General features: G+C 62.1%; 94 protein-coding genes, 1 tRNA gene and 1 pseudogene (2 of these 96 running past the window's edge). 44 read left to right on the top strand and 52 right to left on the bottom strand.

The window, feature by feature from the left end; all coding sequences use genetic code 11:
- The 8 genes from ACSQ3Z_RS02985 to rpsP all read left to right on the top strand — a co-directional run.
- On the top strand, nt 1-252 hold the 3' end of the coding sequence (locus ACSQ3Z_RS02985; RefSeq protein ID WP_436169892.1) for a flavin monoamine oxidase family protein. The gene continues 996 nt to the left of window position 1, outside the view; the window shows 252 of its 1,248 coding nt (coding positions 997-1,248); its start codon lies off the left edge, out of view; the stop codon is at nt 250-252.
- Nucleotides 253-339: 87 nt separating this feature from the next.
- Nucleotides 340-1,431: a zinc-binding metallopeptidase family protein gene (locus tag ACSQ3Z_RS02990; protein ID WP_436169893.1), complete on the top strand. Its 1,092-nt coding sequence runs from the start codon at nt 340-342 to the stop codon at nt 1,429-1,431.
- A 230-nt stretch (nt 1,432-1,661) separates the two neighbouring features.
- A complete protein-coding gene (locus tag ACSQ3Z_RS02995; protein ID WP_436169894.1) occupies nt 1,662-2,264 on the top strand; it encodes a DUF1236 domain-containing protein in 603 nt (200 codons plus the stop codon).
- A 232-nt stretch (nt 2,265-2,496) separates the two neighbouring features.
- Nucleotides 2,497-3,441, top strand: coding sequence for a CPBP family intramembrane glutamic endopeptidase (locus ACSQ3Z_RS03000; RefSeq protein WP_436169895.1), 945 nt, complete (start codon nt 2,497-2,499; stop codon nt 3,439-3,441).
- Nucleotides 3,441-4,382, top strand: coding sequence for a glycosyltransferase (locus tag ACSQ3Z_RS03005; RefSeq protein WP_436169896.1), 942 nt, complete (start codon nt 3,441-3,443; stop codon nt 4,380-4,382). The genes ACSQ3Z_RS03000 and ACSQ3Z_RS03005 overlap by 1 nt, the downstream gene beginning before the upstream one ends.
- A 398-nt stretch (nt 4,383-4,780) precedes the next feature.
- Complete coding sequence (gene ffh, locus ACSQ3Z_RS03010; RefSeq protein ID WP_436169897.1) at nt 4,781-6,391, top strand: signal recognition particle protein; 1,611 nt, start codon at nt 4,781-4,783, stop codon at nt 6,389-6,391.
- A 7-nt stretch (nt 6,392-6,398) separates the two neighbouring features.
- Nucleotides 6,399-6,725 carry a chorismate mutase gene (locus tag ACSQ3Z_RS03015; protein WP_120014507.1) on the top strand — a complete coding sequence of 109 codons (327 nt, stop codon included), beginning with the start codon at nt 6,399-6,401 and terminating at the stop codon, nt 6,723-6,725.
- Nucleotides 6,726-6,773: 48 nt separating this feature from the next.
- The gene (gene rpsP / locus ACSQ3Z_RS03020) at nt 6,774-7,175 is read left to right on the top strand and encodes a 30S ribosomal protein S16 (RefSeq protein WP_006202710.1); all 402 of its coding nucleotides are present in this window, start codon (nt 6,774-6,776) and stop codon (nt 7,173-7,175) included.
- 89 nt (nt 7,176-7,264) lie between these two features.
- On the opposite strand, the gene ACSQ3Z_RS03025 is transcribed toward rpsP, so the two are convergent.
- The 4 genes from ACSQ3Z_RS03025 to ACSQ3Z_RS03040 form a co-directional block, all read right to left on the bottom strand.
- Complete coding sequence (locus tag ACSQ3Z_RS03025) at nt 7,265-7,528, bottom strand: glycine zipper domain-containing protein (protein ID WP_436169898.1); 264 nt, start codon at nt 7,526-7,528, stop codon at nt 7,265-7,267.
- A 202-nt stretch (nt 7,529-7,730) separates the two neighbouring features.
- Nucleotides 7,731-8,258: an SRPBCC family protein gene (locus tag ACSQ3Z_RS03030; RefSeq protein WP_436169899.1), complete on the bottom strand. Its 528-nt coding sequence runs from the start codon at nt 8,256-8,258 to the stop codon at nt 7,731-7,733.
- 20 nt (nt 8,259-8,278) lie between these two features.
- Entirely contained in the window at nt 8,279-8,689 is a 411-nt protein-coding gene (locus tag ACSQ3Z_RS03035; RefSeq protein ID WP_436169900.1) for a DoxX family protein, read from the bottom strand.
- Nucleotides 8,690-8,927: 238 nt separating this feature from the next.
- The gene (locus ACSQ3Z_RS03040) at nt 8,928-9,833 is read right to left on the bottom strand and encodes a bestrophin family protein (RefSeq protein WP_436169901.1); all 906 of its coding nucleotides are present in this window, start codon (nt 9,831-9,833) and stop codon (nt 8,928-8,930) included.
- A 199-nt stretch (nt 9,834-10,032) separates the two neighbouring features.
- On the opposite strand from ACSQ3Z_RS03040, the gene ACSQ3Z_RS03045 reads away from it, so the two are divergent.
- Complete coding sequence (locus tag ACSQ3Z_RS03045; protein ID WP_436169902.1) at nt 10,033-10,440, top strand: ACT domain-containing protein; 408 nt, start codon at nt 10,033-10,035, stop codon at nt 10,438-10,440.
- Nucleotides 10,441-10,664: 224 nt separating this feature from the next.
- On the opposite strand, the gene ACSQ3Z_RS03050 is transcribed toward ACSQ3Z_RS03045, so the two are convergent.
- Nucleotides 10,665-11,699: an aspartate-semialdehyde dehydrogenase gene (locus tag ACSQ3Z_RS03050; protein WP_436169903.1), complete on the bottom strand. Its 1,035-nt coding sequence runs from the start codon at nt 11,697-11,699 to the stop codon at nt 10,665-10,667.
- A gap of 439 nt (nt 11,700-12,138) precedes the next feature.
- On the opposite strand from ACSQ3Z_RS03050, the gene ACSQ3Z_RS03055 reads away from it, so the two are divergent.
- From ACSQ3Z_RS03055 to ACSQ3Z_RS03065, 3 genes are all read left to right on the top strand, one after another.
- On the top strand, nt 12,139-13,998 hold the full coding sequence (locus tag ACSQ3Z_RS03055; RefSeq protein ID WP_436169904.1) for a DEAD/DEAH box helicase: 1,860 nt from the start codon (nt 12,139-12,141) through the stop codon (nt 13,996-13,998).
- 101 nt (nt 13,999-14,099) lie between these two features.
- A complete protein-coding gene (locus ACSQ3Z_RS03060; RefSeq protein ID WP_436169905.1) occupies nt 14,100-14,813 on the top strand; it encodes a DUF805 domain-containing protein in 714 nt (237 codons plus the stop codon).
- A 72-nt stretch (nt 14,814-14,885) separates the two neighbouring features.
- Entirely contained in the window at nt 14,886-15,533 is a 648-nt protein-coding gene (locus ACSQ3Z_RS03065; protein WP_436169906.1) for a DUF805 domain-containing protein, read from the top strand.
- Nucleotides 15,534-15,582: 49 nt separating this feature from the next.
- On the opposite strand, the gene ACSQ3Z_RS03070 is transcribed toward ACSQ3Z_RS03065, so the two are convergent.
- The 6 genes from ACSQ3Z_RS03070 to leuD form a co-directional block, all read right to left on the bottom strand.
- Complete coding sequence (locus ACSQ3Z_RS03070; protein WP_436169907.1) at nt 15,583-15,912, bottom strand: hypothetical protein; 330 nt, start codon at nt 15,910-15,912, stop codon at nt 15,583-15,585.
- Between the two features lie 28 nt (nt 15,913-15,940).
- On the bottom strand, nt 15,941-17,044 hold the full coding sequence (gene leuB, locus ACSQ3Z_RS03075; protein ID WP_436169908.1) for a 3-isopropylmalate dehydrogenase: 1,104 nt from the start codon (nt 17,042-17,044) through the stop codon (nt 15,941-15,943).
- An 87-nt stretch (nt 17,045-17,131) separates the two neighbouring features.
- Nucleotides 17,132-17,482: a VOC family protein gene (locus tag ACSQ3Z_RS03080; protein ID WP_436169909.1), complete on the bottom strand. Its 351-nt coding sequence runs from the start codon at nt 17,480-17,482 to the stop codon at nt 17,132-17,134.
- Between the two features lie 13 nt (nt 17,483-17,495).
- A complete protein-coding gene (locus ACSQ3Z_RS03085; RefSeq protein WP_436169910.1) occupies nt 17,496-17,879 on the bottom strand; it encodes a RidA family protein in 384 nt (127 codons plus the stop codon).
- Nucleotides 17,880-17,982: 103 nt separating this feature from the next.
- Nucleotides 17,983-18,939, bottom strand: coding sequence for a hypothetical protein (locus ACSQ3Z_RS03090; protein ID WP_436169911.1), 957 nt, complete (start codon nt 18,937-18,939; stop codon nt 17,983-17,985).
- A 67-nt stretch (nt 18,940-19,006) separates the two neighbouring features.
- On the bottom strand, nt 19,007-19,612 hold the full coding sequence (gene leuD / locus ACSQ3Z_RS03095; RefSeq protein ID WP_120014521.1) for a 3-isopropylmalate dehydratase small subunit: 606 nt from the start codon (nt 19,610-19,612) through the stop codon (nt 19,007-19,009).
- 263 nt (nt 19,613-19,875) lie between these two features.
- Here leuD and ACSQ3Z_RS03100 point away from each other — a divergent pair, with 263 nt between their 5' ends.
- The 4 genes from ACSQ3Z_RS03100 to ACSQ3Z_RS03115 all read left to right on the top strand — a co-directional run bounded on the left by ACSQ3Z_RS03100 (nt 19,876) and on the right by ACSQ3Z_RS03115 (nt 21,694).
- Nucleotides 19,876-20,301, top strand: a complete 426-nt coding sequence (locus tag ACSQ3Z_RS03100; protein ID WP_436169912.1) for a GNAT family N-acetyltransferase — start codon at nt 19,876-19,878, stop codon at nt 20,299-20,301.
- Nucleotides 20,302-20,393: 92 nt separating this feature from the next.
- Entirely contained in the window at nt 20,394-20,708 is a 315-nt protein-coding gene (locus tag ACSQ3Z_RS03105; protein ID WP_436171822.1) for an ArsR/SmtB family transcription factor, read from the top strand.
- On the top strand, nt 20,705-21,157 hold the full coding sequence (locus ACSQ3Z_RS03110; protein ID WP_436169913.1) for an SRPBCC family protein: 453 nt from the start codon (nt 20,705-20,707) through the stop codon (nt 21,155-21,157). Before ACSQ3Z_RS03105 ends, ACSQ3Z_RS03110 begins: the two co-directional genes overlap by 4 nt.
- A gap of 42 nt (nt 21,158-21,199) precedes the next feature.
- Nucleotides 21,200-21,694 (top strand): SRPBCC family protein, encoded by a 495-nt coding sequence (locus ACSQ3Z_RS03115; RefSeq protein WP_436169914.1) that lies wholly within the window; start codon nt 21,200-21,202, stop codon nt 21,692-21,694.
- A 228-nt stretch (nt 21,695-21,922) separates the two neighbouring features.
- On the opposite strand, the gene ACSQ3Z_RS03120 is transcribed toward ACSQ3Z_RS03115, so the two are convergent.
- From ACSQ3Z_RS03120 to ACSQ3Z_RS03135, 4 genes are read right to left on the bottom strand one after another with little or no spacing between them, the layout of a single operon-like run.
- The gene (locus tag ACSQ3Z_RS03120) at nt 21,923-23,089 is read right to left on the bottom strand and encodes an NAD(P)/FAD-dependent oxidoreductase (RefSeq protein WP_436169915.1); all 1,167 of its coding nucleotides are present in this window, start codon (nt 23,087-23,089) and stop codon (nt 21,923-21,925) included.
- A gap of 29 nt (nt 23,090-23,118) precedes the next feature.
- Nucleotides 23,119-24,636 carry an ATP-binding protein gene (locus ACSQ3Z_RS03125; protein WP_436171823.1) on the bottom strand — a complete coding sequence of 506 codons (1,518 nt, stop codon included), beginning with the start codon at nt 24,634-24,636 and terminating at the stop codon, nt 23,119-23,121.
- A 59-nt stretch (nt 24,637-24,695) separates the two neighbouring features.
- Entirely contained in the window at nt 24,696-25,388 is a 693-nt protein-coding gene (locus tag ACSQ3Z_RS03130; protein ID WP_436169916.1) for a response regulator, read from the bottom strand.
- A 3-nt stretch (nt 25,389-25,391) separates the two neighbouring features.
- Complete coding sequence (locus ACSQ3Z_RS03135) at nt 25,392-26,924, bottom strand: DUF4153 domain-containing protein (protein ID WP_436169917.1); 1,533 nt, start codon at nt 26,922-26,924, stop codon at nt 25,392-25,394.
- A gap of 299 nt (nt 26,925-27,223) precedes the next feature.
- Between ACSQ3Z_RS03135 and ACSQ3Z_RS03140 the strand changes: the two genes are divergently transcribed.
- Both ACSQ3Z_RS03140 and ACSQ3Z_RS03145 read left to right on the top strand, forming a co-directional pair.
- Nucleotides 27,224-28,102 (top strand): HpcH/HpaI aldolase/citrate lyase family protein, encoded by an 879-nt coding sequence (locus ACSQ3Z_RS03140; protein ID WP_436169918.1) that lies wholly within the window; start codon nt 27,224-27,226, stop codon nt 28,100-28,102.
- A gap of 43 nt (nt 28,103-28,145) precedes the next feature.
- Nucleotides 28,146-28,352 (top strand): DUF1737 domain-containing protein, encoded by a 207-nt coding sequence (locus ACSQ3Z_RS03145; RefSeq protein ID WP_436169919.1) that lies wholly within the window; start codon nt 28,146-28,148, stop codon nt 28,350-28,352.
- Between the two features lie 8 nt (nt 28,353-28,360).
- Here the strand turns inward: ACSQ3Z_RS03145 and ACSQ3Z_RS03150 are convergent, their stop codons facing one another.
- Nucleotides 28,361-28,786, bottom strand: coding sequence for a hypothetical protein (locus ACSQ3Z_RS03150; RefSeq protein ID WP_436169920.1), 426 nt, complete (start codon nt 28,784-28,786; stop codon nt 28,361-28,363).
- A 7-nt stretch (nt 28,787-28,793) separates the two neighbouring features.
- Entirely contained in the window at nt 28,794-29,216 is a 423-nt protein-coding gene (locus ACSQ3Z_RS03155) for a metallopeptidase family protein (RefSeq protein ID WP_404283819.1), read from the bottom strand.
- A gap of 125 nt (nt 29,217-29,341) precedes the next feature.
- On the opposite strand from ACSQ3Z_RS03155, the gene ACSQ3Z_RS03160 reads away from it, so the two are divergent.
- The 4 genes from ACSQ3Z_RS03160 to ACSQ3Z_RS03175 all read left to right on the top strand — a co-directional run bounded on the left by ACSQ3Z_RS03160 (nt 29,342) and on the right by ACSQ3Z_RS03175 (nt 35,879).
- Complete coding sequence (locus tag ACSQ3Z_RS03160) at nt 29,342-29,974, top strand: LysE family translocator (RefSeq protein WP_436169921.1); 633 nt, start codon at nt 29,342-29,344, stop codon at nt 29,972-29,974.
- Nucleotides 29,975-30,083: 109 nt separating this feature from the next.
- On the top strand, nt 30,084-31,118 hold the full coding sequence (locus ACSQ3Z_RS03165; protein ID WP_436169922.1) for an ImuA family protein: 1,035 nt from the start codon (nt 30,084-30,086) through the stop codon (nt 31,116-31,118).
- Entirely contained in the window at nt 31,060-32,529 is a 1,470-nt protein-coding gene (locus ACSQ3Z_RS03170; RefSeq protein WP_436171824.1) for a DUF6504 family protein, read from the top strand. The genes ACSQ3Z_RS03165 and ACSQ3Z_RS03170 overlap by 59 nt, the downstream gene beginning before the upstream one ends.
- The gene (locus tag ACSQ3Z_RS03175; protein WP_436169923.1) at nt 32,526-35,879 is read left to right on the top strand and encodes an error-prone DNA polymerase; all 3,354 of its coding nucleotides are present in this window, start codon (nt 32,526-32,528) and stop codon (nt 35,877-35,879) included. The genes ACSQ3Z_RS03170 and ACSQ3Z_RS03175 overlap by 4 nt, the downstream gene beginning before the upstream one ends.
- A gap of 167 nt (nt 35,880-36,046) precedes the next feature.
- Here the strand turns inward: ACSQ3Z_RS03175 and ACSQ3Z_RS03180 are convergent, their stop codons facing one another.
- The 4 genes from ACSQ3Z_RS03180 to ACSQ3Z_RS03195 all read right to left on the bottom strand — a co-directional run bounded on the left by ACSQ3Z_RS03180 (nt 36,047) and on the right by ACSQ3Z_RS03195 (nt 38,751).
- Nucleotides 36,047-36,292, bottom strand: a complete 246-nt coding sequence (locus ACSQ3Z_RS03180; protein WP_436169924.1) for a Trm112 family protein — start codon at nt 36,290-36,292, stop codon at nt 36,047-36,049.
- A 30-nt stretch (nt 36,293-36,322) separates the two neighbouring features.
- Entirely contained in the window at nt 36,323-36,994 is a 672-nt protein-coding gene (locus ACSQ3Z_RS03185) for an LON peptidase substrate-binding domain-containing protein (protein ID WP_436169925.1), read from the bottom strand.
- A gap of 181 nt (nt 36,995-37,175) precedes the next feature.
- The gene (gene trxA, locus ACSQ3Z_RS03190) at nt 37,176-38,168 is read right to left on the bottom strand and encodes a thioredoxin (protein WP_436169926.1); all 993 of its coding nucleotides are present in this window, start codon (nt 38,166-38,168) and stop codon (nt 37,176-37,178) included.
- An 85-nt stretch (nt 38,169-38,253) separates the two neighbouring features.
- The gene (locus ACSQ3Z_RS03195; protein WP_436169927.1) at nt 38,254-38,751 is read right to left on the bottom strand and encodes a prolyl-tRNA synthetase associated domain-containing protein; all 498 of its coding nucleotides are present in this window, start codon (nt 38,749-38,751) and stop codon (nt 38,254-38,256) included.
- A 213-nt stretch (nt 38,752-38,964) separates the two neighbouring features.
- On the opposite strand from ACSQ3Z_RS03195, the gene ACSQ3Z_RS03200 reads away from it, so the two are divergent.
- From ACSQ3Z_RS03200 to ACSQ3Z_RS03225, 6 genes are all read left to right on the top strand, one after another.
- A tRNA-Gly gene (locus tag ACSQ3Z_RS03200) sits at nt 38,965-39,039 on the top strand.
- 384 nt (nt 39,040-39,423) lie between these two features.
- Nucleotides 39,424-41,022, top strand: a complete 1,599-nt coding sequence (locus tag ACSQ3Z_RS03205; protein ID WP_436169928.1) for an ATP-binding protein — start codon at nt 39,424-39,426, stop codon at nt 41,020-41,022.
- Between the two features lie 69 nt (nt 41,023-41,091).
- Nucleotides 41,092-43,110 (top strand): Druantia anti-phage system protein DruA, encoded by a 2,019-nt coding sequence (locus tag ACSQ3Z_RS03210; RefSeq protein ID WP_436169929.1) that lies wholly within the window; start codon nt 41,092-41,094, stop codon nt 43,108-43,110.
- A gap of 252 nt (nt 43,111-43,362) precedes the next feature.
- The gene (locus ACSQ3Z_RS03215; RefSeq protein ID WP_436169930.1) at nt 43,363-49,524 is read left to right on the top strand and encodes a DEAD/DEAH box helicase; all 6,162 of its coding nucleotides are present in this window, start codon (nt 43,363-43,365) and stop codon (nt 49,522-49,524) included.
- A complete protein-coding gene (locus ACSQ3Z_RS03220) occupies nt 49,524-51,245 on the top strand; it encodes an NERD domain-containing protein (RefSeq protein WP_436169931.1) in 1,722 nt (573 codons plus the stop codon). Before ACSQ3Z_RS03215 ends, ACSQ3Z_RS03220 begins: the two co-directional genes overlap by 1 nt.
- Nucleotides 51,242-52,207 (top strand): hypothetical protein, encoded by a 966-nt coding sequence (locus ACSQ3Z_RS03225; RefSeq protein ID WP_436169932.1) that lies wholly within the window; start codon nt 51,242-51,244, stop codon nt 52,205-52,207. Before ACSQ3Z_RS03220 ends, ACSQ3Z_RS03225 begins: the two co-directional genes overlap by 4 nt.
- Here the strand turns inward: ACSQ3Z_RS03225 and ACSQ3Z_RS03230 are convergent.
- Together ACSQ3Z_RS03230 and ACSQ3Z_RS03235 are read right to left on the bottom strand one after the other, a co-directional pair.
- Nucleotides 52,188-55,049 (bottom strand): helicase-related protein, encoded by a 2,862-nt coding sequence (locus ACSQ3Z_RS03230; RefSeq protein ID WP_436169933.1) that lies wholly within the window; start codon nt 55,047-55,049, stop codon nt 52,188-52,190. The two genes, ACSQ3Z_RS03225 and ACSQ3Z_RS03230, sit on opposite strands and share 20 nt — an antisense overlap.
- Nucleotides 55,049-57,955 carry a hypothetical protein gene (locus ACSQ3Z_RS03235; protein ID WP_436169934.1) on the bottom strand — a complete coding sequence of 969 codons (2,907 nt, stop codon included), beginning with the start codon at nt 57,953-57,955 and terminating at the stop codon, nt 55,049-55,051. The genes ACSQ3Z_RS03230 and ACSQ3Z_RS03235 overlap by 1 nt, the downstream gene beginning before the upstream one ends.
- Nucleotides 57,956-58,474: 519 nt before the next feature.
- Here ACSQ3Z_RS03235 and ACSQ3Z_RS03240 point away from each other — a divergent pair.
- Nucleotides 58,475-59,695 (top strand): hypothetical protein, encoded by a 1,221-nt coding sequence (locus ACSQ3Z_RS03240; RefSeq protein ID WP_436169935.1) that lies wholly within the window; start codon nt 58,475-58,477, stop codon nt 59,693-59,695.
- 256 nt (nt 59,696-59,951) lie between these two features.
- Here ACSQ3Z_RS03240 and ACSQ3Z_RS03245 read toward each other — a convergent pair whose 3' ends face one another.
- The 4 genes from ACSQ3Z_RS03245 to ACSQ3Z_RS03260 all read right to left on the bottom strand — a co-directional run bounded on the left by ACSQ3Z_RS03245 (nt 59,952) and on the right by ACSQ3Z_RS03260 (nt 67,061).
- Nucleotides 59,952-60,914 (bottom strand): DUF4917 family protein, encoded by a 963-nt coding sequence (locus ACSQ3Z_RS03245; protein WP_436169936.1) that lies wholly within the window; start codon nt 60,912-60,914, stop codon nt 59,952-59,954.
- 628 nt (nt 60,915-61,542) lie between these two features.
- A complete protein-coding gene (locus ACSQ3Z_RS03250; protein ID WP_436169937.1) occupies nt 61,543-62,916 on the bottom strand; it encodes a hypothetical protein in 1,374 nt (457 codons plus the stop codon).
- A 166-nt stretch (nt 62,917-63,082) separates the two neighbouring features.
- Nucleotides 63,083-66,553, bottom strand: coding sequence for a DNA/RNA non-specific endonuclease (locus tag ACSQ3Z_RS03255; RefSeq protein ID WP_436169938.1), 3,471 nt, complete (start codon nt 66,551-66,553; stop codon nt 63,083-63,085).
- A gap of 10 nt (nt 66,554-66,563) precedes the next feature.
- Nucleotides 66,564-67,061 (bottom strand): hypothetical protein, encoded by a 498-nt coding sequence (locus tag ACSQ3Z_RS03260; protein WP_436169939.1) that lies wholly within the window; start codon nt 67,059-67,061, stop codon nt 66,564-66,566.
- A 463-nt stretch (nt 67,062-67,524) separates the two neighbouring features.
- Here ACSQ3Z_RS03260 and ACSQ3Z_RS03265 point away from each other — a divergent pair, with 463 nt between their 5' ends.
- The 3 genes from ACSQ3Z_RS03265 to ACSQ3Z_RS03275 are packed head-to-tail and all read left to right on the top strand — an operon-like array spanning nt 67,525 to nt 72,467.
- On the top strand, nt 67,525-68,667 hold the full coding sequence (locus ACSQ3Z_RS03265; RefSeq protein ID WP_436169940.1) for a trypsin-like serine peptidase: 1,143 nt from the start codon (nt 67,525-67,527) through the stop codon (nt 68,665-68,667).
- 19 nt (nt 68,668-68,686) lie between these two features.
- On the top strand, nt 68,687-69,991 hold the full coding sequence (locus ACSQ3Z_RS03270; RefSeq protein WP_436169941.1) for a hypothetical protein: 1,305 nt from the start codon (nt 68,687-68,689) through the stop codon (nt 69,989-69,991).
- Nucleotides 69,984-72,467 carry a DNA/RNA non-specific endonuclease gene (locus ACSQ3Z_RS03275; protein WP_436169942.1) on the top strand — a complete coding sequence of 828 codons (2,484 nt, stop codon included), beginning with the start codon at nt 69,984-69,986 and terminating at the stop codon, nt 72,465-72,467. The genes ACSQ3Z_RS03270 and ACSQ3Z_RS03275 overlap by 8 nt, the downstream gene beginning before the upstream one ends.
- 332 nt (nt 72,468-72,799) lie before the next feature.
- On the opposite strand, the gene ACSQ3Z_RS03280 is transcribed toward ACSQ3Z_RS03275, so the two are convergent.
- Complete coding sequence (locus tag ACSQ3Z_RS03280) at nt 72,800-75,376, bottom strand: trypsin-like peptidase domain-containing protein (RefSeq protein WP_436169943.1); 2,577 nt, start codon at nt 75,374-75,376, stop codon at nt 72,800-72,802.
- Complete coding sequence (locus ACSQ3Z_RS03285) at nt 75,364-76,629, bottom strand: toll/interleukin-1 receptor domain-containing protein (RefSeq protein WP_436169944.1); 1,266 nt, start codon at nt 76,627-76,629, stop codon at nt 75,364-75,366. Before ACSQ3Z_RS03285 ends, ACSQ3Z_RS03280 begins: the two co-directional genes overlap by 13 nt.
- 517 nt (nt 76,630-77,146) lie before the next feature.
- Between ACSQ3Z_RS03285 and ACSQ3Z_RS03290 the strand changes: the two genes are divergently transcribed.
- Nucleotides 77,147-77,563 (top strand): hypothetical protein, encoded by a 417-nt coding sequence (locus tag ACSQ3Z_RS03290; RefSeq protein ID WP_436169945.1) that lies wholly within the window; start codon nt 77,147-77,149, stop codon nt 77,561-77,563.
- Between the two features lie 68 nt (nt 77,564-77,631).
- Here ACSQ3Z_RS03290 and ACSQ3Z_RS03295 read toward each other — a convergent pair whose 3' ends face one another.
- The 8 genes and pseudogenes from ACSQ3Z_RS03295 to ACSQ3Z_RS03330 all read right to left on the bottom strand — a co-directional run.
- Nucleotides 77,632-78,075 (bottom strand): hypothetical protein, encoded by a 444-nt coding sequence (locus ACSQ3Z_RS03295; protein ID WP_436169946.1) that lies wholly within the window; start codon nt 78,073-78,075, stop codon nt 77,632-77,634.
- A gap of 11 nt (nt 78,076-78,086) precedes the next feature.
- Nucleotides 78,087-78,587 carry a hypothetical protein gene (locus ACSQ3Z_RS03300; protein WP_436169947.1) on the bottom strand — a complete coding sequence of 167 codons (501 nt, stop codon included), beginning with the start codon at nt 78,585-78,587 and terminating at the stop codon, nt 78,087-78,089.
- An 851-nt stretch (nt 78,588-79,438) separates the two neighbouring features.
- Nucleotides 79,439-81,088, bottom strand: coding sequence for a primase-helicase family protein (locus ACSQ3Z_RS03305; RefSeq protein ID WP_436169948.1), 1,650 nt, complete (start codon nt 81,086-81,088; stop codon nt 79,439-79,441).
- On the bottom strand, nt 81,085-81,336 hold the full coding sequence (locus tag ACSQ3Z_RS03310; protein WP_436169949.1) for a helix-turn-helix transcriptional regulator: 252 nt from the start codon (nt 81,334-81,336) through the stop codon (nt 81,085-81,087). Before ACSQ3Z_RS03310 ends, ACSQ3Z_RS03305 begins: the two co-directional genes overlap by 4 nt.
- 191 nt (nt 81,337-81,527) lie before the next feature.
- Nucleotides 81,528-82,025, bottom strand: a complete 498-nt coding sequence (locus ACSQ3Z_RS03315; RefSeq protein WP_436169950.1) for a hypothetical protein — start codon at nt 82,023-82,025, stop codon at nt 81,528-81,530.
- Between the two features lie 262 nt (nt 82,026-82,287).
- A complete protein-coding gene (locus ACSQ3Z_RS03320; protein ID WP_436169951.1) occupies nt 82,288-82,914 on the bottom strand; it encodes a hypothetical protein in 627 nt (208 codons plus the stop codon).
- 189 nt (nt 82,915-83,103) lie between these two features.
- The gene (locus ACSQ3Z_RS03325; RefSeq protein ID WP_436169952.1) at nt 83,104-84,168 is read right to left on the bottom strand and encodes a tyrosine-type recombinase/integrase; all 1,065 of its coding nucleotides are present in this window, start codon (nt 84,166-84,168) and stop codon (nt 83,104-83,106) included.
- Nucleotides 84,093-84,518 (bottom strand): annotated as a pseudogene (locus ACSQ3Z_RS03330) (Arm DNA-binding domain-containing protein); the annotation flags it as partial. The pseudogene ACSQ3Z_RS03330 and the gene ACSQ3Z_RS03325, both read right to left, overlap by 76 nt.
- A gap of 306 nt (nt 84,519-84,824) precedes the next feature.
- Between ACSQ3Z_RS03330 and ACSQ3Z_RS03335 the strand changes: the two are divergent.
- Nucleotides 84,825-85,079 carry a DUF982 domain-containing protein gene (locus ACSQ3Z_RS03335; RefSeq protein WP_436169953.1) on the top strand — a complete coding sequence of 85 codons (255 nt, stop codon included), beginning with the start codon at nt 84,825-84,827 and terminating at the stop codon, nt 85,077-85,079.
- A 321-nt stretch (nt 85,080-85,400) separates the two neighbouring features.
- On the opposite strand, the gene ACSQ3Z_RS03340 is transcribed toward ACSQ3Z_RS03335, so the two are convergent.
- Nucleotides 85,401-87,362 carry an acyltransferase family protein gene (locus tag ACSQ3Z_RS03340; RefSeq protein ID WP_436169954.1) on the bottom strand — a complete coding sequence of 654 codons (1,962 nt, stop codon included), beginning with the start codon at nt 87,360-87,362 and terminating at the stop codon, nt 85,401-85,403.
- Nucleotides 87,363-87,641: 279 nt separating this feature from the next.
- On the opposite strand from ACSQ3Z_RS03340, the gene ACSQ3Z_RS03345 reads away from it, so the two are divergent.
- On the top strand, nt 87,642-88,397 hold the full coding sequence (locus tag ACSQ3Z_RS03345) for a COG4280 domain-containing protein (RefSeq protein WP_436169955.1): 756 nt from the start codon (nt 87,642-87,644) through the stop codon (nt 88,395-88,397).
- On the top strand, nt 88,394-88,621 hold the full coding sequence (locus ACSQ3Z_RS03350; RefSeq protein WP_436169956.1) for a hypothetical protein: 228 nt from the start codon (nt 88,394-88,396) through the stop codon (nt 88,619-88,621). Before ACSQ3Z_RS03345 ends, ACSQ3Z_RS03350 begins: the two co-directional genes overlap by 4 nt.
- On the opposite strand, the gene ACSQ3Z_RS03355 is transcribed toward ACSQ3Z_RS03350, so the two are convergent.
- From ACSQ3Z_RS03355 to ACSQ3Z_RS03365, 3 genes are all read right to left on the bottom strand, one after another.
- Complete coding sequence (locus ACSQ3Z_RS03355) at nt 88,615-89,247, bottom strand: methyltransferase family protein (protein WP_436169957.1); 633 nt, start codon at nt 89,245-89,247, stop codon at nt 88,615-88,617. The genes ACSQ3Z_RS03350 and ACSQ3Z_RS03355 overlap by 7 nt on opposite strands.
- Before the next feature lie 152 nt (nt 89,248-89,399).
- Nucleotides 89,400-90,314, bottom strand: a complete 915-nt coding sequence (locus tag ACSQ3Z_RS03360; protein ID WP_436169958.1) for a phytanoyl-CoA dioxygenase family protein — start codon at nt 90,312-90,314, stop codon at nt 89,400-89,402.
- Nucleotides 90,315-91,199, bottom strand: a complete 885-nt coding sequence (locus ACSQ3Z_RS03365; RefSeq protein ID WP_436169959.1) for a helix-turn-helix domain-containing protein — start codon at nt 91,197-91,199, stop codon at nt 90,315-90,317.
- Nucleotides 91,200-91,306: 107 nt separating this feature from the next.
- Between ACSQ3Z_RS03365 and ACSQ3Z_RS03370 the strand changes: the two genes are divergently transcribed.
- From ACSQ3Z_RS03370 to ACSQ3Z_RS03390, 5 genes are all read left to right on the top strand, one after another.
- Nucleotides 91,307-92,575 carry an ABC transporter substrate-binding protein gene (locus ACSQ3Z_RS03370; RefSeq protein WP_436169960.1) on the top strand — a complete coding sequence of 423 codons (1,269 nt, stop codon included), beginning with the start codon at nt 91,307-91,309 and terminating at the stop codon, nt 92,573-92,575.
- A 164-nt stretch (nt 92,576-92,739) separates the two neighbouring features.
- Nucleotides 92,740-93,600 carry a carbohydrate ABC transporter permease gene (locus ACSQ3Z_RS03375; protein WP_436169961.1) on the top strand — a complete coding sequence of 287 codons (861 nt, stop codon included), beginning with the start codon at nt 92,740-92,742 and terminating at the stop codon, nt 93,598-93,600.
- Nucleotides 93,597-94,433: a carbohydrate ABC transporter permease gene (locus ACSQ3Z_RS03380; protein ID WP_436169962.1), complete on the top strand. Its 837-nt coding sequence runs from the start codon at nt 93,597-93,599 to the stop codon at nt 94,431-94,433. Before ACSQ3Z_RS03375 ends, ACSQ3Z_RS03380 begins: the two co-directional genes overlap by 4 nt.
- An 11-nt stretch (nt 94,434-94,444) precedes the next feature.
- Nucleotides 94,445-95,533 (top strand): ABC transporter ATP-binding protein, encoded by a 1,089-nt coding sequence (locus tag ACSQ3Z_RS03385; RefSeq protein WP_436169963.1) that lies wholly within the window; start codon nt 94,445-94,447, stop codon nt 95,531-95,533.
- Between the two features lie 58 nt (nt 95,534-95,591).
- Nucleotides 95,592-97,637, top strand: a complete 2,046-nt coding sequence (locus tag ACSQ3Z_RS03390) for an aldo/keto reductase (RefSeq protein WP_436169964.1) — start codon at nt 95,592-95,594, stop codon at nt 97,635-97,637.
- Nucleotides 97,638-97,727: 90 nt separating this feature from the next.
- On the opposite strand, the gene ACSQ3Z_RS03395 is transcribed toward ACSQ3Z_RS03390, so the two are convergent.
- Complete coding sequence (locus ACSQ3Z_RS03395; protein ID WP_436169965.1) at nt 97,728-98,156, bottom strand: Lrp/AsnC family transcriptional regulator; 429 nt, start codon at nt 98,154-98,156, stop codon at nt 97,728-97,730.
- A gap of 126 nt (nt 98,157-98,282) precedes the next feature.
- On the opposite strand from ACSQ3Z_RS03395, the gene ACSQ3Z_RS03400 reads away from it, so the two are divergent.
- Nucleotides 98,283-99,386, top strand: a complete 1,104-nt coding sequence (locus tag ACSQ3Z_RS03400; RefSeq protein WP_436169966.1) for a saccharopine dehydrogenase C-terminal domain-containing protein — start codon at nt 98,283-98,285, stop codon at nt 99,384-99,386.
- Nucleotides 99,387-99,500: 114 nt separating this feature from the next.
- Here ACSQ3Z_RS03400 and ACSQ3Z_RS03405 read toward each other — a convergent pair whose 3' ends face one another.
- The 5 genes from ACSQ3Z_RS03405 to ACSQ3Z_RS03425 all read right to left on the bottom strand — a co-directional run bounded on the left by ACSQ3Z_RS03405 (nt 99,501) and on the right by ACSQ3Z_RS03425 (nt 105,887).
- Nucleotides 99,501-100,349, bottom strand: a complete 849-nt coding sequence (locus ACSQ3Z_RS03405) for a glycosyltransferase (RefSeq protein WP_436169967.1) — start codon at nt 100,347-100,349, stop codon at nt 99,501-99,503.
- A gap of 207 nt (nt 100,350-100,556) precedes the next feature.
- On the bottom strand, nt 100,557-101,954 hold the full coding sequence (gene lpdA / locus ACSQ3Z_RS03410) for a dihydrolipoyl dehydrogenase (protein WP_436169968.1): 1,398 nt from the start codon (nt 101,952-101,954) through the stop codon (nt 100,557-100,559).
- Between the two features lie 342 nt (nt 101,955-102,296).
- Nucleotides 102,297-103,625, bottom strand: a complete 1,329-nt coding sequence (locus ACSQ3Z_RS03415) for a dihydrolipoamide acetyltransferase family protein (RefSeq protein WP_436169969.1) — start codon at nt 103,623-103,625, stop codon at nt 102,297-102,299.
- A gap of 13 nt (nt 103,626-103,638) precedes the next feature.
- Nucleotides 103,639-104,652 carry an alpha-ketoacid dehydrogenase subunit beta gene (locus ACSQ3Z_RS03420; RefSeq protein WP_120016779.1) on the bottom strand — a complete coding sequence of 338 codons (1,014 nt, stop codon included), beginning with the start codon at nt 104,650-104,652 and terminating at the stop codon, nt 103,639-103,641.
- A 2-nt stretch (nt 104,653-104,654) separates the two neighbouring features.
- A complete protein-coding gene (locus tag ACSQ3Z_RS03425; RefSeq protein ID WP_436169970.1) occupies nt 104,655-105,887 on the bottom strand; it encodes a 3-methyl-2-oxobutanoate dehydrogenase (2-methylpropanoyl-transferring) subunit alpha in 1,233 nt (410 codons plus the stop codon).
- A 498-nt stretch (nt 105,888-106,385) separates the two neighbouring features.
- On the opposite strand from ACSQ3Z_RS03425, the gene holA reads away from it, so the two are divergent.
- Complete coding sequence (gene holA, locus ACSQ3Z_RS03430; RefSeq protein ID WP_436169971.1) at nt 106,386-107,429, top strand: DNA polymerase III subunit delta; 1,044 nt, start codon at nt 106,386-106,388, stop codon at nt 107,427-107,429.
- A 319-nt stretch (nt 107,430-107,748) separates the two neighbouring features.
- Here the strand turns inward: holA and ACSQ3Z_RS03435 are convergent, their stop codons facing one another.
- The 5 genes from ACSQ3Z_RS03435 to mnmE form a co-directional block, all read right to left on the bottom strand.
- Nucleotides 107,749-108,636, bottom strand: coding sequence for a ParB/RepB/Spo0J family partition protein (locus ACSQ3Z_RS03435; RefSeq protein WP_436169972.1), 888 nt, complete (start codon nt 108,634-108,636; stop codon nt 107,749-107,751).
- Between the two features lie 51 nt (nt 108,637-108,687).
- A complete protein-coding gene (locus ACSQ3Z_RS03440; RefSeq protein WP_436169973.1) occupies nt 108,688-109,485 on the bottom strand; it encodes a ParA family protein in 798 nt (265 codons plus the stop codon).
- Nucleotides 109,486-109,489: 4 nt separating this feature from the next.
- Complete coding sequence (rsmG, locus tag ACSQ3Z_RS03445; RefSeq protein ID WP_436169974.1) at nt 109,490-110,143, bottom strand: 16S rRNA (guanine(527)-N(7))-methyltransferase RsmG; 654 nt, start codon at nt 110,141-110,143, stop codon at nt 109,490-109,492.
- On the bottom strand, nt 110,140-112,014 hold the full coding sequence (gene mnmG / locus ACSQ3Z_RS03450) for a tRNA uridine-5-carboxymethylaminomethyl(34) synthesis enzyme MnmG (RefSeq protein ID WP_436169975.1): 1,875 nt from the start codon (nt 112,012-112,014) through the stop codon (nt 110,140-110,142). The genes rsmG and mnmG overlap by 4 nt, the downstream gene beginning before the upstream one ends.
- Nucleotides 112,015-112,178: 164 nt before the next feature.
- On the bottom strand, nt 112,179-113,504 hold the full coding sequence (mnmE, locus tag ACSQ3Z_RS03455; RefSeq protein ID WP_436169976.1) for a tRNA uridine-5-carboxymethylaminomethyl(34) synthesis GTPase MnmE: 1,326 nt from the start codon (nt 113,502-113,504) through the stop codon (nt 112,179-112,181).
- Between the two features lie 70 nt (nt 113,505-113,574).
- Here mnmE and ACSQ3Z_RS03460 point away from each other — a divergent pair, with 70 nt between their 5' ends.
- A protein-coding gene (locus tag ACSQ3Z_RS03460) for a thioredoxin domain-containing protein (protein WP_436169977.1) crosses the window boundary here: on the top strand, nt 113,575-115,343 show its 5' portion. Its footprint extends 250 nt past the window's final position; 1,769 of the gene's 2,019 nt are visible here — the first part of the coding sequence; its start codon is at nt 113,575-113,577; its stop codon lies off the right edge, out of view.

Genomic DNA, 115,343 nt, shown 5'->3' on the forward strand with positions numbered 1-115,343 from the left:
GCGGACACCCGCAAGCATGTCGCACGCGCCATGATGACCAATTGGGGCGGCGAACGCTTCGTGCGCGGTGCCTATGCGGCGGCCCGCCCGGGACGTTCCGAGGCGCGCGCGACGCTGATGCAGCCGGTGGCGGAAAAGATCTTCTTCGCCGGCGAGCACCTGGCCGGTCCGCTCATCCAGACCTGCGGCGGCGCGCGCCTGTCGGGAGAGAGCGTGGCACGGCAGGTGGCTGCCTTGCTTGCAGCGGGATAGCGCCAGCTTCGATGTTGGACGACGGCCGGCATTTGGGCGGCCGGCGGTCCCACCCTATATGCTGGCTCTGATGGTTTTGAGAGCAAGATGAAGCTGTTCGACTGCCCGCATTGCGGCCACCGCCTCTATTTCGAGAACGCCCAGTGCCTGAGCTGCGCCAACCTCGTGCTCTATGATCCCGAGCAGGCACGCTTTACCTTGTCTGGCATCGACGGCGTCTTCCAATGCACCAATGCCGATGAATGCGCCTGCAACTGGCGGGCGGAGCCGGGCCAGGCCTTCTGCCGCGCCTGCGCGCTGAACCAGCTGATCCCGGACCTCTCGGTCGACGGCAACCGCCGGCGCTGGATCCGCGTCGAGGCGGCCAAGAAGCGCGCCATCTATTCGCTGCTCGCCTTCGGCCTGCCGACCGCGCCAAAGCACAACCCCGGCGACGAAGCCGGCCTTGCCTTCGACTTCCTTGCCGATCCGATCGGCGGCGGTCCCGGCGGCGAGCGTATCCTGACCGGTCACGACAATGGCCTGATCACGCTCAACGTCGCCGAGGCGGATTCGGCCGAACGCGAGAGGCGGCGCGTCGAAATGGGCGAGAACTACCGCACGCTGCTCGGCCATTTCCGCCACGAGCTCGGCCACTATTACTGGGACCGCCTGATCCGCGACGATCCGCAAAGGCTGGCAGCCTTCCGCGCTTTGTTCGGCGACGACCGCCCCGACTATGAGCAGGCGCTGCAGACCTACTATGCCAATGGTGCCGCGCCCGACTGGCAGCAGGGCCACATCTCTGCCTATGCGACGTCGCACCCCTGGGAAGACTGGGCCGAGACCTTCGCGCACTATCTGCACATCACCGACACGCTGGAAATGGTGCATGCGCTGAATTTTCCGCTTGGCCGGCTGGAGACGGTTGACGCCGAGGCCCTGCCGCGCGGCGATACCGGCGGCGAACTGCAGGCTGCGCCTTCCGAGCCCGCCACCGTGCCCGAGCCCTTCGACAGGATCCTCGCCCGCTGGCTGGTGCTGTCGGAGGCGTCCAACTCGATCAACCGCTGCATGGGCCTGCCCGATCTCTATCCCTTCGTCATTTCCGACGTGACGGCGCGCAAACTGGACTTCGTCCACGCACTTTTGACCGGTTTGCCGAAAGAAACCGGAATAATTCGTGAGCTCGTGTCGTGATTTCGAAGTTCGCTTGATTTCGATATCGGGCGCGGAGCGAACTCCGAAACCAAAACGACACTAGAATCAATAGGTTGCTGGTGTCCCCGATTCTGAAATCCGCACCTGCCCTTGATATCGAACACAAGCGAATTTCAGAATCGAGACACTAGTGCAGGCATTTTAGCCGGAACGCATAGAGCCTTGTTTCGTTTCCGTTCGCGAGGGAGCTCGAAGAACGGAGAGAAATCATGAAAGCCATACTGTTTCCGGCCATCGCCGGAGCGCTCGTCGCCATGTCGGGCGCGGCCCTGGCTGAAACCGCCGTTTCGGCTGTCACCGATCTCAACGTGCGCGCTGGCCCCGGCCCGCAATATCCTGTGATCGGCGTGCTGGCCGCCGGCCAGTCGGCGACGCTCCAAGGCTGCATCGCAAACAGCAAATGGTGCACCATCGCCGAGGCCAATGGCCAGGGCTGGGTCTATTCGGATTATGTGACGTCAGACTTCGGCGGCAATCAAATGGTGCTGACGCGCCGGCCGGTTGACGCTGATATCGCGGTTGTGACGCCGCCGAGTGACGATATCTATACCGATAGCTATACCAGCGCCATCGTCGCGGCCGAACCGATCGACCCGATCGCCAGGCCGCCGGCCGAAGTTGGCACCTACGTCACCACGCACCGGCTCGATCCTGTGTATCTCGACGGCGAGGTGGTGACGGGCGCGACCTTGCCCGACACGGTCGAGCTGCGCGAAATCCCCGATTACGACTACCGCTACGTCTATGTGAACAACCAGCCGGCGCTGGTCGACCCCGGCACGCGGCGCGTCGTCTACGTCATGCGTGACTAGAACAATTCCAGGATTTCCGTCAGGAATTGCGTAAAAACAAAGAGTTGGAGCGGTTCGACGATCGATAGAATCGCCGAACCGCTCCAAGGGTCAGTGAAACGCGCGGCCGCCAGCGCTGGCGGCCGCTGCTCCTTTCGAGCTCAGCACATGCGCGGCCCGACGAGGATGATTGCGCGCGGAGCCCCGATCCCATAGATCATGCGTCGCGAATGCGTTCGGGCAGGGGAACCGCGTGATCATCGACAATGCCGCCTTCGAGCGTTTCCGGCGCTCGCCGAACGACAAGACGACCTTGCCGCGCCTGTTGCTCGGAAGCGCCATCGTCGTGCTGTTCTGGGTCGCGGCGACCTTGGCGGTGCTGCTCGGCGGCACCTATGTCTTCGTCGTCTCCCAGGCCCGGATGGGCGTCAGCCCGCCAGCCGCCGGGCCAGTGCAGGCTTTCCTGGTATCACCCGAAGGGATCCTTACCGCGTTGCTCTCCTTCGCCGGCATCTGGATCGGTCTGTGGGTTGCCATGCGCTGGGTGCACGGCGAGCCGCTGTCGGCGCTCGTCGGAGCCAGCCGCCGTATTTCGCGCCAGGGATTCCTCAAGGGCCTGGCGGCGGTGCTGATCACCTCGCTGCTCTCCGAGGTCATGCTCTATTGGCTGCAGCCCGAGATCGCGCGCGGCGCGATCAGCCTGTCGTCCTGGCTGCTGTTCCTCGTCCCGATCGTCGTGCTGGCCTTTCTGCAGACATCCTCCGAGGAGGCGCTGTTTCGCGCCTATCTGCTGCGCGGCCTGGCAAACCGGTTTCGCAACCCTCTCGTCTGGGTGTTGCTGCCGGTATTGCTGTTCACCGCGCTGCATTGGAGCGCGGCCTCGTCGCTCGCCATCAATGCCTGCGTGCTGGTCTCGATCGCCACCTTCGCGCTGGTCCTGACGCTTCTGGTCTATGCGACCGGCAATCTCGGGGCTGCCTTCGGCGCCCATCTCGGCAACAATCTGACCGGCTTCCTGCTGATCTCGCACCAGGCAGGCTATAATTCCTTTGCCCTGTTCAACGCCAAACCGCTGGAAGGCCCCGGCTGGACGACGTGGGACGCGGTCCTGATCGCCACGATCGGCATCGTCAGCAGCCTGTTGACGGTATTGCTTCTGTTGCATCCGCGCTCGCCGCTGAAGCTCGGGCCGGACTGATGCGCATCACATTGGTGGTCAGGGGCGCCATCCCCTGCAAGGGCTATGGCGGCACCCAGCGCCAGGTCGAATGGCTGGCGAGCGAACTCGCCCGCCTCGGCCATCGGGTCGTGCTGATCGCCGATCCCGGCTCCAGCCATCCGCTGTGCGAAGTGCGGCAGGCGTCGTCGGCCGAGCAATGCCGGGCCGCCATCCCCGCCGACACCGATATTGTCCATTTCAACAGCTGGTTTATCGAGGTTCCCTTTCCGACCCTCAACACCGAGCACGGCTATATTCCAAACGAGCCCAGACGGCAGAAGAACTGGAGTTTCGTCAGCGCCAGCCATGCCCGCAACCACGGTCGCGAGACCTTCGTCCACAACGGCTTTCCGACCGAGACCTATCGGTTGGCCGAAACCAGGACCGATCGTCTGATGTTCCTTGCCGGCATCGCGCGCGCCGGCAAGAACCTGAGCCGCGCCGTCGATCTGGCGAAAGAATTCGATTTTCCGCTCGACATCGCCGGTGGCTCGCGCTGGAAACTGCTCACGCGCAGCCAGGTGCGGCGTGAGGGCGTCTTCTTCAAGAGCCTCGGCAGCCGCTATCGCTTCCATGGCATCGTCGATGGCGACGAAAAGCTGCGCCTGCTGGGCGAAGCAAAGGCCTTTCTCAATCCGATCGCCTGGGAAGAGCCGTTCGGCATGGCTTCGGTCGAGGCGATGCTGTGCGGAACGCCGGTGCTGACGACGCCGCGCGGCGCGCTGCCCGAGATCGTCGACGCCGACACCGGGCGCTTCTTCGACACGGACTCGGCGTTTGGCGAAGCACTGGCCGCCGTTGCCGACCTGTCCCCGCAGCGCTGCCGAGACTCGGCCGCCGCCCGGTTTCCGATCGCCCGGACCGCAAAGGGTTATCTCGACCTCTACGCGCGCATCCTCGACGGAGAGGTGCTGCCTTGAACCAGTCGTGAGGCCGGCGTTTGGACGCTCATCTCGGCCCAGACCTTGACTCCACGGCCGATTTCCTGTCTACACGCCGCGAATTCCGCGACGAGTATCCCTCCGAGCAAGCCGACCAGGACGCCGAAGCCTCTTTGAGGCGAGTGCCATAAATCGATCCTGGAGGCCAACACCCGGCAGCGCTGTGCGCCCCCGGGTGCTTTTTGGCTTTGCGCTCGCACGAGCTTTTGTTTGGACACTTGGCGCGAACGCACTACCTCTCGGGCACCATCCGGCTGCCTGAGAAAAAGGAAAAAGAATGTTTGATTCGCTTCAGGAGCGCACAAGAGGCGTGGAGGGCCATCGGCCCGACAGGGATCGCTATGAATCCAAGACGCTGTCGCGCGGCGGGTTGACCGATGTTTGAGTCCCTACAAGAGCGCCTTGGCTCCATCCTGAACGGCCTGACTGGCCGCGGTGCCCTGTCGGAGGCGGATGTCTCGGCAGCGCTGCGCGAGGTGCGCCGCGCGCTGCTCGAGGCCGACGTGGCGCTGGAAGTGGTGCGCTCCTTCACCGACAAGGTGCGCGAGAAGGCGGTCGGCGCCGCCGTCGTGAAGTCGATCAAGCCCGGCCAGATGGTCGTCAAGATCGTCCATGACGAGCTGGTCGAGATGCTGGGCGCCGAGGGCGTTGCCGTCGACCTCAACGCGCCCGCGCCCGTCGTGGTCATGATGGTCGGCCTGCAGGGCTCCGGCAAGACGACGACATCGGCCAAGATCGCCAAGCGGCTGACCGAGCGGCAGAACAAGAAGGTCCTGATGGCCTCGCTCGACACGCGGCGCCCCGCCGCGCAGGAGCAGCTGCGCCAGCTCGGCGAGCAGGTGAAGGTGGCGACGCTGCCGATCATCGCCGGTCAGAACCCGGTCGACATTGCGCGTCGTGCCGTGCAGGCGGCCAAGCTCGGCGGCCATGACGTCGTCATCCTCGACACCGCCGGCCGCACCCATATCGACGAGCCGCTGATGGTCGAGATGGCCGACATCAAGAAGGTGTCGAGCCCGCACGAGATCCTGCTGGTCGCCGACTCGCTGACCGGCCAGGACGCCGTCAATCTGGCCAAGAGTTTCGACGAGCGCGTCGGCATCACCGGCCTCGTGCTGACCCGCATGGACGGCGACGGCCGCGGCGGTGCGGCCCTTTCCATGCGCGCCGTCACCGGCAAGCCGATCAAGCTGATCGGCACCGGCGAAAAGATGGACGGCCTGGAGGAATTCCACCCCAAGCGCATCGCCGACCGCATCCTCGGCATGGGCGACATCGTCAGCCTTGTCGAAAAGGCCGCCGAAAACATCGACGCCGAGCAAGCGGCGGCGATGGCCAAAAAGATGCAGTCGGGCAAGTTCGACCTGAACGACCTCGCCGGCCAGCTTCAGCAGATGTCGAAGATGGGTGGCATGGGCGGCATCATGGGCATGATGCCGGGCATGGGTAAGATGAAGGACCAGATGGCCGCGGCCGGCCTCGACGACAAAATGTTCGGCCGTCAGCTCGCCATCATCTCCTCGATGACCAAGGCCGAGCGCGCCAACCCTGATATCCTCAAGCACTCGCGCAAGAAGCGCATCGCCGCCGGTTCCGGCACCGACGCGGCCGAGATCAACAAGCTGCTCAAAATGCATCGCGGCATGGCCGACATGATGAAGGCGATGGGCGGCAAGGGCAAAGGCGGCGGCCTCATGCGCGGCATGATGGGCGGCCTTGCCTCGAAGATGGGCCTCGGCGGCATGATGCCGGGCGGCCCCGGGGGCATGATGGGCGGCGGCATGCCGGATCTGTCGAAGATGGACCCCAAGCAGCTCGAAGCCCTGCAGAAGCAGGCGCAGGCGGCCGGTCTCGGCGGCATGAAGGGTCTTCCCGGCGGCCTCCCCGGTGGTGGCGGTGGCCTGCCAGGACTGCCCGGCGGCATGAAGCTGCCCGGCCTTCCCGGCCTGGGCGGCGGCGGCCTGCCCGGACTTGGGAAGAAGAAGTGAGGGCGTCATGAACGAGGACAAGGACATGGCCGACGCACGCACGATTCTCGCCGGCTACCGCGCTTCGATCGACAACATCGACGCTGCCCTCATCCATATGCTGGCCGAACGCTTCCGCTGCACCAAGGCGGTCGGCGTGCTGAAGGCAGAGCATGGCCTGCCGCCGGCCGATCCGGCGCGCGAGCAACAGCAGATCGCCCGCCTTCGCCAACTGGCCAAGGATGCGCATCTCGACCCCGATTTCGCGGAAAAATTCCTCAACTTCGTCGTCCGCGAAGTGATCCGTCACCACGAACAGATCGCCGCTGCCAACGGCGTGACGAAAACCGGCTGAGAACCAGCCTTAACCCAATCATGAATCAGAGCTTTTAGGAGAAAAGAAATGGCACTGAAGATCAGACTGGCCCGTGCGGGCTCGAAGAAGCGTCCCTACTACCACGTCGTCGTCGCCGACGCCCGTTCGCCGCGCGACGGCCGTTTCATCGAGTCGCTCGGCTCGTGGAACCCGTTGCTGCCCAAGGACGGCGAGCGCGTCAAGGTTGACGCCGACCGCGTCAAGCATTGGCTCTCGCACGGCGCCCAGCCGACCGACCGCGTGCTGCGCTTCCTCGACGAGGCCGGCCTCGCCAAGCGCGACGCCCGCTCCAACCCGAAGAAGGCCGAGCCCGGCAAGAAGGCGCAGGAACGCGCCGCTTTGCTGAAGAAGGCGCAGGACGATGCCGCCGCCGCTGTTGCCGCCGCGGCCGCAGCGCCTGCCGAGGCGGAAGCCGCCACCGCCGAGTAATCCAGTTCCCTGTCGCTTATAGGAACGGCGGGCCTTGGCCCGCCGTTCTCTTTTTCAGCGCATGCTCAGTCGCAGAAGGTCACGTGGGTTCAATAGCCCTCCGGGCAACGGGCGATGTAGGTGCGCCCATAGCGGTCCCGGTAGCGGCAGCGGTCCGGTTCGTTGGCCCGGCCGATCAGTGCACCGGCAACGGCACCGACGGCGCCACCGACGACTGCGCCTTCCACCGGATCATTTGCCACGGCAGCACCTATAGCAGCGCCACCCAGGCCGCCGACCGCGGCACCCTTTTCCGTTTGCGAGCAGGCCACCAGCGGGACCAGCAGCGCCAGCAAAAGCAAGGTTTTTTTCATCGTCGTTCCTCTCCACGGGGAGACCAACTTCACCCACCCTTGGGTCGATAACGCACCGAAGCGTGATTTGATCCGCCTGGAGCAATTCCAGGAAAAGTGCGCAGCGGTTTTCCGTCCGGAATTGCGTCAAAACAAAGAGATAGAGCGGTTCTGCGTTTCCGTGAAACGATGAGCCGCTCTCGGGAGCGACGCACCAATCGCCTTACTTTTCAACGGCTCGCTTCAGGTTGGCGAGTCCGGCCTCGAAATCCTTGCCGATCAGCGTGTCGAAATTCATGAACAGGCCCATCAGCTTGGCGATGAACGGCCGGCCGCCGCGCATCGCCCAGGTGACGGTCGTGTTCTCGCCCGACGGCGTCAGGGTGAAGTCGACGGTGTTGTTGGCCCTGAACGGCTTTTCGAAATCGAGCTTCAGCGCCACCAGCGACGACGGAACCGAATTGGTGATTTCCATGCGGCCGACCCCGGCCTTGCTGTTGCCTTGCCAGGCATAGGCCGCGCCCTTGCCGCTTTCGGCGCCGGAGAGCGTGCGCTTCATCTCCGGGTCGAGTTTTTCGTAAGGCGACCAGGTGGGCCAGCGCCTGAAATCGTTGATCAGTGGAAAGATCGCCTCGGCGGGCGCCTCGATGCCGGCCGAGCGGCTGACGACGAAATCGTTCGCCCGCGTCGCGGCATAGACGAGCACCGCGGCGATGATGGCGAGCAGAATGATGAGGATGGTGGCAAGCATTGTCCTATCCCTTCAATGGCTTAGCTGGCGAACGGGAGAAGCGCGCGCACCCTGGGGTCGCGCAGGAACAGGCCGCCCCACAGGATGACGCCCAGATAGACGCCGAACAGAACATGCGAAAACAGCGGGCTGCCGATGCGCACATGGGTGGCGACGGCGCCGCCCATATAGGCGGTGAGCAGGATGGCGCCGAGCACCGAGGTGCGCGGCAACGCATAGAGCGCCGTCGAAACCAGCCCGATGATGCCGAGCAGGCGCGCGGCATTGGCATCGGCCGGCCAGCCAAGCTGCGTCATGGTCTGGGTGACGATATCCAGCGGTGGCAGCTTGATGACGCCGTCGAAGATCATGAACAGCACGATGATCGTGCTGAGAACGCGGCCGGTCCACAGAGTACCGGATGAGATGGGCGCGGTTTGCGATACGGACATTGATGTTCCCTCCTGATGTTTCGAGCCCCTTTTCACGAGGGTCGAGCCAAGGACGCGGCAGAGGGCGGCAATCCGACACGGGCCGGATTCTTTTTGGCGTCCGGCAGCGGTGGCGCTCGGTAAGCCATGACCAAAGCTAGAGCAATTCCAGGAAAAGTGTGCAACGGTTTTCCGTCCGGAATTGCGTAAAAACAAAGAGTTAGAGCGGATCAGCGATTCTATCAATCGCTGATCCGCTCTAGGAAAAATAGAACCTTTCGGCCGCAATCATCTTCGGCGGCGTCTCGCCGAGCGCCTCGAACACCGAGATCTCGCAGACGCGGCAGAGGCCGTCCAGCGCAAGGTCGTTGGGCTGGGTGCCGAACGGATCCTCGAGCTCCTCCGAAAGCGCGTCGAGGCCGAAGAACGTGTAGGCGATCAGCGCCGTGAACAGCGGCGTCGCCCAACCGGCGGCGGAGGCCAGCCCGAACGGCAAAAGCAGGCAGAAGATGTAGGCGGTGCGCTGCAGGAGCAGCGTATAGGCAAAAGGCAGCGGCGTTCCGGCGATGCGCTCGCAGCCGGCTTGCGCGGCGGCGATCTCCGACAGCCGTTCATCGAGGATGCGATAACCGATCGTGTCGATGGCGCCGGCCTTGCGGAGCGCTGCGATACGTCCGCCCATCCGCCGCACCATGGCGTCCGGTGCATTGGCGGCCTTGGCGGCGCTTTCAACCTCGTCGCCGATGAAGGTGCGAGCTTCCGCCGTGGCATCGACCCGTCTGAGCAGACCGCGCAGAAAGTGGCAGAAGGCGGTCGCTTCCATCAACAGGCCGCGCAGTTCGGTCCTGTCCTCGATCAGCCCGGTCGAGGCACGCGCCAAATTGCGGATGTCGAAGACAAGCTGGCCCCACAGCTTGCGTGCCTCCCACCAACGGTCATAGGCGGCATTGTTGCGAAAACCGAGATAGATCGACAGCGCGACGCCAAGCAGGGCGAAGGGTGCTGTGCCGGCATTGCCGAAGTCGAGCTTCAGCGCCCGGACGATCACCACCACCAGCGCGCCATAGGCTGCGAAACCAAGGATCTGCGGCAGGATGCGCGGCACCACCGATCCGCGCATGATGAAGAACAGGTGCAGCAACCCCGGACGCGGGCGAACGATCATGAAAACCCCTTTCACCGGACCGGCGCCGGCCCTGAGCCCGTCTATTGTGTGACAGCGCCCATGCGCAAGCTCAGCCGTCAACGACATCGCCATGTCGCCTTGCGAGGGCAGGGTGGTGCGCGCTATCGAAGTCAGCGAAACTTGACGAAACGGCGCAGGCGCTCAACGGCCGCCTGCTGCACAAGATCCGGAAGCACCGATGCCTGGCGAGACCGACCTGAAAAAACTCCTGGCGACGATGACGCCCGAACTGCTTGCCGGCGTCCATGTCTTCGTCACTTTGCCGCCCGGTATGCCGGTTCCCGGCGCGCTCGAACCGGTAATGCTGTTTCGCGAGCGCGAGGGCACGACGCTGATCGTGCTGGAAGACGAAACCAGGGCAGCCGGCCTCGACGCCGTATTCCCGTGCCGCATGATCACGCTGAACATCCATTCGTCGCTGGAGGCGGTCGGCTTCCTCGCCGCCATCACCGCGCGGCTGGCCAGAGCCGGCATGGGTGTCAATCCGGTCTCGGCCTGTTATCACGATCACCTGTTCGTACCGGCCGACCGGGCGGAAGAAGCGATGGCGCTGTTGCGCCAGCTGGCTGAGGACAGCCGGCTGTGACGCCGGAACCCCACTGCTACTTGAGACGCCTGTGCTGCCCCTCATCCCCCTGCCGGGACCTTCTCCCCGTGAACGGGGAGAAGGGAGCTGTACGGCCAAAGGCCGAGCCCGCGACCGCGGGCCGCCGGTCGTCCGGCGCCCCCGCGGAGGGCCCGCCGCGGCAGCGGCGATACGGCCCGTGAGCGAAACCTGAATCGGCCGAAGGCCGATCCCCGTGAGCGAGATTAAGCCGCCTTCTTCTTCGGCTGGATCAGTCCGCGCTCGACCAGCAGCTCGGCGATCTGCACCGCGTTCAGCGCCGCACCCTTGCGCAGATTGTCGGAGACGATCCACATCGACAGGCCGTTGTCGATGGTCGAATCCTCGCGGATGCGCGAGATGAAGGTGGCGTCCTCGCCGGCCGATTCGAGCGGCGTGATGTAGCCGCCGTCCTCGCGCTTGTCCAAGACCTGGCAGCCCGGCGCCTCGCGCAGGATATCGCGCGCCTCGTCGGCGGTGATCGGCTTTTCGAACTCGATGTTGACCGCTTCCGAATGGCCGATGAACACCGGCACGCGCACGCAGGTCGCCGTCAGTTTGATCTTGGGGTCGAGCATCTTCTTGGTCTCGGCCACCATCTTCCACTCTTCCTTGGTGAAGCCGTCGTCGAGGAAGACGTCGATATGCGGGATGACGTTGAAGGCGATGCGCTTGGTGAACTTCTTGACGTCGACCTGGTCGGCGACGAACACGGCGCGCGTCTGCGTGAACAACTCGTCCATGCCTTCCTTGCCGGCGCCCGACACCGACTGGTAGGTGGCGACGACGACGCGCTTGATGGTCGCGAAATCGTGCAGCGGCTTCAGCGCCACCACCAGCTGCGCCGTCGAGCAGTTCGGGTTGGCGATGATGTTCTTGCGCGTAAACAGCGAAATCGCATCCGGGTTCACTTCCGGCACGATCAGCGGCACGTCCTGGTCGTAGCGGAAGGCCGACGAATTATCGATGACGACGCAGCCCTGCTTGCCGATCTTCGGCGACCATTCCTTGGAGACGTTGCCGCCGGCCGACATGATGCAGATATCGGTATCGGAAAAATCATACTGGTCGAGCGCCTTGACCTTCAGCGTGCGGTCGCCGAACGACACTTCCGTGCCTTGGCTGCGCCGCGAGGCCAGTGCCACAACTTCGCTCACCGGAAAGCCGCGCTCTTCCAGTATGTTCAGCATTTCCCGGCCCACATTGCCCGTGGCGCCTACGATCGCAACCTTGAAACTCATAAAGATCTCCTGTCCCTCTCCGCTCGGTTTTCTGGAGAAAACCCGCCGGCCGATGCGGGTTCCGTCCCCCGGGCCGGACCCGGGAGAGGGTGGTTAGGCCAAGGGAATCACACCGTTTTGGTGGTGGTTTTGGCCATGGTTTTGCTGGAACGAGGGGACGCGCCGACGCGCCCGGCCCAATGGTTCGCATTGTGGCCAGGGAAGTCGAATGCAAGAAGAGCCATCAAAAGGCCGCGCATCGAATGACGATCCCGTTCGATGCGGGCTTTTACGCGGTTTGCATAAAGAGTCAATTGGTGGCGCGACGCATGGTCGTCACGCCACCCTGTACAAGAGCGGCGGCACGAAGTACGAACGGCCAAGATTGTTTGGCTGGCGCGGCGCCGGCCCCGGCATGTGCTCCATGACGAGCGCAGACCCTGAATTCCGAAAGAGATAGATGTCCAGTTTCCAAGGTATTGTTCCTGCGCTTGCACAGGCGCTGGAAAAACGCGGCTATGCCGAGCTGACCCCGGTGCAGAAGGCGGTACTCGCTCCTGAGCTCGGCCAGGCCGACGCGCTGGTTTCGGCGCAGACCGGTTCCGGCAAGACCGTCGCCTTCGGCCTTGCGCTGGCGCCGACGCTTCTTGGCGGCGCGGCGCGCTTTGACCAGGCCGCGGCACCGCTGGCGCTGGCCGTGGCGCCGACGCGCGAACTCGCTTTGCAGGTGACGCGCGAATTGCAATGGCTCTACGAGCTGACCGGCGCCACGGTGGCGTCCTGCGTCGGCGGCATGGACATGCGCACGGAGCGGCGCGCGCTGGAGCGCGGCGCCCACATCGTCGTCGGCACGCCCGGCCGGCTGCGCGACCACATCACTCGGCACGCGCTCGACATGTCGGCGCTCAAGGCCGTGGTGCTCGACGAAGCCGACGAGATGCTCGATCTCGGTTTTCGTGAGGACCTGGAATTCATCCTCGATGCCGCCCCCGCCGAGCGCCGCACGCTGATGTTCTCGGCCACCGTGCCGCGCTCCATCGCCACTCTGGCCCAGGGCTACCAGCGCGATGCCGTGCGCATCTCGGCCGCCGGCGAGGAAAAGCAGCATCTCGACATCGAATACCGGGCGCTGAACGTCGCGCAGGCCGACCGGGAAAACGCCATCATCAACGTGCTTCGCTATTACGAGGCCAAGAACGCGCTGGTGTTCTGCAACACCCGCGCCGCCGTCAACCATCTGACCGCGCGCTTCAACAACCGCAATTTCTCCGTCGTGGCGCTGTCCGGCGAGCTCAGCCAGAACGAGCGCAGCCATGCCTTGCAGGCGATGCGCGACGGCCGCGCCAAGGTGTGCATCGCCACCGACGTTGCGGCACGCGGCATCGACCTGCCCAACCTCGAACTGGTTGTTCATGCCGACCTGCCGACCAACCCGGAAACGCTGCTGCACCGGAGTGGACGAACCGGGCGCGCCGGGCGCAAAGGCGTCAGCGCGCTTATCGTTCCGAACAGTGCCCGCAAGCGCACCGAACGGCTGCTGCAGAACGCCGGGCTCAAGGCGACATGGGCCAGCCCGCCGTCGGCCGACGATGTGATCCAGCGCGACGACGAGCGCATTCTTGCCGACCCGGCTTTCGACGAGCCCGTGAAGGATGACGAGCGCGCTTTCATCGACGCGCTTCTCGCCCAGCATGGCGCCGAACAGGTGGCGGCCGCCTTCGTACGCCAATGTCGCGCCAGCCGCTCGGCGCCCGAAGATCTCATGGACGTCGCACCCTTCACGCCGTCGGGCGAAAAGTTTGCCCGCCGCGACGAGACGCCCAGCCGCCGCGACGATTTCGGCGCCAGCGTCTGGTTCTCGCTGTCGGTCGGCCGCCGGCAGAATGCCGAGCCGCGCTGGCTGATCCCGATGCTGTGCCGCACCGGCAACATCTCCAAGCGCGAGATCGGCGCCATCAAGATGCAGCCGGAAGAGACCTTCGTTCAAATCGCCGCCGACTGGGCCGACCAGTTCCTGGCGGCGATCGGCCCCGACCGCAAATTGCAGAACAACATCGTGGTGAAGCGGCTGGACGGCACGCCCGATCTGTCCCGAGCTGGCTATCAGCCGCCGCAGCCTGACAAGAAGCCGCATCGCGGCAAGCGGGCATTCGACCAGAATGCGCCGCAAAGTGCCCACAAGCCGAAATTCGACAAGCGCGCTGCGCCATCGGAGCGCCCTCCGTTCGAGGCAAAGCCCTGGGCCGGGAAAGCAGCCAAGCCGAAATTCGACAAAGCCGGACCGGCAAAGCACAAGAAATCGAAGAAGCGGCCGGGTTGATCGCCCGGCTTGCCATAGCGGCCGCCCGTTTCACGCATGCCCCTTGCGGTTCGCCGCAACTTTGAACAGTCTGGGCATGCGCGGCAATGGGGGACACGGCAATGCGCGGCGAAGTTCTTCACTATGACGAAGACCAGGGCTTCGGTTTCATCGCTGGAGCCGACGGCAACCGCTACAGCTTCGCGCGCGAGGACATGCGCCGCGACGCCTCGGTGGCCAAGGGCGCGCTTGTCGAATTCCAGCCGGGCGGCGGCCAGGCGCGCAATGTCTATTCGATCCGCGCCCAGATGTCGGCGGCTCCAGCAGGCGCCGCCGCCACATCACCTCAGGCCGGCAGCAAGCCGGCGGCGGCCGCGCCGCAACCGCAGCATTTCGGCCGTCTCGCCGAGAACGAGACCGGCGGCTCCACCGGATTGTGGAGCTATTTCTGGCGGGCGGTGACGGAAAACTATTTCAACTTCGCCGGCCGCGCCCGCCGCAAGGAATTCTGGGCCTTCTGCCTGTTCTGGATGATCTGCTTGATCGCGATCTTCGGTATCGGCGCCGGCGCCGACGCGGCCATGGGCAATCTGGACGCCGGCACCGACCTGCCCGCGATGACGATGGGGCTTTCCATCACGTTCATCCTGGCAACGTTCGTGCCGTGGATCGGACTGATCGTGCGCCGCTTGCACGATATCGGCCTGACCGGCTGGCTTGCCGTGCTGTTTTTCATTCCGACCGTCGGCGGCCTGGCCACGCTGGTCTTCGGGCTGATCCCGACGCAGGGACAAGAAAACCGGTGGGGGCCGGTGCCGGCCGGTGTCAGGATCTAACCGGAACGTGCATATTGCCATTGCAAGCAACTTTAGGTAGTACTGAGACGACGCAATGCAGGGGGGCAGGCGATGCGCGGCACGGTGTATCATTACGACGAAGAGCAGGACTACGGCTACGTCAACGGAGTGGACGGCAAGCGCTATATCTTCGCGCGCGGGGACCTGAGGCAGGACGTGTCGCTTGCCAGGGGCACACTTGTCGAGTTCAGGGCGGACGATAGGACAGCGCACGATATCGTCGCCGCAGCCACGCCAGAACGCGATCCGTCGAAACGTCCTGTTCACTCTGCCGAACGTCGGCTGGCCCAATCCATCGGCTTATGGGCCTATTTCCGGCGCGCGATGATCGCGGACTACGGCAATTTCAACGGACGCGCCCGCCGCAAGGAGTTCTGGGCGTTCTATATCTGCTCGATCGTCGTGCTCGTCGCGCTGTCCGGTTTCGGCATTCTTCTAAACCTCGCGATCAGCGGTTTTGGAAATGGTCCGAGGACCTCGATCGGCTACGTTCCTGCTCTGCTTTTCGTACTGGCAATGATTCTGCCGTTGATCGCGCTTATCGTGCGCCGTCTGCACGACATTGGTCTAACCGGATGGCTTGCCTTGGTTTGCTTCACGCCAGCCTTGGGTAGCGTGGCGTTTCTTTTCATTGGGCTTGTTCCATCTCAATTTGGCGAAAATCGCTGGGGTCCGATGCCGGCAGGCGTCAGGGTTTAGCCGGTGCCGGCTGGAGCGAGACCGATTAGTCCGAACCTGAGTCAGGCTGCTAAGACTGCTCGCCCAAGGCGAAGCGCTCGACGATATGGAAGTCTTTCAAAGCCCGACCCCGAAGGACTCTCTTGTGGACCTGAATCGCGCGCGTCTCGACAATTTCAAACGTCGATCCGTCATGGGAAATTTCGCAGTCAACGACCTTATCCGGCCAAAGCCAGAGCGAGAGACACACCTCGTGTTGATCGGGAATGACCTTTAGCAGATAGAAATCGCTCTTTTCGACCTGATATCGTTCGTGGATGAACTGCAGCATTGGCGCGAGGTGTTGATCGCCGCGAAAGTCAGCCTGGCGTTCGTGCTCGGCAAGAAGCTCTCTTTCCATGGCGCGCTGCACTTCGCCCGTGCAACTGTCACCCCAGGAACTTGGCGATGATCGCGTCGCCCATCTCGACGGTGCCGACCTCGGTCATGCCCTCGGACAGGATGTCCTTGGTGCGCAAGCCCTGGTCGAGCACGGCGGCGATAGCGCCTTCGAGCTTGTCGGCCTCGGCCACCATGCCGAAGGAATAGCGCAGGCACATGGCGAAGGAGGCGATCATGGCGATCGGGTTGGCGATGCCCTGGCCGGCGATGTCGGGCGCCGAGCCATGCACCGGCTCGTAGAGCGCCTTGCGCTTCTTGGTCTTCACATCCGGCGCGCCGAGTGAGGCCGACGGCAGCATGCCGATCGAGCCGGTCAGCATGGCGGCGATGTCGGACAGCATGTCGCCGAACAGATTGTCGGTGACGATGACATCGAACTGTTTCGGCCAGCGCACCAGCTGCATGCCGCCGGCATCGGCCAGCATGTGGTCGAGCTTGACGTCGGCATAGCGCGCCTTGTGCGTCTGGGTGACGACCTCGTTCCACAGCACGCCCGACTTCATCACGTTGCGCTTTTCCATCGAGGTGACGTGGTTCTTGCGCGTCCGCGCCAGCTCGAAAGCGACGCCGGAGATGCGCTCGATCTCGAACGTGTCGTAGACCTGCGTGTCGATGCCGCGCTTCTGGCCGTTGCCGAGATCGACGATCTGTTTCGGCTCGCCGAAATAGACGCCGCCGGTAAGCTCGCGCACGATGAGGATATCGAGACCCTCGACGACCTCCTGCTTGAGCGAGGAGGATGCGGCCAGCGCCGGATAGCAGATGGCCGGGCGCAGATTGGCAAACAGCTCCATGTCCTTGCGCAGGCGCAGCAGGCCGGCTTCAGGACGCACCTCGTAAGGCACCTTGTCCCATTTCGGCCCGCCGACGGCGCCGAACAGCACCGCATCCGCCGCCATCGCCTTTTCCATATCGGCATCGGAGATCGCCGCGCCATGCGCATCATAGGCGCAGCCGCCGACCAGGCCTTCGTCGGTGGCAAAACCACTGCCCAGCTTTGCGTTCATGGCCGCGATCAGCTTCTTCACCTCGGCCATCGCCTCGGGGCCGATGCCGTCGCCGGCGAGCAGGAGAAGATTTTTCGAAGCCATGGAGAACCGTCCCGGAAAGAAAGTTGAAATCGCGGCCTTGCTAAACGCCAAGCGGCCGGTGCGCAAGCCTGCGCGTGGGAAGCGTGGTCACCGGTGCGAGAGGATATTGACCAGCTTGCCGAACGGGTCGCGCACGTAAAAGCGCCGCACGCCCCAGGGTTCGTCGGCCGGCCCGTATTCGATGGCGAAGCCGGCGGCCTTCATGGCGTCGAGCGCGGCATCGACATCGTCGACCTCGATCGAGAGGTCCGGCACCGGCGTGCCGGAGCCGCCTTGGGCCATGAAGCTGACCTGCACGGTCATCGTGTCTTGCGAGCCGTAGGTGGCGATCCAGCCTAGATCCATGAGCACATCGAGGCCGAGCACATCATGGTAGAAGTGCTTTGCCGCAGCCAAGTCCGGCGTCTCGATATTGGCGACGATGCGCCGGACCGTCATGGCTTTGGTCTCCTCATGCCGTCCGCCGCAGCGCCGTGACCTCAATCTCGATCTTCATTTCCGGCTTGTTGAGCTGGCACACGATCATCGTCGCCGCCGGCCTGATCTCGCCGAAGGCTTCGCCAAGGATCGGGAAGACGACATCCACGAAAGCCTGGTCGGTGATGTAGTAATGCGCCCGCACCACATCCGCCATCTCGAAGCCGCCGTCCTGCAACGCCTTGGCAATCGTCGCCAGGCAATTGCGCGTCTGCGCCTCGACCGTCTCCGGCATCGTCATGGCCGCGTAGTCGTAACCGGTGGTTCCGGACACGAAGCACCAGTCGCCCTGTACGACAGCGCGTGAGTAGCCGGCGGCTTTTTCGAAGGGCGAACCGGTGGAAATGAGTTTGCGCATGAGGCCTCGCGAAATCGTTGCGAGCATTTTGCGCGGAAAGGGCGGGGCTGACCATGGGCCAAGCGGTTGATGTCGGCGGGACAGCACCCCCTCGCATAAAAGCCTAATTCCCCGAGCCCAGCGCCTTGTCCAGCGCTTCCTTCACATCGGCCGGCCACGTCGTCACCGGCGGCCAGGCGTCCGGCTCGGGCTTGTCGCCCTGGCGGGCGAAGTAGAGCGTGTGCTTGGCCGGGTCGACGGCCATGAAGCCGTCATTGCCGCCGCAATCATGCGGCACGCAGCCGCTGGCGTAGAAGGCGCCCGACGCCGTTTTTTCCGTGCCGCCGCCAACCAAAAGGCTGGTCGCCATGTCGGGCATTTCCTTGCCGAGCAGCGTCTCGGCCGCCTTGTAGACAGCCTCGTTGTGGAAGGCATCGATGATGTTCTGGTATTTGGCCGGATCGACATCTTTCCAGTCGGTGCCGGGTTCCGGCACATAGCTGAGATTGCCAGAGGTCGTCAGCCCTTCGGTGGGCGACCATTGCAGCGCCGGCCTCGATTCCCCCGGCAGGAGATAGGGCACGAAATAGATGGCGTTGTCCGACACCGCCGCCGGCGGCGCGCCGCATTCGTCCTGCTCAACCGTTGTGGTCTGGATGGAGCCGCCTTCCGGCTTCCACACGATCACCTTGGCCGGGCCGCACTGATTGCCGCCGTCGCCGACATCAACCAGCGCCACATTGACGCCGCCGACCTTGACGACCTTGTCGAAGTAGACGTCGTAATTGCTCGCCAGCAGCTTGCCGTCATAGGCCAGCACCTTTTCACCGTCCTGCTCCGGCTGCGTGATGGTCAGTTGGCCGCCCTCGAACGGGATCGGCGCCTGCTTGTCGTCGTCGGTGGGCGCCGCATCGGTGGTGCTCGACGATCCCTGATCGGCCGCGCCCTGGTCGGTTGCCGGCTGGTCGCCCGCTGCCGGGGTCTGTTGCGCGGCGGGCGTCTGCGTCTGGGCATAGGTGCTCGTCGCGGGCAGTACCATCAACGCCAGTACTGAGGCGCCGGCCAGAAGCGAGCGTGTCATGACCGTCCTCCGTTCAACGCCATGCCGGCCATCGGCGCCGCTTCGCTAGCCGCTCAGATCCGGCCGTTCAGGCCCAGGGGCGCTGCTCGGCGTTCTTCTTCTCGAACGAGTCGATGGCGCCGGCCTTCTCCATGGTCAGGCCAATATCGTCGAGGCCATTGAGCAGGCAGTGGCGCTTGAAGTCGTCGAGGTCGAAGGTGACCACGCCGCCATCCGGGCCGCGGATCTCCTTGGCCTCGAGATCGACCGACACCGTTGCGTTGGAACCGCGCGAGGCGTCGTCCATCAGCTTCTCCAGATCTTCCGGGCTGACGGTGATCGGCAAAATGCCGTTCTTGAAGCAATTGTTGTAGAAGATGTCGGCGAACGAGGTCGAGATGACGCAGCGAATGCCGAAATCGAGCAGCGCCCACGGCGCGTGCTCGCGGCTCGACCCGCAGCCGAAATTATCGCCGGCGACCAGAATCTGCGCCTTGCGATAGGCCGGCTTGTTGAGCACGAAGTCCGGGTTTTCCGAGCCGTCGTCCTTGTAGCGCATTTCGGCGAACAGGCCGCTGCCGAGCCCGGTGCGCTTGATCGTCTTGAGATAATCCTTGGGGATGATCATGTCGGTGTCGACATTGACGATCGGCATCGGAGCGGCAACACCGGTGAGCTTGGTGAATTTTTCCATGGGTCTGCCCGTCTTCTTTTCGTTGCGGGGGATTTGCTGGCGCCCGGTTTACACAAAGCCGCGGGCAAATAAAAGGCAGCTGTTTGCGCATGACGTTTTGGTGGCGGACCCGCCCCGTCTCGACCGGGGGCCTCCAGCATGCAGCTGGCGCTCTTCCCCTGAGCTACGGGCCGCCGCGATGGCTGTATCATGCCACACGTCAAAACTGAAACCCTGGAAAAAACGGCTTCGAAATCGCGTAGCCTTGGTGCAGTCTGGCGATCATGACTGGACGATCCCGCATTCTTTACGCCAGCGAGCCGACGCTCGACATCGCCGAGTTCCGCCGCGTGCTGGTGGAATCCGGCCTCGGCGAAACGCGCCCCGTCGATGACGGGGCCCGGCTGGAGAAAATGCTTTCGGGCGCCAATTTGGTGCTGACGGCGCGTCTCGACGCCGAGGGCAAGCCACTGCTCGGCGTTGCCCGCGCCATGACCGACTTTGCCTGGGTCTGCTACATTTCCGAACTCGCCGTCTCCAAATCGGCGCAAGGGCTCGGCATCGGCAAGGGCCTGATGGACGAGGCGCGCCGGCAGCTCGGGCCTTCCGTCGCCATCAGCCTGATTTCCATGCCCGACGCCGTCGGCTTCTACCAACGGGTCGGCATGAAGCGCATGCCCGACGCGTTCTGGTTCGGCCGCAAGGGCTGAATCCCGGCCACCATCTCACGAAGCAGTGATCCTCCACCTGAATGCGGCGCCTTGACATGCAACCAAATGGTTGCATATTAAAGCGCATGAGCATGGATGCAGTCTTTCGCGCACTGGCCGACCCGACCCGCCGGCAATTGCTGGACAGCCTCCATGCCAAGAACGGACAGACGCTGAACGCGCTGTCCGGCGAAATCGACATGACGCGCCAGGCGGTGACGAAGCATCTGGCGATCCTGGAGGAGGCGAACCTCGTCACCGCCATCCGCAACGGGCGCGAGAAGGAGCACTACCTCAACCCCGTTCCTATCAACGAGATCGCCGAACGCTGGATCGGCAAGTTCGAACGGGGGCGACTGAACGCCCTCAGTAATTTGAAGAAACGACTTGAAAGGGAAGAGCCGTGAGCGACAACACCTTCGTTTATGTCACCTACATCCGCACCACGCCTGAAAAGCTCTGGGAAGCGCTGACCGAGCCGGAATTCAACCGGCAATTCTTTCTCTGCTCCTATCAGGAGAGCGACTGGAAAGTGGGGTCCGACTGGAAGCTGATCTTCCCGGACGGCCGCGTCGCCGACAGCGGCGAGATCCTCGAAATCGACCCGCCCAGGCGCCTGGTGATCAAATGGCGCAACGAATGGATGCCCGAGGTGAAGGCCGACGGCTACACGCGCTGCACCTTCACCATCGAGCAGGACGGCGAGATGACGAAACTCGCCGTCACCCACGAGGCCGACGGTCCGCACAAACTGATCGCGAACGTCGCAAAGGGCTGGCCGCTCGTGCTGTCGAGCCTGAAGAGTTTGCTCGAAACTGGCAAGGGCTTTGAGCGCCCACCGTCAAAGGCGGCCTGAAGCTCGTTTCGATTCCGAAACAGTCCTTTGTGGAGGTGGAAAATGCTGCTCCAACATTCCTCGCCGCAGGCCATGGCGAATGGCGAGACGGTCATGGCATCGGCCGAAATTCCCGCCACTCCCGAACTGGTGCTTGCGGCGCTTGTCACCGACGAGGTCGAGCGCTGGTGGGGCTCCGCGGACACCTACCGTATGACCGGCTGGACGGCCGACCTCCGCGTCGGCGGGTATTGGAGCGTCACCGTGCGCACGGCCGGCGGCATGCGCCTGCCCGCCAGCGGCCGGTTTCTGGAGGTCGAAACGCCGCGCCGGGTCGTGCAGACACGAATATACAACTGGGATCACCCGACGCTTGGCCGGCATGAAACGACGGTCGCCTATCTGCTGGAGCCGGTCGGCGGCGGCACGCGGCTCACAATCTGCCATGGTGGGTTTGCCGGGTTTGCGGACGCGGCGGCCGAGCATGCAGATGGCTGGGCGCGCGTGCTGGGCTGGCTGCAGGGGTATCTTGATGCGGGCAGGCGGGTTGCGGCTTAGCCCAGTAGCGAATTGGGTGACGTCGGCGCTGCCCCTCATTGCCCTGCCGGGCATTTCTCCCCGTAAACGGGGAGAAAGAGGCTGGTCGCAACCTGGCGGCCTTCCTGCAACGCTCGGTGATTGGCGAAATCGCCGGGAACATGGCCCCCCAGCCCGGTTTACGGGGAGAGGATGCCGGCAGGCAGGTGAGGGGCAGCGCCAACGTCCGAAAGCGAGAGTCCCTAACCCTCAAATCACATTCAATTCTCGAAACGCCCGACCTTCCGCCACCCTGCCATACCCAAACGCCGAGCAATCCACCGTCCTGTACCCGCCATGCACGATCAGCTCGGCCAGCGCCTTGCCGACCGCCGGCGCCTGCTGCAGGCCGTGACCTGAAAAGCCGTTGGCGAACAGGAAATTCCCAACCTCGGGATGCGGGCCGATTACCGCGTTCTGGTCGAGCGTGTTGTAGTCGTAGTGTCCGGCCCAGGCGCGTGTCGGCTTGATCGCCTCGAAGGCCGGGATGCGGGTCGCCAGCACCGGCCAGATCACCTCTTCGAACAGCGGCCAGTCCGGATCGAAATCCTTGGGATCGGCCGGGCCGTCGCCCTCCTCCGGCTCGGCGCCGCCGGTGATGTAGACCGAACCTTCCGGCCGCACATAGATGCCGGAGGGATCGACCAGCAGCGGCATGTCGGGATACTTTTCACGTGCCTCGAAGACGAAGACGTTGCGCTTGCGCGGCTCGACCGGCAACGCCAGCCCGGCCATGGCAGCCACCTTGCCGGCATTCGGCCCGGCGGCGTTGACGACGATGCCGGCCTCCAGCCTGTCGCCATTGACCAGGGTCACGCTCACAACACGATCGCCCTGCCGCTCGATGCCGGTGACGTCGGCGGTGATGAAATCGATCTTTTTCTCGCGCAGCGCCTTGCGGAACAACATCAGCATCGCATGCGCGTCGAACCAGCCCTCGCCGGTTCGGCCATAGGCGCCGGCGGTGATGCCCTCGGCAGACAGCCACGGGAAGCGTCGCACCAGCGCATCCGCATCTTCGAGCACGATGTCGGCGCCCTCGGCCATCTGCGCCTCATGGTTGGCCTTCAGGATAGGCAGCCCGTTCTCGCCGGCCAGGATGAGATAGCCGCCTTCGCGAAAGCCGATATCGGCATCCGGCCCAAAGGTCTCCGTCAGCCGCCGGAACAGCTTTAGCGTGAACTGCGACAGGCGGATGTTTTCCGGGATCGAGAATTGCTGGCGGATGGAAGCGCAGGACAATGTCGTTGCCGCATGGGCGAATTGCGGGTCGCGCTCGATAAGCGCGATCGAGCCCGAGAACCCCTCCTCGCGCAGGTAGTAGGCGACCGAGGAGCCGACGATGGCTCCACCGATGATGACGATGTCGTAGCGCACTCTTTTCTCCGATCCGCCGCGCGCATCCTTCATGCAGCAGGCAAAGTGATCTCGAAGCGCGTGCCGCGTTCGGAGTCAACCAGCCTGATCGTGCCATCATGCGCTTTCAGGAGGGCCAGCACGATGCCAAGCCCCATGCCGGTGCCGCCGGACTCGCGGCGCGTGGTGAAGAACGGCTCGAAGACCTTGGCACGGTTGCTCGGCGAAATGCCGGCGCCGTCGTCGCTGATATGGACGGTCGCCTTGCCGTCCGCGCTGGTCGCCGAGAGCGAAACTGCCGTGGCGCCGTGCCGCGCCGAATTGTCGATCAGGTTGGCAAGCACGATGGCCGCGTTTTCGCCGGAGATGCGCAAGGCGATGTCGCCGCCCGCCTCAACCTGCACAGCCAGCCTGTTTTCGACCGGCAGCAGCGCCAGCGCCGCACCGATCGAGGTGGTATCGCCGCTCGGGGCAAGGTTTTCGGCCCGCGCCAGGTCGAGCAGGCGGCGCACCAGAAGATTGAGCCGTCCGGCATCGGTGACGATGTTGTTGGAGAACCGCCGCCGCTCGGCCTCGTCCATCGCCGAACCGGAATCGCGCAAAAGCTCCGCCGCGCCCTGGATCGCCGTCAGCGGCGATTTCAGCTCATGCGAGACATGGGTGGCAAAAGTCTGGATGCTGTCGGAGCGCGCCTGCAGCTTTTCAGCCATGTCGAGAAAGGCCGTGGAAAGCGCGGCCATCTCGCGCGTGCCGTGGTGATCGAGCGGTCGCATCGCCGCGCGGTCGCCGGCGGCGATGCGCCTGGTCCGTTCGATCAGCCCGTAGATCGGCCGGCTGACGGTGCGCAGGAAGACCAGCCCGATCAGCAGCGTGCCGCCGAGAATGGCGATCGCCGCCAGGGTCACCTTGCCGCGCTCGCCATAGAGATGCTTGACGATGTTGTTCGGCGTCCGCGACAGATAGACCACGCCGGCGACCTTGCCGTCGACAGCGACCGGCATGGCGACGAAGACGCGCACCTTGGTGCCGCGGCTGACCGAATAGAGCGGCGGCGCCGGCTCCTCGGGGATCCGCAGCCTGAGCGCGCTGGCGTAGCGGCCGGCGAGCGCCTCACGCACCTCTTGAACCGCGCCGAGCGACTGGCCGACCTCTTCGCGCCCGGCAATGACGACGCCCCTGGGGTCGAGCAGCCGGAAGCCGGCCAGTGTGGTTTTCTGCGTTTCCGTGAGGAGGCCTGACCGGCGCGAGCCGATTGCCGCGAAGTCTGGATCGACGATGGCGATTGTAGCCGCCGGCCGGGTCGGCAGGACTGTGTCCGAAGCGAGATCGAGACGCGGTTCGATCGGCCGGTAGGGCGAGCTTGAATTGTCGGTCCGGCTCTCGGCATCGCTTCCCGGTGCCGGCATCGGCACACCGAGTTTCCCAGAAGGGATGCCGGCCTCGCGCACGTCCTGCGCATAAACAGCGGCAAGCACGGCGCCTTGCGCGATCAGCTCAGCCTCGGTCTGGCGGATCAGCTGGTTCTCATAGAGCCGGAAGAAGAACAGGCCGACCAGCGGCAGCGCCATCACCACGACCAGGATGGCGATGACGACCGTGGCAAGGCGCGGACGCCATTTGTCGGGGGTCACGCGCCGCACCGGCCGAGCCGGAAACCGACGCCATGCACGGTCTCGATTGCGTCGGCGCAGCCGGCGGCCGCCAGCTTGGCGCGAATGTTGCGGATATGGCTGTCGACGGTGCGATCGGCGACATGGATGTTGGCGGCATAGGCGTTGGCCATCACCGCCTCGCGGGCAAGAACATGCGAGGGGCGCGCGAGGAAGCCTTTGAGGATCGCGAACTCGATTCCCGTCAGCGCCAACTCCTTGCCGTCGAAGCTGGCGCCATGGCTGGCCGGCACCAGCACCAGCCTGCCATGCGAAAATTGCCGCTCGTCGCTCTCGGCCGGCGCCTGGCGGGCGCGGCGCAGGATGACGTTGACCCGCGCCACCAGTTCACGCGGGCTGAACGGCTTGGTGACATAGTCGTCGCCGCCCATTTCCAGCCCGAGGATGCGGTCGATCTCTTCATCCCGCGCCGACAGGAACAGCACCGGCACGTCGGATCGCTGCCTGAGCCGCCGGCAGACCTCCAGCCCGTCCATCTCCGGCATGCCGATGTCGAGCACGACGAGATCGGGCGCACGGCGTTCGATGGCCTGCAATGCGGCGGCGCCGTCGGATACCGAAACCGTCCTCATCCCCGCCTTTTCCAGCGCGAAGCAGATGATCTCGCGGATGTGCGGATCGTCGTCGGCGACGAGGATGTTATGCGGCATCGATCAGCGGCCCGGCACGTAAGGTTCGGAAACGGCAGGATTCACGAGCGCGCCGTTGCTGTCGAGATAGCGCAGAAGCCGCCAGTCGCGAAAGCTCCACGCGCGCCAGTTTCTCTGCTTGGTGCGATAGCGGGCTTCGGTCATCGCGTCGACCCCGTCGCGTTTATCAGCAAGGAATACTTTCTTTTGGTGGTCGAAAAAGCGATCGAGGGCCGGCAAGGCACTGGGGCCGAGCGAGCGGACATACTGGAGATCGAGGTGGGTGCCCGGGCCGTTCATTTCGTAGGAGCGGTCGACATTGTAGTTGGCGATCAGCACGGCAAAGTTGATGAAGCAGCAGACATAGAGCGTCGCCGATAACGTCAGAAGATTGGCGGACAGCAGCCATTCGCTGGATTTTCTCAGCGCGATGCGGGCGATGATCAGCGCCAGGCCCGCCGCCACCAGCCCCATCCAGACAAAGGCGGCGATGCGCAGATAGGTCAGCGCATAGATGCCGACATAGAGGTCGAGCCGCAGGATCGAAGAAATGACCAGCACGATGTTCTGCGCCACCCAGGCATAGACCAGCCGGCGGATCAGCGGATCCCCCGACGTTTCGCTGCCCGGCCGCAGCGCTGCCAGCACGAAGCCGGCGGCGAGCAGCGCAGTGACGATCAGCGGATAGGCGCCGCGATGTGCGTAGGCGGCGTAGGTCAGCCCGTCGGGGAGGGCGACGCCGCCCCAGAGATAGGTGGCGTCGAGCCCGGTCTGCAGCGCAAACAGGACGTTGAACACGACCAGCGCGCGCAGGATCGCGGCCTTGCCGAAGACGATGTCCTCGATCGTGGTGACGGCTTTTGTCACCGGCTGTGCATCGGCGGGCACGGTCGGCGCCAAACGCGGCAAGCGACGAAGAAGGCGCGGCAGGCGGGGACGCAGGAAGGCCCAGACGCCGGCAAGCACCAGCAGCCAGAAGATCAGCCGCGCCAGCTGGATAAGATCGAGCAGCGCGAACAGGTCGATCAGCCTGAACCAGTATTCGATGACCGGATTGGCGGCGCCGAACAGGGCCAGGAACACCGCGCCGAGCGCCAGCGGCATCGCCCAGACGGCGATGGCCGCCAGCCGGATGCGCCGCCGGCCAAGCCGCCGCGCCGCCTTGCGCCAGCGGAAGAAGTCGCGAATGAGCCGGAACGGCGCGGCGAGCAGGAAGAGTGAAAGCTGGCCGGCGACGCGGGCAAGGCTGGAACGCAGCCGTCCGGCGAGCGAAAGCGCAAACATCGCCAGCGCCACCAGCGCGATCACAACCGACAAAGGGCTGACGTTTTCGACCAGCGGCAGCAGCGCGACGAGCAGGGCGGCGGGCTTGAGCCAGAGCCTGGCGTCGCTGAAGGCCGAAGGATGCACGGCCACGACCGCGCCGGCGATCAGGATGGCGAACAGCAAGAAATTGATGCCGGCCGGCTGGCCGTAGAAGAGAAAATCCGCCAGCGCGACCAGCAGCACGGCGATGCCGAAGCGGCTGCAATAGCTCGGGGTAAGCAACGCCGTCATGAGCGAATTTTCCTCGCTTCTGCCGCGCGGCCGGCATAGCGCGGCGGCGATCTCGGGATGAAGGGCAGCAGGCTCGCCGTCGGGCGGACCTTCGGCGGATCGACCAGCCACCAGCCTTCGCAGCGCAGCCGATACGGCAGGGACCAACGGAGGTTTGTTCGCTCTTGCATGCCGCCTGTCTCGCAGGCTGGCAGGGAACAGACAGGGCGGTTTGGAGGAGGTTTCCTGCAATTGTGTGCAGTTTTCGTGCAGGGCGAAGAGTGCTTGCCTCTCCCAGTCTCTGGCGGCATAGATCGGGCATGACTGAAACCTACCGCCCGCGCCGCTCGGTGCTCTACATCCCCGGCTCGAACGACAGAGCGCTGGCCAAGGTCGCTTCGCTTGCCTGCGACGCCATCATCATCGACCTCGAAGATGCCGTCGCACCGGCCGACAAGATTGCGGCGCGTGAAAAGCTGGCGGGTATTTTTGCCGGCCGCCCGAACCGGCGCTGCGAAATGATCGTGCGGGTCAATGCGCTGTCCAGCGAATGGGGCGCCGACGATGTGCTGGCGGCGGCGAAGGTCGAGGCCGACGGCATCCTCTTGCCCAAGGTCGTCACGCCGCGCGACATCCTGGAGGCCGGCGATGTGCTCGACGACAATTTCGCCCCGGACACGGTCAAGATCTGGGCGATGATCGAGACGCCCAAGGCCCTGCTCAACATCGGCGCCATTGCCGAACTGGGTCGCGACCCGGCCTCGCGGCTCGCTTGTTTCGTTGCCGGAACGAATGATCTGATCAAGGAGACCCGTATCCTGGCCACGCCGGACCGACGCTATCTCATGCCCTGGCTGATGCAGATGGTGCTGGCCGCGCGCGCCGGCGGGCTCGATATTCTCGACGGCGTCTCCAACGATTTTCGCGATTTGGATGCCCTGGCGCGCGAATGCGCGGAAGCCGCCGCCATGGGGTTCGACGGCAAGTCGCTCATCCACCCGGCCCAGATCGAAGGGGCGAACCGCGCCTTTGCGCCGTCCGCAGAGGCAGTGGCCGCGGCACGCGCGGTGAAGGACGCCTTCGCGCTTGCCGAAAATGCCGGCAAGGGCGTGATCGCGCTGGATGGCAAAATGGTCGAGCGGCTGCATCTGGCGCAGGCCGAAAAACTGCTGGCGAAGGCGGCGGCCATCGGCGCATGATAAAGCCCTTGTGGGTTATGGGTACTTACGACAGGACTTGAAAATGAAACTCTACCGCTTTCTGTCCGCTCCGGACGATTCCAGCTTCTGCCACATGGTGACCGCGGCGCTGAACAAGGGCTGGCACCTGTTCGGCTCGCCGACCTACGCCTACGACAAGAAGACCAAGACCATGCGTTGCGGCCAGGCGGTGGTGAAGGACGTCGAGGGCCAGGAATACGGGCCCGACACCAAGCTCAGCGACTGGTAGGACACCCTTTACGCCAGCTTTTCCCAAGCGGCTCTGATTTCGTTGAACCGCGCATGTGCGAGGTCGTCGACGTCGTCGCAGCTGAAGTAGAGTATCGATAGCGCTGCAAGGAGGCCGGGATAGCCGGAGACGTAATCCATCTTCGCAAGTATCACGGGGACCGACAGTTGCTTGCGTTCAATTATGGAGATCGCGCATTCCGCTGTCATAGGCGCTGCTGGGTGGTCGAATTCGGATAGCCAAAAATCGACCAGAGCTAAGAGAGTGGCGGGTTCGGCGGCAGCACTTGCGGGCAGATGGCAGAGTTCACTGAGTGCAACAAAAGCAGCATTCGGCGAAATACCCACAGCGGTTGCGATCAGTGCCCGGCTTTGTGGAATGTCGTGATATGGCCAATTGCAATCGACCAGGTCCGCAAATTCTGCTTCCGTCATCTGGGTACTATTCCGCCGCCTCTTCGATCCGCTCCATATCATCGTCCGACAGGCCGAAATGGTGGCCGATCTCGTGGATCAGCACATGGGTGACGATGTCGCCCAGCGTCTCCTCGTTCTCGGCCCAGTAGTCGAGGATGGCGCGGCGGTAGAGCGTGATGCGGTTCGGGCCCTCGCCGGTCTGCGGGTTCCAGCGCTCGGCGATGCCGCGCCCCTCGAACAGGCCGAGCAGGTCGAACGGCGTTTCCAGCGACAAATCGTCCATGATCTCGTCGGTCGGGAAGTCGGCGATCTGGATGACGATCTCGCCGGTCAGCTTGCGAAATTCCTCCGGCAGATGGGCGTAGGCCTCCAGCGCCAGGAACTCCATTTCCTCCATCGACGGCGAAAGCTGGTCGTGCCAGGTGCGGGTCTTGTAGATGCGGGCCATGCTTTGTCCTTTGATCCCGGCATATAGGCTTTCACGCCGAAATCGGCAAATGACGCAGCAATTCCTGTTTCATGCTGTCGGGGAATCGCGTACGGGTCAGTTCCGGCCATGGATCAGGAGCTCTCATGCCGGACCTTTCCACCCTTGGACTTTTCGCGATTGCTTGCCTCGCTTTGACGGCGACGCCGGGGCCGGACATGCTTTTGATCGCATCCCGCAGCGCCAGCCAGGGGCGCGCGGCGGGCCTGGCGACCTATGCCGGCATCGCCGCCGGCACTTATTGCCATGCGCTGGCCGCCGCCTTCGGCTTGTCGCAGCTGTTCCTCGCCGCTCCCATCGCTTACGATATCGTCCGTTATGCAGGCGCGGCCTATCTCGCCTATCTCGCCTGGAAAGCGTTCCGTGCCGACGGCACGGCGCTGGCGCCGGTCGCCGGCCTGCCGCGCTATTCGCAAACCCGCATCTTCCGGCAGGGATTGCTGACCAACCTGCTCAACCCGAAGATGGCGCTGTTCGTGCTGGCGCTTTTCCCGCAGTTCGTGCAGCCGCAGGCCGGTTCCGTGGCGGCGCAGATCCTGGTGCTGGCGACCGTCCTCAATTTGATCGGGCTGATGGTCAATGGCCTGGTCATCCTGACCGCGAGCCGGATCGGTGCGGCACTGTCGAGGCGCGCGCGGTTTCAGCGGGCGCCCCAGCTTTTGCTGGGAACTGTATTTGCAGCGCTTGCGGCTCGGCTGGCCTTCGGTGGTCAACGCTAAGCACGTAACAACAGAGGAATAAATTCCCCATGAGTCTGCTTGACTCTTGGGGCGCCCTCTGGAATCTATAGGAACATAACAGGAACAATGCTGCTGAAAGTTGACCGTCATGGCGATGACCGCCGTGGCGCGGGAGACCGTTTTTGCCCTGCGCCGCCAGATCGCGAAGATCGAGGGAACGCTGCCCGAGCGCCTGGCGGCCGGCGCGCGGCCTGACGCGCGCGCTGACATCGATGTCCGCCCCGGGATCGCGCCTAAGATCACGCCCGAGATCACGATTCTCCGGCGCGGCATCGCCGTGGCCGCGCCGGATGCGTTTTTGCGCACCGGTGTCGAGCGTCTCGATACAGCGCTCAGCGGCGGCCTGCCGAAGGCGGCACTGAGCGAGATCCATGGCGCGGAAACCCGCGACGCTGGGGCCGTTGCCGGCTTTGCGCTCTCGCTCACCAGCCTGATCCTCAGGCAAGAGCCGCATTTGCCGGTTCTCTGGATCGGCACATCGGAGATTTTTCGCGAGGCCGGCTTTCCCTATGCCAGGGGGCTGCATGGCCTGTTCGGCATCGAACCGGAGCAGCTTCTGTTTTCCGAGGCGCCAAAACTCGTCGATGCGCTGTGGATCGCCGAGGAGGCCGCCCGCATGACGGCGCTCGCCGCCGTCATCCTCGAAATCCGCGGCAGCCCGCAGCGGCTCGACCTCACTGCGACGCGACGGCTGCACGCACGGGCGCAAAACGCCGGCCGGCCGGTCCTGCTTTTGCGCCAGGCCGGCGAGGCAGAACCCACCGCCGCACCCGTGCGTCTCATCGTGTCGGCCGCACCCTCGGCCAGCCGCGACACCATCGCCGGGCCGCTCGCCGGCTCGATCGGCCGCCCCGCCTTCACCGTCAGCATCGGCAAGAGCCGCACCGCTCTGCCCGGACAATTCACACTGGAGTGGAACCCCGATGAACACACTTTTGAGGAAAGACGGCAAGAACGGACAACGAATCCTGTCGCTGTGGTTCCCGCATCTGGCCGCCGAACGCATCCTGCGCCAGCGTCTGGGGCGGTCCTGGCGTTCCCGGCCGTCGGATCACCTGCCGCTGGTGATCAGCCATCGCGACCGCAACGCCCAGCGCATATCAGCCCTCGACGAGCGGGCTGAGGCGTTGCGCCTGAAGCGCGGCATGGGCATCGCCGATGCGCGCGCCATGCATCCGTCGATCGACATCGTCGAGGCCGATCCGGAGGCCGACCGCCGCCTGCTCGAAGGCCTCGCCGACTGGTGCGACCGCTACACGCCGCTGGTGGCGATCGACGGCACCGACGGCCTGTTTCTCGACGTCACCGGCTGCACCCATCTGTTCGGCGGCGAACGCGCAATGCTGGACGAGATTCTGTCGCGCTTCTTCCATCAGGGTTTTGACGTCCGCGCCGGGCTGGCCGCGACGCCGGGCGCAGCCTGGGCGGCGGCGCGCTTTTGCGGCGACCGCATCGTCGCCGGCGGCGAAGAGGAAGCGCTCCTCGCGCCCTTGCCGCTGGCCGCGCTGCGCATCGCGCCGGAAATCCGCGCCAGCCTAGAAAGCGTCGGCCTGCGCACGGCAGGCGCGGTGATGGCGGCTCCGCGCGCGCCGCTTGCCCGCCGCTTCGGCGCCACCTTGCTGTTGCGCCTCGACCAGGCGCTCGGCCGCCTCGACGAGGCGGTGTTGCCGCGGCTGCCGGTGGCGCCGCTGTCGGTCGAACGCCACCTCTCCGAACCCGTCATGCTGACCGCCGACATAGAGCGGCTGGTGAGCCTTTTGGCAAAGGCGCTGAAGAGCGATCTCGAACGCCGTGGCGAAGGCGCCAGGATGCTGGCGCTGCTGCTCTTTCGCGTCGACGGCGCTGTCAGCCGCATCGCTGTCGGCACCTCGCGCCCGTTGCGCGAGCCCGTGCTGATCCAAAAACTGTTCCACGAAAGGCTTGCCGCGCTGGAGCAGGATATCGATGCCGGTTATGGCTTCGACCTGGTGCGCCTCTCGGTGTTGTCGGCCGCCGCCTTCGACATGCAGCAGGCGGACCTTGCCGGCGAGGCGGAGGACAACGACGCCGACATCGCGTTGTTCGCCGACCGCATCCGCGCCCGCCTCGGCGAAGCCGCGGTGCTGAGGCCGGTCGCGATCGAGAGCCATCTGCCGGAGCGCGCCGTCACGACTGTCCCCTTCTCCGAGGCGCCGCAAAGGCGCGCGCCACCGAGGCAAATTAACGCCCCGCCAGCGACCGTCTTTCCGCCGGAACGGCCGATCCGGCTGTTCCGCTCGCCCGAGCCGATCGAGGTGCCGGCCACCGAAATGCCGGAGGGACCGCCGATGAATTTCCGCTGGCGGCGCGCGCTCTACCGCGTGGCGCGTGCCGAAGGTCCCGAGCGCATCGCACCGGAATGGTGGCGCCAGCAACCGGGCGAGGAAGAGGCGCCGACCCGCGACTATTTCCGCATCGAGGACAGCGACGGCCGCCGCTACTGGCTCTATCGCCAGGGCCTCTACGGCGCGTCCGAAGTGCCGCCGCGCTGGTTCATGCATGGGGTTTTCGCATGAACGCGCTGCCCGCCATTCCCTATGCCGAGTTCGGCATCCAGTCGAATTTCTCCTTCCTGCGCGGCGCCTCGAAGCCGGAGGAACTGGTGGTCGCGGCAAAGTTCCTCGGCTTCTCCGCGATCGGCCTTGCCGACCGCAACACGGTGGCCGGCGTCGTGCGCGCCTGGCAGCAGGCCAAGGTGGAGAAGCTTGCCTATCATCCCGGCTGCCGCCTGGTCTTTGGCGACGGCACGCCCGACATCCTCGCCTATCCGCAGGACCGCAAGGGCTGGGGGCATCTCTGCCGCATGCTCACGCAAGCCAATCTGCGCGACGAAAACGAAAAGGGCGCGACGCTGCTCAGGTTTTCCGACCTTCTCGAGTGGGGCGATCTGCTGTCGCTGGCGATCCTGCCCGACTTGCAGGCGGGCGCCGAAGACAGTTTTGATTTAATTAGCCGGCTTAAAGATAGGTTCGGCAAAGCGCTTCGGTTGACTGTCTCGCCGGATTATCGCGGCAATGACCGTTTTCGGATCGAGCAGGCGGCGGCGATGGCTGACATGACCGGCGTGCCGTTGATGGCGACCAACGACGTTCTCTACCATAGCGCCGGGCGGCGCTCGCTGCAGGACGTGCTGACCGCGATCCGCCTAAATACCCCCGTTGCCGAGGTGGGGCTGGAACTGACGGCCAATGCCGAGCGCCATCTGAAGCCGCCGCTCGAGATGGCTCGGCTTTTCCGCAGGCATCCGCAGGCGCTGGCGGAGACGCTGCGCTTTGCTGAAGAGCTGAGCTTCTCGCTGAGTGATCTCCAGTACAATTACCCCGACGAGCCGACGGAATCGGGTCTTGGGCCGCAGGCCGAGCTCGAACGATTGGCCAGGGAGGGGGCCGCCACGCGCTACCCGGCGGGCGTCCCTGCTTCCGTGACGCAGCGCATCGAGGAAGAGCTCGCTCTGATCGAGCGCCTGAACTACGCGCGCTACTTTTTGACCGTCTACGACATCGTCAAATTCGCCCGCAACCAGGACATCCTCTGCCAGGGGCGCGGCTCGGCCGCCAATTCCATCGTCTGCTTCTGCATCGGCATCACCGAAGTGGGGCCGGACCGCATCGACACGCTGTTCGAGCGCTTCATTTCCGAGGAGCGCAACGAGCCGCCCGACATCGACGTCGATTTCGAGCATGAGAAGCGCGAAATCGTGATCCAGTACATCTACGAAAAATACAGCGCCAAGCGCACCGCTTTAGCCGCCGCCGTCATCAGCTATCGCGGCCGCTCGGCGCTGCGCGAGGTGGCCAAGGCCATGGGCCTGTCCGAGGATGTCCGCAGCGCATTGTCCAGCTCGATCTGGGGCTGGTCGACCTCGGAGCTCGGCGAAAAGGAGGCGAGCGCCGGCGGCATCGACCGCAGCGATCCGCTGGCCAGGCAAGTGATCGAGCATGCCAACGAGATCATGGGCTTCCCCCGCCATCTCTCCCAGCATGTCGGCGGCTTCGTCATCACCCGCGACCGGCTGGACGAGATCGTTCCCATCGTCAAGACGGCGATGGAGGAGCGCAAGATGGTCGAGTGGGACAAGGACGATCTCGACGCGGTGAAGATCCTCAAGGTCGACGTGCTGGCACTCGGCATGCTGACCTGCCTGAAGCGTGCCTTCACCTTGCTCACGGATCATTATCCGGATGCGCGGGACCGGTATGGCCAACCCTATGTGCTGGCCACCCTTCCGCCCGAGCACATGGATGTCTACGACATGATCTGCCGTGCCGACACGCTCGGCGTCTTCCAGATCGAATCGCGCGCCCAGATGTCGATGCTGCCGCGCCTTCGGCCGCGCGAATTCTACGACCTCGTCATCGAAGTGGCGATCGTGCGGCCCGGCCCGATCCAGGGCGACATGGTTCATCCCTATCTGCGCCGCCGGCAGGGCAAGGAAAAGCCCGAATATCCGAAGCCTGAACTGGAGAAGATCCTCGGCAAGACGCTGGGCGTGCCGCTGTTCCAGGAGCAGGCGATGAAGATCGCCATCGAGGCGGGAGGCTTCCGGCCGGGCGAAGCCGACGAGCTGCGCCGCGCCATGGCCACCTTCAAGCGCACCGGCACGATCGGCAATTACCGCCAGCGCATGATCGACGGCATGGTCGGCAGGGGCTACGAGAAGGATTTCGCCGAGCACTGCTTCAAGCAGATCGAGGGTTTTGGCGAATATGGCTTCCCCGAAAGCCATGCCGCCTCCTTCGCCCTGCTGGTCTACGCCTCCTGCTGGTTCAAGACCTTCTATCCCGACGTGTTCTGCGCCGCGATCCTGAACGCGCAGCCGATGGGATTTTACCAGCCGGCCCAGCTTGTCCGCGACGCAAGTGACCATGGCGTCGACTTCCGCGACGTCGACGTCAATTTCTCCGTCTGGGACTGTACTCTGGAGGACTCCTCTTTCGATCCGAACCGCATGCTTGCGCGCCATGCCGAAATGCGCGGCGTCATCCGCACCAGCCATGCCGTGCGGCTCGGCTTCCGCCAGATCAAGGGCTTGTCGGAGGAACGCATGAAGCTTTTCGTCAATCGGCGCGGTTCCGGCTACGAGACCGTCAGGGATGTCTGGCTGCGCTCCGGCCTCGATGTCGACGAGATCGAGAAATTGGCGCAGGCCGACGCCTTCCGCTCGATCGGCCTCGATCGACGCGCGGCACTGTGGGCGGTGCGGGCGCTGGACGGCAAGAGCGCCGCCGAAAAACTGCCGCTGTTCGACCAGAAGGACATCCGCCTGCGCGATCTCGAGCCCGAGACGAGGCTGCCGAAAATGCCGCTCGGCGAGCATGTCATCCACGACTATCGCTCGCTCGGCCTGTCGCTGAAGGCGCATCCGGTGGCCTTCCTGCGCGAGCGGCTGGACCGCGCCGGCGTCACGCCGAATGCGCGTCTCCCGTCCGTCCGGGATGGCAGGCGGGTATCCGTCGCCGGCCTCGTCCTGGTGCGCCAGCGCCCCGGCAAGGGCAACGCCATTTTCCTGACGCTGGAGGACGAGCATTCCGTCGCCAATATCATCTTCTGGGAAAGGACCTTCACCCGCTTCCGGCCCATCGTCATGGGCGCGCGCTTCGTTCGCGTCACCGGCAAGCTGCAGTCGGAATCAGGTGTCATCCATATCGTCGCCGAGAAAGTCGAGGATCTGACGCCCTGGCTGTCGGCGTTGCTGGAGGAGGCCGCTGGCCAGCCAGGGTCCGGTCCGAAGAACGACCCGACGAGACCGATTAATCCGGATCGCTCCAGCCCGCCCACTACGCGCAACATGCCGGCAGGAAAGGACATCGCGACGCTGTCGGGCAAGGCCGAAAGCGTCATGCCCAAGGGGCGGAACTTTCAGTAGGGCCTTGGCGAGACGCCTTGGAAGCGTTGCTACGGTGCAAACTTCGATGCCGGCGGGACAGAGGGGGCGCGAAGGATCGCTGCAGAACGGCTTCTCTGCGTCACCGCCATTCCTCTGCCGATCCTATCGTCTTCGCAACGCCGCCTCGCGGCTATCTCGCCCTGTCCTCAGGACGGTCCGCTCAGCCGCGGTGGCGGCGGCGGCAGCACGTCATCGGCGGAAATCGTCCGTGCCTCCGAGGGCAGCATGATCGGAATGCCGTCGCGCACCGGATAGGCAAGCTTTGCCACCCGCGAGATCAGCTCACCGCGCTCCGGGTCCCAGGCCAGCGGCCCCTTGGTCAACGGGCAGGCAAGCAATTCCAGCAGTTTAGGGTCGACATTGGCCTTCCGCACGTCACGCCCGTCCGCCATCGTGTCCTCTTCCCAGCCTTGGATGTGTCTTTACTGCAGGCTCGAGCCAAAATCCTCATTCTCGCGCGCCAGCGCCATTTCGGTGATGGCGATCAGCGTTTCGGCGCGCGTCTTCAGGTCCGCCGCCTCGAGCAGCGCCTGCTTTTCGGCCGGTCCATAGGGCGCCATCATCGACAGCGCGTTGACCAGCATGGCGTTTTCGGCGCGGCTGACGCTTTCCCAGTCGGCTTCCAGGTCATTGGCCTGCAGATAGGCGCGAAACGCCTTGAGCAGCGACGGCCTGTCGACCTCGGACCCGACCTGGTCTTCGTCGAGATCGGTGAGAAAGGGGGCGATCCGGCATTGGCGAAACGGCGTCTTGACGGTGGCTTCATGCGCGATGCGGAAACGGCACACGCCCTGCAGCGAGATCAGGTAGCGGCCGTCGCCGCTCTCGGCCAGCGAGATGATGCGCCCGGCGCAGCCGACATTGCACAGCTCCGGCTCGCCGTCGTCGCGCAAGGCGCCATTGAGGCTGGGCTGGATGATGCCGATGAGCCGCGATCCGGCGATCGCCTCGTCCACCATCTGCAGATAGCGCGGTTCGAAGATGTTGAGCGGCATGCGGCCGCCGGGCAGAAGCAGCGCACCGGCAAGCGGAAACACCGGGATCGACGACGGCAGATCCGCGCCACGCCGGTAGTGCGCATTTCCCACCTGCACGTCAGTCCTCCCTTCGCCTCGCCAGCCCTGGAGCGGTTCACCGTTTCACGGAAATGCAGAACCGCTCTATCCACGCAATTCCGGACGGAAAACCGCTACGCACTTTTCCTGGAATTGCTCTAATCTGGCGCGCCAGCCGCCGGCCGCAAGCCCACCAGGCAAAAACAGCCGGCAAAACGCCTCAGGAAAACAGCAGCGACGACAGTTTGCGCCGCGCCGCGAGCGTCGCCTCGTCGGTCATGCCCCAGGCTTCGAAGAATTTCAGCAGCTGCGCCTTGGCGCCGTCGTCGTTCCAGGTCCGGTCGGCCTTGATGATCGCCAGGAGATTGTCGGCGGCCTGCGTGCGCTCGCCCTTGGCGTTCTGGATCATGGCGAGGTCGAACCGCGCCTGATGGTCGTCCGGATTGGCGGCCAGGCGCCGCTCGAACTCGGCCGGATTGCCGAGCGAGGCCGCCTGCGCGGCCAGCGCCATTTTGGTGCGCAGCGCGGCAAGTGCGGGCGCATCCTTCTTGGCTTCCGGCGCCCTGGCCAAAGTGGCTTCCGCGCCTTCCGCATCGCCGGCCTCGAACAGCAGCTCGCCCAGCCCGGCGATCGCCTCGATCGTCTCCGGCGCCTGCTCCAGCACCGCGTCATAGATGTCGGCCGCGGTCTGGATGTCGCCGGCCTCGCGCGCCTCCGCGGCCGCCGCAAGCGCCTCGGCCACTTGCGGGGCGCCGCCAGTCTTGCCGCCGATCTTCTTGATGAACTCGCCGATCTGGCTCTCGGGAATGGCGCCCATGAAGCCGTCCACCGGCTGGCCGTCCTTGAAGGCGATGACCGCCGGTATCGACTGGATGCCGAGCTGGCCGGCGATCGAGGGGTGCTCGTCGATGTTCATCTTGACCAGCTTGACCGCGCCGCCGGCGGCCTTGACCGCCTTTTCCAGCAACGGCGTCAGCTGCTTGCAGGGGCCGCACCAGGGCGCCCAGAAATCGACCAGAACCGGCTGCCGGCGCGATTCCTGGACGACATCGGCGGCAAAGCCGGCCGTCGTCGTATCCTTGATGACGTCCACCGGCACCTGGCCAAGCGCGGCCTTCGCACGCTCTGCGTCGGTGCCGCCATATTGCACTGTCGTGGCATACTGGCCGGCATTGCTGCCGAATTGGCCGCCGAACGGATTGTTATCGCTCATGTCGTCGCCCTTCCGGTCGCGCCGCCCACCAGCGGAGGGGCGCAACGTCCTTCCTAGAGATCAGTTTTCGCCATCCATGTGGCGATCATGCCGAGACTTTCAAGATAACAGCATCGTGTCCGGTTGCCTCGACGAATTTGACGAGATCGGCGGCAGTGATCGAGGTCGTCGCCTCATTGATCAGCGGATGGGCATTGATGACGTCATGCCCCATCAACTCCTGGTCGAGAACCACCTTGACCCGCCACTCGGTGTCGTTGATCAGGCCGAAAACCGTGACCGCGCCCGGCGTGACGCCGAGAAGCTCCATCAGCATCTCGGGCTTGCCGAAGGAGACGCGGCTGGCGGCGCCGATCAGATTGTGGATCTGCTTAAGGTCGACCACGGCCTCCTCGCCGACGCTGACCAGGAAGAAATTGTCCTTCTTGTCCTTGAGGAACAGGTTCTTGGTGTGGCCGCCGGGGATTTCGCCGCGCAGCGCCTGCGAATCGGCCACCGTATAGAGCGGCGGGTGCCGCCGCGTCGACACGGCGATGCCGAGGTCGGCGAGAAAGGCGAAAAGCTCGGCTTCGGTCTTCGGCATCGGTCTTCTCTTCATCTTCAACAGGGCCATGCCGTTTACGGCCAATGGTACCCTCCCGGCAAGGCCGTCCTGGAACGGACCGGCGAATCCTCGGTACCTCAAAACGGAGTCGGTCGCACTTGAGAGCTAGGCCAAAAAGCTCGTCATTTCCCTGTTGCAATCGCCGCGCTCTTCAGCCATATAGGCGCGGCTTGCGGCCCAAAAGCCGCGCGAGCGGGTGTAGCTCAGGGGTAGAGCACAACCTTGCCAAGGTTGGGGTCGAGCGTTCGAATCGCTTCACCCGCTCCAAATCTTCTTAGATTTGAAAAGCTTAAAGGGCCCGGGTATCCGGGCCTTTTTGCTATCTGGCGCCGGGGAGCGCCCCGGGAAGAGACGGTTAAAGCCGACGGCAAGCGGGAACGCACGGGTTGCCCCAGGCGACCTAGGAAGGCTCGCCAATCGAAGCCGCTACGTGCCGAATTGCCGTCGACTGGTTCTGCCCACCCAACCAGACAGCGCGGGACACAAGTCTAGCTGGATGATCTGCACGTGCTTTTCGTTCCCGGCGATAGTGATTCGGACCGTGAGGGGCACATCCAGGTTCATGTTGGCCTAAACTGCCGATAGGCAAACAATACCGTATAAGACTAATTAGATGCGATCGCAGTCGATGGTCCGCGGGAGGGACTGCCAATGGCGAGAGTTGAAGGCATTAGCGGTGTCGAAACGGTTCTGCGGGCGCAGCGCAAATACGCAGACCTGAAGCACTGGGAAAGTCAAATAGGTCTGACAATACCAGAGGCCTTTGTTCGCGGCATCCGACATATCGGCTATCGTCGCAATGTCGACGCTATCGCTGAACTGATCGACAATTCCATCCAGGCCTACTCACAGCGCGTCGACCTCGTTTTCGGCTACGATGAAGGCGTCTCGCTCAAAAAGCCTACGCAGATAGCGGTCATCGACGATGGCCACGGAATGGCGTCAGAGATGCTTAAGCTTGCGATGATGTGGGGCGGGACCCACCGCGAGGATGATCGCACTGGTCTCGGCCGCTACGGCTTTGGTTTGCCAAGTTCAGCGGTCAGCATCGGACGACGTTTCACCATCGTCTCCAAGGTGCTGGGGGGGCCACTCTTTGCCGCTACGTTGGATCTGGATGCCTTAGTCGCTGGAAAATATCGCAATTCCGCAGGAGATGTCGCGCTTCCATCTCCTCTACGAGCCAGACTCCCGGCTTTCATCAACGAGCACCTCGGACGCACTTTCCCGCAGGGATGGCATTCTGGAACAATTGTCCTCATCGAGAAACTTGACCGGCTTGATTGGGCCACCACGCTGGGGATGCGAACCAACCTTGTCCGGCATTTCGGAGTGACTTACCACAAGTTGCTCAACCAGACTGCGATCCATGTTGATGGTCGTCGCGTTCCACCAATTGATCCTCTATTCCTGACCCCCGAATGCGAGTTCTACTCACTAGACGAAGATCGCGCAAAGCCGCTCGACCGGATTGATATCAAGGTCCGCAATCTTGCCGCCGCCGACCGGGAAGGCCAGGTATCCCTCCGTTATGCGTGGCTTCCGCCGACGTTCGGCGCGATCGACAAGGCACGCGACGCGGTGGGGCTCAACGCTAACGCCCGCTTTCCGATCCTCAAGGACTATCACGGGTTAATCTTTAGTCGGAACGGGCGGATCATCGACGTTCAGTCGCGCGCACCCTGGACGTTGTTCATTAATAACGACCGTTATATCCGTGTCGAGGTGGAGTTCTCCGCTTCGCTCGATGAGATGTTCGGTGTCACCACGTCCAAGCAGCAGGTTTCCGTATCCTCGGCTGTTTGGGATGCCCTACGCCAGGCAGGCTTGCCAAAGGCGATCGAGCAACTCCGTGGGAAAGTTCGTTCGGCAAAACTGGAAGGGCGTAGTGTGAACGGTCTGCGGGCGAGCCCGACGGGCCTGGAAGAGTCATCCAAGGCGTTGGGTCTACGGGGGCACCGTCGACCTGAGCGGGCGGTTGCGCTGCTTATCCGAGATACGACCAGCCTCATCCTCAGTCCCAGCGAAAGGCATCCACTTTTCAACGGGACGGCTTCAACACTCGAGACCGCTCGAGCGCTTCGCGCACTCGTGGGCCACATCATCAATCGCGCCGGTTTGGCAGGAGGCCGTCGCCGGTCCGACTATGAGTTCCTGCTTGAAGATTGGTCAGACGAACTCGCACTCACTCTCGTCAATGAGGCGCCTCAAATCCCGGGCCGCACAGATGATATGTGCCCGGCGGACTAGCGCACGGTGCGCATTTTTGGCATGAGCGTAGGAAGCGAAGTGAGACAAGGCAAAGGGGATTCGGACCGAATGTCGGAGCGCGAGGTTAATTTTGCTCCGGGCCGCTCTCGCTCCTTCTCCCCCTTCCTAGCGCCCCATGAGCGAAAGGAACTTCATTCGCTCCTCAAGTTCGGTGAAGGCCCTCCGCCAAGCTTTGCCGATGCACTTCGAATACTTGCTCGCCGCTATGTCGACGATGGGGCTAGCGCGAAGCTCCGGGCGATTTGTCTCTTAGTAGCGGATTTGTTCGAGCAGGGATGGCGAGTTGCCTTCGATGAAGACCAAATCTTATTCGAGCCACCCGGCATTGCACGGGCTGACGGGCAGACCGTCGAAGACGTCAAGGCGCGAGTCCGAGCAGCGTTGCAAAGCGCTCGACAGCGGCAACTCCGCGAGCCAGCAGTCACTAGATTCCTTCGACGCATGGAACGGCGAACGGCGCGGCCACCCGGCATTAGAAGCTCGGTCCTCGATCTGATAGACAATGGCGCCGATCTGGCCAAGGAGTTGCGGCGCGTATCGGAACTGCCTGAAGCCGAGCGAAACTCAGCACTTGCCAATGTGGTCGATCCCGTCGTCGAAATTTGTCAGTCTAGAGCCAAGTGCAGCTATACCGGTCTATCGCTGATCGATATCTGGCGGTATTTTCGCCATACGTGGGCGCACGAGTATCGCCCCATCCCCGGTCGGCAACTCCTCATCCTCATCCGCAACGCTGCACGTCGAAATCGGCCTGTCATCGGCATCGCGATGCTGGCGAGCCCAGTTATGCGAGTGACCGTTCGGGACAAGTGGATAGGGTGGCTGCGAGACGAGGCCGCGGCTCGGCTTCGTAATGGAACCTGGGAACCGCCTATGTTCGCCGCGGCATTGCTTGCCCGTCTCGAGGAGTCGATCGCTGCCGTTCGATGGGACGATCTCGCGACCGCCGCTGAGATGACCGAGCCTACCGAGAGCACGGTTCTTCGACTGGAGCAGAAGGCGTCGGGCGCTGCCTTTGCGCGTGAGCTTGAGCTTCGCGCTCATTACGAGATACAGCGCGACGCGGGCGATAAGATCAGACCGATGCGTGGCGCATTGAAGCACGCTTCTCATGAAGCTGACTGGTTGGAGGCATCCGAAGACCTTCTATTCGTTCGCAAGCGCGCCGAGGTGCTGTCGCAACTTCTCTTCGCGAAACAGATGTTCCGCGCGGCGGGACTCACAAGCAACCCATCCGCCGCGCTCGAACAGTTGCTAACTGCACGCAGTGGGCAGCGCGCCATAGACATCGTGCTCACCGAATTCCGGAAAGCCGGCCTCTCAAGCCGCGTTGCCGATGTCAGCATTTGCGGCGCCATCCATCCTTACAATGAGATCCTCTGCGGAAAGCTTGTGGCGTTGCTCCTCGCGTCGCGCGAGGTGCATGAGGCGTATTCCGATCGCTATAGCTCGCAGGTTAGCGTGATCGCATCACAGATGGCAGGCCGACCAATCTTGAAGCCTGCAGACCTTCGCATCCTCACAACGACGAGCCTTTATGGGATCGGGTCGAGCCAATACAATCGGTTGTCGCTCAAGGCGGCGCATCACCCCGGGCTTGGTACCGACTTGTGTTGGAATGCGATCGGCAAAAGCCTTACCGGCGGTTTCGGCACGCTCCATCTTGGGAGTGAAACTGCGCAGGCGCTTCGGATAATGGCGGAGACCCGACACGTATCCCGGCGCGTGAACAATCGGTTTGGCGAAGGCACGAGCCCGCGCCTACGGCAAATCCGCGAGGGCCTCGATGCGCTGGGCCTGGAAAGCGACACTATTCTTCATCACGCAACGCCCCGCCTGTTCTACGCATGTGAACTCGGGAACAACTCTCGCGAAGCGCTCTTCGGGATGGAGGCCGCGGACTTCCGACCTGAGACATCGGCGGCGATTGGCGAAGCCTGGCGGCAGCGCTGGCTCGCCGGTCGATCGCAACGAGAAAAGACGCTGGAAGCCATGGCTGATCTCGGTCCGGCCAGTGTGCAAGCCAGTCTCCGCCCGGCGAAAATCGACCTGTTGGAGCAAGGTTGATTTTAGCAGAGGAGCGTGTGAACTCGACTACGTTTGTTGCCGGTCGGCGCCTGCAATCTACCGGTTCCATGCAGTTACTTGCTCGGCTCCCCGTCAAACCTGCCAAGTGGAAAGCAAAAGGGAAATACGACACCTCCGCATGTGAGTGAGGAAAGTCGGCAGGATAGTAGTCACGACTTTGCAGCAGTGTTAACGTGTCCAGAAGCTCTGCTGTCGCTGGAGCGGAAATCAAAAAGAATATTGGGGGGTTGAATGCGGACCGAGATTGCTAACATGCGCGAGGCGCTTGCCTCCTACATTGAAGCGACATACCACCTGTCGCACCCGAAAGTCATCAATCTGCGGCGCCGCCTCTTGATGGAAGGCGGTATTGCGCAAACTCCTTACATCGAAAGCACACCCGCATACGTGGGGGATCGTACGTTCGCCACGCTCGATCTACCCGCAACTGTTCGGGACTTCCTGACCAACCTTGCATCAAAAGCCTCGGGGCAACTCCTTTTCGATCCCCCTTACGAGCACCAATCGCAGGCGCTCGAGGCGACAATGCGTGACGGTTCCGGTGGGACCGGCATTGTAGTGACCACGGGCACCGGATCGGGAAAGACAGAAAGTTTCCTTCTGCCAGTGCTGGCCCGGCTCTCAGACGAGGCATTGCACCGGCCCGATCATTTCTCGACGCGAGCGGTTCGTTCCCTGCTGCTCTATCCTATGAACGCCTTGGTCAATGATCAACTCGGCCGCCTCCGAACCCTGTTCGGTTCCTCGGCAGTTCGGCAATGGTTTACGTCGACTGCTGGACGGCCGGCCAAGTTCGGCCGCTATACCGGACGTACGCTTTATCCTGGCCTACGCGACGGCAAACGTGATCAGACACGGCTCAAAACGCTGGAATACTATCTAAAAATCGAAGACGGCGCCCGTGCCGGCACAGTGCGGGACCAGAAACTCGTCCGGACGCTCAGAGATAAGGGGCGTTGGCCCGCCAAGCCTGACAGTGTCGTCGGCGCGTTTGACGGCTTACGCAATTGGTACGGCAAGCCCGGCCAACATTGGGCTGATGCACTCGAGAATCCACTGCGCGCCAATGAGCGGCCCGAGGATCCCGAACTGCTGACCCGGCACGAAATCCAAGAGGCGAGCCCCGACCTCCTCGTCACCAATTACTCGATGCTCGAGTATATGCTGCTCCGGCCCATCGAGCGGCAGATATTCGCTGAGACACGCGATTTCTTCAAAGCACACCCGGACGAGAAATTCTTCCTGATCCTTGATGAGGCGCACCTTTATCGAGGCGCCAACGGCACCGAGGTCGCCTATCTCATTCGCAGGCTCCTGGATCGTCTTGGTCTGCCGGTCGAGCGGGTCGTTTTCATCGCGACAAGCGCATCATTCTCCAATGCCGAGGCGGCCAAAGTTTTCGTCGCCAGACTAACCGGCCTCGAGCCCGAATTTGTAACGACGCTCACCGGCGAGAAACGCGCCTTCGAACCCGCCGGAGGAGGGCCGCCTGATCTCGCCAGTGCCTTCGCCGCAGTCCCGCTGACAGCACTGCAATCTTCTACGCTCAGCGATCGGTCGGCGGTGCTTGCTCCCATCGCAAAGCTCGCGCCAAGGGCAGTCGGCGCGCGTGTCACACTGCGCCGAATCGACAGCGGCGCGGGGGACATCATCGCGACAGTTCGAGGTCTCGACCCGAACGGAGATCGCATCGAGGAAGAAATCCTCTTACCGGCTGGTGGCACCGTCGAGACCGAACAGTTTTTTCTCGTGGTCGATGGCGCTTCATGCTGGGAAGGCAGCGTCGCGATACGCCGGCGTTATGATCTCGGCACCGCGACTGCGGGAGAATTCTCGCCCAGCGCCGACGATTTGCCCGCCGCGCTAAATGAGGTGCTGGCTGGACTGCCGGTGATAGGTCGGTTGCGCAACATCACGATGGGCGCGGTATCGGCATCCGACCCTATCGATACCGTAGGAGCGGCTTGGGCCTTCTCCGACTTGCCGCCAGTACTGTTCCCGAACTCGCCTTGGGGCACCGCAGTGGCAGCAGTCGACGCATTACTTGAACTCGCCTCCTTGGCAAAACCAAGCCAAGAAGATCCACCGATCCTGCCCGCGCGCGTGCATATGCTTTTCCGGGGCCTTCCGGGCTTGTGGGCGTGTGCAAACCCGGATTGCAACCAGATCTCGGAAGGTGAGCGTGGTGGTCCGACCGGCGCCCTCTACGCAGAACCCCGCCAGAACTGCGACTGCGGCAGCCAAATTTATGAGCTTCACAGTTGCCGCTCCTGCGGTCTAGCTGTCGCTCGGGCGAGCATCGGCGCGCCCGCTGACATCGAGCATCTTTGGCAGGATAATGGCCGCGCCTACGCCGGCGACACCGAGGTGATCGAGCCGATCCATGTATGCCTTGAAGACCCGATGCCGCAGACTGCGGGTGCGGTGCGTGCCAACTACCTAGATCTAAGCTCGGGCCGCATCGACGGAGCGGGGCAGTTCGCGCGCGAGGTGTGGCTACCGCCAAAACTCGGACCTACGCAACTCTTCGATAAATGCCCGCGCTGCGATGCGCCATGTGGCGATGGCCAGTCAAACGGCATTTCGGATTTGCAGACTAAGGGCGATCAGCCCTTCCAGGAACTGATCTCAGTCCAAGTGCTCGAGCAACCGCCGCGCCCCCAGATACAGACTCCGCTTCAGGGGCGTAAAGCGCTGGTTTTCTCCGACGGCAGACAGACCGCCTCGCGGCTCGCTGGCACGCTTAAGACCTTTTCTTTTCGCGATAGCCTGCGGCCGTTGCTTCTAACGGGTATGGCCGCGCTAAAACATCCCGCCTACACTCCATCGCTCGACGATGCCCCCCTCGCGATCGCGCTCGGTGCCGCCAAGTATCAGGTTCGGCTGCGTCCTTCGGGAGATGATGATGGCCGCATGGACTGGGCCGGCAACGAGGCGCTAAAGCTGGTCAACGACGCTGGCGCGGAAAGCGAAGATTTCCGCGGGCTCGCCAGCCAGACCTCCGAGCGCAACACGCCGCTTTCGGTCTTTAAGAGCATTTATTCGGTGCTGCAGGACGATCATACCGGGCTCTTCCCCCTCGCGCTCGCGACACTTAGGCCCAAGCTCACCAAAAACGACCAACAGAAGCTCAATGATGGATTAAGACTCCCTGCGGTCGCCGGGATGAGTGATGATCAGGTGCGCGCCGCGCTCGTCGAACTCTGGCTTTGGCAGGCGATGCGCAAGCATGCTATCAAACTCCAGCACACAGACCAGGCGATTGTGGGTGCTCACGGCTCGGCCAGCATCCGCGAGTGGAATGGCAAATTCTCACGGAAGATCACGAAGCTACTCGAAGACCGAGGCCTGAAGGCTTGGCTTAAGGGTGACTATGTGAACGCCTGCGAGCCCGCGCTCCGGGGCGTTTTCGCGCCGGGAGCATCTGGCACGTATTTCGTCCAGGCAGCGAAGGTCGCGCTCGACGTCAGCGACAAGGCCCAGTGGATCCGTTGCGAGCGCTGTACCAGCGTCTCCCCAAGGAATCCGCTCCTCGGCGATAGATGCGGCTATTGCACAGGGAATGCCAAACTCATCGACCCGGCGAACGACGCGGTCTTCCGAAGCCGTAAGGCTTTCTACCGGCGACTTTGGGAACGGCTCACGGACGAGAACGACGCCTACGCGCCGCACCAACTTGTGGCTGAGGAACATTCGGCGGCGCTGAACGATAGCGGCATGGCAAACGCCATGTCCCGCAACGAAGCATATGAGTTGCGCTTCCAGGATATTCCTATCGAACAGGACGGACAGACGGGCTCACCGATCGACATCCTTAGTTGCACGACCACGATGGAGGTTGGTATCGACATTGGGGGCTTAACTGCGGTCGCACTTCGTAATGTGCCGCCCGGCCGCGCCAGTTATCAGCAGCGCGCCGGTCGCGCGGGTCGCCGCGGCGCCGGCCTTTCGACGGTGGTCATGTTCTGCGGGGCTGACAGCCACGACCAGAGCTTCTTCCGCGATCCTGCGCCGATCGTCGCGGGTCCGGCGCCCGACCCGATCCTCAATCTTGATAATCCGGTGATCGCCAGGCGTCAGGCCTTCGCCTACCTGATTGGACGTTTTCAGCAGGACCGGATTGACACGGTCGGTGGGAGTTCGGACGTATTCTCCTCGCTCGGCAGCATCTCGGACTTCATGCGCGGGACCGACGAAGTATTCTCGCTCTCTGGCTTGAAGCAGTGGATTGCCGACGAGCATGATGGGCTAAAAGCTGATCTAGATCGGCTGTTCACTGCCTCATGCCCAACTCTCGACGCTGACTATCTCCTTGATCAGTTCCCCAAAGTGCTAGAGCAGGATCTGGCGTCTCCGGTCGAAGCAACGCATCCACCACAGTCTTCGGATGGCGAAGATGCCCAAGACGAGGTGATCGAGGACACGGGCGACGACGATCATCGTGGTATTGACTCCGCCAAGTTGCTCGATCGGCTTTTCGACAAAGGTTTGCTGCCCAAATATGCCTTTCCCACCGATGTGGCGACCTTCAGCGTGTTCGAAGAAGGTGCCGACCCGTGGAACCCAAAACGGCGCTATTCGCCGCAGCAAAGCCTAAATGCCGCGCTCAGCCAATATGCGCCGGGCCATGAGGTCTGGGTCGATGGGCAGCGTTATCTTTCGCTTGGGCTCTATGCCGAACGAGAAGAGGAGCGGCTCAAAGCTTATCGCAAAAAAAGGCTCTATTTCCAATGCCGGATCTGCAACTATGCCGATCTGCTCGAATGGGATCAGGGCTATCCGGAGCAGACCCGCGACTGCCCGGCATGCAGCGGCCGTGCGACGCTAGGACCAGGACGCAGATGGGTGCGGCCGCCTGGCTTCTCGCATCCGCCGAGCATCGCTGCTAATCCGCCGGACTTTGATCCGGGCATTCCCTTGCGACCGACCCGTGCAACGCTCGATGCGTTGCACTTTGCGCCCGAGGCGCGCACCGGCGGCGAGCGCTGGCAGATTGGGACCGGGTGGGACGGTTGGAGCGATAGCAAGAATCTGGTCGTTACCAACAGGGGCTCGCTTAGTGCGGTCAAGCCCGGTTTTAACTATTGCACGCAATGCGGGCGCATAGAGCCGGCTGAGTTCGATCAGACCTTACGTCAACTCGGTAACGGCCAGCCTCACAATCGTCCGCGGCCTAAACGTCCGAACGAGCCCGACCAGTGCAATGGGCAAGTGACGAAGATCGTGCTTGGCAATGAGTTCCGGACCGATGTCTCTGTATTCCGCTTGGCGCTGCCTACGAATTGGCAACTAAATCCCGACCGACCGTCAACGACTATCGCCGCGCGTTCTGCGGTTGAGGCACTCAGGCGTGCTGCCTGCATGCTCGAAGATCTCGAGCCGAACGACATCGACGGCGATTTCCGCTTCGCGCCGGGCGACGGAACCAGCCAATTCATCGATCTCTACCTGTACGATCAGGCTGCCGGTGGCGCAGGCTTCGTAAAGGCGGCCGCGCGCGATCCGCAGCGCCTAGTCAATGCGGCGCTCCACCTACTTGATCGCTGCAATTGCGATGACAGCTGTTATCAGTGTCTGCGCTCGTACAAAAACCGTTTTGAGCATGCGCTATTCGACAGGCGGATCGGCGCCGACTTGCTGCGCGCCTGCTTCAAGGGTGAACCACTCGGCATCGATCAGGCGCGCGAGAATTACGCGCTCGAACGGCTCAAGAATGATCTGATTGAGAGTGGTGCGGCAGTCACCCCCGCCGAGGGCGGCCTGATCGACGCCAATGGGCGGGTGATTTGCCTTTCGCACCCCTTCCTCGAAACTGAGCCTTGCACGGCGCGAGCACGAGCGCTTTCGGAGGGGAAGGAAACGATCGCCGTCGACATCCTCCTCGTTCTACGCGCACTGCCAATCGCGTCAAATATTGCGCAGTTGACGCCGAACTTCGATCCAACCTCAGGTCTCAAAGCCGATCCCGACGGTATACCCGAACTGACCCCTGCGATGGTTGTCGCTGGCAATCTGGCACCGGTAGGCGTCGTGCCGCGCTTCACCGTGATGGACGCCGAGCCTGGTGACATATTATTCCGACTGACAGCCAACACGCTCAGCGGCAAGAATGGCAATGGTATCGGCGGCGAGGTGACCAAGGGGACGATGTGTCTATTCCGTCCAATCAGTGTCGAGCCAACCAACAAGGATGTATATCTCGTCCGCCGAACGGACGGTCAGGCCTTCGGCGCAACCAGCGATAGTTGGACTGTCGGCATCCCGCAACAGGTGAGCAACGGTGTGCGCATGCGCTATCGCGCCGATTCGAAATATATGGAGTGCACCAGTGAACTCATTATGCCGCCGGACGCGATCCAACCGCTAGCAATTTTCGTCAAGGCGGTCCACTGATGGCGCAATTCGTACCGTTGATCGATCCTGAAACTATGGAGCACGGTTCAGAAGCCGACATCGCACGTGCGATGCAGAAGAGCCTTGGCCCAGGCTACATCGTCATGCATTCATTGCCATGGGTGAACCCGGCACGGGACGACATCGACGCGCCGGCACGAGAGGGCGAAGCCGATTTCCTCCTGCTTCACCGGCAGTATGGGCTGCTTATCCTAGAGGTGAAGGGCGGCGAGATCACGCTCAAGGGCCGACAATGGTATCGCCACGTCCAAGCGGGACTCAAGGAGATCAAGGATCCGGTCCGCCAGGCGCGACGCAGTTTGTGGGCGCTCAAGAAGCGGATCGGGCATATTTGCGGCAAAGGGACTGCCGATCAGACCGTAATCTCGGTCGGAGTAGCCTTTCCACACTGCCTATTCAAGGACAATCCGCCCGCCGATCTACCGCCGGACGCTATCATCACGATGGACGACCTCGAAAATATCGAGCCGGCAATCCTGCGAACCTACAAGGCAGGGGGTGGCGGACAGAAGGATTTGTCGGTGCAGCAGTTCGATGCGGTCCGCCGCGCGCTTGCGCCCGAATTTCGGGTTTATGAGCCGCTTCGGATCAGCATCGATGCGACCGCCGAGACGCTTGCGCGACTCACCCGCCAGCAGTTGCAGGTCCTGCGCGCCTTCGATGCCAATCCGCGTGCGATCATTGAAGGTGTGGCAGGCTCCGGAAAGACTCTGCTAGCAATCCAGCGCGCACGCTCCTTCGCGGCGAAGTACCCATCGGTGCTTTTCACCTGCTTCAACGCCGAACTCGCCAAATGGGTGCGCGAGGAGATGGCGGATGGCCTCACTGAGAACGGTGGCAACATCACGGTCGATAACTTCCACCACCTTGCGGCTAACCTTTGCAAGCAGGCGGGCGTCGACTTCACGGTCAACACCCAGGATCCTGCGCGCTGGTGGGATGAGATTGCGTCCGATCGGCTCGCTGAAGCGGCTATGGAACTTTACCCTAACGGCCAGCCCTTTGCCGCGATCGTCGTTGATGAAGCGCAGGATTTTTCACCCAATTGGTGGGACGCGCTTGAATACCTTTGGGACAGAAAGGGCCAGATCTGGGCATTCCTCGACAAGGCGCAGAGCTTGCGGCGTGACCCTTTTGAGCCCCCAATTGACGGTGCCTTCCGCTTGACGCTTGATGTGAACTGCCGGAACACCCGCCGAATCGTCGCCTGCGCTAACACGGCCACCAGCATCGAGAGCGAACCCTTCGAACTGGCGCCGCTTGGGCGCCCGCCCAAGGTCATCGTGCCGCAGAGTCCCTCGGCAATCAGCGGGCTCGTCCAACAGGAGGTGCGCTCACTTCTGAAGGAGCATCGACTCGACCCACGCCAGATCGCGATCATCGGACCGGCGAGCAAGGCCAAAGGGCCACTCGCCAACGTCGTCGCGATCGACGGCGTGCCGCTCGTCGAAAGTGCCGGACAGTGGCGCGAAGGTAAAGGCCTGCTATGCAGCACCGCGCGCAGCTTCAAGGGACTTGAGGCGGACGTGGTTATCCTCTGCGATTTCGCTGGCCTCGGAGCGCTGTTTACGATGAGCGATCTTTACGTCGCGCTGACCCGCGCCCGCGCACACCTCATTATCGTCACGCGAGACCGCGCGGCTAGGGAGCGCTTAGATGCAGCCCTGGCCGCGGCGATCGCCGTCGGTGCCCAAGAATGAAGGGAGTCGAGGCTTGGGCCGACGCGATTGGTTTCGAAAACGAGGATGGCAATCGGCCCCCCCTCAGTGTGGTGCTCGGCCATGTTCGCGGCGCGATCGTGGAGGCGGGTTTTGTAAGTCGTGCGCGAATCACCAGCGGGCTCAAGGAGGCTTATCGTCCGTTCGCGATCGACGAGATTGCGCTCCGATCGACGATCGATGAGGCGCTCAGTATCCTCTTGCTGAGCGGCGACATCGACGAGTTCACCACTAGTGCCGGCCGTGCCTACGCGGCTACCCCCCCGCGGCGGATTCATTGGGGTGGCGACCAAGTGGTACTGCTCGGCAGTGTTGCTGGCTCGGAGTCCCCAGTGAGCGTCCGCCGCGTGCCAGCCTCGGAGCCGGATGATACGGCGATTTCCGTTGCGTTGACCGATGAACTTGGTCGACCTGAGTGGCGATCGGCTCTGGTCGAGATGGGAGTTTCCGATGCGCCCGAAGATGGCGCGGCCGCGCTGTTCACTTTTGCGCAAACGCTTGCCGCAAGCGGTGAGCGCTACTCGCTCGACGAGCCGCAGGCGGTCGCCATGTTGAGCGGTCGAGGCCGATTCTTCGGCCAGGCCGAGAACGCGCCCTCTGGCCGATGGCAGCGCCACCCCGGCGATGGCTGTTTCCCGGCTGTCATCACCTCGGGCTACTCTCCGCGCCATGTAGTTGTAAACATCTCGGATGGCGAGGCGACGCTGTGGCAGCCGCAGTCGCGCGACCTGTGGCGCTGGGTCGTCGTTGGCGCGACCTTGGCTGCCACGGACCCGGCGCTAGCCTTTGATCCTGTTACCGGCAGGCTCGACTTCTTGACCCCGCCACCGCGACAGATGGAGCGCGCCGCACTGTTGACTGGCAAGAGGGTCGGCCCCTGGTCTTGGGAGATTGACGCGAACAGTTATGCGGTGATCGCAGGCATCATCGAACCTCGTCGTTAGGTGCGCGCGGCACGATCCAGAACATCCGCAAGTTTGTCAGCTGGCCGCTATTGCTCATAGCATCCTCCAGGCCTTCGAGACGCTTGATACGGGCCGCCCTGATGTTTTCAGCGAGCGCCAACGCCAGCGCCGCCCCGCGTTGCGCAGCCTTGTTGAACTCATGTGTTGAGTCGAGCGCTTGTGCCACGGCCAATTCGCAGCGAACTGCGTCGACTAGATTATCAGCGTCGGCTTTCGCGGCGAAAACCCTGTCAGCGACTGCATTGCGCACCGCCGTCTTGGCCTGCGCTGCGAAGTCGCCATGGAGTCTCCTTAGGCGGTTACTAGCTGTCGAGCGTGCAATCCTAAGCCGCTCCTCCGACAGAGATGATCGACGCTTGCCCAACTGGCGCGCAGATTTGCCTTGATGACTCGGATCAAGTACGGCAGGCAACGCTGCATCAGCGATGACCATATCGTCGCCATCCTCGACATAAACCGCAAACAGCATTTCGGGTGGTGCCAGATCTATCATCCATCGTCTGTCGGCCTGGAACTGGGCGAGCGCAGTTCGTGCCGCCCCATTTCGCGCGTCCTGCTCGGGCTTAGACGCCTTGGTAGTGGCAGACCCCAGTATTTCGTCCAAGTCAAAACTGATTGCCTCGCGCAAATCAAATTCTGCTATCGCAACCAACAGCCGCCGCCCGGCCCATTGAAGGGCGGGATGACCGACGGGATATACGACGATAAACTCGCTCATTATGTTGGTTGCAGGCGTCTGCCGCTCGAAGGCGGTGATTGCCCCATCGTGGAGCGTGCAGCCGTGATCGAAAAAGTGCAGTTGCCTTTGTACCAAGTCTTTTTGAACGACATGCGTTCGGGGCGGGCATTCGATCGCCGAGCGACGGACAATGTAGGCCTGCCGATGCCAAGGGCCGCGGTCGTCGAGGTCTGGCAGCGTGAAATCCCCATGGCCGGGTTTTACCTTATACCACATGGTCCAGAAGCGCTGATCGTTTATCTTGTCACGTCGGACGTCGAGGTAGATTTCACCCGCGATCTTGATCATATTTTCAACTGCGCGCTCACGCATAAGGTACCAGTTTGGGGGATCGTCCCCGACGTCCACCATGGGCGCCGCATAGCGACGGTTTCGGAAGCGCGCTTCGCATCGTGTCGCGATCATAGTTCGGGGCGACGGCGGCAAGCGGGTCGCCTGTAGCCAGGCGTCGTAACTCTCCCCAAGCGTCTTCGCCTCGCGCGCCGCGTCGTTCCAACTGGCGCCTGCGCTGCCGTCGGCTGCGGCCCTGATCGCTTTGCTGATGTCCTCCCACTCGGCCTCATCGAAGACCTCACTTTTCAAGAAGACGCCTGTCCCTTCTAGCACTTCGAGGATTCGTTCTTCGATCGATTCATTGATAACGATCGACGTGATCGTGATGCGTCGATTTGCAGGCATACCTTTGGTACCGAGACGGTCGATGCGACCGATCCACTGCTGGATGTCGGGTGGCGACCAGGGAAGTGCGAAGAAGATGATCTCGTCAGCGAACTGCAGGTTGTGTCCCTCGCGTGCCGCATCCGCAGCAACCAGCACCTTAGCCTCGCCGCTGATGAAATCGTCGAGCGCCTCTTTGAGAGCCACGACCTGAGCTTCGAGTTCGTCAGCGGCACCAACCGACCGACGTTTCTTGGCGACTTTAACATCGGCAAGCTTCTCGATTGCGTCGCGCAGATAGTCAGTGGTGGGGTTGTCCTCGGCGACGATGACGACGCGTGCCTCGGGGTCGCGGGCATGAACTCCGCGGATATGGTCGATCAAAGCGTCGAGTTTCGCATCGCCGATTTCGTTGCGCAGGCAACTATCGATTCGCTCCCATGCGGTCTGTAACACAGGCGAACTGCGCCGAAGCGTGCTCAAGCGGTCGCGGAGCGACACCGGGCTTCGGCCGCTCACCTGAAGCAGCAGATCGCGTCGGATATCGAGGTTGCTGGATTTCGCCGCCTCAAGGTAGCCACGGGTTGTCCGCGCTCGTTCGACGTCGCCGTCGGTCGGCGCGAGCCGCATCGGTTCATAGCTTCGCCTCGGCAGCGCCTCCGGATAGTCGGTTCGGGCTGTACGGATAAGGTGACGGTAGAGGCCATAAGCCTCCTCGACTGCGCGCCGCGTACCGGCTTCTTGAAATTGGTTGCCGTAGCGATCGATCGCCAGCGCCTCACGATCAGCAAGTACCTTCAAGATGTCTCGATCCTCTGCTTGCGCGATCCGATCGGCCTCCGGCTCGATGAGCGCGATCAGTTCGCGACGGGTGGCGGCAAGATGGAGGGCGGGCGTCGCGGTGAGCGCAATGACATTAGGGATTGTGCGCGCCGCGACGATGAGATCCCGCCGAACCTGGACCTGGAGTTTGGTGAACTCATCGATAATGAGGAGATCGATCTTCTCTGCTGCGAGACGGCCCTCTACTAAGAGCCGGCTCGGCCGCGCGAGACGGAGCACCATGTTGCCGACTGCGCCGCCGTCTTGACCGGCCTCAATTGGAAGGACGTGTCCCCGGCAGAGCAATTCCTCAGCCCATTGGGAGGAGAGTTCGTCGGGCACGACCAATGCCACGTTCAGCGGCCGCGGACTTTGAGCCGCGAGCGCTCGCATGACCATAATTGCCTGAACGGTTTTACCAAGCCCGACCTCATCGGCGAGCAGCCAACGGCATGCGGTGGCGGTAACCATTCGATGCACGCTGTCGACCTGATGTGGATAGGCGAAGGCTGCCACCCCGAGGGCACCGAGCAGCCCCTGGTCACGGTCGATCTTACGTGCCTGCGCATGGAGCCCGAGGAGTAGACGGTGGAACTCGCTCATCAGTTCGCCTTGTTGTTCTCGGCGCCGAACCTGAGCGCCACATAGCGGGTCGCACGCGACACAAAGGGGTCAGTGGCGAGGATATGCACCACCGAGTCGACATCGTCGCACGCAGCAGGCGACAGCCAGAGCTGAAGTGCGCCGGCCGCCGCCTCGGGATCGAGTAGGCCGCGCGGGAGCGCCCATTTCTTCGTCCAGGCGGCGAGATCCTCTGCGAGTTCGGCGACGCTAAGGTCGTAGTAAGGACGGCGGGTCAGTTGGCCGGCTCCCTCGGAGGGCGCGAGCAGTTTGGCCAACGCTGGCCGCCAGATTACCTTTAGCGCGTCAGCGGCCGCCTGCTCCCAATCCTCGGATGGGCTGCCGAAGTCGCAATCCTCTTCGTCGACATCGCGAAGTAATCCCTTGCCATGCAACTCGACAACCGCCTCGGTGAAGGCAGCATTGAGAGCGTCGTCCATTTTGCCATCGAGCGGCGTTGTATTGACCAATGGCCATTCAGGATCGAAGAGCTTAGCGCACCGGCGAAACGCCCTGGCGAATACTGCCTTGTCGGAGGGCGCCAGCCCACCAGGCACTGTGGTGAGTCCGCGCTCGACCGCGATCTGCCACAAGGCATCGTGTGGATCGGAAGTGCTCGAGCGCGTTAACTGCTCGGCGAGTAACCAGGAGCGACCGCAGAGATTCACGACCAGCGGCTCCTCAAACTGACGTACGACTCGGGTCTTGGTCGCGATCGCTGAGAGCGAATTGCAAAGCCCGCGCGCCCACGCGACGCGTGCTCGAGCGATGTCTCCTACGCCACGACCACTTTCAAACATGCGTCGCGAGCCGACGTCGTCGGCAAAATGCGCCGTTAAGTCACTTAGGTCGAAAGTGTTCGAAGTTAAGAGCTGGACAGGATCGGCGATCCGTCCGTCGGCGAGTTTAAAACCGAAGACGGCAGCGCCGCGGATCGGCGGTTCGATAGCTGCGACGGGCTGGAAGCGGTGTGGTTGATGCGCAGTGGCAGTGACAAGAGTGGTCTCGAAATTTCCCCCGACCAATTTCGGCTTGCCGTCAGTCCATTCGACTAACGCTGCCGGGCGCTCGAGGTTGACCTGAAGCCCGATTGAACGGCCAATTGAGATACGAAGGGAGCCTCGCCCGACTTCAAGGAGTTTAGAGCGAATGCGATCGTCATACAGCGGCGTAAGCAGAGACGATGTGCTCGGCACGGTCACGGGTAGCCTGGGCAGACGGTCGCGGCCGCGCGCGACGAGACGCCCGCCGATCTCGAGTTCGGCGGTTATGGGGACCTCGGTCAGCGGCAGTCGGCTTTCAACCCGCAGTTGCAATCGCCGCTCGACAATTGCTTCGAACAGGCCATCCCGCTCAAACAGAGTCAGCGCGGCGATGTCAGTTTCTGCGGGCGAAGCGACCTCACTTCGAAGGCTTGGCCGGCCCGCCAAGCCTGAAATAGCGGCGATCCGAGATCCTGCGCCCATGCGTTGGGGTTCAGCCTTGGCGTCGGTATCGTCGACCTCGTTGTAAAGCAAAAACGGACGATCGGGCCGGACGACGCCTTGAGGAGCACAAATTGCGTCAAACGGGTGCCGAGCAAGAAGCAATCTGCTCTGTGCGTTGATCAGCCCCTCGCGATTGAGGATGACGCGATCCGCTGGACTTTCGAGGTTGGCCTCATAGACGATATAGCCACAGGTAATGCCGAGACGCCGAAGGCCATCAAGCTGGGCGCCGCCAGCTTTTGACGCAATCCACGCGAAACCGCTCTTCCCAGTGAGCACGCCGAACCGCTGTTCGGCTTGGGTCCGATCCTCATTCGGATCAAACAGTGTAATTGCGTTCCAATCGATTGTGCGAGCAGTGAGCGCCGCAGCAGCGTCGCTCCCGGCCCCAAAGACATCCGCCGCGCCGGGGTAGGCGGGATCGTCGTCAGATGGAGTTTTCTCTAGTGCCAGCAGGAAAGGGCCGACGCTCAACGCAGTGTCGGGGTGTAGCAGACTCCCCGCACCCCACAGGCGAGGTCGCCAACCTGCCGCACGTGCAGTCATGCGCGCCTCATCGAAGAGCGCGGGCGACAAGGCTGGCCAAGTCGCAAACATTCGCATTGCCGACGTGTCGCGCGATAGGCTCAACCGTCCGAGCGTATACTCTGCTGGAGTGGTTGGTTTTGCGGAGCGAATGCGAATTCGCGCGGCCCTGGCGGAAAATGAAGCCTCTGGTTTAGTGGCAATTGCCTCGCGAAGGCGCGTGTAGCTTGCTTCGGAAATTATGCTTCCGCGATTCTCAGCGAGAAGCGCGTCTAGAACGCGACCGGTAGGAGCTTCGAAGCGGAGCCAATCAGTGAGCCGCGCGCCCTCTGCCGCACTTGCCCAGGCTCTTAAACTCGGAAAGTTGATCGCACGGCCCGGTCCTGGGAGCGCCGCAAGCGGCGCACGTGCGAGAAGGCGCGTTACGGGCCCTATCAGGTCAATCGGTAGTAGCGCATTGGCGATCGGCCAAGACATTATTGAAAAGTGATCACTAAAGGTGCTGAGCGAAGGACGGGATATTTTGTAGCGCGTGGCAATCGATTCAAATGCCTCGCCGATCTTTGCGCGCTGAGCGATAGTGATAGTTAGACCAAGTGCATCTCCAAGCTTCGCCCAATATTCTGTGCCAACGCCCTCGAAACGAAATCCGATTTCGGCGGCCACAGCGCACACGAACACTGGAACTCGCGCAATAAGGCGGTCGAGATCCGCAGTGGGTGCGATCGGCTTTAGTTTATCGAAGACTTCGGGCCAAACCGCAGCATCATCCACGGCTTCAATGAGTGTGACGTCCCGGATTTTCTTTTTGTTGAGAGCAGCAAGAGCTCCCTTCAATTGTCGCTCAAGACCATCGATTTCTCCTAGTGAAAACATCCCCTCCCACTTCCCCCAATCTACATTAATGCCCAGAAGCCATGTTTACGACTGGCGCCCCCTTGTCGAGCCGAAATGGCAGGCGTCGAAGCAGATTGCACAACAGTCGCGAAATGCGCCCCTGAACCGGAGGGAGAGCCCTCAAGAATCCTGAATCAAGATTCCGAGGTACCAGTTCGGCCAGCTTGGTGGGACAGCGTACTCCTGACATGCGACCGCCATCGGAATGGCCCTGCGCTGCTGGCGCCGATTTTGCGCCGTCCAACGCCGATTGGTGGTTCGGACAAATCTTTTGTAGCGTGAGTTCGTGGATGTTGGATGGCTCCCCGTTCGTCACCGGACCGAGCGGACCGCGCACCTAAGATCTTACCGTTCCCGACCCCGGCCACTTAGTCGAACTTGACCTCTTGCTCGAATGGAGAGCGGCAGATGATGCATTTGACGCCAATGCACAATCCCACGATAACCCTTGCTAACTTTACACTTTGCTCGAAGGCGCAATGTTAGGAGAGCACTGCCTTGAAACACCCGTACAACATGGAGAGCTTGCAACACCTCATCGAGGCAGCCTACGAAATCGAAGATGCCCTCCTCGAACTCCAGTCCGAGACCGCGGATGAACTCTCCGAAGAGGAAGTCCAAGAGCTTGGCAGAAAAGAGATAGAGTTGCAGCAAGAGAGACAGCAGCTCTCGATCAGCTTTCAGAAGCTTGCCGATCATCTTTTTGAGGCAGGAGCGTTCGACTCAAAAGAGCAGGCGCGTGCCGTGATCACAATAAACCCCGACACGAGGCTTGAGCATATTGGTCCGGATGGCGTCGTTCCAGATGATGGTGCCTTAAACCCGGACGAAGAGGCAGCTGGTATATTGGCACTCCTGGATGATCGAGAGTATTATTTCAGCGTTCCGGTGGCATATTGCGTCACAGGCGGCGAGATTGAATTTCAATGGACCCTCGGAAACAATCAGAAAGGTGCGGCGAGTGGATCGCAATTGTACCTTGCGAATGGCCGCCAGTTATCCAGCGTCGGCATAAAAGGGTTTGATACTACAGATTGCAAGGAATGGATGTGCGCCAACGGTATCATCGTTGGCAAGAATTACAATCGCATTAGGTCACGAATTGAGATGCTTTGTCAGGAGATACAGGGTGGACTTCTAGCGTTAAATTTCGCTGAATTTTGGAATTGTCACCTAATGAGTTCGCCAAAGACATTAATTGGCAGTGGCAAGACCTGGAATGCTGGCGTTTACGTAAACTCGATTGTCGGCAGCGTTGCTTACGGAGTTCGCTTTAGCCCTGTATTTTCGATGGTTGGGGACGTCGACAAGAAGCTCGGGCCGTCAGGTAGTAGGGACCGCCAGGTGCGGCTGTTTGAACGGTTGTTTGCAAGCGACGTACAGCGTGCGCGCGAAATACGGCAAGCGCTTAGGATGTACCTGAGGGCTCACGCGGCGTGGAGCGAAGGTGAGAAAGCAATGTTCCTTGCCACCATGCTTGAGGGTCTACTTCTGGACCGGCGAAAAGATGACTTGTCGTCTAGGTTGCAGGACGCAGTCGCCTATTGGGTCGGGTCTAGCGCTGCCGATCGGGAGGCGATCCGCAAAGATGTCAGGGACCTTTATGCCGCTCGATCCGAGTTCGTTCACAATGGAGAACTCGCTCCTAAGACCTTCAGGGAGAAAGCTATATTATCCCATGCGCAGAAGGTAATCAGAAAGGAAATCGAGAACCTGTAAAGGGCGGCGCCTCACTTTTAGATTACTCCTCCCAATGTGCAGACGGATCTCGTCTGTTCGGACGTGTGCGTGCATCAGAACCCTCGGTAGGCGGCGAGCCGGACCACCATTGCAGCGCGCCCGCCAAGCGACCTCCAGTACCCCGAGCTGATTTCCGTTGTGGCGAATAAAGGCAGCTTTCAGCGCAACGCCCGACACCCTGGGTAGTCCGAGCACTCCAGGCAGCCGTCGGCAAATCGCATCAACCTCGGTGCTCCTATGCGTCCCAGACCTTTGCGCTCTCACTGTCGTAAAACTCGTACTTCGTGCCCTTGCCCCAGACCTTCTGATATTTCGCCAGTTGCCCATCCAACAGCTTCAGCTTGTCGGGATTGGGCTGGTAAATACCGAAGAATACATGCTTCACGCCCGACTCGAATATCGCGCGATATACGTGCTCATCGTTCTCGTCGGCGCTGTGACCGTAGATGAAAACATTGGCGGCATTTTCGCGGAGCTTCGCGTAACAATGCCTTAGATACGTCATCGCCTCGATCTTATGCATCTTCTGCCGCGACGTACCTTCAGCCACATAGACTGGAAGCCGCTGCTTCCTCTCGATCGTATCGGCTATCGTTGCTACAACGCCCTCGCCGGTGTGCAGCGCCTTGATTATCTCGCCATCCTTATCGGCAAACAGATGCAAGCCACCATGCAGGTTGTACACTGCGCAATGGGCATCTTCTCTGAAAGGGCCAAGAAATCGGCCGATCTGCGTCCCCAAGCCAAAGCCGTCGCGTAACTTTGTCTCTTCCAGGATGGTCCAGTAAAGCAGGAGGTCATAGTTCAACGAAAAGACAGTATTGAAATGCCGAAGGAATGCGGCGCTGCTCCCGTAGTCGAGATCCTCGCGGTGTGCAGGGTGGGTAGCTTTCACTGCCTGAACCAGCGCCTCGCGTACTTTCTGTGCATCCTTCCTCAAATCCGCAGCACGCTCTTCATGCCCATATGCTGCTTCGACGATGGCGGCGTTCTCAATAGCGCGAACAACCTTCTCAAAGTCGACGGTCTGAAGGGCGTCGAAGACATTTCGGAGCGCCGATCCTTCCGCAATTCCTGAGGCAGCCAATAGCGTTTTGTACGCGAAGTATTTGGCTGAGAATCCGTTGCCCACCAGGAGTGTGCGGTCCTTGTCTTTGGTCGCATTGATCGCTTCGTCAAACGTGATGACTTCAGGCATGCTGGTGTCCGCATGATTGTTGATGCGCAACGATGGCGTACTACACTAACCAAAATCAACCACCATAGATCGAGTTATAAGCGCAATTGGCGACAAGCGGGGCCGTCGTCTTCTGGCCCTGGACCGGAACGCGGAGCGGTCATTCCAGAGTACGTTCGGATTGACCGCCTCTAGAAGCAACGGGGACCCACACGAGATTGCCTTCGGTGGATGTCCGAAGCCGGCATACTCCAACAAAGGTTAGGGTGGCGGCCTGCGAAGCCTGTGATCCTGGCGTCTTGCTGGCGCCGGACGGGCCTCCGGGGAGCGTCTGGGCAGCGCTTTCAGCGGAAGGAAGAACAAGACGGCTCCGCGCCCCAGCGGCCTGGAGGTCGAAAGGGTCGAATGTGACCCTCCCTTCCAGCGACGACTAAAGTCGCGAAGCATTTCAGAGAGAAACACGCACCGCGATTTTTGCTGGCTTCGTCGCAAGAACCGAAGGCCCGATCGCTTCTGGAACACTGGAAGTTCTCACGTTCCGATCCTTAGTTTTTCTCTCTCGTCGAAGGTCGAGAAGTGGTTTCAACGCCGTCAACATTGCCGATCGATAGGGTCATTCGATGGCGACGACGAAGCGGGCAGCATGCGACTAGGCAGTGGATCGGGGGGCAGTGATCCTCTGGGACTTACGCCTTCCCACGCTCAAATTGGACGCAGCGATATTCCGAGTGAACCAGGGGAACCTGACATTGCCGGTGGCATGATGAAGCACATCTCCGTCAATCACACGGGCGTTCTTAAGATCAGTGAGTACGAAGCTAACCACGGCACCGCCGCTGTAACTGATCTGGTCGCCCGTGAAGAGCGTCGTGAATAAGTGACGCCATTTCCGGTAGTGACCACCGGTCTTGATAAATTTCGGCGACAGCATGCAGGCGTTCGTGGTCCTATCGATTAAGATCGCGAGTTCGCTCGCCGCTTGCAGATCGGTCAACTTGACGTTGCTTCCGGTGCCTGCAGTCAGACCATCTATCAAAGCGTCAGTCGCCTCGATCAACGATTTGACCTGGCGCTGAGTCCGCGTTAGCTCCGGTGCGACGGCAGGGGCGCATGAAACTGACGCGGCGTAGCGGTTGCCCGGTAGCGGCTCATCCCGAAGCTGCTGGTCTTCAGCATCCTTGGCAGCAGCCTTTTCAGCCGCGTTTTCGATGACCTTCCCTGCTGTGCCTGCCTGAGCGCTTTCCTCAGCCTGCTGGCCCGGCGCAGCCGCCTTCTCAGAGTCGACCCTCATAGGATCGATCAGAACTGGCGCGTCGGTCGCGGCCGCGTCGTCGAGGTCGGCGTTGTCATCGATTGGCGGACCGCCGGGATTTTCCAGAAGCCTCTGCTGAAGCTGCGTCTTCAGGCGAAGCAGGCGTTCGACGCCACCAACAAGGTCTTTGCCGCCATCCCCTTCCCGACGGAGAATGGGGCTGGTGGCGAGGAAGACTTCGGAGACACCTTCTGCGATCAACTTACCAACGACGGCAGGGTAAAGCGTCGTGTTATCGAGGTCGAATGTCCGCCCAAGGTACTCGGTATCGGCTTTGAAGAAGGACAAAAGCTTGGCAACCGCTTTGAGAGCCTCGCTGGCTTCGTCGAGGAAAGGTAGTCCCACTCCTTCTTGTCGGTCTTCGGTCTGCACCAAGCTTTCCATCGCCTCGTGCAGCACGCTGATGCGCATGGCCAGGGCGCGCCATTCGGCGAGACGCGCCGCCAGGGTCTCGTCGCCGACCAGCACAATCATCGGGGCCTCGCCCATCCGCGCTTTGACGCGCGACGCAATCTCTCCCGCGATCTTCCTAGCGGCGGATACTGCCAGGATGATCACCTCGAGTTTCATCTCGCCGTCAATTGTAGTGTCGCCAGCGAGCTTGGCAGCCTCGGGCGCTCCGTCGGCGCCAACTCCGTTGCCGTCGCTGCCTTTGCCGTCAGCGGGGTCGTCAGTCCCCGGCGCGGATTGCGTTTCGTCTGTCCCTGCCATCTCAGCCTCCAGCCAGACTCAATGCGTTATTGCGAAATCTCGGAACCCTCCGTGTGCGGCGTCCTTGCCTCGGGAGCAGCGCCGCCGACACTACCCTAATTCGCCTCACTCTGATCGCCCCTCCCTCAAACAGGAGGAAATCAGTGCCGCGTCATCTCTCTGCGACTCAGATGCCAAGCGCGATCATCATCGTCGCCGCGCCGCATTGCTTAGAAACCGCGCTGGAGTCGTAGTGCCCATCGGAGGTGTATTTGCCCCTGGTGTAATGGTTGGAAAAGCTCCAAAGGTAGGGCGTGTTGATCCCAATGCCGCCGCGATAACCCCAACCATTGTAGCCTTCGAAACGGTAAAGTGCCCGCGGAATGGACCAGTCCTTCTGCTTGGCGTAACCTTGGTAGGTGAGGGCATCCACGGCGCTGGATTCCCAGTCGTTCGGCGGATTCCATTTTACCGGTCGGTTCTTCGGCACCTGAACTGTGCGGTGGCCGAGCGGGTCGCCGTTGTGGAGGTGGCCGTTGAGGTTGAAGCTGCCCTCCAGCGCGTGGGTGATGCCGACGAACCACCACGGGATCCCGATGGCGGCTCCGACCTTCTCGTAACGTGGCCGGTATAGGGTAAGTTTCTTGACGTACCACGCCACCTCTCCCTTCTTGTCCGGACGCACAGTCAGCGAATCATAGAGCGCCTGGTAGCCGCCCTTGACAGCGTTGTAGTCGGGGGCCTTGGCTTCCTCCTTGACCACAGCCGAGCCGACGATTTCCCTATGATAGGCTTGGAAGAGCCTGGAAAGTTCGTTCGATCGGGCCGGATCATCGATCCCGTCTTGGACAGCAATCAAGCGGCCGAGTACGGCGACGGGCTCAAGGGCGGCGACCCTTGCTTCGATTTCAGCAAGTGCGGCATCGCCGCGGTTTGGCATTGCCGCGGCCCTGACGGGCGCCACAAGGATAATATCGCTAATGCTGTCTAACGGCCGATAGCCCACGCTGCCTGCGGCGAGCGTTTCGCCACCTCCAGCCGCATTGGCCAGTGGATCGGCACCGCGCAGGGCGGGGAAGGACAGGCCGGTGACCTCTTCAATGTGGGTGATCGCCACTTGGAAGGTGCGATAGGCCCCGAGTACGAAGCCTTCCACCGCCTCGGTTCGGCTACGGCGCTCTAGGAGCTCGCGGATCAGGTCGCCTTGGCTCAGAACGTAGCCGGTGGCGTGCAGAGCGCCCTCGGGTGTAGGCATCACCACAATCTTCCAGAATTCCAGAGGCACGCGGGCATTGCTCGGCGGTAGCTCCGGATCGTCGTCGCGAAACACGGGACCGGTGAAGACGCAGGCCTTAAAGCCTGCAGTGCGGGCGCTATCCAGTATGTAGTTCTCCAGCCCCTGCCACAGGGTCTTGCCCTGGTTTAGTGAGGAATGTTGCAGGGCGGAGTTGGTGTAGTGGAAGGTGTCGAAATTGGCCCGTTCCGCCTCAGCCCCCCAGTTTGGGTCTTCTCGGCGCACCATGTGGCCACGGTCGATCTCGGCATCCTGGTAGTCGATTTGCCCAAGCTGGAGTGCAGCGTCGATACGCAGGTCAGTGAACCACTTATCGTCGCTGCGCTTGATGCGTATTGCGTTTTCGCCGTCGATGTTGACAGCGGTAACCCGTGGCGAACGCCGGCCTGCGGAATAGAGCACGCCGAAGTGCGTGTAACGCAACTCATATTCGCGGCCTGGCAGGGCGTCCGAAGGGACGGCTAGGTCGCGGCAGATCGCTTCGCCGAATTCCGGCCATGGCACCTCAAGGTCGGCTCCTAGGAAAGCTGCATTGTAGCCTGGACGATCGGCGAGTTGGTCGGGTCGATGGACGCCATCGACCGCCTCCGCGCCGGCAGTTAGTGGCGCAATACCCCCAACGACCGTGTGGCCCTCAGAGAGCAGGCCTTTCAGCGTCTGGGCGCTGACGGCCGCGTTTTGGACGCCATAGTCACCATAGAAATGCAGCCCGACTACGGCCTTCTGCTCGAGACTAAGCAAGCAAGAGCCGGAATTGCCGCCGAGTGTGGTGCAGTCATGCGACAACACCGATCCCTCACCACCAGTCATGATCAGGCCTGGCGCAAACCGCTTTACGTCATAGAGGTCTTGGAAATATGCCCGCATTGGGTCGAGCTGGTTGCGCGTGTCGAAGGCTGGGTATCCGATCGTGGCTACAAGTTCGTTGTCGCGGCCGCGACGGCCGGCCAGTGGGATCGGATCGGGTGACACTCCTTCGCGCACTTCGATCTCCAGCACCGCTATGTCGGCCTCTGTATCGTCCGCGAGATAGATGACCCGGGTAACGGGCAAGGCGTACTCGTCGCCAGGCGCTGAGTCGACCTCCTCACGCATGTCGAGCATAGCGCCATATCGGGCACCGATGGGCGACCGAAGGAAGATGCCGGACCCATCGCTGGCGCGCCGCGCCACCAGCTTGGCGACGTGACGGTTGGTGACCACCTTCCGGCGACTGCCAGGGGCGAAGTCAACGACAAAACCGGTGCCACCCCAGCGCATGTCATGGTTGATGAACTCGACCCGGCCGACCGACGGGATGTACTTCTCCACGGCGCGCGCATGCGCCTCTGTGAACTGAGGCAACAATGGCACGGGCTGGTATTCTACCCTATCGCGTCGGATCAGCATCGGCGGGCGACCGACAGTGCGCACGATAGCCTCAAGCCCGAATTCGTTGCCGGTGAGCGCAAACGCACGTCCTGAACCTGCCCTTTCCATGGTGGACACGCCCTCGGGGGCTAGCCCGAACCGTATCGGATCGATGCGTCGCTCAGCTATAGCCCGATTGACCTCGGCCATTGCATCGCCGGGAAAGCGCGTCATCAGCGCCTCTAGGCGGGAGCGCGATTCCTCGCGTTGCGTGACGCTGGGGGTAACGCTCGGCGAGGCAGCCTCTCTCCCTCCAGCCCCATCCAACCCGGTCCTCACCCCACCGAATGCCCCGGAACTTGGGGCGCCGTTGACGTCACTGTGATCGGGCATGCGACTGTAGTCAGATTCCAGGCCGGCATCGATCTCCGGGATCATCACGAATCCCTCTGCAAGGCCCTCTGTGCCGGTATAGCTTCTAATGAACTCGACTTCGTCGGCCGTGTAGCCCGGATCCCAATGGGTGTTTTCCGGTACGTTGGAATGACCGTAGTGGCCGCCCTTGCTGTCCCAGGTGGCCGCATCACGGTTATGGCCGCCCGGATCATTGCCGTCGACGGCGGGCTTGGGCGGCCCGTTCGGCCAAACATTTGGAATGCCGTGTTTAAGCTCCAGCCAACGGCAGAGCTTGGCGACGTTGCGAAGCGTCACCTTGGCTTTAGGACGGTGTGCGAAGCCGACCACCTCGATCTGAATAGCGGAGTCGCGGTTCGTCTCGACCCCGCCCGCCGGGTTGCGCAGCGCGCGCGCCGCGACGTTGGTGTCGATATGCTGATAGATCCTAGCCGAGTCGACGGTGAAATGCGGATCGGACTTGTGGTCACGGAAGGCTGAGAACGCGCCCGCAGCGGTCGATCCTTCTGTGGTGTGATGGACGATTTTGAATGGGCCACCGGTGTAGGAACCGGACGAGCCGCTGATCGGCATCCATTGGGCTCCGGGATAAATTGCCATGCTCAAATCCTCATCTTTGTTGTCTCGATACGGTTTGCCGACCGCCCCATGCCCCTTGAAATTTCATATGAGGAGGCCACCTCGCTGATGACTGCCGAGCGTCGACACGAGGACTGCCTATCAGGTTCCATGGTTGGGACTTACCGATTGCGCATCGTGCGTCCGCAGATCCTTTGGCCGCCGCTTCGGGTGGCTGCGATTTCAGGATCGGACGGGCCAAAGTACGGCTTTCGCATCCCGGGTCGCGAAATGTCTCCCAAAGAAGAAGGTCCGCCAGCGCAATCACTAGGCACGATTCAAGCTCGACGATCAGCGGCTGAAGGATGTGGAGTAGTTTCGCCATCACCGGAATAGTGTTGAAGTCGCCGACGGAAAGCTGCCGTAGCCACCAGAACTGCTGTCTGCAGGGGAGCGCGAAGGCGTTCATGCCCTGGAATACGTCGAGATACTTGTTCCGGCCGGCGATCGCCAAAGCGGGGAAGGCTGCAGCAACAAACGTCCTTCGCACGGCGGGACTCCCGACAGGGTATTTCCAAAGTAGCGGCAAACGTAGGCGAATTTGCTGGAAGCTTACGATTTGTTCAACAGTATCCTACCGCGGAGTGTCAGATCGCTCTGCTCCCCCGTTCCCAAAGATATATCCGAACAAAATTCCCTCAGCCCGCGTGTCGTCATCCGATACGACGCGCGCGACTTCACATTGTACATGGGAGGCAGGCTTTAGGCCATATAGAATATTCAGAAAATCTGAAAAGCCTAAAAAGCTATCTTGTGAAGAGTCCTTTTGGGCAGTCTTATCTGTTGCTGAAAAAAGATTTACATGCAAAAATAAGCACTTCCGACACGTCGACTGACTAGGCAACGGTGCGCACTCGGATCGTTCAGATAAAGCGCTCTTTACGAAAGCACCTTTTCAAGCAACAATCGTTCCGTCGCGAATGCGCGTCCCTCGCAGCGTGGCAGGGGGAGATATGAGTCTCAACGGTGAGGAGATTGACGGGCTCGTGCCTGTACTGAGCGGCACGCTCAATAATGCCGCCGAACTCGACCGCATCGTCTACGGGGCGACCGGCGACCGGTTATTCAAGCAATATGCCAGTGAAAATGCGACACTCGACGAAGCGTTGTTCCAACTGCTGACGCGGCTTTCGGCCCGCGGCATCGAAATGAAGGTGTTGGGCAGTATCTATCGCGACAGGCCAGATCGGCCCGATGTGCGGAAAGCGCTCGCCACTGTGTGTCCTGCCGCCGCAAGCGAGCCGCCGCTGCCCAGCGCGCCGGTGTCGGCGCAACGCGCCGGCGTCGCTGAGAAGGGTGGGGACGCGCCGGTCAATGCCTATGCCCCAGCCCTGGAGCGCAACGTACGACCCTATCTTGCTAAACTCGACTTGCATGTCTGGGCTGAGCGGCTGGCCCGCATTGAAAATCAAGTCTGCCGGGTCGAAATCGGCGGCAATGCTGTCGGCACAGGCTTTCTGGTCGGGCCGAGCGTCGTGCTCACCAACTGGCATGTGGCAGAGGACCTCGCTGCGCAGGGCAGCCTTGAAGGGCTTGCTTGCCGCTTCAATCATGTGCGGCTGAGCGATGGGGCGCGTAGCGAAGGCCGAGTGGCGACCGTGCTCGCCAATGGTCTTGTCGACTGCAGCCCCTATGCTGAGGGCGAGGACAAACCCTTCGGGGGTGTACCGGTGCCCGGTCTGGACGAACTCGACTACGCACTGCTCAAGCTGGCCGACCCGGTCGGGAACGACGTGCTGGATGGGGGTATCAGCCGTGGTTTCCTTGAGCTGCCAGGCAAAGACTGGAACCTGAAGATCGGCGCCCCACTCCTCATAGTGCAGCACCCTGACGGCGCGCCGATGAAACTTGCCATGGATACCCAGGCGGTCTTGTCGCTCAACGCGAACGGAACCCGGATTCAGTACACGACCAACACCGAACCCGGTTCATCCGGCTCACCTTGCTTCAGTATGGACTGGGATCTAGTGGCGCTGCACCACAGCGGTGACCCCGCCTGGGGCGTGCCCCTCTACAATCAGGGCGTCCCCATAGGTCTTGTTCGAAATCGGCTTATCGCCAACGGCCACGCAGCGCTGATAGGGGTTGCACAATGAGCGCCCGAGAAGTCGACCCATGACCGCGAGGATCCCACCCGGGTTGATGGAGCCGCTCGCAGACGCAATCGCCGACGCTTTCGAGACTAACGATCTCGATCGCATCGTTAAGACAACCACCGGCAAAGGGCTATTTCAGGCATACGCGGCCGAAAACAAACCACGCAATCAGATCGCCTACGAACTGATCGCGCGTCTCGACCAGCTCGGCACACATCTCGTGGTGCTCAGCGCAATGCTAGCCTTAAGGCGGGAAGACAACCTATTCAGGGACATCGTCGGCCGCGCCTGCCCAGAAGCACTCCAGGACCTGCCAAGCACTGCGAGCCAGGTCCGGGACATTATCGCAGGCACCGAACAGATTAGGCTGCGCATCGACGAGGCTCTGGTGCGCTCCGCGGTTGTGGAAGCGAAGTCGGAGTTGGCTGAAGTGGCCGACGCGCTACTCGTGCTGGATATCTACAAACAGCTGCACGACTGCCTACATCAGCTGCAGATCAAGCAATTCCACAGCCTACGTGCAGCAGCGCGCGACTTTCCTACCGACCCCGTGCGGATGGAGACGCTCAGGGAATACCAATCCCAGTTGAGGAGCGAATCGATTGCGATAGGCAGGCAGATCAAGCGCCTCCCCGGTCCCGTGCTGCAGCCAATGGAGAAGAGCTGGTACGTGGATCTCGAGGACGCGGTTCGTCGTTTCCAGTTGGGCGTCGACCAACTAAGCAAAGACGAGACTCTGCTCGCGCTACGCGACATCAAAGGGACGATGCGGCGCATCCCGCAGCACCTCAATAAGCAGATATTCTCCACCGTCGAGGGAATCAGGCTTGATGTGTTTTCCGAAGTGCTCAGCAAAGTCGCGGAGGCCCTAGCGCCTGACAATGCCGAAATCCAGAAGGCGCACAGCGCCCTCCAAATCGTGCGGCCGACGATCAATGCGCGGGTGGTCGAGCACAAGAAGTGGCAGGAGGCCGACAACTGCATAGCTGCGCTGGATGAACTATTCGATCGCAAGAAACCGCAGGAGGAGGACGAGTTCTTGCCTTATTGGAACGATACCAAGCGCCGCGTGGGCGAACTTGCCGCCCTTTCGCCACTCCAGGATTGGTCGCTCGACGTCGCGAGATATGCAGACGCCATCGACCGAGAGATCGAGCGCGAAGGCGACGATGGCGGCAGCCTGAAACGTGCGTTCGGCGACTACTGGCGCGAGGCGCGCTTCCAGTTCCTCGTCGTCGACACGGAGCTGAAATCGGAATGCGAGTCACTGGTGTCAATAAGCGATCCGCTCAAGGCGGTACTGGCGAGGCTCGACAATGCCTGAGAGAAAAAAAGGTTTCGACACACTTGAGGCGCTGCGTCGTGCGCATCTCGACTTCATCAAGCAGGCGAGTGAACTCAAGGCGACGACGGAGGGCTTGCGTGCCAACCAGGTACGCGCTTTCCTTACCGAGGCAAGCCAGATCGGAACGCACCTTTCGGAAGAAGCGCAGCGCGAGGCGGCGCAGCGCATCCTGGATTACTGGGGCGCGGAACTGCTCGGATGCCCCGACGTCAGCACGAAGGATTTCAAGCCCACGCGGCTCGCGGAGCTGGCCGAGGATGGCAATGAGGTCGGAATGGCGGTCACGCCCAGCTTTGGCGCAGATTCGGCTGGCCAAAGCGGCAGTCCTCCGGCACGCCAGGTCATTCGGCTCCTAGCTCAATCTAGGCAGTGGCGGGATACCGGCGAGGCTGAGGGCTACTTGCTCACCGGGACAGCGCTTCGCGAGGCAGCGAGATATCGGCATCAAGACCCTGACATCGACCGCTTTGTCGCTGCCAGCGAGGTGAGCGAACAGGCGGCGATTAAGCGCGCCAGCCGGACCAAGAACTACGTTCTCGCTGGCCTCGCAGCGATTTGTATCGTGCTCTCTTTGATGTCAACGTCAACTTACTACCTGTGGTTCAAGGAAAGCGCGGCGAGGAGAATTGCTGAAGAGCGTAGAGTAGTAGCCGAGCAACAGACCCGGCTCGCGGAAGATGCTTCGACCGAGGCGAAGCGGCAGAAGGCGATCGCCGATGCGGAGGCGAAGGCGAGCGAGCAGCTGCGGCAGAAGGCCGAAAAGCTTTATGCTCAGGCGCAGGCCGACGACAAGGCGATGAACGACCGGCTTGTTGAACTTGAGAACAAGCAGAGGAACCTCGATGCTGCCATGGCGTTCATCCGCGAACAGTTGAGGTTAGGCAAGATTTTCTCTGCTGACCTGCCGCCAGCGATCAAGGCAGCCATCCAGCCGCCTGAGATCTCCGACGTCTATTCCGATCCAGGCGCGCTCTCGGGCTACGATCCGATGTTCCTTGGGACCGCGGTCAGCCTGCCTGTGCTTTCCGATGTCAATATCAACGCGGCTTTTGACAAGGGCAAGCCTCTCAACTACATCAACTACAGCCTAGTGCTGAATCGCGAGCGGCGCATGGCGTTCTATACAGCAGTGAACCTGAACCGAGAACAGCGTCTGGTGCTGTCGGGCGGTCCGTCGCGGTTTTACCCTGATCCGCGCGTCGCGAGCGTCGAGAGGAACATCCAAGCCGATCCGCTCTGGTTTTCTACAGACATCGCCCGCGGTCATCTCGCCACCCGCGACGAAATCGCGTGGGGACCCGAATTTCGGGGAGACGACACCACCACCGCGCAGCGCCTGGCGGATGTTGTCGATGTCGACACCAATGTTACCCCGCAGTTCGACACGTTCAATCAAGGCGCATGGGAGGGCCTGGAACGCTGGACGCTCACCCAACATAACCCGACCGCCCGCCAGGTCACGATCTTCAGCGGCCCGGTATTATCTGATGACGACCCAATAATTGGAAAAGTCCAGATGCCACGCCGGTTCTGGAAGATCGCAGTGTCGGCAAAGCCGACGCCGTTCCAGGACAAGTCCTCCCTCGAACTCGTGGCCGATGCTTTCCTGTTATCGCAATTTCGCGATGGAGACGATAACAAGGTCGATCGACCCAAAGGACTTCCCGACGTCAATCTGTACCGCGTGTCAGTCTCTGAGATCGAACGGCTGACCGGCCTGAGCTTCGACGCTGTCATACACGCGGCGGACCAAGCCGAGATCCCCATCATCGCCGCTACGGCAGGTGACCTGCTTGCAAAGGAGGTTCTGCTGCTTGATGGACCGGCGCCCGAGCTGCGCAAGGCGATCACACAAAAGATCGTCGATGCCATTCGTGACCAGCAACTGGCCGAACCTGAGCAGAAGAAAGTGCTAACCGCGCTACTCGATATGGCCAGCGACGAGGCGATGCAGCAGGTAACGCCGGCCGGCCGGGTCAACTTGCTGTTTGTGCTGTCGCAGATTCCAGCCGAAAGTTGGAGCCGACCGGGGTGGATTGATCTTATGGCCCAGGGTCGAAGGGCAGTGGCAGACCTAGAAGGCAGCGCTGCGTCCGGAGATATCGAGATCGGACCGCAGGCGAGTGACTATCTTGAACAACTCAAGGAGGACCTCAACCTCGATAACAGTCCTACGCAGAGGGTGTTGTTTCAATTCGCTGGGATGACTCGAGAGGCGGCTGTGGGTATCAGCGAGGCGCTGCGGAAGCTCGGCTGGCACATTCCGGGGGAAGAGCGAACAAGTGAGGCAGCCGGGCAAAACGAGGTTAGCTACAATCCGCGTTCGAAAAACGACAGAGCCGCTGCCGAACTCCTTGCCGCTGACTTGCGCGCCGCCGGCCACACTGGAGTTTGCTGTTCAAGCCCCAATGCACTTATCAAGCCGGGGACTATCGAAGTTTGGCTGAGTAAGTAAGTAATGTTTGGGCAGGCCAATGATATGAGTATCAGTTCGACTTGGTCTGAATGGGACGCGCAAGGAACTTTAGGCCCAAGCTCTTAGTTTTCGGCTGCTCTACTCCCTGAAGCCACTCCTTTGGCCACCGACAAAGAGCCAACCTGATCGAGCATCGAACACATCTTGTTTAGAGTATATGGCTGGCGGAAGGCCGGTCTCTCGCCCGAAAAAACAATTCGGCACGGTAGCCGATCCCTAAGGCTGCCATCGCCGCCGCGGCTGCCGTCATCAGCCTTCGGAAGGCATTTGCTTGCTCGGGTCTAGAAAGAGTCCTAGGCAGACCCCTGCGGCTATGTGATTTCCGGGCGTTTCCCCCGCTTTGTCAACAGATCCCGAATTGCCGCTAACGGAATCCCGCGATTGTAGAGATGGCTCGCTGCGGCAGGCCACTCTTTCCCTCCTGCATGGTGAAGCGCGCACAGCTGCATCTTGTTTGCTAAGATGGGCGATCCTGATGAACCGGGGCGGGTGTTAATGTCGTACCAGACGCGCGACTTGTTGGGATTGCTGCCGAGAAGACCCGGTTTGTTCCAGTCGACCTGTTGCGGTAGGCTCTCGCCGTTTTCGTAGGGATGCTGGAAACACCAAATCGCAGATTGCAAATCTGTTGGCATTTCAATCGCGTCATCCAGCGACAAGTACCCGCGAGGCTGGGCATTTTCGGACGCCTTATTGCCGATAGGAAACTTCCCCGGCTCTCCCGCTAACCGTAAGACGGCATAGTCGAGATTCTCCAGACTTCTATCGAGCGCTTTCTCGTCATCAATAGACCGCAGTTGCGTATCCGCAGGGTCATAAGGGGAGTGATCAATTAGCCAATTCTTGCCATCACATAGCCGAAACTCCACCCCGGGTGATAACGTGACCCCGTCCAGTCCAGTTCGGTAGTCAAACCGCAGCGACACGTCTGCCCAGTTCGCTGCAGTAACGGATTCCATGACATGCCAATTGGTTAGCAGCGTGCTATTTCCGATCAGAAATCCGGTACCATAGGAGATTCCACCTGGTACGGGATATGTGATTTGACAGACGCTATTCACAACTTGCGATATCCTTTGCAGCATCTGCCCTACATCAGTGAACCCACGAACTGGGTCCAACATTCGTTCCAGTGTTCCATCATCCGGTGTAGCGCGTCCCGCGCCACCGGCCGGCCGCTTCAGAACTTGGTGACGCCACGCAAACTCAACCAAGTCGCTGTTGCTGGGATTCTCGTTGAGTAGGGCCGAGACGAGGTTCGCAATCTTATCGCGAGCACCGTACGCTGAAATCATCTTCGACCGAATGTCCGGATACTCATCGTCCAAGCCGGCGTAATTCCAGATATCGTCATCGAGTTGGGTCTTGAGAGCGTCGCGCAGCAGCTTCGGTGACGGAAACGCTCGCTGAATGGCCGTCGAGAGCTTTCCTTGCTCGGGGCCGTCGATGCGCATTGTCGTTACCTCCAAGATCGGCGCTCGAGACATGGTACGGTTCAGGGAACTAAGCTCGACTCCACCGGTCGATAGGTGTCTCCTAAATGTCTCACATTCAGAGACACATGGATTTACCTTGTAGAGTTCTTTGAGAAACTCAGCGATTCTCGAAATATCGCCTCGAGCGGGAAGCCAGTTCAATGCAGCCAAATCGAGGCTGATCAGTGAACGACCCTTGGATATTGAATCAAGCCCCTCAAGAGCTGTAGGTAAGCACGGTCGTAGAGCCATTTCACGCGCGTCCCGGTAGCCTTCACCAAAAATTGAGAAGAGTTCAGATTCCATCGACAATAGCTCGTCCGCGGAAATCAGCTCACTCTGCCGCAGGTTATCGATCAATGGGCTGCGCGGCCTATTGGCACCTTGAATTACCCGTGAGAATGCCGTGCCTGGAATGCTGGCCGACTCATTCCAACTTTGGTTTTGTTCCCTAGAGTTCGAGAAAAGACGAGTAAGCCCCGTGAGGACAAGAGACTGAATCTCGTCGAGAGAATTCGACTCAAATAGGATCTCGTTTTCCTGAGAAGAGAGTCCATTGGCCAGTCCGCCGATTCCAACCTCCCGGAAGAAATCACACAGGAGACCGTAGTCAACCGCATACTCAACGAACCTGTCATAGGTCGTCGCTTTACCAAGACCTTGTTGCAAATTCACTGCCAAAGCAGTTTCGTAGTAATTTACGCTGACTACATACTGCTCATCACAAAACTGAAAACATGAATCTAAAGCGGGGACTTTTCTCCCCCGAAATAACTCCGCCAGTCCCAACGCCGCTCCACCAAATCCACCACAAATATACAAAGGTTTGTGCGTCGAAATAGCGAACAAAGCCTCTTCGACGATGCCCGGATATCGACCGATGAAGCCGTTAAGCTTACCTCCCAAAATCACACGCGCATGAATCTCGGAGTTCATCTTGTGGCGCAACGCCGTCAGGGATCTGAACCAGTAATAGCGATTGGGGACCGGTGTCGGGTCAAGGAACTTGTCCTTTGGGCCACTAAAATCATGTGGCGATGGCAGCTCAACTATTTCTGCAAACTTCAAGAAGTCACCTTGCAGTCTGTCTTGAGGAGAGAGCTCTCGGCAATACAACGGCCAGGCAACGTAGCTATGAATACTCTGATGCTCCAGAGACTCCTGCCTCTCATCTATAAGGTGTTGAAGGCTAGCTGCGGTAAACCCTTCATTTCGCAGGTGCCCACCGTAAGAGACAGAGGCACCACTTCGATACAACATTCGAGCAACTTCGTACATAAATGTGTTCTGGTGGATTCGATCAAATCCTCGCGCGGCCCGGTCGTGGTTGTCGGATATTGAGAGGCCGATGTTTCTTCCGACAAGGGGGGCTCTTTTTTGCCCCGTCGCAATAGACGTCGCTATGCCCGGCATAACGATTCTTCTGACGCGAGGGTGTTCGTGATGATCGTGCTGGGAGTCGAAAATTGAAAATTTTCGCCTATCATCCTCAGCATGTTTACTTCATAGTCCCGCAGGGGTGGATTGGGGTGAAGTATCACATCCCGCGGTCGATTACCTTGACGCACAGCTTCCGCGTTGCGCGCCACTAGTTCGACCAGAATTGACAGTTCCGGCGGCCGCGTCAAGATCTCAACGCGCTCTGGATCGACACCAGCGGCAACAATGATTGCGGCGCTTCGGTGTCGGTGGTGCTCGGCACGCAAAACTTCCGAAATCGCCAACTCCAGGATCTTGTCAAGGTGCCCCTCAATTGGTTCACTTACCCTCAGTTGGGGGCAGTTTGCGAAAATACCGGTATCGAGACGGTCTAAGCCGTCGCGCATGTCGACAACGATCATTGGAACGTCAGTCCTCTTTGCCAGCAATGCTTCCCGCTGGCACCAAATGCGACTCGAATACGACGTGGTCTGACAGACAACGACGCAATCTGATGCGGCCAGCTTCTGTTCAAGTAGGTCGCCACTCACAGAAACTCCGGGGCTGAAAGCCATGGAGTCCACGATAGCGTTAACTCCCGGGTACTTAGAGAATGCTTGACGAAGCAGCTCTGGCACATATGCGCCGTCGCGTTTTGCATAACTTAAGAATACATCGATTGACTGTTTGGCAGCTGAAGCTTGGCGTAATGTTTGAATTGCAGCTATCATCGCGCTGATGCGGAAGTACCTTGTAGAATCTCTTGTTTGTTGGCTTTGACCATCGTTCGATCGCGCGTATACAGGGGCGATTGTCCCCAAGCCAAGCCGATGAATGTCTCTGCGCAATTGCCCGTCGTCCGCGCGCGCCATAGGAACGAACAGAATCTCTTTGTTTGCTTTCTGGGCGTGTTTCCTCTGTTCGTTGAAGAACTCAACCCACTGACTAGCTCCCCTTCGAAATTCTGGCTCCAAGAGGACAAGGACGAGGATCCGCTGAGCGAGCATACAATCGATCAACGGAGGCTGACTCGCCTCATCAGAGGTTCCGAAGCGCCCGATCGAGAAATATACAGGAACTTCCGGGTTTGCGGCCTCACGACTACCGATGTCGTAAGAAAGACATCGAAAGAGATCTTCCAAAAAGCTCCATTCGACTTTACCGGATTCGGTAGTCGAACTCCAATCTGTTGAATTTGAGCACCCGACGATTACAACGGCGAGAGGGGGCTTGTAACGCTCGATCACTTCCGCTTCCCTTCACAGTTAGTGGCTAAGAGTTCGATCCATTCGAATGCGGCGCGTGCAACTTGCCGGCGGAGAAGGTAGCGCAATGGTGGGTGATTGTCTGCGCTCGCGGACTCCCAACCTATTTGTTTGACTGAACCATCCCACAGATCTGTCATGGACGCGCGACACGGGCGAGAGAGCGCCGCCTGCATCGAGCGCCTATGATGGCCATGCCTGCAGTTTCAAGGCATCCGCCTAAGGCACCGGCGAAAGGCTGCTCCTAACTGAACAGGGCTGCCGATCGGACAGCAGAAGTTTCCAAACAGGGGGCAAAGGGCGGCAGCATACTCTATCAAAGGTTAGGGTGCAGGCCTGCAAAGCGCCGGATTACATTGGAAGTCGTCGTGTCGAACATTGCTTCGGGGAGCGTACGGGGAGTGCCGGCGCTTTGAAGGTCACCTACGGCGGCCTGTAGCCAAAAAGAAGCCGTGATCTTGAGGCATGCCCCTGCGTCAACGCCAGGGAGGATTGGTAGATGGGCAGCGTCTCGCTCTTTGAGGATATCAGCGACCGATTAAACGACGACGCGTTGAATGCAGTCGTCGCAGCGCGAAGCAGGGTGAACTCGATCAAGCATCTTCCTGATGGACCAGGTGTTCAGTCGCCTCGGCTTCGATCCGAAATTGCAGCGCTGTCGCAGGAATTCGAGTATGCGCTTCACGCAATCGTTGCCTGCCACCGGCAGCCACTTCCGACAAAGCAACGAAAGCATTTGAACGCCGGAATCAACCAGGCTGTGGAAAGTAGCCGGCTTATGGAATTGGTACGCCAGTCGATGGCAAAGCTCGCCAAGGCGTACCCGTCCGGGCACCCGGCGCGGAAGATCTTGGAAGACGGCCTGGTCCAGACAGATCTGCCATTCAAGGCGCGCGCGGCCGAGACGAATCAGTAAAGATCATGATGCGGAAGAAGTGCTCGGACCCATCGCCAGGGCGCTTTGCGATCCACCGCGTGGAGCAACTACCTAATCCGTGGCCTCCACGTCGCGGCAGTCTTCGCCACGGAACCTGGCGGCATGTCCTTGCGATCGACGAGCTCATACCCGAGATGGCGCATCACTTGCCCAACTATGGAGCCGGCGTCGACAGTTCCAAGGTCATGCGGGTGATAGAGAGGTCCAAGGTCGGCCACGATCAGCGGTTCGACGCCTGCCAAGGCCGGTAGACCTGCCTCTGTCGCTTCCACCATGGTTCTCTTGCCCTGAATGGACCATGCGATCTCTTCCATACGGAGGTGAACCGGGTCGGAGAACGTGATCCCGCCGGAACGAAGCGGTAGGCCGGACGCGTTGATCAGGTCTATGATTTCTTGACCGCCTTGGTCGATGCGCTTTCTGGCATTTTCGTACAGCGTTGCCCGACGCTCCGGCGACATTGCCTTCAACTTGTCGATCGTCATCTGCATGATCTTCTCCCCTACCGACCGCTCGAACGCAATAAAGTGTAGCTCTGGATGGGCTCGCCGCGCACCTGGGCACGCACCGGCTGATTGTTTGCGTCCAGCTTGGGCTCGGCGCCGATCGCGTTCTTGATGTACCAGCCGAGATACATATTCAGCGGCGTCTTGCCCGGCAACTTGACGGCAAAGGCGTCGCCGCCAATTGCGCGCTCATAGCGGGCTCTGAGCTTGGGTGACTCGATCGCGGCCTTGAACACCGTGAGCACAAAATGCTCGTCGAAGCGACCTTCGTGGAAAAGCCGCTTCGAGAGTCCGACGAACTCGTCGATGATCTCATATTGGGCCTTGAGCATCGCGCTTGTTGCGGGGTCCATCCTGCCTGTGTCGATCGCAAGTTGATGAATGGCTCGCTGTATCAGCGCGCTCGCCTCGACGCCCTTGTCCTGCGCCTCTGCGCGGACGGCGTTCATGGCATCTTTGTTCACGTTGACTGTGAATTTCTCGGTTTCCGTCGTCATCTTCGCCTCCCGTAATCGCTTGCGTACGAACTTGCAATGTGTAGCGGGTATACATTGCATCCCCGACGCTGTCAATGCATGACAGGCATACATTGATTTTCGGCCTGAGGCGTTGGGCAGGCTATGGCTGTCGATAGGCGAAGGGCAGTGCCGACCAGCGATCAAGTTGCCGACGGAAGGTCTTCCTGTTCGGCCTCAGGATCGGTTCCCGACCATGATCCGCAGTATGTGTCGCCGGAGGCCTCCCGCCCGGTCAAAAAAACTGGGTCCGGTGTCTTTCCACGGGTCCCCTCCGCGGCAATCGCGACGGACTTCGAGGCCAGTCCGCCGCGGCTTGATCGGTCAGGCAGTCCAGACAGATCTGTTTCTGGATCGCGCGCTTGACGAGGGTGACAGGCATCAAGCCAAAGCATGGCTTCTGGCCCACAGACGGCCGGGCCGTTGAATCTATAACCGCCGGCAACGAAATCCAGTCGATGCCGGCAAAGGCTAAAACCCAAAGGCCAATCAAGTCGCATCCAGGGGTCTTTGCTATTTTCCGCCTCGGCAAACCCGACTGTTGAAATCTTCAATGCATTCAAATGTTTAGCAAGAACTAAGCCGGATAAGTCGGAAAGTCGGTTCGAAAAATAGTCAGAAGATTCGTTACTGACTGTGACCAAACTAGTCACACGCGAGCGGTACCTCAGCAAACACCGACTTACCCGACCTCCCGCCTTGGGCTTACCTAAAGCACCGTAAATGAAGGAAAATTAGGAAGGCGGGTCCAGAGCCGGGTCGCCTTTTAAGCCGGGTTCCTCGCCCGTGCTCCCGCGCACCGGCGCCAATGGGTTTCTACCGATCGACGGCGGTCAGAACGGGACCTGACTGGTTTCGGCGGGCAACGGTTGCCAGCTGTCGACGTCGGCAGGCCATTCTACCGTTCGGCCAAGATGAGCTTCCCAGCGTTTCCGGCACTCAGGCAGGGCTGGAAGCCAGTACCCCCGATATTGTCGCCGCAAGGCACCGTCGCCGAAATACTGCCTGTCGTTTTTCGCAGCGCTGCCGGCGAGCATGCGCAGCAAATCGCCAACAGCCTTTGCCTGCTGGGGCTTGAGCTTATTGCCCTCCATCAAGAGCTTGGTCGCCACGAAGACGTTGCCGGTTGTCGGATCATCCTTGGCCTGGCTCGGCGGCTCGCCCTCGCACAGCATATTGTAAATGGCCATCTGCGCGGGCGGCAAGCTCATGTCCTTCTGCTCTTGAAGGGCCGCCGTTACCGGCCGGTCCCATTTGCGGAAGCGACCCTGGCCCACCTGTTCACCCCAATACGCGCCAGTCAGCCAACGAAACAGCGCGCGCCGGCCGCCCGTTTTCCACTCGTCATGCATAAGAGCGAAGTACTCGCGATCCTGGTTGTGTGGGCCGGCATCGACCCCGAGCACCAGATTTCGTCGGTCATCGCGCTCGGCGCGAATGACGTGGTCGTCGTTGGACGCCATGATCAAGCGGAACATTTTGTCTACCACGAAAGGATCGACCCCTTTGGGCTCGACCAAAAGCTCAGGCGCCGACACCAGTGTCTTTAGTCTCGCCGCATGCTTAGGATTTCCGGCAAAGAATGCCTCGTCGGCGAAAATGACGCTTCTATTCATCAGGTGCTTGTTGAAGTGTCCGACCACCTGATCCTCGTTGTCGAGCGTCAGTGCATGGACACCGAAAAACTCCATGAATCGTTCGACAAAAAACGTTTTCCCCGATCCTTGCGACCCCTGCAGTACCACTGCGGTATCGCAGGGTCCGGGATTCCAGAGGGCGTCGGCCATCCAGCCCAGCAGATAGTTGAAGGTTTCATGGTCGCCGCCACACATATTGTGAAGCATGTGGTCAAGGAACATGTCGCAGTACCCCGGCGGCATTTTCGGTCCGTCGAAGATGCTGTCGACAACTGGCTGCGGACCGTCCGGGCCAAGCCGAGTCTCTTCCCACCCTGGGACCAGTCCGTGTGGCCACCCTCGCCAGAGATTCAGAACATCGTTCGCCGTTGCCGACTTCGGTCGAAACTCGACGCGCTCGTAGCGCCGCGTCAATGGATGCCGAAGCCAGTGATCCACGAGCGGTACGGTCTTTGGCTTTCCACCATCGTCCTGGCCCACCTGAATTCTCTTCTCGAAGTGAGCGTTCCTGAACTCGGCGAAGCTCATTGTTGCGAGTTCGCCACGGGAATCGAACCAGCCCACACGGGCTCTATTGCCGTACTCGCGGATGACGAATTTGGGGCCAATCTCGTCCCGGCAGAAGTCGTTCCGACGTGCCTCGATCATGCCGTCGACAAGCTGAAGTTCCTCGTCAGTGAGATCAAGGTGAGCAAACCACTCAGTGATATCGGGATTGCGGCCAGCGGCCCTGCACCGGGTCGCGTAGGCCTCGAAGGTAAGCCGCAGCCTAGCTATCCAGGGCTGCGCTGTGATATCCTTGTCAACCTCTTCGGGGCCGGGCGGCTGGTCGAAGACAGTGGTCATGGCTTACGTGCCCCCATCGCTCGCCGTGACGCGCGAAGCCGACGCTCTTCGAGGCCCTTAAGCGCGTCACGTGCAGCCAAGCGTTCGGCGACCCACGCATCAATTTCGCTTTCTAGCCACGCGACCCTATGCGGTCCGAGCGGCACCGGCCGAGGAAACGTACCGTCAGCAATCTTCCGGTAAATTTGCGTTTTTGAAAACGGCACGCGGTCAATCACGTCATGCATGCTGATAAACCTGTTGGTCATAGAGTTCCTTTGAGTTCCGCTCCTTCCCTCGAACTTAAATCTTTTTTTGAAGAGACAAGGGGCCTCTGCCCCTTGTTTCTAAGGTTAGTGGCGGCCTTGATCCGTCGCCGGCGTGCGTGCCGGCAACGTCCCTTTCGACCCATCGGAGTAAGCTGAGATAAAACGCCCTGGCAGGCCTATCTTGAGTGATCTCAGCGGCTAGGTTTCGCCGGCAGTGTGACTGCGGGCGACGATTCAGTTTCCCCCGGTAGCGGTTCGGGTTCAAGCCGTGCAGGCTCGAGAGATCGCGGGTCCAATCTATGCCATCCTTCGCCATAACCCGGCCTCGCAGCCCGGCAGGTCGCATTCCAAATGCGATGAAAGGCGTCTAGGATTTCTGGATCGGCCTCGGGATTGGTGGTCAGCTCAAGCATGGCGGATTCGGCAATCCACCACATCGCATTGAGAACACCCTTCGCACCTTCCTCGATGCCCGGCGCCTTTTTCATAGAGCGCGCGATAGATATGGCACCCGCGACAACTGGATTGCCGCGATCGACGTCCCAAGCATGACCTTTGATCACTTCTTGAGTGAAATGCTCGGCTTGGGCATCGGTCCATACGTCCCACGTTCCGAACTTGCGAGCTTCATCCGACATCACCTCGACGCTATCGTCAGAATTGCGATTTTTGTCCTCGTTCTCTTCCATAGATCGCTCCTTCCTTCGCCGACCCCAATGTCGACGGGAAAGAAATGAGCGATCGAAACACTCCTGGCTAGCACAGATATTCCAGCATGAAACCTGACGAATTGATGCACTTGCGTTTGGCCGCGCGGCGATTTCGGCCCCAGCGGCGTCGCCATATTATTGACGAAGTGACCATTTGCTCAGGGCAGGAGTCGCATCGATTGAGAACGAAACCGGGCCATTTCAGCCAAGAGTCAAACGTCGGGAATAATCCCGTCCTCTCTCAGAGGCTGCGGAGCGCGGTTTTTAAGTTTGTGGCGGTATAGCTCTCAGGCAAATGCCCAGCCACATCGAAGATGAAGCGCATACCTTCGGGATGAGGCTCAAGCACTCCGGAATCTTCATCTGACCCAGGAGGATATTCGTCTTGTAAAAGGTGCCCCACCGGTCGTTGTTTTTCAGACTTCCAGTACAGAGCCATGCTCTCAGTAAAGACCTTAAGGGGCGCGAGGGCGTTTTTCCCCCCACCCGACCGTGAGACTTCCTGATTGCCGGGCCGTCTTCCATTGTGTTCGCAAAAATCTTCTATGAAATCGATAACATCGTCGAGGCGAGCGTTTACGGGATTCATGGTTTTTGTACCCGGACTGGTCCAACTACTCACCCGTTCCCTTTTTGAACGGGGTATCGCCTTCCAGTTACGTTGCAGCTTCTCCACAGATCGCCTGAGCTTCTTTAAATGGGGGATTATTTCTCGGGCCTGCACACGTGTCTCTTCAGCCGAGATCTCGCATTCAAATGCTATTTCAGCCGAACGAACCGCTTCGGAGAGCGAGGCTAGGGGGACTTTGTACTCGTCCGCGATTTCTTCGAGGCTTTTCGGCGGCCTCCTGTCGTGGGTCGTGCGCACCTGCGACCTAGTCCGCCGTTTTTTTCGACGAGGAGTTGTTGACGAACCGGGCATAGTGGTTGATGCGCTTTCCGCAAGGAATGCTAGTCAAGCATGTTCTCGACCGATCGAACAGATTAGCGAGTGGGAACTTGGTTGCCGGCGTCAGAGGTGCAGCTTCCGTGCACCGCCGAGCAAGCGGCCTTCATCCTAGGCCGCCGCTCGGAGTACGCCACCTTGCGGGTTGACCACGGCGAGAAGGTGTTCGGCGTAGGCCTGCAGCGCCCGCCGCTTCTCCTCCAGGTAATCATGCTTGTTGTAGGTCTTTTGTAGCCCCGGCTTCGCATGCCCTAGCACCGCGTCGCGGACTTCCTGATTGAAGCCGAGGTGCGCCAGGCGAGTTTCGCAGGTCACCCGAAAATCGTGGATGCGGTAATGCTGGAGGACGGCATCAGGCTTGCCCAGTTCCTTCCGCAGATATTCCTGCGCCAGATCGTCCAGCGCTCGCTTACCCTGAGAGAATCCGGCAACCGGAACATGACCATGCCGCGACGAGAACACAAAGTAGTCGTTGGCGCCGGCCCAGACCGGCAACCGCTCGAACAAGGCCCACAGCGAGTCCGACATCGGCACGATATGCTCGCGACGGCTCTTGAACCTCTCTTTACCAAGGTCCAACCAGCGGTTCGCCGTGTCGATTTCGGAGCGCTGGCTGAATGCCCACTCCGCGCGTCGTTGACCCGTAAGCATCAGGAATTGGTAGAGCGAACCAAACGGATATCGCATTTCTTCGGCCGCCTGCCAGATCGACCGGAGCTCTATATCCGAAAGGGCGCGCCCCGCTTCTGTGTTGCGGGCCAGGTCAGCGCGCTTCATGCCGCTCAGCGGGTTCAAGGAGATAATCTCGCGATCCGTTGCCCAGTTAAAAATCCGCGACATTTGCTTCCGGACTTCGCGTGCTGTGCCGATCCGGCCGCTGGTCACAAGGTCATCGATTATCTCGTGGACATCGGCACGGCGGATGTCGGCCATCGGCGTGTCGCCCAAGCGCGGAACGACATGTAACCGGAGCACTCTCTCGACGTTCTGCCAGCTCGATATCGTCCTCGCGGCGTCCTGCCTGATGTGTCTCTCCAACACCGCCGAAAATGTATTCGCCCGACGCTCTCGAACGCTGGACGCGCCAGCTCGGCTCTCGGGTCTGCACCCGCGCCGGCCTTGGCTAAAATTGCCCTGGCACGCTCTCTGGCGTCTGCGAGGCCGACCACCGGCCATTGGCCAAGGGTGATCCGATGTTGCTTGCCTGTCAGCGGGCGACCTGTTTCGGTCACACCGCCCTCGCCGAGAACCCTGTAGATCACCGAGAAGGATTTCGCCCCGTGATCGGAGACTCGCAGAATTAAGCCTGGGCACAAATCATCACCCACCTCGAGCCGGCCGGTCTTAGGCGGTGTCATGCGTTCAAGAGTCTGGTTCGTCAGTCGCTTTTTGCTCGTCGTGGCCATTTGCTCCCCCGATCGTTCGGGTTGCGTGAGTTGGTCGCTCGCCGGGTTTCCGAGGGGAGCCGCATGTCGCGGTTTTCGACGGAACTCGACGGAACTGATCGTTCCGCTCCCCGCGCCCATAGACAATCGTTTTCTGGATGAAGGAGTTACTCGACGTGACGAAAAGTGTCGTCGAATCAATGGGTTGCCAAGGTTGGGGTCGAGCGTTCGAATCGCTTCACCCGCTCCAGTTTCCTTCGGGATCAAGCATCGAAAAGCCGCGGAACTCCGCGGCTTTTTCGTTTTCAGGGGCAGCACCGGTGGAGCGCCGCACTAGCTCTGCCGGGCGGGCTTGCGGCGAGACGCGACGGACCGGCCAGCGAGCAGCCTACAGCCTACGCCATCTCCGCTCTACCCAACATTCACGACTTCCATTAGCTTCCTCTAATGTCCGTCCTCTCGTTCAGCCCCAAGGTCCCCGTGAAGACCAGTGCCGGTCACCGACTTCTGATCGGCAACGTCCAAGCTGCGTCCAAGGAACTCCTGACATGGACCGAGCGTGGCCCGCACTGGAATCGAGCGGCACGCGTTTGCACTGCCGCCCTGGCTGGCAATGCGACTCCGCAGGAGGCCAGGAGGTGCTTCAGGATTGCTGCCATAGAGAATGGTCGCCTCCTTCCACGCATTGAAGAAGACAACTGAAATACCTGTGCCGCCTCGGGGCAATGGTCCTGGCATCGCGGAGTCGAACATCTCGCTTAGCACCGGAGCGGCCCAGCGGTCGTGGCTGGGTGTGGGGTCGGCCGCCGGGCCTAACCGGCGATAGAGGGGATAGTTTCGCCGGCTGGCATATCCATAGGCCCTTCGCGCATCTTTGCTAATTTGCCAAAATGGCCATGGTCCGAGGCGATAAATCGGATGAGCCTGAGTCAAATCCGGTTGAGATAGAGCGCTTGCGGTTGATTTGTCGTCGGGCGGCGCCCCCCGGATTGCAAATCGGCGGCTTCGTGCCGGGCGGCGCCGCTAAAACCCCGCTTTCAGGGCTAGGTAAGGAGCCAGGGCCAGCGAATAGCTCGCGGTCAAATGGTGATGGTCCCGCCAGACGATGATGTTGCCGACAACGGCCGGGCAAAGCTGCGGGCCGCATATGGCGTCGATCATATCGACGAAGCGCGCATTCTTCTGGCCTTGCGCAGCCTCCGCCAACACGTTGCTCGGCTCACCCTCGCTTCGCGGGGTGAAACATTTTTGCGGCGTGGCGCTCAGGCAGTCGCCGGGGTCGAACTTGACATAAGGCGTGTTGCGGATGGCGATGATTTGCGAGCCGGCCTCCGCAAGCCTGCTCCACAGGCTGCGCAAGCCTTCGATCATCTGTTCCTGCGGAACGGAGCCGTAGTTGGACTGGCTGGTGAGCACCAGTTCCGGCCTGAGCTTGATGATCTCGGCGAGCACCCTTTCCCGCCATTCTGCGCAGGACAAAGCGGAGTTGGCATTTCCAATCGAGGCGCGGGTGAACGGGCAGGCGGATTTTGTAAGGCTGACCAGCCTCAGCCCGTGGTCCCTAGCGATCTTGTCGAGCGCCGGAGCCCATTGGGCGGCGTGCGAATCGCCGACCAGGACCATGGTCTTTGCACCCGCGGGATCGCCGAGAAGACATCGCGTCGGCTCCGAGCCCTCCATCTGATGACATTTCGTTGCGTAGACAACCGGAATGTCCCGGTTCAGCCGCGCCAGCGGCGGCAGCAGGTCGACGTTGTCCGGCACCGCAGCGCCCGCGACAAGAGCGGCAGGCCCGGGATAGGATGGCGTTCCAACCAAAGCTCGGTCGATGGTCTCGGTCTTCAGCACATAGAGCAGACCGCCGGACGCCGCCGCGCATGTGAGGATCGCCAGCGTGCCGTAGCCCAGCGGTTTCCACCATGCGCCGCCTATAGCCTGCCTGTATCGTTGTTCGACATACCGGTAGGAGAGCTCCGACAGCGTCAGGGTCAGCCCGATCAGGACCACGCCGCTAAAGAGCGTCGGCGGATAGCCTTGCGCCAGAAAGAAGGTCAGCAGCGGCCAATGCCAGAGATAGATCGAATACGACCGGTCGCCGATGAAGCGAAGGATCCTTGAATCGAGCCCGCGAAATCGCCCGAAATTGACGTCGCCCGCCAGGACGACAAGGACGGTAGCCACTGTTGGCAGCAAGGCACTTACGCCCGGGAATGGCGTTGCCGCGGAAAACAACGTCGCGGCGGCGAGGATGCCGGCCGCACCGGCGACCCCCAGCAATCGTCTTGCGAAGATATCAAGTGCAAGCCGGTGCTCGCTGAGGACCAGCAGGCCGCCCAGCGCAAGCTCCCAGATGCGCGTCTGCGACACGAAATAGGCCTGGGCGGGGTCTTTTGCCGTCAACACGATCGAGGCGGCCAGCGACGCAACGCAAACGGCCGACAACGCACCAACCAATGCACGTCCCAGGCGAAATCCGCGACGCTTCGCCAACCAGATCACGCCGATCATGAGGATCGGCCAGACGATGTAGAACTGTTCCTCGATCGACAGCGACCAGTAGTGCTGCACCGGGCTCGGCAGGCTTTCGGCATCGAGATAGCTGACCGCGATCGCCGCCAGCCGCCAGTTCTGGACATAGAGCGCACTGGCCAGGATCTGGTTGGCCGTTTCCTCCCAGCGCGCCTTCGAGAGGAACAGCAGCGTTCCGCACAGCGTCGCAAGCAGCACCAGCGTTGCCGCCGGCAGAAGCCGCCGCACCCGTCGGGAATAGAACCCGACCAGCGACACCCGGCCATCCCGCGCGGCCATCTCAGCCAGCATGCCGGTGATCAGATAGCCTGAAATGACGAAAAAGACGTCGACGCCGACATAGCCGCCCGGAAGGATGCCTGGCCACAAATGGTAGACGACGACCAGAGCCACCGCCAGGCCGCGCAGCCCCTGTATTTCCGGTCGAAAGCCACGCCGCTCGGATACTGCCCGCAAGATGCCCCCGCAATTTCGAACGGTTTTTCGGCCGAAATCCCGGACCCCGCCCATTGATTGCCGCGATCCGTATCAAAGTCCGCCCGCGGTCACCAGAGGTTGGCGGCTGGCGGTCGATCTCGGAGCGCGTCGCGTGCGGCTCGATTGGCCCCATATCCATCGGTTGGCGCTTCGCTTGCTTTTTCGCTGCCGTCGGGGCGCTGTGTGGTGTTGGCGGCATAGTGATTCCGAACCACGATCAAAGGATCATGGTCAGACGAGACAAGACAGGAAGCCTTCATGCAAACACTGACACCCATCCTTTCGACGATCACGGCTGCCTTTCTTGCGTCTTTCGTCGAGGTCGTCGAAGCCTTCACCATCGTGCTTGCCGTCGGCGTCACCCGCAGCTGGCGCCCGGCGCTGATCGGGGCCGCACTGGCGCTTGCCGTGCTGGCGGCGCTCGTCCTGGCTTTCGGGCCGCTGCTGGCGCTGGTTCCGATCACCATCATGCAGTTCGTGGTCGGTGTCCTGCTGATCCTGTTCGGCATGCGCTGGCTGCGAAAGTCCATCCTGCGCAGCGGCGGCGTCATCGCCTTGCGTGACGAGGATCTGGCCTTCTCAAAGGAAACCGCTCTTCTGCAGCAACAGGCCAATGACCGCCGCGCCGACTACCTTGCGGGACTGGCGTCTTTCAAGGCGGTGCTGCTCGAGGGGGTCGAGGTGGTGTTCATCGTCATTGCCGTCGGCGCGGCACATGGCCAGACGCTCTACGCCAGCCTGGGTGCGCTGGCGGCCTTCGTGCTGGTGATGCTGGTCGGGTTCGCCTTGCACCGGCCGCTGGCTCGGGTGCCGGAAAACGCATTAAAATTCGTTGTCGGGCTGATGCTGACCAGCTTCGGCATTTTCTGGACCGGCGAAGGCATCGGCGCCGAGTGGCCGGGCGAGGACCTGGCCCTGCTCCTCATCTTCGCCATCGTCGCGCTGGCGTCCTTTGCCATCGTGCGCTGGCTGCGCAGCAGCTATCCGCAGCCCGCTGAAGGGGTCGCTCGATGAAACTCATCCGTCTTGTGCTGAAGGAACTCGTCGGCATGTTCGTCGACGACGGCAGTCTGGCGCTGCTGGCGCTGGTCCTGATTGCCGCGATCACCGCGGCGGTAAAGCTGCTGGCTCTGCCGCCGCTCGCCGGCGGCCTCCTGCTGCTGGTCGGCTGTCTCGCCATCCTGCTGCACAGCGTTCGCCGCGCCGCGCGGCACACGCCAATGATCAATGATCAATAGAGGGTGAAAAACACCGGCAGCACGCCGCTGTTCTTCAAATGCTCGGCCAGTTCGATGATCGGGAACAAGGCCAGGAAATAGAGCCCGTCCCGGAAGGTCCGCTTCAAGGTGCGCGTCGAAAACTGGCGCTCGGCCTGGTCGTTGTAGAGCAGGGGGTTCGGCCAGAACCGCGGCGTCCGCTCCGTATAGGCGGTGTAGGCCGGGCCGAATTTTCCGAGCAGGAACTCGGCTTCCTTGCGCGCCGTGACCCTGAAGACGACGAAGCTTGCCAGACCCAAGGCCGCGGCGGCCAGCACGGACCCGTACATCAATCCAACACCTGTCGCTCCGACGGTGGAGAAGAAATAGAGCGGGTTCTGGGTGACCGAAAATGGTCCCGAGGAAATCAGTTCGGCGTTCTTCTTGCCGCCGACATAGAGGATGCTCCACAGACGCCCGATGAAGCAGACAAGAACAAATCCGACACCGAGCGTTTCGACGAATTCGTGCCCGTCCGAGCCCTCGCCGAGGAATGGCTTCGCAAACAGCAACGGGACAAAGGCAACGACTGCCGCAACCTGGACGACGATCAGGCGCCTGTGCTGATCGAACACCTTCGCCGTCGGCTTGAGGGACGCGTAGCCCATTGTATGTCCGCAGCTCCGGGGGTCGGTGGAGATAGACCGACGCCATCCAATAGCCGTTCCGCAAGCTCATGGCGAGGTACCTGCGCGGGATTCTGGCCATTCTTACGAATTTGTAAGCGGCGGGACAGATGCCGGTGCCCAGGACCAGTCACTCAAAGCATGTCGTCGAGACTCCAGTGATTGCTCCAGCGGGCGTCGATCTCGTCATCGACATTCTGGTAGCGGATGTCGGTCGAAAGCCGGATGCGCCTGTCGGCGCTTTGATTGGTCGTGGAAGCGTGGATCATGAACGGCGAGTGCAGCACCACGTCGCCGGCCTCGTAGTCGGCGACCAGCCATCGCGTGTTGAAACGCTCCGCCATGTCGGGCAGGTCCTTGGACACCCAGCCGCCCTCGGTCATGTTGCGATTGAAGGCGCTGATCCGCTCCTGCGGCGCCAGTGCGGCATTGTCCCTTTCGAACCGGGCCTCCATCGCCGTCCCGATCGCATGAGAGCCTTCCAGATAGGCGAGGCCGCCCATCTCCGCGGGCGTATCGCCGATGGGTATCCAGGCGGTCACCACGCGGCTCGTGCCGCCGCGCAGATAGACCAGATCGTAATGCGCCGGGGTTGCGGTCGGCGTTCCGGGCTGTGTGAACCGCATCAGCTTGCGCTTGTGCAGGTAGGATAGGCCGCCGAGGAACTGGTCCATGAAGCCGGAAAGGCGCGGCTGCGCGCAAAAACCCTCATAGGTGGCCGAACGCACCAGCGACATCAGCCGACGGTCGGCGAGGCTTTTGTCGAACATGCCGGCGGCCGCGATGCCAAGGGCAGGATTCGAGCCAGGCTCGATCAGCCCGGTATCGCCGAGGCGGGAAAAGACCCAGCCGCGGAAATCGATGACATCGGACCGGCTCAGAAAACCCTTCAGCCAGACATAGCCGTTTGCCTGGTAGAGTGCGCGGATTGCCGCGACGCCGACTCCCGGATCGGTCGGCACGAGATGGCCGAGCCGATCGGGCGCGCTCGACAGCGTCTTGCCATTGGTGACCAGATTGGCCGGCGCGACGGCTCGATATCCGAACATCTAGAGGACGGAATAGCCGGCGCTCGCACGCTCGCGCCGAAAATCCGATGGCGACATGCCGGCGAGCTTGCGGAACGATTTGTTGAAGGCGCTCAGCGAACCGAAGCCCGAGTCCATGGCCACGCGCAGCACATTGGCATCTTCATGCATCAGCAGCGCCTGGGCGTAGCTCAGCCGCAGCAGGTTGACATATTCGTTGAGCGTCATGCCGGTCGATTTCTTGAAGATGCTCATGGCGTATTTCGGATGGATGTCGGCTGCCCCGGCGATGTTCACGCAGTCGATCTCGTAGAGGAAGTTTTCGGCGATGAAGTCGCACATGCGCCCGACATTGCGCGAGGATTGCTGATCGAAGGGGCTGCCGGCTGCCTGTCCGATCGGATTTTCCGGCACCAGCTGGTAAGGCTCGAACCGCATCCGCTCCAGCCGCAGCAGCAGCTCGTTCACCGCATGCTCGGCCTTTGCCGGATCGCCCGAGCGGACATAGCGGTTCCAGCGCTCGAAATTGTCGTCGTCCGACCGGTCGGTCGCATCGCTCACCAAGGTAGCACCCGTCATCAGCCGGTGCCGGACATCGGTGGGCAGATGCAGCCGGAAGAAATGCACCAGCGGCAGATGCGCGCCGGCATAGACGGCATCGTCAGACAAATCGTCCATCTGGTGCGGCAGGCCGCCCCAGAACAGGCACATCTGGCCGGCGGACAGCGAAATCTCATGATCGTTCATGCGGTAGTGCACGCTGCCGCGGACGATGAAATTGACCTCGACCTGGGCATGCCAATGCGGCTTGAGCATCACCAGGGGCTGCGTGTGGAACATCTGCAGCAGCAGCGGCAGGCCCTCCACGCTGCTGGCGCCAGGCTGATAAAACGGCCTTTCCGGCATCTTACTTTCCGCCAATTTCTTATTCCCTTTGTCGGGGACAAGCCTTCCGCGCTGCATAATCTTAGCCACGCTCGCCAAGAGAGAGCAAATGAAATGGGAGGATTTCTATGCGCACCACACTGACCTGCGCCGCGCTCGCGCTTGCCCTGGGCTCCGGCCCGGCCATGGCGCAATCCGGCGAAATCACGATCTGGAGCTGGAACATCGCGGCTTCGTCGCTGAAGGCCACCGTCGCCGGCTTCAACAAGCAATTCCCCGATATCAAGGTGACTGTCGAGGATCTCGGCAACCAGCCGACCTACGACAAGTCGATTGCCGGCTGCGCCGCCGGCGGCGTCGGCCTTCCGGATATCATCTCGATCGAGAATGGCGAGGCCGAGAACTACTGGAGCCAGTTCCCCGACTGCTTCGTCGACCTGCATACGCTGGGCTATACCGCCGAGGACCAGAAGAAATTCCCCGACTTCAAGCGCACCGAGTTGGAAGTCGGCGACAAGGCCTATGCCATGCCTTGGGATTCCGGCCCGGTCGCCGCCTTCTACCGCCGCGACTTCTATGAGAAGGCCGGTGTCGATCCCGCCTCGATCAAGACCTGGGACGATTTCATCGCCGCCGGCAAGAAGATCCAGGCCGCCAATCCGGGCGTGACCATGACCAACGCCGATTTCAACGGCGACACCGAATTCTTCCGCATGATCGCCAACGAACAGGGCTGCGCCTATTTCGCCGCCGACGGGCAGTCGATCACCGTCAACCAGCCCAAATGCGTCGATACGCTGACCAAGATCAAGGAAATGAAGGACGCCGGCATCATGGCGTCGGCCGACTGGGGCACCAAGATCACCAACAACACCGCTGGCGTCGTCGCCACCCAGGTCTATGGCGGCTGGTATGAAGGCACCATTCGCACCGAATCGGCCGGCGAAAACGGCAAATGGGGCGTCTATCTGATGCCGAGCCTGACCGCCGACGGCCCGCGCGCCGCCAATCTCGGCGGCTCCTCGCTGGCTATCACCTCGGCGAGCAAGAACAAGGAAGCCGCCTACGCCTACCTGAAATATACGCTGGCCACCAATGAAGGCCAGATCACCATGCTGAAGGATTTCGGCCTGGTGCCGTCGCTGATCTCGGCGCTCGACGACCCCTATGTTTCGCAGGGCTTGCCCTACTGGGGCGACCAGGCGGTGTGGAAGGACATCCTGGCCACTCTGCCCAAGGTCGTGCCGAGCCGCGGCACGCCGTTCCAGAGCGACGCCGAGATCATCATGCGCGCCGTGCAGACCAAATATCTGGCCGGCGGCTATCCCGATGCCAAGGCGGCGCTCGACGATGCCGCGAACCAGATCGCCTCGGCGACCGGCCTGCCGATCAAGTGAGCGATCAGCTCACCTTCTCCCCGTTTACGGGGAGAAGGTGCCGGCAGGCGGATGAGGGGTGGCGCAAACGCCGACAATTAACGCTGCCCTAAACGTCCGGACCGCACCGGTTGAGTAACAACACGCCACCCAGCGGGTGCAAGGCGAAAGAACGGGAGGAAACGATGCGCCATCAGAACGCGACCGCCTATCGTTTCCTGGCGCCCTATCTGCTGATCTTCTCGGTGTTCTGGGTGTGGCCGATCATCAGCTCGTTCCTGATTTCCTTCCAGGCGACGCGCACCGTGCCGTGGCGCTGGGCCCCGACCTTCAACTGGGGCAGGCTGATCGCCGACCCGGCCTTTTTCAATGCGCTGAAGAACACGCTGCTCATTCTCGTCATCCAGGTGCCGGTGATGATCTCGCTGGCGATCGTGATGGCGGTGTTCCTGAATTCGCCGCTGCTCAAGGCGCGCGGCCTCTACCGCTTTGCCTTCTTCGCCCCGGTCGTGGTTGGCGAGGTCGCGTATTCGGCGGTGTTCCGGCTGATGTTCAACCTCAATTTCGGCATCATCAACAAATTGCTGAACAGCGTCGGCCTGCCCAGCATCGACTGGTTCTCCAACGTCACGCCGGCGATGGCGCTGATCATGATCGCGGTGACCTGGCGCTGGGCCGGCTACAACGCCATCATCCTGCTGGCTGGCCTGCAATCGATCCCGGATGACGTCTATGAGGCGGCGACGCTCGATCGCGTCAGCAAGGTGAAGCAGTTCTTCTACATCACCCTGCCGCTGTTGAAGCCGATCATCGTCTTCTGCGCCGTGCTGTCGATCATCGGCACGATGCAGCTGTTCACCGAGCCCTTCCTGATCACCGAGCGCGGCGGACCGGGCGGCGGCACCGAGACGCTCGGCCTGTTGCTCTACCGCCAGGGTTTTCGCTCGCTCAATTTCGGCTATGCCTCGGCCGTCGCCTACACCATGGCGGGGCTGGCGATCGCCATCACGCTGGTGCAGCTCTGGCTGACGAAGGAGCCGAAATGAGCTCGCGTTCGCAAGCAAGGCTCGGCCGCAGCATCGCGCTGCATCTGTTCCTGACGCCGCTGGCGCTGATCTGGCTGTTTCCGCTGTGGATGATGGTGGTGTTTTCGACCATGCCCGACAACGGCATCTTCAGCCCCGGCATCGAGCTTCTGCCGCATGACAATTTCGTCGACAATTTCAACAACCTGCAGCGCGACACCAATTTCGTCGGCGCCATCGGCATCTCCGTCTCGGTGGCGGTGACCTACACCTTCCTCTCGGTGCTGCTCACCTCGATGGCCGGCTGGGCACTCGCCCGCTACAATTTCGTCGGCAAGGGCGTGGTGGTCGCCATCATCCTCGGCACCATCACCCTGCCCTATGCGGTGGTGCTGATCCCGCAGTTCATCATGGTGGCGCGCGATTTCCAGCTCGCCAACACCTGGGTGGCGCTGATCGTGCCGCCGCTGTTCAATTCGCTCGGCGTGCTGTTCATGCGGCAGAGTTTTTCGATGATGCCGGGCGATCTGTTCGACGCCGCCCGCGTCGAAGGCGTCAAGGAATGGCGCATCTTCCTGTTCGTTGCCTTGCCGCTGGCGCGGCCGATGCTGGCGGCGCTCGCCATCATCCTCTTCCTTGCCTCCTGGAACAATTATCTCTGGCCGCTTTTGATCAACAGCCAGCCGGGCGCGATGACGGCACCGGTCGCGCTCGGCACGTTGATCGGTCTCACCAAAGTGTCATGGGGCGGCATCATGGCGGGCGCCGTCATGCTGACCGTGCCGATGCTCGTCGTCTTCGTGCTGCTGCAGCGTCATTTCATCGCCGGCATCGCCGCCGGCGCCATCAAATAGGATAGGACGAGATGGCCGCCGTCACGCTCAGCAATGTCGTCAAGCGCTTCGGCGTCTATGAGATCATTCATGGCGCCAACATCGACATCGCCGACGGCGAGTTCGTCGTCTTCGTCGGCCCTTCCGGCTGCGGCAAGTCCACGCTGCTTCGGATGGTCGCCGGGCTGGAAGACATCAGCGGCGGCGAAATCGCCATCGGCGGCAAGGTGATGAACGACGTCGAGGCGGCCGAGCGCGGCATCGCCATGGTGTTCCAGTCCTACGCGCTCTATCCGCACATGACGGTCGAGCAGAATCTGAGCTTCGGCCTCAGGATGAACGGCAATCCGAAGGCCGACACCGAGCGGCGGGTGAAGCGGGCCGCCGAGATCCTGTGCATCGACGAACTGATGCAGCGGCGGCCGAAACAATTGTCTGGCGGCCAGCGCCAGCGCGTTGCCATCGGCCGCGCCATCGTGCGCGAGCCGCAGGTGTTCCTGTTCGACGAACCGCTGAGCAATCTCGATGCCGAGCTGCGCGTGCAGATGCGGGTCGAGATCTCGCGCCTGCACAAGGAGCTCGGCGTCACCATGATCTATGTGACGCACGACCAGACCGAAGCGATGACGCTGGCCGACCGGATCGTCGTGCTCAAGGCCGGCAATGTCGAGCAGATCGGTGCGCCGCTCGACCTCTATGACGACCCGGCCAACCGCTTTGTTGCCGGCTTCATCGGCTCGCCGAAGATGAATTTCCTGGCCGCGAAGGTGGTCGAGGCGGACAATGGTTCCGCGACCGTCGAGCTCGTGAACCATGCCGGCGCGCGGCTCAAAAAACCGCTCCAGACCACACCGCCCGCCGTCGGCGCCGATGTCGTGCTCGGCGTCCGGCCGGAGCATTTCTTCGATGCCGGGCAAGGCGACTGCGACATATCGGTCAAGGCCGATGTCGCCGAGCATCTGGGATCGGTGAGCTACGTCTACGCCGATGCCGGCGGCGACCAGGAACTGATCATCGAGCGCGAGGCCTCACGGCAGCGGGCGAGCGGCGACCATTTGGTGGTGTCGATCAAGGCCGAGCGGGCGCTGCTCTTCGACACCAAGGGCGCACGCATTCGCTAAGCGCCAGAACTTTTCTTTGCCTGACCGATGCGTCGAGGCGGTCCCAAGGAGATTTGAAATGAGTTCCGAAGCTAGAAAAGTTCGTTGGGGCATTCTTGGGCCCGGCAGCATCGCCAAATCCTTTGCCGGCGGCGTGGCGCAGTCGCGCACCGGTACGGTTGTTGCGCTCGGCGCCCGTAACCCCGGCAAGGCAGGCCTTGCCGAGACCTTCCCCGGCGCCCGCATCCTCGACGGCTACGACGCGTTGCTCAACGACGCGGAGGTCGACGCCGTCTACATTTCGATACCGCACCCCGGGCATGCCGAATGGGCGATCAAGGCAGCCGAAGCCGGCAAACATGTGCTGTGCGAAAAGCCGCTTGCGCTGACCGCCTTCGAGGCCGACGCGATGATCCATGCGGCGCGCAAGGCCGGCACGTTCCTCGGTGAAGCCTTCATGTACCGGCTGCACCCGCAGACGCTGCAGCTGGTCGAGTTGATCAAGTCGGGTGTCATCGGCGACGTCAGGATGATCAAGTCGAGCTTCGGCTTCGCCATGCCGGGCTTCATGCCGGAGCATCGGCTTTATGCCAACGACCTCGCCGGCGGCGGCATACTGGATGTCGGCGGCTATCCGGCCTCCATGGCAAGGCTGATTGCCGGCGCGGCGTCCGGAAAGCCTTTTGCCGAGCCCGACAAGGTGACGGGCGCCGCCCATCTCGGCCAGTCCGGTGTCGACGAATGGGCCTCGACGCTGCTGCATTTCCCCGGTGGCATCGTCAGCGAGATCTCCTGCAGCATCTCGCTGACGCAGGACAATGTGCTGCGCATCTTCGGCACCAAAGGCCATATCGAGGTGCCGGATTTCTGGTTCGCCGGTGGCAACCGGGACGTCGGGCCGGGCAGGATCGACCTGATCCGGCCCGACGGGACCCGCGAAACCATCAGCGTCAACGAAACCCGCCATGTCTACTCCTTCGAGGTCGATGGCGCCGGCGACGCTATCCTTGCCGGGAACCAGGAATTCGCCTGGCCGGGCATGGGCTGGGCCGACAGCCTCGGCACGCTGCGCGTGCTCGACAAATGGCGGGCGGCAGTGGGTCTCGAATACGACATCGAGAAGCCGGCTAGACGCATCAACACGATTTCGGGCCAGCCACTGCGCACCGATGGCACCAGCATCCCGAAGCGCCAGATCCCCGGTCTGCCGCGGCCGGCGTCGTGCCTGGCGCTCGGCTTCGAGGATTTCCGCACGTTTTCCTCGGGCTCGATCCTGCTCGATGCCTTCTTCGAGGCCGGCGGTAACCTGTTCGATACTGGCTATGTCTACGGCGGCGGCTACACCGAGGCGCTGCTTGGCCAGTGGCTGCGGAACCGCGGCGTGCGCGAGCAGTCGGTGGTCATCGGCAAGGGCGCGCATTCCCCGCTCTGCTATCCCGATGTCATCGGCAAGCAACTCGCCCAGACGCTCGACCGGCTGCAGACCGATCATGTCGACATCTATTTCATGCACCGCGACAATCCGGACGTGCCGGTCGGCGAGTTCGTCGACGCCATGGACGCGGAGGCCAAGGCCGGCCGCATTCGCGGCCCGTTCGGCGGCTCGAACTGGACGATGGCGCGCATGGACGAGGCGATCGCCTATGCCGAACGGACCGGCAAGCAGGAGCCCGGCGCGCTTTCCAACAATTTCTCGCTGGCCGAGATGCTGGAGCCGATCTGGGCCGGTTGCGTCACCTCCTCGACCGACCAGTGGAAGGCCTGGCTGACCGCCCGGCAGATGCCGAACTTCGCCTGGTCGAGCCAGGGGCGCGGCTTCTTCACCGACCGCGCCGGCCGCGACAAGCGCGACAATGAGGAACTTGTGCGGGTCTGGTATTCGGACCGGAATTTCGGCCGCCGCGACCGGGCGATCGAACTGGCAAACAGACTGGGCAAGAGCCCGATCCATGTCGCGCTCGCCTATGTCCTGGCGCAGCCCTTTCCTTCGGTTCCGCTGATCGGCCCGCGCACGCTGGACGAACTGGAGGACAGTTTGCAGGCACTCGACATTGCGCTTTCGCCGGGGGATCTCGAGTGGCTGGACAGCGGGGTGGAGCAACGCCGGGTGCGCGGCGCGGGTTGACGCGAGCCTTTCCGCTCGGAATTTGACTTTGGAGGTTGGCCAGAGCCGAAGCGACATCTGATCTCCCCCTTGCGGGGGAGATCAGCAGCCTCACCGATCGATCCGCGTCGACAAAATAATCGACGACGACGTCCGCTCCACCCCGTCCATGACGCCGATCTGGTCGAGCAGGGAATCCAGGTCCCTGATCGACGGCGCGTCGACGATGACGATCATGTCGAAATTGCCGCTCACCGAATGCAGCGTCCGCACCGGCGGCAGAGCCTGGAGGCTGCGCACCACCTTGTCGGCGAGCTTGGGCGTCACAGTGAGCAGCACATGCGCCCGCACCAGTCCCTGCTCATAGTCCGGTGACAGCCTGACGCCATAGCCGGCGATGATGCCGCGCTGCTCCAGCCGCTCGATCCGGCTCTGCACGGTGGTGCGCGACACACCGAGCTGGCGCGCCAGCTCGGTGGTCGAGGCACGTGCGTTGGCACGCAGCAGGGAAAGCAGGGCCTGTTCGGCATCACTGATCATTTCGACGATCTCCTTCGGCATATCGTCCAAAAAGTGGTTTCGTTCTGAACAATTCCACGCTTCCTTTCGACAGGCAAGCTGCGATCCTGTCTGCACATTGAGCTTTTGCGCGAGGGGAATTCGGTCATGAAGAAAATCGTTGTCGTTGGCGCCGGAAAAATCGGCTCGACCATTGCCGAAATGCTCGCTTCGACCGGCGACTATCACGTCACTCTCGTCGACCGCGCCGCGGCGCAGTTTGCTACGGCCGAACTGCCGGCCACGGTTGCGACGCTGGAACTCGACATCGTCGCGCCCGGCGCGCTCGAAGCGGCCCTGGCCGGCACGTTCGCGGTGCTGAGCGCCGCACCCTTCCACCTGACGACGCGCATCGCCGAGGCGGCAGCCAGCGCCGGCGTGCACTATCTCGACCTGACCGAGGATGTCGTCAGCACCAGGCGGGTCAAGGAACTGGCGCGTTCGGGCAAGAGCGCCTTCATCCCGCAATGCGGCCTGGCGCCGGGCTTCATCTCGATCGTCGCCAACGATCTCGCCAGCCGCTTCGACACATTGGAAAGCGTGCGCATGCGCGTCGGCGCCCTGCCGCAATACCCGTCGAACGCGCTGAACTACAATTTGACCTGGAGCACCGACGGCGTCATCAACGAATATTGCGAGCCCTGCGAGGCCATCGTCGAGGGCGCGCTGATCGAAGTGCCGCCGCTGGAAGAGCGCGAGGAATTCTCGCTCGACGGCGTCACCTACGAGGCGTTCAACACTTCGGGCGGGCTGGGCACTTTGGCCGAGACGCTAAAGGGCAAGGTGCGCACGCTGAACTACCGCACCATCCGCTATCCCGGCCACGCCGCGATCATGAAGGCGCTGCTCAACGACCTTGGCCTGCGCCATCGCCGCGACGTGCTGAAGGACATTTTTGAGAGCGCCCTGCCGGCGACATTGCAGGACGTGGTCATCGTCTTCGTCACCGTCAGCGGGCTCAAGAACGGCCGCCTGCTGCAGGAGACCTACGCCAACAAGATCTACAGCCAGCGCGTCGGCCAGGTGGTGCGCAGCGCCATCCAGATCACCACGGCCTCCGGCATCTGCGCCGTGCTCGACATGCTGGCCGACGGCAGCTTGCCGGCGACAGGTTTCGTCAAGCAGGAGGACATCGCGCTCGACGCCTTCCTCGCCAACCGTTTTGGTCGCGCCTATGCGCAGCACGAGATGGTTAGCCGGCTGGCGAGCTGAGGTGTTTCTCGCTCCTGAAGCCCCGCGCCTTCTTCGTCATCCTGGGGCGAAGCAAGAAGCGCAGCGACGCGGCGCAGGCCCAAGGATGACGAAAGAATGGGGGCGGGCGACTTCCTATTTGCGCAGGATCATGGGGCGACCCAAGAGAAACCGGATAAAGTTTCCCGCGGTTCGCGAGGCCTTGGCTGAAGTGTGAGGCAGCTGCGGCGGCCTCTCCTTTCGCACGGGCCCCCGCCTTTCGATCTCGATCCCAGGTCGGCCAACGGTGAAGGACGGCTCCGCGACCGGCTTGCCCCTGAGCACATTGGCGGCATTGTTGTCATGAATGACGATGCACCATTGCGCGCCCTTCGATGCCGCCACGACGGTGTTGAAGCGCGTCGCCATCTTCGCGTGATGGTCGCTATAGACACCTTTCATTTCGGCTGATCGCTTCTCGACCAAGGTGCCGAACGCCGACGTAACATATTCGTGGTGCGTATAGCGGCCGGTTGCCGTGTCGAAATTCTGGCCGTCCGGAAAGGCGATATATAGCGGCTGCTGGCTGACCGCGCCCTTTTCGATCTCCCGGCGCGCGTAATAGTCGATCCGCTCCATGAAGCTCGGCGCCAGCGCATCATCGCTGTCGAGCCGCGTCAGTGAAACGAACTCGGCATCCGTGTCGGCTTGGACGAACGCGTTGAAGCGAAGACTGTAGGTCTCATGCGCTTCGACGAGGACCGGCCTGACGTCGATACCGGCCACGCAATTGCAGACCGTCCTGACATAGTTCTCGTGCGTCTCGGCATCGAAGGCGATCAGGACGGTAAAGTCCTTCAGCGACTGGGCCTCGAGAGAAGGCGCGCAATATCCGTCAAACAACGCCAGCCGCTCGACCAGCCATACGGGATCGAGATTGGCGGGGCCTTTTCCATCCCATTGGCTCGGCTTGAAACCCGTGGCGGTGTTGTAGCGAATCGCCACATATTTCTTCAGTGCACACCTCATGGCGGGACACTAGAGCAATTCCAGGAAAAGTGCGTAGCGGTTTTCCGTCCGGAATTGCGTAAAAACAAAGAGTTAGAGCGGGTCGGCGATTCTATCAAAAGCTGAACCGCTCTAGGCTGTGAGGTTTTGCCCCGCAACCGCGGCAACACCGCCAGCCGCGGCGTCACCCCGATGCTCCGCGGCCTAGATATGCAGCGCGTGCCCAAGCGCTTTCAGCGCCGCTTCCTGGAACCCTTCGCCCTGTGTCGGATGCGCGTGGATGGTGCCGGCAATGTCCTCCAGCCGCGCGCCCATTTCGAGCGCCAGGCCGAAGGCCGCCGACAGCTCCGACACGCCCTGCCCGACCGCCTGGATGCCGAGCACCAGATGATTGTCCGCGCGCGCGACGACACGAACGAATCCATCTTCGCCGAGCTTGGTCATGGCGCGGCCGTTGGCGGCGAAGGGAAACAGCCCGATCTTGATTTCGCCGCCAAGCGCTTTGGCCTCTTCCGGCGACAGGCCGGCTGTCAGCAGCTCCGGATCGGTGAAACAGACCGCCGGGATCGCCCGCTTGTCCCAGCTTCGCTTGTGGCCGGCGACGATCTCGGCGACCATTTCGCCCTGCGCCATCGCCCGGTGCGCCAGCATCGGCTCGCCGGTGACGTCGCCGATGGCGAAGATGCCGCGCATCGAGCTGCGGCACTGGTCGTCGATGCGGATGAATTTGCCTGACATGTCGAGGTCGATCTGCTCGAGGCCCCAGCCTTCGGTCACCGGCTTGCGGCCGACCGTGACCAGGATCTTGTCAGCGGCAAGTTTGGCATTCTTGCCATCCGATGTCTCGACCAGCAGCGCATCGCCCTTGGTCGACAGCCCCTTGGCCTTGGCGCCTGGCATCACCTCGATGCCGAGTTCGGCCAGCCGCTTCACCACCGGCCGCGTCAGCTCGGCATCATATTGCGCCAGCACACGCGGCAGGGCTTCGACCACGGTGACCTCGGCGCCCATCTTGGCGAAGGCGATGCCGAGCTCCAGCCCGATATAGCCGCCCCCGACCACGGCGAGCCTCTTCGGCACCTCGCCTAGCGCCAGCGCCTCCGTCGACGAAATCACCGACCCGCCAAACGGCAGGAACGGCAACTCGACCGGCGCCGAGCCGGTGGCGATCACCACCGCCTCTGCCCGGATGACCTGCGTCCCTGTCTCCGTCTCGACCTCGACGGTTTTACCGTCGCGGAACGTCGCCCAGCCCTGCACGGTCTTGACCTTGGCCTTCTTGAGCAGGCCGGCAACGCCACTGTTCAGCCGGCTAACGATACCGTCCTTCCAGGCGACCGTCCTTGTCAGATCGAGTGTCGGCGCGGCGACCGAAATGCCGAGCGGGCTCTTGCCGCCAGCCATATGCGCGACCTTCTCGAACTCTTCGGCCGCATGGATCAATGCCTTTGACGGGATGCAGCCGACATTGAGGCAGGTGCCGCCTGGCTTGCCGGCCTCGACGATCACCGTATCGACGCCAAGCTGGCCGGCACGGATGGCGCAGACATAGCCGCCCGGACCAGCGCCGATGACGAGCAGCTTGCAGGAGATTTCTTTCATGTCGACAGCGTCCTTCTGGTGAGAACTGCCGGGAACGCCCTACCATCCCGCCTCGCGCTGCCCCTCATCCGCCTGCCGGCACCTTCTCCCCGTATAGTGACGGGGAGAAGGAGGCTGACCGCGATGCCGGCGCCATCCGCGTAACGCTGGCGATTGGCGAAACCGTCGATGGCAGCGTCTTTCTCCCCGTCACTATACGGGGAGAAATGCCCGACAGGGCAATGAGGGGCGGCGCGGCGTTCTAGGCCTTCTCTCCCGATGGGCGAGACACGTGGCTCGCTCGTCAGGGGTCGGCCAAATGAAGCGGACAGGGAGACACGCTGAGAACGCATTACATCCCCTCTAATCCACGAATATCAGCGCTGGCGTTTCCAGCAGCGTCTTGATGCGCTGGACGAACACGGCGGCATCCCAGCCGTCGATGACGCGGTGGTCGAAGCTGGAGGACAGGTTCATCATCTTGCGCGGGATGAACTGCGTGCCGTCCCACACCGGCCGCACCATCATCTTGTTGACTCCGATGATCGCCACTTCCGGATGATTGATGACCGGCGTCGTCGCCACGCCGCCCATGGCGCCGAGCGAGGTGATGGTGATGGTCGAGCCGGACAGCTCGTCGCGCGTTGCCGTGCCTGACTTGGCCGCCTCGGCCAGGCGGTTGAGTTCGGCGGCGCACTCCCAGATGTCGCGCGCCTCGGCATGCTTGACCACCGGCACCACCAGCCCCGACGGCGTCTGCGCGGCAATGCCGATATGGACGCCGCCATGCTGGTGGATGATGCCGGCCTCGTCGTCGAACAGCGCGTTGAGGTTGGGCTGGTCGGCGATCGCCCTGACCATCGCCCGCATCAGGAACGGCAGCAGCGTCAGCTTCGGCCTCTCCACGCCCTTGGCCGCGCGCTTCTCCTTGTTGAGCGCGGCACGAAGGTCTTCCAGCGCGGTGACGTCGATCTCCTCGACATAGGTGATATGCGGGATGCGCGATTTGGCGATCGTCATCTTCTCGGCGATCTTGCGCCTGAGTCCGATGACCTTGATGTCCTCTATCGTGTCGTTGCGCACGAGCCCCGATGCCTTCGCGACTTGCGGCCCGCGCGCCAGGAAGGCCTCGATGTCTTCATGCTGGATGCGGCCGGCCGGGCCGCTGCCGGCGACCTGGCGCAGATCGATGCCTGCCTCTCTTGCCCTGAGCCGAATGGCGGGCGACGCCAGCGGTTTGTCGCCCTCGGCACGCGGCGCTCCAGAAACCGACGGCCGTCCCATTGCTTTCGGGCTGGCCGGAGCTGGTGCCGGGTTCGCCTTTGCTTCATCGGTCTTTGACGACGCCTTTTGGGCAGGCGGTGCAGCCTCGGGCTTCGGAGTGGGAAGTTTCGCCGGAGGTTCGGCACTGGCGACTGCCGGGGCACTCTCCGGCTTCACATTGCCCTCGCCGGCCACTTTCAGCCGCACGATCGGCGAGCCGATCGCCACAGTGTCGCCGATCTCGGCGCCGAGCCACAGGATCTCGCCATCGACGGGCGAAGGAATCTCGACCGTCGCCTTGTCAGTCATGACGGCCGCGAGCACCGTGTCCTCACGCACAAGGTCGCCGACCTTCACATGCCACTCGACCAGCTCGGCCTCGGCGACACCTTCGCCGACATCGGGCAGCTTGATGATGTGTTCGCCCATCTCAGGCCTCCCCCTAGGCTTCCAATGTTTCGCGCAAGGCGCGGCCGACCCGGGCAGGGCCGGGGAAATAGTCCCACTCCTGCGCATGCGGATAGGGCGTGTCCCAGCCGGCGACTCGCGCCACCGGCGCTTCGAGGTGATAAAAGCAGTTCTCCTGCACCAGCGCCGAGAGCTCGGCGCCGAAGCCGGAGGTCAGCGTCGCTTCGTGAACGACCACGCAGCGCCCGGTCTTCTTCACCGAAGCGACGATTGTGTCGAGATCGAGCGGCAGCAACGTCCTCAGATCGATGATCTCGGCATCGATGCCGGTCTCCTCGGCGGCGGCCTGCGCGACATAGACCATGGTGCCATAGGCAAGCACGGTGACGGCCGAGCCCGGCCGGCGGATGACTGCCTTGCCGAGCGGGACGGTATAGTGGCCGTCGGCAACTTCGCCGAGCTCATGCTTCGACCATGGCGTCACCGGCCGGTCGTGATGGCCGTCGAACGGGCCGTTGTAGAGCCGCTTCGGCTCGAGGAAGATCACCGGGTCGGGATCCTCGATCGCCGCGATCAACAGGCCCTTGGCGTCATGCGGGTTGGACGGCACCACCGTCTTCAGCCCGGACACATGCGTGAACAGCGCCTCCGGGCTCTGGCTGTGGGTCTGGCCGCCAAAGATGCCGCCGCCGGTCGGCATCCTGACCACGATCGGACAGGTGAAGTCGCCGTTCGAGCGGTAGCGCAGCCGCGCCGCTTCCTGCGTCAGCTGGTCGTAGGCCGGATACATATAGTCGGCAAACTGGATCTCGACACACGGCTTCAACCCGTAGGCCGCCATGCCGATGGCCGAGCCGACAATGCCGGACTCGTTGATCGGCGCATCGAAACAGCGGCTTTTGCCATACTTGGCCTGCAGGCCCTGTGTGCAGCGGAAGACGCCGCCGAAGAAGCCGACATCCTCGCCGAACACGATGACGCGTTCGTCGCGCGCCATCGATACGTCCATGGCATCACGAATGGCCTCGATCATCGTCCGTCTTGGCATGGTCAGACCCCCGCCTGCTGGCGCTGGCGCCTGAGATGCGGCGGCATCTCGGCGTAAAGGCCCTCGAACATGTCACGCGTCGACGGCTTGCCGCCGGCATGCAGCGTGCCGTGGCTTTCGGCTTCCTTCTGCGCCGCGATCACCGTCTCGAGGATTTCGGCTTCGGCCTGGGCATGGCGCTCGTCCGACCAGACGCCCTCGTGGATCAGATGGTTCTTCAGGCGGATGACCGGGTCGCCGAGCGGCCAGGCGTCGGATTCGGCCTTCGGCCGGTAGGCCGAGGGATCGTCCGAGCTCGAATGCGCGCCGGCGCGGTAGGTGACATATTCGATGAGCGTCGGCCCGAGATTGGCGCGCGCCCGCTCCGCCGCCCATTTGGCCACTGCATGCACGGCGAGATAGTCGTTGCCGTCGACGCGCAGCGCCGGAATGCCGAAGCCGAGGCCGCGGGCGGCGAAAGTGCCGGAGCCGCCGCGCGCGATGCCTTGGAAAGTCGAGATCGCCCACTGGTTGTTGACGACGTTGAGAATGACCGGCGCCTTGTAGGTCGAGGCGAACACCAGCGCCGAATGAAAGTCGGACTCGGCCGTCGAGCCGTCGCCGATCCAGGCGGCGGCGATTTTCGAATCGTTCGATATCGCCGAGGCCATCGCCCAGCCGACCGCCTGGATATACTGCGTGGCCAGATTGCCGGAGATCGAAAAGAAGCCGTGCTCCTTCGACGAATACATGATCGGCAGCTGCCTTCCCTTCAGCGGATCGGCTTCGTTCGAATAGATCTGGTTCATCATCGTGACCATCGGGTAGCCGTCGGCGATGAGCAGGCCTGCCTGTCGATAGGTCGGGAAATTCATGTCGCCGGCGGCGAGCGCCTTGCGGAAGGCGCAGCTCACCGCCTCTTCACCCAGATGCTGCATGTAGAACGAGGTCTTGCCCTGGCGCTGCGCCATCTGCATGCGCGCGTCGAAGCTGCGCAATGTCATCATGTGGCGCAGGCCCTCCAGCAATTCCTCGTCGGAAAGCAGGCCGGCCCACGGTCCGACCGCTTCGCCGTCGCGGTTCAGCACGCGGATGATCGAAAACGCCATGTCGCGGATCGTGCGCGGGTCGACATCGATCTCGGGGCGCGGCGCCGAACCCGCCTTGGGGATGGGCACGTTGGAGAAGTCAGGCGTCCCGCCCGGCCGCACCTCCGGTTCGGGAACATGGAAGCGCAACATTCCAGCATCGGCCATGACCTTCGTCCTCCAATGTTGCCGGCAGGATATTTGCACATCCTCGCCGCCAGACCAGTGCCAATTCGTCGGGCCTTGGTCTCGGCTGTCGTCAAACGGCGGCCGATGCCGCACGCGAGCGACAAAATGCAGATATGTCGGCGAAATTTCTTGTCGATGTTACGCCGCGGCGCGCAACTTGGCGAATGGCCGTGCCCAGTCTTGCGCAAGAGGAGGTATTTCCTGCCGGTGCCGGCGCCGCCCCTCATCCGCCTGCCGGCACCTTCTCCCCGTACAGTGACGGGGAGAAGGGGGTTGGCCGCGTCGTTGCCGCTTATCCTGCAGCGCTGGTGATTGGCGAAACCGGCGACGCGAGCGTCCCTCGCCCCGTTCACGGGGAGAGGATGCCGGCAGGCAGGTGAGGGGCAGCGCCAACGCCCGAAGTGGAGCAATCCAACCCTAGGGCAGCATGCCCACTGCATGGTTCACCCCGCCGCGCCGCCATGCTAACCAGCAACCATGGCACAGAAGAAAGCATACGAGGTCGATTCCTGGCTCGCGAAGCCGGAGCAGCGCATCTCGATCGTCCTGCTCTACGGCCCCGACCGGGGCCTCGTCGCTGAGCGTGCGAAAGCCTTTGCCGTCAAGATCGGCCTGCCACTCGACGATCCGTTCTCGGTGGTCCGGCTCGATGGCTCCGAAGTCGACCGCGACGAGGGCCGCCTGCTCGACGAGGCCCGCACCGTGCCGATGTTTTCGGACCGGCGCCTGCTATGGGTGCGCAACGCCAGCGGCCAGAAGGCGCTGGCCGACGACGTCAAGGCGCTGACCAATGAGCCGCCGCGCGACGCCATCATTCTGATCGAAGCCGGCGATCTGAAAAAGGGGGTCGGCCTGCGCGCCATCGTCGAGGCGGCGGACAATGCCATGGCCCTGCCCTGCTATGCCGACGAGGCCAGGGACATCGATACCGTCATCGACGACGAATTGCGCAAGGCCGGCATGTCGATGGCGATGGAGGCCAGGCAGGCGCTGCGCCGCAACCTCGGCGGCGATCGGCTAGCCTCGCGCGGCGAGATCGAGAAGCTCATTCTCTATGCCCATGGCCAGAAGGAGATCGGCCTCGACGACGTCAAGGCGACATCCGGCGATGTCTCCGGCGCCTCCTTCGACGATGCCGTCGATGCTCTGCTCGAAGGCAAGATCGGCGACTTCGACACCGCCTTCACCCGCCATTGCCAGTCCGGCGGCCAGCCCTTTCTGGTGCTGTCGTCGGCGATGCGGCAATTGCAGGCGATCCAGGCCATGCGCGGCCAGATGGAATCCGGCGGCCGCAACGCTGCCGCAGTGGTTGCCGCGGCGCGACCGCCGGTTTTTTTCTCGCGGCGCAAGCTGGTGGAAAAGGCGCTCGAGCGCTGGAACGTCGAGGCGCTGGGACGTGCGCTGAACCGACTGCAGGCGGCCGTGCTACAGACGCGGAGACGGCCGGACCTCTCGGTGGCGCTGGCACGGCAAGCGCTGCTTGGCATTGCGGTGGAGAGCAATCGGCTGGCGCAGCGGTAGGTACCTTGACGGATGGCTTCGGCATGGCCGTGCGAGCTATTCCATTTCAGCGCCGCCCCTCATTGCCCTGCCGGGCATTTCTCCCCGTAAACGGGGAGAAAGAGGCCGACCGCAACGCTGGTGTCTTTCCTGCAACGCTGGCGATTGGCGAAATCGCGGATGAGAGCGTCCCTCTCCCCGTCACCATACGGGGAGTGGATGCCGGCAGGCAGGTGAGGGGCGGCGCCAACGTCCGGAAAAGATCATTGGAGACCTCGATCCGAGGGCTTTGCTTGGCCGAAGGCCCGCAGGTTCCCAATGTGGTTTGCCGGCTAAGTGCCTATCGCTCCTGCTTCAACCTGCGACACAGCTCATCAAGCTGATCCAATGTCCGATAATTCACCCGGAGCACGCCGCCGCGCTCCTTGTGCTCGATAGAGACGATCATGCCGATCGTGTCGGTCATCAGCTTTTCCAGCGCCAGCGTGTCTGGATCCTTCTCAGGCGCGCTCGGTGCGGCCTTGGTCTTGGCCGGCGTGGGCCCGGCCGGCATCTGCGCCAGCGCTTCGGCCTGGCGCACCGAAAGCCCTTCGTCGACGATGCGCTTGGCGAGCCCCGCCGGATCCTCGGCCGTCACCAGCGTGCGGGCATGGCCCGCCGACAGGGCGCCATCGACCAGCATGTCGCGGATCACGTCGGGCAGCTTCAACAGGCGCAGCGTGTTGGCGACATGGCTGCGGCTCTTGCCGATCACCTGGCCGAGATCGGCCTGCGTGTAGCCGTGCTCGTCGATCAACTGCTGATAGCCCTGCGCCTCCTCGACGGGGTTGAGGTCGGCACGCTGGACGTTTTCGATGATCGCCAGCTCGAGCGCCATGCGGTCGTTGACGTCGCGCACGATGATCGGGATCTCGGTCAGGCCGGCGCGCTGCGCCGCCCGCCAGCGCCGCTCGCCGGCGATGATCTCGTAACGGCCGGCTTGTGTCGGCGATGGTCGCGCCACCACCGGCTGCACCACGCCGTGCTCGCGGATCGACTGGGCAAGGTCGGTGAGCTCGGCCTCGCCAAAATGGCGGCGCGGATTCTTCGGGTTCGGGCTGACGAATTCGATCGGCACCTTGCCGTCGGCCGCCGGGCTCTGCTTTTCCGCGATCGCCGGACGATCGATTTCGCCGATCAGCGCCGCCAGTCCACGGCCCAGTCTTTTTCTCGAAAGGTCTTCAGTCATAATCTGTCCAGATCGTTACGGTATCGAATCGGCGTCAAAATGGGATCGGCGTCAGGCGGCGCGCAATTTGCGCTCGCGGCGGATCACTTCGGAGGCAAGCTGCAGATAGGCCTGGCTGCCCGAGCATTTGAGGTCGTAGAGGATCGCCGGCTTGCCGTAGGACGGCGCCTCGGAAACGCGGACGTTGCGCGGAATGATGGTCTCATAGACCTTGTCGCCCATATGCTGCCGCACATCCTGCACCACCTGGTTGGCGAGGTTGTTGCGGCCGTCATACATGGTCAGCACGATGCCCTGGATGGTAAGATCCGGATTGATCGAGCGGCGCACCTGCTCGACCGTCTCGAGCAGTTGGCTCAAGCCTTCGAGCGCGAAGAATTCGCACTGCAGCGGCACCAGCACCGAATCGGCGGCGGCCATCGAGTTCAGCGTCAGCAGGTTGAGCGACGGCGGGCAGTCGATCAGCACATAGCCGAAAGGCGCCGAGCGCTCGGCCGCGGCGCGCAACGCATTGCGCAGGCGCAGGACCCGGTCCGGCGCCGAGGCGATCTCCATCTCGATGCCGAGCAGGTCGAGCGTCGACGGCACGATCGACAGGCCGGGCACCGCCGTCGGCACCGCCGCCGCTTCGAGGTCGAGCTCGCCGGTCAGCACATCATAGGACGAGACGGTGCGATCCTTGCGGTCGATGCCGAGACCCGTGCTGGCGTTGCCTTGCGGATCGAGGTCGACGATCAGCACCTGTTCGCCGATTGCCGCCAGCGCCGTGGCCAGATTGATGGCGGTGGTGGTCTTGCCGACACCGCCCTTCTGGTTGGCGACGGTGATGATACGGGGTCCAGTTTTCATGGGTCTATGCCAGTAATTCATTGCGGGTCGCCGGGCGCAGATTTGACAGTTCGAGGACGACCCCATGCGGGTCGGTCATGCTCGGATGTTCTACCAGATCGAACGCCCATCGGTGAGTGCTTTCTTCCACTTCGGCCCGGTAATCCCGGCCTTTGTGGAACAGCGCGCGAGCCCCGTTGGTCAGCCAGGGCGCCGCCAGATCGAGCAGGGCCGGCAATGAGGCCAGCGCTCGCGCGGTCACGATTTCAGGTGCAGAAACAAGTGGATAGCTGTCATCGATGCGCCGCGCGATGACCCGCGCCGGCAAACCGAACTGGCCGATCACCGCCTGCAGGAACGACGCTTTCTTGCGATTGCTTTCGACCAGATCGATCGAAGCGCCCTCACGTTCAGCAAGCAGAAACGCCAGCACCAGGCCGGGAAAACCGCCGCCCGAGCCGAGATCGATCCAGCGCTTCGCTTGGGGCGCGATTCGGCCAAGCTGCGCGCTGTCGAGGATGTGGCGGCCCCAGACATCGTCCAGCGTCGACGGCGCGGCGAGGTTGATGCTGCGGTTCCATTTCAGGAAGAGCTGTTCGAACGCCACCAGGCGCTCGAATGTTTCACGTGAAACCGGACCCGCGGCCTCTTGCAGGCTTGTCCATGAGGCAGCGCTCACGCGACATCCCTTTGCGCCACGGCCTCGGCATTTCGGACATGGGCAACGATGATCGCCAGCGCCGCTGGCGTCATCCCTTCCATCCGCTGGGCGTCCGCGATCGAGCGCGGCTGGCGTGTCAGCATCTTCTGCTTCAGCTCATTGGAGAGCCCAGGCACATTGGCGAATTCGACGGAGGCCGGGATCAGCCGGCTCTCCTCATGCCTGATCTGCGCGACATCCGCCTGCTGTCGGTCGAGATAGACCGAATATTTCGCCTCCGTCTCAAGACGCTCGGCCGTCTTGGCGTCGATCTCACCGAACCGAGGCTCGATTCGCGCCAGCCAGGCAACGTCGACACCGGGATAGGCCAGCAATTCATAGGCCGAACGGCGCACGCCGTCCTTGTTGATCTCGAGCCCATGGCGCGCCGCTTCGTTTGGCGTGAAGTTAACACCTGTCGCCAGCTCGCGGGCCTTCTTAAGGTCCTGCATGATGTCGTTAAAGCGATGCATCCGCTCATGCGACGCAATCCCCAGCCTCTCGGCCAGCGGCGTCAACCTCTCATCGGCATTGTCGGCCCGCAGCGACAGGCGGAACTCGGCCCGCGAGGTGAACATGCGATAGGGCTCGGCAATGCCGCGGCTGGTCAGATCGTCGACCATCACGCCGATATAGGCTTCGGTGCGGCTCAGCACGACCGGGTCGCTGGCGGATGCCTTACGCGCCGCGTTGAGGCCGGCGAGCAGCCCCTGTGCACCGGCTTCTTCATAGCCGGTCGTGCCATTGATCTGCCCGGCGAGGAACAGACCACCGATGCGCTTGGTCTCCAGCGTCGGCTGCAATTCGCGCGGATCGACATGGTCGTATTCGATCGCATAGCCGGGCTGCAGCATCGTCGCCCGTTCCAGCCCGGGAATTGTTTTCAGAATATCGAGCTGTACGTCTTCCGGCAGCGAGGTCGAAATGCCGTTCGGATAGACGGTGTCGTCGTCGAGACCCTCCGGCTCAAGGAAGATCTGGTGTCCTTCGCGATCGCCGAACTTGACGATCTTGTCTTCGATCGAGGGACAATAGCGCGGTCCAACACCTTCAATAGAGCCCGAATACATCGCGGACCGACCAAGATTGAGGCGAATCAACTCATGCGTCGCAGGTGTGGTGCGCGTAATACCGCAATGGATTTGCGGATTCTGGATGGCATCCGTCATCAGCGAGAACGGCACCGGGTCTTCATCCGCGGCCTGGCTTTCGAGCGACGCCCAGTCGATGGTTCGTCCGTCCAGGCGCGGCGGCGTGCCGGTCTTCAACCGTCCAAGCTGAAAGCCCGCGCGGCTCATCGTCGCCGACAGGCCGATGCTCGCCTGCTCGTTCATGCGGCCAGCAACGATCTTCCTCTCGCCGATATGGATCAGCCCGCGCAGGAAAGTTCCCGTGGTCAGCACCACCGCGCCGCAGGCCAGCCTGCGTCCATCCGCCAGCAAAACAGCCGATACGCGTTCATTGGCGATCTCGAAATCCAGAACCTCGCCTTCGATCACCTCGAGATTGGTCTGTTCGCGGATTGCCGCCTGCATGGCCAGCCGATAGAGCTTGCGGTCGGCCTGAGTGCGCGGACCGCGCACGGCGGGCCCCTTGCGGCGGTTGAGCAAGCGGAACTGGATGCCCGCCGCGTCGGCGATGCGACCCATCAACCCATCCATGGCATCGATCTCGCGCACCAGGTGCCCCTTGCCGAGGCCGCCGATCGCCGGATTGCAGGACATGACGCCGATCGTGTCGAAGCGCAGCGTCACCAGTGCCGTCCGGGCGCCGGCGCGCGCCGCAGCGCTCGCAGCCTCGCAACCGGCATGGCCGCCGCCCACCACAACCACATCATAGTGATCGTTCATTTTACCATTCCAGATTCTGAAGTTGCCGGAGACATGTCCCCGAGAACCTCCGCTGTCAAGGTTGCAAGGCGAGTTCGTTTCACGTGAAACAATGTCACGATGCCGATGCCGCGTGTTTCACGTGAATCACCGCCCACCAACCGTGCCGAGATGTTTCACGTGAGTCATTTACCGATACAGAACTGCGAGAAGATGACGTCGAGCAGGTCTTCGACATCAACGGCGCCGACGATCCGACCGAGCCGATCCGCAGCCAGGCGCAGCTCTTCGGCCCGCAACTCCTGTCTGTGCCCCGACAGCGCGGAAGTCAGGAACGCCTTCGTCTCGTCGAGCAGCTCCACATGCCGCAGCCGCGACGGCAGGATGTCGCCGGCCTTGCCGATCTCCGCAGCAGCGCGGCGACCGATCTCGTCCAGCAAATCCGCCAACCCAGTGCCGTCCCTGGTCGAGATCACCGTGACGTAATCTTTCGGCAGAACTGCCAGCTGCTGGCGGTCGACCAGATCGGCCTTGGTTCCGATCTTCAGCATCGGCGCGTCTGAAGGCACCGCACCGGCGTCGACGGGATCGACCATGTCCTCAAGCAACAGCAGCAGATCCGCGCCGCGCGCTTTTGCCCGAGCCTTCTCGATGCCGATCGCCTCCACCTTGCCGGGCGCTTCACGCAGTCCGGCCGTGTCCGTGATCCTGACCCGCATCCCCTTGAGGTCCAGCACCACTTCGAGCAGATCGCGCGTGGTGCCGGGTTCGTCCGTGACGATCGCCGCTTCGCGCCGCGCCAACGCGTTGAACAGGCTGGATTTCCCGGCATTCGGCGCGCCGAGGATGACAACCTCGAACCCATCGCGGATGATCTCGGCGGCGTGGAAGCCGTCGATGTGATGACCGATCTCGCCGATCATCGCCCGCACATCCGACCAGACCGCATCCGAAACGGAGCCGGGCACGTCGTCTTCGTCGGCAAAGTCGATCTCGGCCTCGATCATGGCACGCGCGTGGATGAGGCGCTGGCGCCAGCTCGAGTAGAGTGCGCTTTGCGCGCCCTCGGCGTTCTGCACGGCAAAGCGCCGCTGCGCCTCGGTCTCGGCATTGACGAGATCGGCCAGCGCCTCTGTCTCGACCAGATCGAGCTTGCCGTTGAGAAAGGCGCGGCGCGTGAACTCGCCGGGCTCGGCATGCCGGACGCCATCGAAGCCGGCGATCGTCTCCAGCATTTTCATCGCCACGGCGCGACCGCCATGAACATGGAACTCCGCAACATCCTCGCCGGTGAAGCTTCCGGGGCCGGGGAAGTACAGGACCAGGCCATTGTCGATCAGCGATCCGTCCGTCGCCCGGAATTTGCGCAAGGTCGCGACACGGCCCTTAACCATAGTGCCGGCAATCGTTTCGACCACGAATCGAGTCTTTGGGCCGGAAATGCGGATAACGGCGATGCCGGCCGGCAGGCGCCCGCTGGAAAGCGCAACAATGGACTGAGCTGAAATCATTTGCCCGCTCTACTGAACCGCCCTAGCTTCCGATGAACCGCCCCGGCTTCCCAGCAACCGAGCTTGCCCGTTGACCTTGCCCGCCAAAAACCTGCTCGCCGAAGAGGCCAGCCCCTATCTGCAGCAGCACAGCGGCAATCCGGTGCATTGGCGGGCCTGGTCACCTGCCGCACTCGCCGAAGCCAAGGCGCATGAGCGGCCGATCCTGTTGTCGATCGGCTACGCCGCCTGCCACTGGTGCCATGTCATGGCGCATGAAAGCTTCGAGAACGACATTGTGGCCGCCGTCATGAACCGGCTGTTCGTCAATATCAAGGTCGATCGCGAAGAGCGGCCCGACATCGACCAGATCTATATGGCGGCGCTGCATGCGATGGGCGAGCAGGGCGGCTGGCCCTTGACCATGTTCCTGACCCCGGACGGCAAGCCGTTCTGGGGCGGCACCTATTTTCCACGCGAGGCGCGCTATGGCCGTCCGGGGTTCATCCAGGTGATGGAGGCGGTCGACAAGGCCTGGCGGGAAAAGCGGGAGAGCCTCGCTCAAAGCGCCGACGGCCTGACCAGCCATGTCGAGGCAAGGCTGGCCGGCGCCCACGGCAAAGCCGTGCTCGACCGCGACACGCTCAGCGATCTCGCCGGCCGCATCGACGGCATGATCGACAGGGATCTCGGCGGCCTGCGCGGTGCGCCAAAGTTCCCCAACGCGCCGTTCATGCACACGCTCTGGCTGTCATGGCTGCGCGATGGCCAGAACTCTCACCGAGACGCCGTCCTGCTCAGCCTCGAAAAAATGCTCGCCGGCGGCATCTATGACCATGTCGGCGGCGGATTGAGCCGTTATTCGACCGACGCCGAATGGCTGGTGCCGCATTTCGAAAAGATGCTCTACGACAACGCCCAGCTGATTCGCCTGTGCAACTGGGCCTATGCCGCGACCGGAAACGATTTGTTCCGGATACGTATCGAAGACACGGTCGATTGGCTGCTGCGCGAAATGCGTGTCGAAGGCGGCGCCTTCGCCGCCAGCCTCGATGCCGACAGCGACGGCGAGGAGGGGCTTTTCTACACCTGGAGCAAGGACGAGATCGATTCCGAGCTCGGGGACGATTCGGCTTGGTTTTTCAACTACTTCACACTTTCGGCCCCGCATGGCTGGGAAGGCAAGCCAATCATCCACCAGACAGAGGCCCAGCAAAGGCAAAGCGTCGCCGATCGCGACCAGCTCGTCCCGCTGAAAGCAAAGCTGCTCGCCGCCAGGGAGCAGCGCATCAGGCCCGGTCGCGACGGCAAGGCGCTGACTGACTGGAACGGCCTGATGATCGCGGCATTGGCCGAGGCTGGCCGCGCCCTGACCCGCAGCGACTGGATCGAGGCAGCGGCACAGGCCTTCTCCCACATTGCCGGAGCGAGCCACGAAGGCCGTCTGCCTCATTCCATGCTCGGGGACAAGAAACTGTTCCCGGCGCTGTCCAGCGACTATGCCGCCATGACCAACGCGGCGATTTCCCTGTTCGAGGCTACCGGCGAGCCAAGCTATGTCGATCAAGCCAGGCATTTCGTCGCCCAGCTCGACCTTTGGCACCAGGACAGTGAAAGCACCGGCTATTACCTGACCGCTTCGGACAGCGGCGACGTGCCGATCCGCATCCGGGGCGATGTCGACGAGGCGATCCCGTCGGCCTCAAGCCAGATCATCGAAGCCCTGGTGCGGCTATCATCGGTCACCGGCGACCTCGACCTTGGAGAAAAAGCCTGGGCGACAGCCGAGCATGCCATGGGACGAACCGCGCAACAGGCCTATGGCCAAGCCGGCATCGTCAACGCCTGCGCACTGGCGCT

This window comes from Mesorhizobium sp. LjNodule214 (genome assembly GCF_964252735.1).
Lineage (GTDB): Bacteria > Pseudomonadota > Alphaproteobacteria > Rhizobiales > Rhizobiaceae > Mesorhizobium.

Excerpts from the sequence above, each read along its gene's own strand:
- ACSQ3Z_RS03050 (WP_436169903.1), bottom strand. The coding sequence starts at position 11,699 with ATGAGTTTCAAGGTTGCGATCGTAGGCGCCACGGGCAATGTGGGCCGG.
- ACSQ3Z_RS03275 (WP_436169942.1), top strand. The coding sequence starts at position 69,984 with ATGCCTGAGAGAAAAAAAGGTTTCGACACACTTGAGGCGCTGCGTCGT.
- ACSQ3Z_RS03160 (WP_436169921.1), top strand. The coding sequence starts at position 29,342 with ATGCCGGACCTTTCCACCCTTGGACTTTTCGCGATTGCTTGCCTCGCT.
- ACSQ3Z_RS03045 (WP_436169902.1), top strand. The coding sequence starts at position 10,033 with ATGCCTGGCGAGACCGACCTGAAAAAACTCCTGGCGACGATGACGCCC.
- ACSQ3Z_RS03100 (WP_436169912.1), top strand. The coding sequence starts at position 19,876 with ATGACTGGACGATCCCGCATTCTTTACGCCAGCGAGCCGACGCTCGAC.
- ACSQ3Z_RS03055 (WP_436169904.1), top strand. The coding sequence starts at position 12,139 with ATGTCCAGTTTCCAAGGTATTGTTCCTGCGCTTGCACAGGCGCTGGAA.
- ACSQ3Z_RS03195 (WP_436169927.1), bottom strand. The coding sequence starts at position 38,751 with ATGCCGAAGACCGAAGCCGAGCTTTTCGCCTTTCTCGCCGACCTCGGC.
- ACSQ3Z_RS03420 (WP_120016779.1), bottom strand. The coding sequence starts at position 104,652 with ATGCCAAGACGGACGATGATCGAGGCCATTCGTGATGCCATGGACGTA.
- ACSQ3Z_RS03270 (WP_436169941.1), top strand. The coding sequence starts at position 68,687 with ATGACCGCGAGGATCCCACCCGGGTTGATGGAGCCGCTCGCAGACGCA.
- ACSQ3Z_RS03060 (WP_436169905.1), top strand. The coding sequence starts at position 14,100 with ATGCGCGGCGAAGTTCTTCACTATGACGAAGACCAGGGCTTCGGTTTC.
- ACSQ3Z_RS03400 (WP_436169966.1), top strand. The coding sequence starts at position 98,283 with ATGAAGAAAATCGTTGTCGTTGGCGCCGGAAAAATCGGCTCGACCATT.
- ACSQ3Z_RS03145 (WP_436169919.1), top strand. The coding sequence starts at position 28,146 with ATGAAACTCTACCGCTTTCTGTCCGCTCCGGACGATTCCAGCTTCTGC.
- ACSQ3Z_RS03175 (WP_436169923.1), top strand. The coding sequence starts at position 32,526 with ATGAACGCGCTGCCCGCCATTCCCTATGCCGAGTTCGGCATCCAGTCG.
- ACSQ3Z_RS03350 (WP_436169956.1), top strand. The coding sequence starts at position 88,394 with ATGAAACTCATCCGTCTTGTGCTGAAGGAACTCGTCGGCATGTTCGTC.
- ACSQ3Z_RS03215 (WP_436169930.1), top strand. The coding sequence starts at position 43,363 with ATGCGGACCGAGATTGCTAACATGCGCGAGGCGCTTGCCTCCTACATT.
- ACSQ3Z_RS02995 (WP_436169894.1), top strand. The coding sequence starts at position 1,662 with ATGAAAGCCATACTGTTTCCGGCCATCGCCGGAGCGCTCGTCGCCATG.
- ACSQ3Z_RS03230 (WP_436169933.1), bottom strand. The coding sequence starts at position 55,049 with ATGAGCGAGTTCCACCGTCTACTCCTCGGGCTCCATGCGCAGGCACGT.
- ACSQ3Z_RS03355 (WP_436169957.1), bottom strand. The coding sequence starts at position 89,247 with ATGGGCTACGCGTCCCTCAAGCCGACGGCGAAGGTGTTCGATCAGCAC.
- ACSQ3Z_RS03140 (WP_436169918.1), top strand. The coding sequence starts at position 27,224 with ATGACTGAAACCTACCGCCCGCGCCGCTCGGTGCTCTACATCCCCGGC.
- ACSQ3Z_RS03015 (WP_120014507.1), top strand. The coding sequence starts at position 6,399 with ATGAACGAGGACAAGGACATGGCCGACGCACGCACGATTCTCGCCGGC.
- ACSQ3Z_RS03250 (WP_436169937.1), bottom strand. The coding sequence starts at position 62,916 with ATGGCAGGGACAGACGAAACGCAATCCGCGCCGGGGACTGACGACCCC.
- ACSQ3Z_RS03305 (WP_436169948.1), bottom strand. The coding sequence starts at position 81,088 with ATGACCACTGTCTTCGACCAGCCGCCCGGCCCCGAAGAGGTTGACAAG.
- ffh (WP_436169897.1), top strand. The coding sequence starts at position 4,781 with ATGTTTGAGTCCCTACAAGAGCGCCTTGGCTCCATCCTGAACGGCCTG.
- leuB (WP_436169908.1), bottom strand. The coding sequence starts at position 17,044 with ATGGCTTCGAAAAATCTTCTCCTGCTCGCCGGCGACGGCATCGGCCCC.
- ACSQ3Z_RS03265 (WP_436169940.1), top strand. The coding sequence starts at position 67,525 with ATGAGTCTCAACGGTGAGGAGATTGACGGGCTCGTGCCTGTACTGAGC.
- ACSQ3Z_RS03035 (WP_436169900.1), bottom strand. The coding sequence starts at position 8,689 with ATGTCCGTATCGCAAACCGCGCCCATCTCATCCGGTACTCTGTGGACC.
- ACSQ3Z_RS03415 (WP_436169969.1), bottom strand. The coding sequence starts at position 103,625 with ATGGGCGAACACATCATCAAGCTGCCCGATGTCGGCGAAGGTGTCGCC.
- ACSQ3Z_RS03225 (WP_436169932.1), top strand. The coding sequence starts at position 51,242 with ATGAAGGGAGTCGAGGCTTGGGCCGACGCGATTGGTTTCGAAAACGAG.
- ACSQ3Z_RS03090 (WP_436169911.1), bottom strand. The coding sequence starts at position 18,939 with ATGACACGCTCGCTTCTGGCCGGCGCCTCAGTACTGGCGTTGATGGTA.
- ACSQ3Z_RS03365 (WP_436169959.1), bottom strand. The coding sequence starts at position 91,199 with ATGCCGGAAAGGCCGTTTTATCAGCCTGGCGCCAGCAGCGTGGAGGGC.
- ACSQ3Z_RS03070 (WP_436169907.1), bottom strand. The coding sequence starts at position 15,912 with ATGGAAAGAGAGCTTCTTGCCGAGCACGAACGCCAGGCTGACTTTCGC.
- ACSQ3Z_RS03165 (WP_436169922.1), top strand. The coding sequence starts at position 30,084 with ATGGCGATGACCGCCGTGGCGCGGGAGACCGTTTTTGCCCTGCGCCGC.
- ACSQ3Z_RS03105 (WP_436171822.1), top strand. The coding sequence starts at position 20,394 with ATGGATGCAGTCTTTCGCGCACTGGCCGACCCGACCCGCCGGCAATTG.
- ACSQ3Z_RS03325 (WP_436169952.1), bottom strand. The coding sequence starts at position 84,168 with ATGGCCGGTGGTCGGCCTCGCAGACGCCAGAGAGCGTGCCAGGGCAAT.
- ACSQ3Z_RS03290 (WP_436169945.1), top strand. The coding sequence starts at position 77,147 with ATGGGCAGCGTCTCGCTCTTTGAGGATATCAGCGACCGATTAAACGAC.
- trxA (WP_436169926.1), bottom strand. The coding sequence starts at position 38,168 with ATGAGCGATAACAATCCGTTCGGCGGCCAATTCGGCAGCAATGCCGGC.
- ACSQ3Z_RS03125 (WP_436171823.1), bottom strand. The coding sequence starts at position 24,636 with ATGGCGCTGCCGCTGGTCGGCCTGTTCTTCTTCCGGCTCTATGAGAAC.
- ACSQ3Z_RS03025 (WP_436169898.1), bottom strand. The coding sequence starts at position 7,528 with ATGAAAAAAACCTTGCTTTTGCTGGCGCTGCTGGTCCCGCTGGTGGCC.
- ACSQ3Z_RS03040 (WP_436169901.1), bottom strand. The coding sequence starts at position 9,833 with ATGATCGTTCGCCCGCGTCCGGGGTTGCTGCACCTGTTCTTCATCATG.
- ACSQ3Z_RS03205 (WP_436169928.1), top strand. The coding sequence starts at position 39,424 with ATGGCGAGAGTTGAAGGCATTAGCGGTGTCGAAACGGTTCTGCGGGCG.
- ACSQ3Z_RS03345 (WP_436169955.1), top strand. The coding sequence starts at position 87,642 with ATGCAAACACTGACACCCATCCTTTCGACGATCACGGCTGCCTTTCTT.
- leuD (WP_120014521.1), bottom strand. The coding sequence starts at position 19,612 with ATGGAAAAATTCACCAAGCTCACCGGTGTTGCCGCTCCGATGCCGATC.
- ACSQ3Z_RS03005 (WP_436169896.1), top strand. The coding sequence starts at position 3,441 with ATGCGCATCACATTGGTGGTCAGGGGCGCCATCCCCTGCAAGGGCTAT.
- ACSQ3Z_RS03390 (WP_436169964.1), top strand. The coding sequence starts at position 95,592 with ATGAGTTCCGAAGCTAGAAAAGTTCGTTGGGGCATTCTTGGGCCCGGC.
- ACSQ3Z_RS03375 (WP_436169961.1), top strand. The coding sequence starts at position 92,740 with ATGCGCCATCAGAACGCGACCGCCTATCGTTTCCTGGCGCCCTATCTG.
- ACSQ3Z_RS03310 (WP_436169949.1), bottom strand. The coding sequence starts at position 81,336 with ATGACCAACAGGTTTATCAGCATGCATGACGTGATTGACCGCGTGCCG.
- ACSQ3Z_RS02990 (WP_436169893.1), top strand. The coding sequence starts at position 340 with ATGAAGCTGTTCGACTGCCCGCATTGCGGCCACCGCCTCTATTTCGAG.
- ACSQ3Z_RS03130 (WP_436169916.1), bottom strand. The coding sequence starts at position 25,388 with ATGCCGCATAACATCCTCGTCGCCGACGACGATCCGCACATCCGCGAG.
- ACSQ3Z_RS03235 (WP_436169934.1), bottom strand. The coding sequence starts at position 57,955 with ATGTTTTCACTAGGAGAAATCGATGGTCTTGAGCGACAATTGAAGGGA.
- lpdA (WP_436169968.1), bottom strand. The coding sequence starts at position 101,954 with ATGAAAGAAATCTCCTGCAAGCTGCTCGTCATCGGCGCTGGTCCGGGC.
- ACSQ3Z_RS03065 (WP_436169906.1), top strand. The coding sequence starts at position 14,886 with ATGCGCGGCACGGTGTATCATTACGACGAAGAGCAGGACTACGGCTAC.
- ACSQ3Z_RS03155 (WP_404283819.1), bottom strand. The coding sequence starts at position 29,216 with ATGGCCCGCATCTACAAGACCCGCACCTGGCACGACCAGCTTTCGCCG.
- ACSQ3Z_RS03335 (WP_436169953.1), top strand. The coding sequence starts at position 84,825 with ATGTCCGTCCTCTCGTTCAGCCCCAAGGTCCCCGTGAAGACCAGTGCC.
- ACSQ3Z_RS03030 (WP_436169899.1), bottom strand. The coding sequence starts at position 8,258 with ATGCTTGCCACCATCCTCATCATTCTGCTCGCCATCATCGCCGCGGTG.
- mnmE (WP_436169976.1), bottom strand. The coding sequence starts at position 113,504 with ATGATTTCAGCTCAGTCCATTGTTGCGCTTTCCAGCGGGCGCCTGCCG.
- ACSQ3Z_RS03150 (WP_436169920.1), bottom strand. The coding sequence starts at position 28,786 with ATGACGGAAGCAGAATTTGCGGACCTGGTCGATTGCAATTGGCCATAT.
- ACSQ3Z_RS03385 (WP_436169963.1), top strand. The coding sequence starts at position 94,445 with ATGGCCGCCGTCACGCTCAGCAATGTCGTCAAGCGCTTCGGCGTCTAT.
- ACSQ3Z_RS03115 (WP_436169914.1), top strand. The coding sequence starts at position 21,200 with ATGCTGCTCCAACATTCCTCGCCGCAGGCCATGGCGAATGGCGAGACG.
- holA (WP_436169971.1), top strand. The coding sequence starts at position 106,386 with ATGGCACAGAAGAAAGCATACGAGGTCGATTCCTGGCTCGCGAAGCCG.
- ACSQ3Z_RS03210 (WP_436169929.1), top strand. The coding sequence starts at position 41,092 with ATGTCGGAGCGCGAGGTTAATTTTGCTCCGGGCCGCTCTCGCTCCTTC.
- ACSQ3Z_RS03380 (WP_436169962.1), top strand. The coding sequence starts at position 93,597 with ATGAGCTCGCGTTCGCAAGCAAGGCTCGGCCGCAGCATCGCGCTGCAT.
- mnmG (WP_436169975.1), bottom strand. The coding sequence starts at position 112,014 with ATGAACGATCACTATGATGTGGTTGTGGTGGGCGGCGGCCATGCCGGT.
- rpsP (WP_006202710.1), top strand. The coding sequence starts at position 6,774 with ATGGCACTGAAGATCAGACTGGCCCGTGCGGGCTCGAAGAAGCGTCCC.
- ACSQ3Z_RS03360 (WP_436169958.1), bottom strand. The coding sequence starts at position 90,314 with ATGTTCGGATATCGAGCCGTCGCGCCGGCCAATCTGGTCACCAATGGC.
- ACSQ3Z_RS03315 (WP_436169950.1), bottom strand. The coding sequence starts at position 82,025 with ATGGAAGAGAACGAGGACAAAAATCGCAATTCTGACGATAGCGTCGAG.
- ACSQ3Z_RS03220 (WP_436169931.1), top strand. The coding sequence starts at position 49,524 with ATGGCGCAATTCGTACCGTTGATCGATCCTGAAACTATGGAGCACGGT.
- ACSQ3Z_RS03440 (WP_436169973.1), bottom strand. The coding sequence starts at position 109,485 with ATGAAAACTGGACCCCGTATCATCACCGTCGCCAACCAGAAGGGCGGT.
- ACSQ3Z_RS03245 (WP_436169936.1), bottom strand. The coding sequence starts at position 60,914 with ATGCCTGAAGTCATCACGTTTGACGAAGCGATCAATGCGACCAAAGAC.
- ACSQ3Z_RS03370 (WP_436169960.1), top strand. The coding sequence starts at position 91,307 with ATGCGCACCACACTGACCTGCGCCGCGCTCGCGCTTGCCCTGGGCTCC.
- ACSQ3Z_RS03180 (WP_436169924.1), bottom strand. The coding sequence starts at position 36,292 with ATGGCGGACGGGCGTGACGTGCGGAAGGCCAATGTCGACCCTAAACTG.
- ACSQ3Z_RS03280 (WP_436169943.1), bottom strand. The coding sequence starts at position 75,376 with ATGCCGGGCATAGCGACGTCTATTGCGACGGGGCAAAAAAGAGCCCCC.
- ACSQ3Z_RS03300 (WP_436169947.1), bottom strand. The coding sequence starts at position 78,587 with ATGACGACGGAAACCGAGAAATTCACAGTCAACGTGAACAAAGATGCC.
- ACSQ3Z_RS03255 (WP_436169938.1), bottom strand. The coding sequence starts at position 66,553 with ATGGCAATTTATCCCGGAGCCCAATGGATGCCGATCAGCGGCTCGTCC.
- ACSQ3Z_RS03435 (WP_436169972.1), bottom strand. The coding sequence starts at position 108,636 with ATGACTGAAGACCTTTCGAGAAAAAGACTGGGCCGTGGACTGGCGGCG.
- ACSQ3Z_RS03425 (WP_436169970.1), bottom strand. The coding sequence starts at position 105,887 with ATGGCCGATGCTGGAATGTTGCGCTTCCATGTTCCCGAACCGGAGGTG.
- ACSQ3Z_RS03395 (WP_436169965.1), bottom strand. The coding sequence starts at position 98,156 with ATGATCAGTGATGCCGAACAGGCCCTGCTTTCCCTGCTGCGTGCCAAC.
- ACSQ3Z_RS03085 (WP_436169910.1), bottom strand. The coding sequence starts at position 17,879 with ATGCGCAAACTCATTTCCACCGGTTCGCCCTTCGAAAAAGCCGCCGGC.
- ACSQ3Z_RS03080 (WP_436169909.1), bottom strand. The coding sequence starts at position 17,482 with ATGACGGTCCGGCGCATCGTCGCCAATATCGAGACGCCGGACTTGGCT.
- ACSQ3Z_RS03135 (WP_436169917.1), bottom strand. The coding sequence starts at position 26,924 with ATGACGGCGTTGCTTACCCCGAGCTATTGCAGCCGCTTCGGCATCGCC.
- ACSQ3Z_RS03295 (WP_436169946.1), bottom strand. The coding sequence starts at position 78,075 with ATGCAGATGACGATCGACAAGTTGAAGGCAATGTCGCCGGAGCGTCGG.